General features: G+C 51.6%; 104 protein-coding genes, 2 rRNA genes, 2 pseudogenes and 2 other annotated features. Of the genes and pseudogenes, 37 read left to right on the top strand and 71 right to left on the bottom strand.

Annotated features, from left to right (window positions below; genetic code table 11):
- On the top strand, positions 1-290 hold a 290-nt coding region (locus tag H503_RS0102535), incomplete at its 5' end, for an IS3 family transposase (RefSeq protein ID WP_026385416.1).
- 72 nt (positions 291-362) lie between these two features.
- Here the strand turns inward: H503_RS0102535 and H503_RS0102530 are convergent.
- Positions 363-1,688, bottom strand: a complete 1,326-nt coding sequence (locus H503_RS0102530; protein ID WP_016459833.1) for a hypothetical protein — start codon at positions 1,686-1,688, stop codon at positions 363-365.
- A gap of 366 nt (positions 1,689-2,054) precedes the next feature.
- Here H503_RS0102530 and H503_RS0102525 point away from each other — a divergent pair, with 366 nt between their 5' ends.
- A complete protein-coding gene (locus tag H503_RS0102525; protein WP_009015062.1) occupies positions 2,055-2,360 on the top strand; it encodes a LysM peptidoglycan-binding domain-containing protein in 306 nt (101 codons plus the stop codon).
- A gap of 200 nt (positions 2,361-2,560) precedes the next feature.
- Here the strand turns inward: H503_RS0102525 and H503_RS0102515 are convergent, their stop codons facing one another.
- The 3 genes from H503_RS0102515 to H503_RS0102505 all read right to left on the bottom strand — a co-directional run bounded on the left by H503_RS0102515 (position 2,561) and on the right by H503_RS0102505 (position 5,392).
- Entirely contained in the window at positions 2,561-2,959 is a 399-nt protein-coding gene (locus H503_RS0102515) for a DUF190 domain-containing protein (protein ID WP_014128062.1), read from the bottom strand.
- Positions 2,960-3,080: 121 nt separating this feature from the next.
- Complete coding sequence (locus H503_RS0102510; protein ID WP_014128061.1) at positions 3,081-3,893, bottom strand: hypothetical protein; 813 nt, start codon at positions 3,891-3,893, stop codon at positions 3,081-3,083.
- Positions 3,893-5,392 (bottom strand): class I adenylate-forming enzyme family protein, encoded by a 1,500-nt coding sequence (locus tag H503_RS0102505; protein ID WP_009015065.1) that lies wholly within the window; start codon positions 5,390-5,392, stop codon positions 3,893-3,895. The genes H503_RS0102510 and H503_RS0102505 overlap by 1 nt, the downstream gene beginning before the upstream one ends.
- Positions 5,393-5,544: 152 nt before the next feature.
- Between H503_RS0102505 and H503_RS0102500 the strand changes: the two genes are divergently transcribed.
- Entirely contained in the window at positions 5,545-5,940 is a 396-nt protein-coding gene (locus tag H503_RS0102500) for a thioesterase family protein (protein WP_009015066.1), read from the top strand.
- Here H503_RS0102500 and H503_RS0102495 read toward each other — a convergent pair whose 3' ends face one another.
- The 7 genes from H503_RS0102495 to H503_RS0102465 form a co-directional block, all read right to left on the bottom strand.
- Positions 5,941-6,762 carry a bifunctional 5,10-methylenetetrahydrofolate dehydrogenase/5,10-methenyltetrahydrofolate cyclohydrolase gene (locus tag H503_RS0102495; protein ID WP_009015067.1) on the bottom strand — a complete coding sequence of 274 codons (822 nt, stop codon included), beginning with the start codon at positions 6,760-6,762 and terminating at the stop codon, positions 5,941-5,943.
- A gap of 147 nt (positions 6,763-6,909) precedes the next feature.
- Positions 6,910-9,102, bottom strand: a complete 2,193-nt coding sequence (locus H503_RS0102490; RefSeq protein ID WP_022227209.1) for a penicillin-binding protein — start codon at positions 9,100-9,102, stop codon at positions 6,910-6,912.
- Positions 9,099-10,307, bottom strand: coding sequence for an FtsW/RodA/SpoVE family cell cycle protein (locus tag H503_RS0102485; protein ID WP_021736723.1), 1,209 nt, complete (start codon positions 10,305-10,307; stop codon positions 9,099-9,101). Before H503_RS0102485 ends, H503_RS0102490 begins: the two co-directional genes overlap by 4 nt.
- A gap of 15 nt (positions 10,308-10,322) precedes the next feature.
- On the bottom strand, positions 10,323-10,961 hold the full coding sequence (gene trmB / locus H503_RS0102480) for a tRNA (guanosine(46)-N7)-methyltransferase TrmB (RefSeq protein WP_009015070.1): 639 nt from the start codon (positions 10,959-10,961) through the stop codon (positions 10,323-10,325).
- Positions 10,962-11,106: 145 nt separating this feature from the next.
- Complete coding sequence (locus H503_RS0102475; protein WP_009015071.1) at positions 11,107-12,987, bottom strand: sigma-54-dependent Fis family transcriptional regulator; 1,881 nt, start codon at positions 12,985-12,987, stop codon at positions 11,107-11,109.
- Positions 12,988-13,007: 20 nt separating this feature from the next.
- Positions 13,008-13,706 carry a C40 family peptidase gene (locus H503_RS0102470; RefSeq protein ID WP_016459837.1) on the bottom strand — a complete coding sequence of 233 codons (699 nt, stop codon included), beginning with the start codon at positions 13,704-13,706 and terminating at the stop codon, positions 13,008-13,010.
- Positions 13,707-13,790: 84 nt separating this feature from the next.
- A complete protein-coding gene (locus H503_RS0102465; RefSeq protein ID WP_009015073.1) occupies positions 13,791-14,690 on the bottom strand; it encodes a radical SAM protein in 900 nt (299 codons plus the stop codon).
- 292 nt (positions 14,691-14,982) lie between these two features.
- Here H503_RS0102465 and rsxC point away from each other — a divergent pair, with 292 nt between their 5' ends.
- The 12 genes from rsxC (at position 14,983) to H503_RS0102400 (ending at position 25,309) form a co-directional block, all read left to right on the top strand.
- Positions 14,983-16,350 (top strand): electron transport complex subunit RsxC, encoded by a 1,368-nt coding sequence (gene rsxC, locus H503_RS0102460; RefSeq protein ID WP_016459839.1) that lies wholly within the window; start codon positions 14,983-14,985, stop codon positions 16,348-16,350.
- A 26-nt stretch (positions 16,351-16,376) separates the two neighbouring features.
- Entirely contained in the window at positions 16,377-17,387 is a 1,011-nt protein-coding gene (locus H503_RS0102455; RefSeq protein WP_009015075.1) for an RnfABCDGE type electron transport complex subunit D, read from the top strand.
- The gene (locus H503_RS0102450; protein ID WP_009015076.1) at positions 17,384-17,953 is read left to right on the top strand and encodes an RnfABCDGE type electron transport complex subunit G; all 570 of its coding nucleotides are present in this window, start codon (positions 17,384-17,386) and stop codon (positions 17,951-17,953) included. Before H503_RS0102455 ends, H503_RS0102450 begins: the two co-directional genes overlap by 4 nt.
- Before the next feature lie 5 nt (positions 17,954-17,958).
- Positions 17,959-18,552 carry an electron transport complex subunit RsxE gene (rsxE, locus tag H503_RS0102445; RefSeq protein ID WP_014128056.1) on the top strand — a complete coding sequence of 198 codons (594 nt, stop codon included), beginning with the start codon at positions 17,959-17,961 and terminating at the stop codon, positions 18,550-18,552.
- Positions 18,552-19,130: an electron transport complex protein RnfA gene (locus H503_RS0102440; RefSeq protein WP_009015078.1), complete on the top strand. Its 579-nt coding sequence runs from the start codon at positions 18,552-18,554 to the stop codon at positions 19,128-19,130. The genes rsxE and H503_RS0102440 overlap by 1 nt, the downstream gene beginning before the upstream one ends.
- Before the next feature lie 17 nt (positions 19,131-19,147).
- The gene (locus H503_RS0102435; RefSeq protein WP_009015079.1) at positions 19,148-20,053 is read left to right on the top strand and encodes an RnfABCDGE type electron transport complex subunit B; all 906 of its coding nucleotides are present in this window, start codon (positions 19,148-19,150) and stop codon (positions 20,051-20,053) included.
- A 30-nt stretch (positions 20,054-20,083) separates the two neighbouring features.
- Entirely contained in the window at positions 20,084-21,094 is a 1,011-nt protein-coding gene (locus H503_RS0102430; protein WP_009015080.1) for an FAD:protein FMN transferase, read from the top strand.
- Positions 21,095-21,105: 11 nt separating this feature from the next.
- On the top strand, positions 21,106-21,483 hold the full coding sequence (locus H503_RS0102425) for a NusG domain II-containing protein (RefSeq protein WP_009015081.1): 378 nt from the start codon (positions 21,106-21,108) through the stop codon (positions 21,481-21,483).
- Positions 21,464-21,997, top strand: coding sequence for a Gx transporter family protein (locus tag H503_RS0102420; RefSeq protein ID WP_226828445.1), 534 nt, complete (start codon positions 21,464-21,466; stop codon positions 21,995-21,997). Before H503_RS0102425 ends, H503_RS0102420 begins: the two co-directional genes overlap by 20 nt.
- A 13-nt stretch (positions 21,998-22,010) precedes the next feature.
- Positions 22,011-22,649, top strand: coding sequence for a uracil-DNA glycosylase (locus tag H503_RS0102415; RefSeq protein ID WP_009015083.1), 639 nt, complete (start codon positions 22,011-22,013; stop codon positions 22,647-22,649).
- A gap of 163 nt (positions 22,650-22,812) precedes the next feature.
- Positions 22,813-24,207 (top strand): AmmeMemoRadiSam system protein A, encoded by a 1,395-nt coding sequence (amrA, locus tag H503_RS0102405; protein ID WP_009015084.1) that lies wholly within the window; start codon positions 22,813-22,815, stop codon positions 24,205-24,207.
- A 268-nt stretch (positions 24,208-24,475) separates the two neighbouring features.
- On the top strand, positions 24,476-25,309 hold the full coding sequence (locus H503_RS0102400) for a radical SAM protein (protein WP_009015085.1): 834 nt from the start codon (positions 24,476-24,478) through the stop codon (positions 25,307-25,309).
- Between the two features lie 59 nt (positions 25,310-25,368).
- On the opposite strand, the gene H503_RS0102395 is transcribed toward H503_RS0102400, so the two are convergent.
- The 21 genes from H503_RS0102395 to H503_RS0102275 all read right to left on the bottom strand — a co-directional run bounded on the left by H503_RS0102395 (position 25,369) and on the right by H503_RS0102275 (position 48,963).
- On the bottom strand, positions 25,369-26,832 hold the full coding sequence (locus H503_RS0102395; RefSeq protein ID WP_016459841.1) for a sensor histidine kinase: 1,464 nt from the start codon (positions 26,830-26,832) through the stop codon (positions 25,369-25,371).
- Positions 26,816-27,490, bottom strand: coding sequence for a response regulator transcription factor (locus H503_RS0102390; protein WP_009015087.1), 675 nt, complete (start codon positions 27,488-27,490; stop codon positions 26,816-26,818). Before H503_RS0102390 ends, H503_RS0102395 begins: the two co-directional genes overlap by 17 nt.
- A gap of 450 nt (positions 27,491-27,940) precedes the next feature.
- A complete protein-coding gene (locus H503_RS0102375) occupies positions 27,941-29,401 on the bottom strand; it encodes an SGNH/GDSL hydrolase family protein (protein WP_009015088.1) in 1,461 nt (486 codons plus the stop codon).
- A 404-nt stretch (positions 29,402-29,805) separates the two neighbouring features.
- Entirely contained in the window at positions 29,806-30,435 is a 630-nt protein-coding gene (locus H503_RS0102365) for a V-type ATP synthase subunit D (RefSeq protein WP_009015089.1), read from the bottom strand.
- Positions 30,436-30,438: 3 nt separating this feature from the next.
- Positions 30,439-31,830, bottom strand: coding sequence for a V-type ATP synthase subunit B (locus H503_RS0102360; protein WP_009015090.1), 1,392 nt, complete (start codon positions 31,828-31,830; stop codon positions 30,439-30,441).
- The gene (locus H503_RS0102355) at positions 31,823-33,595 is read right to left on the bottom strand and encodes a V-type ATP synthase subunit A (protein ID WP_009015091.1); all 1,773 of its coding nucleotides are present in this window, start codon (positions 33,593-33,595) and stop codon (positions 31,823-31,825) included. Before H503_RS0102355 ends, H503_RS0102360 begins: the two co-directional genes overlap by 8 nt.
- A gap of 11 nt (positions 33,596-33,606) precedes the next feature.
- Positions 33,607-33,933, bottom strand: coding sequence for a V-type ATP synthase subunit F (locus tag H503_RS0102350; protein WP_009015092.1), 327 nt, complete (start codon positions 33,931-33,933; stop codon positions 33,607-33,609).
- Positions 33,934-33,958: 25 nt separating this feature from the next.
- Positions 33,959-34,954 carry a V-type ATPase subunit gene (locus tag H503_RS0102345; RefSeq protein WP_009015093.1) on the bottom strand — a complete coding sequence of 332 codons (996 nt, stop codon included), beginning with the start codon at positions 34,952-34,954 and terminating at the stop codon, positions 33,959-33,961.
- Position 34,955: 1 nt separating this feature from the next.
- Entirely contained in the window at positions 34,956-35,564 is a 609-nt protein-coding gene (locus tag H503_RS0102340) for a V-type ATP synthase subunit E (protein ID WP_009015094.1), read from the bottom strand.
- Positions 35,565-35,581: 17 nt separating this feature from the next.
- Positions 35,582-36,058 (bottom strand): V-type ATP synthase subunit K, encoded by a 477-nt coding sequence (locus H503_RS0102335; RefSeq protein ID WP_009015095.1) that lies wholly within the window; start codon positions 36,056-36,058, stop codon positions 35,582-35,584.
- 24 nt (positions 36,059-36,082) lie between these two features.
- Positions 36,083-37,939, bottom strand: coding sequence for a V-type ATP synthase subunit I (locus tag H503_RS0102330; RefSeq protein ID WP_026385412.1), 1,857 nt, complete (start codon positions 37,937-37,939; stop codon positions 36,083-36,085).
- A complete protein-coding gene (locus tag H503_RS0102325) occupies positions 37,933-38,244 on the bottom strand; it encodes a hypothetical protein (RefSeq protein WP_009015097.1) in 312 nt (103 codons plus the stop codon). Before H503_RS0102325 ends, H503_RS0102330 begins: the two co-directional genes overlap by 7 nt.
- Before the next feature lie 352 nt (positions 38,245-38,596).
- On the bottom strand, positions 38,597-39,271 hold the full coding sequence (locus tag H503_RS0102320) for an energy-coupling factor transporter transmembrane component T (RefSeq protein ID WP_014128049.1): 675 nt from the start codon (positions 39,269-39,271) through the stop codon (positions 38,597-38,599).
- Positions 39,268-40,080 carry an energy-coupling factor ABC transporter ATP-binding protein gene (locus H503_RS0102315; protein ID WP_014128048.1) on the bottom strand — a complete coding sequence of 271 codons (813 nt, stop codon included), beginning with the start codon at positions 40,078-40,080 and terminating at the stop codon, positions 39,268-39,270. The genes H503_RS0102320 and H503_RS0102315 overlap by 4 nt, the downstream gene beginning before the upstream one ends.
- Entirely contained in the window at positions 40,073-40,939 is an 867-nt protein-coding gene (locus tag H503_RS0102310) for an energy-coupling factor ABC transporter ATP-binding protein (protein ID WP_016459843.1), read from the bottom strand. Before H503_RS0102310 ends, H503_RS0102315 begins: the two co-directional genes overlap by 8 nt.
- Positions 40,932-41,501: a tryptophan transporter gene (locus tag H503_RS0102305; RefSeq protein ID WP_009015101.1), complete on the bottom strand. Its 570-nt coding sequence runs from the start codon at positions 41,499-41,501 to the stop codon at positions 40,932-40,934. Before H503_RS0102305 ends, H503_RS0102310 begins: the two co-directional genes overlap by 8 nt.
- 175 nt (positions 41,502-41,676) lie before the next feature.
- Entirely contained in the window at positions 41,677-43,014 is a 1,338-nt protein-coding gene (locus H503_RS0102295) for a pyruvate carboxylase subunit B (RefSeq protein WP_016459844.1), read from the bottom strand.
- Between the two features lie 86 nt (positions 43,015-43,100).
- Positions 43,101-44,141, bottom strand: a complete 1,041-nt coding sequence (locus H503_RS0102290) for a lactonase family protein (protein ID WP_021737373.1) — start codon at positions 44,139-44,141, stop codon at positions 43,101-43,103.
- A gap of 25 nt (positions 44,142-44,166) precedes the next feature.
- Positions 44,167-45,411, bottom strand: a complete 1,245-nt coding sequence (locus H503_RS0102285; protein WP_026385411.1) for an SLC13 family permease — start codon at positions 45,409-45,411, stop codon at positions 44,167-44,169.
- 117 nt (positions 45,412-45,528) lie between these two features.
- Entirely contained in the window at positions 45,529-47,802 is a 2,274-nt protein-coding gene (locus H503_RS0102280) for a hydratase (protein WP_014128044.1), read from the bottom strand.
- 39 nt (positions 47,803-47,841) lie between these two features.
- Positions 47,842-48,963 (bottom strand): 2-methylaconitate cis-trans isomerase PrpF family protein, encoded by a 1,122-nt coding sequence (locus H503_RS0102275; RefSeq protein ID WP_009015106.1) that lies wholly within the window; start codon positions 48,961-48,963, stop codon positions 47,842-47,844.
- Between the two features lie 89 nt (positions 48,964-49,052).
- Between H503_RS0102275 and H503_RS0102270 the strand changes: the two genes are divergently transcribed.
- On the top strand, positions 49,053-49,916 hold the full coding sequence (locus H503_RS0102270) for a LysR family transcriptional regulator (RefSeq protein ID WP_009015107.1): 864 nt from the start codon (positions 49,053-49,055) through the stop codon (positions 49,914-49,916).
- Positions 49,917-50,175: 259 nt separating this feature from the next.
- Positions 50,176-51,519 carry an MATE family efflux transporter gene (locus H503_RS0102265; protein ID WP_009015108.1) on the top strand — a complete coding sequence of 448 codons (1,344 nt, stop codon included), beginning with the start codon at positions 50,176-50,178 and terminating at the stop codon, positions 51,517-51,519.
- A gap of 46 nt (positions 51,520-51,565) precedes the next feature.
- Here H503_RS0102265 and H503_RS0102260 read toward each other — a convergent pair whose 3' ends face one another.
- From H503_RS0102260 to rpsF, 8 genes are all read right to left on the bottom strand, one after another.
- Positions 51,566-52,681 carry an ABC transporter permease gene (locus tag H503_RS0102260; RefSeq protein ID WP_009015109.1) on the bottom strand — a complete coding sequence of 372 codons (1,116 nt, stop codon included), beginning with the start codon at positions 52,679-52,681 and terminating at the stop codon, positions 51,566-51,568.
- Positions 52,678-53,787 carry an ABC transporter permease gene (locus H503_RS0102255; RefSeq protein ID WP_026385410.1) on the bottom strand — a complete coding sequence of 370 codons (1,110 nt, stop codon included), beginning with the start codon at positions 53,785-53,787 and terminating at the stop codon, positions 52,678-52,680. Before H503_RS0102255 ends, H503_RS0102260 begins: the two co-directional genes overlap by 4 nt.
- Positions 53,787-55,535, bottom strand: a complete 1,749-nt coding sequence (locus H503_RS0102250) for an ATP-binding cassette domain-containing protein (protein WP_009015111.1) — start codon at positions 55,533-55,535, stop codon at positions 53,787-53,789. The genes H503_RS0102255 and H503_RS0102250 overlap by 1 nt, the downstream gene beginning before the upstream one ends.
- 13 nt (positions 55,536-55,548) lie before the next feature.
- Positions 55,549-56,577: an HlyD family secretion protein gene (locus H503_RS0102245; protein ID WP_016459847.1), complete on the bottom strand. Its 1,029-nt coding sequence runs from the start codon at positions 56,575-56,577 to the stop codon at positions 55,549-55,551.
- Entirely contained in the window at positions 56,558-58,156 is a 1,599-nt protein-coding gene (locus H503_RS0102240; RefSeq protein WP_016459848.1) for an efflux transporter outer membrane subunit, read from the bottom strand. The genes H503_RS0102245 and H503_RS0102240 overlap by 20 nt, the downstream gene beginning before the upstream one ends.
- Before the next feature lie 181 nt (positions 58,157-58,337).
- The gene (gene rpsR / locus H503_RS0102230; protein ID WP_026385409.1) at positions 58,338-58,574 is read right to left on the bottom strand and encodes a 30S ribosomal protein S18; all 237 of its coding nucleotides are present in this window, start codon (positions 58,572-58,574) and stop codon (positions 58,338-58,340) included.
- 17 nt (positions 58,575-58,591) lie between these two features.
- The gene (locus tag H503_RS0102225) at positions 58,592-59,032 is read right to left on the bottom strand and encodes a single-stranded DNA-binding protein (RefSeq protein WP_009015740.1); all 441 of its coding nucleotides are present in this window, start codon (positions 59,030-59,032) and stop codon (positions 58,592-58,594) included.
- 18 nt (positions 59,033-59,050) lie between these two features.
- On the bottom strand, positions 59,051-59,335 hold the full coding sequence (gene rpsF, locus H503_RS0102220) for a 30S ribosomal protein S6 (RefSeq protein WP_009015739.1): 285 nt from the start codon (positions 59,333-59,335) through the stop codon (positions 59,051-59,053).
- Positions 59,336-59,614: 279 nt separating this feature from the next.
- Here rpsF and H503_RS0102215 point away from each other — a divergent pair, with 279 nt between their 5' ends.
- The 4 genes from H503_RS0102215 to H503_RS0102195 all read left to right on the top strand — a co-directional run bounded on the left by H503_RS0102215 (position 59,615) and on the right by H503_RS0102195 (position 63,552).
- Positions 59,615-60,769, top strand: a complete 1,155-nt coding sequence (locus H503_RS0102215; protein WP_009015738.1) for a cysteine desulfurase family protein — start codon at positions 59,615-59,617, stop codon at positions 60,767-60,769.
- Positions 60,756-61,112: a YbaK/EbsC family protein gene (locus tag H503_RS0102210; RefSeq protein ID WP_009015737.1), complete on the top strand. Its 357-nt coding sequence runs from the start codon at positions 60,756-60,758 to the stop codon at positions 61,110-61,112. The genes H503_RS0102215 and H503_RS0102210 overlap by 14 nt, the downstream gene beginning before the upstream one ends.
- A gap of 176 nt (positions 61,113-61,288) precedes the next feature.
- Complete coding sequence (gene mnmA, locus H503_RS0102200; RefSeq protein ID WP_026385408.1) at positions 61,289-62,362, top strand: tRNA 2-thiouridine(34) synthase MnmA; 1,074 nt, start codon at positions 61,289-61,291, stop codon at positions 62,360-62,362.
- Positions 62,359-63,552, top strand: a complete 1,194-nt coding sequence (locus tag H503_RS0102195; protein WP_009015735.1) for a DNA polymerase IV — start codon at positions 62,359-62,361, stop codon at positions 63,550-63,552. Before mnmA ends, H503_RS0102195 begins: the two co-directional genes overlap by 4 nt.
- Before the next feature lie 37 nt (positions 63,553-63,589).
- On the opposite strand, the gene H503_RS0102190 is transcribed toward H503_RS0102195, so the two are convergent.
- The 6 genes from H503_RS0102190 to H503_RS0102165 all read right to left on the bottom strand — a co-directional run bounded on the left by H503_RS0102190 (position 63,590) and on the right by H503_RS0102165 (position 68,454).
- Entirely contained in the window at positions 63,590-64,144 is a 555-nt protein-coding gene (locus tag H503_RS0102190; RefSeq protein WP_009015734.1) for a manganese efflux pump MntP, read from the bottom strand.
- Positions 64,144-64,461 carry a hypothetical protein gene (locus H503_RS0102185; RefSeq protein WP_009015733.1) on the bottom strand — a complete coding sequence of 106 codons (318 nt, stop codon included), beginning with the start codon at positions 64,459-64,461 and terminating at the stop codon, positions 64,144-64,146. Before H503_RS0102185 ends, H503_RS0102190 begins: the two co-directional genes overlap by 1 nt.
- Positions 64,462-64,526: 65 nt before the next feature.
- Positions 64,527-65,762: a M24 family metallopeptidase gene (locus tag H503_RS0102180; RefSeq protein WP_014128037.1), complete on the bottom strand. Its 1,236-nt coding sequence runs from the start codon at positions 65,760-65,762 to the stop codon at positions 64,527-64,529.
- 72 nt (positions 65,763-65,834) lie between these two features.
- Complete coding sequence (gene bioA / locus H503_RS0102175) at positions 65,835-67,175, bottom strand: adenosylmethionine--8-amino-7-oxononanoate transaminase (RefSeq protein ID WP_009015731.1); 1,341 nt, start codon at positions 67,173-67,175, stop codon at positions 65,835-65,837.
- Positions 67,176-67,190: 15 nt separating this feature from the next.
- Complete coding sequence (gene bioD, locus H503_RS0102170; RefSeq protein ID WP_009015730.1) at positions 67,191-67,877, bottom strand: dethiobiotin synthase; 687 nt, start codon at positions 67,875-67,877, stop codon at positions 67,191-67,193.
- A gap of 25 nt (positions 67,878-67,902) precedes the next feature.
- Positions 67,903-68,454 carry a biotin transporter BioY gene (locus H503_RS0102165; protein ID WP_009015729.1) on the bottom strand — a complete coding sequence of 184 codons (552 nt, stop codon included), beginning with the start codon at positions 68,452-68,454 and terminating at the stop codon, positions 67,903-67,905.
- A 194-nt stretch (positions 68,455-68,648) separates the two neighbouring features.
- Between H503_RS0102165 and larE the strand changes: the two genes are divergently transcribed.
- From larE to larC, 3 genes are read left to right on the top strand one after another with little or no spacing between them, the layout of a single operon-like run.
- Positions 68,649-69,392 (top strand): ATP-dependent sacrificial sulfur transferase LarE, encoded by a 744-nt coding sequence (gene larE, locus H503_RS0102160; RefSeq protein ID WP_016459852.1) that lies wholly within the window; start codon positions 68,649-68,651, stop codon positions 69,390-69,392.
- A complete protein-coding gene (gene larB / locus H503_RS0102155) occupies positions 69,392-70,147 on the top strand; it encodes a nickel pincer cofactor biosynthesis protein LarB (protein ID WP_009015727.1) in 756 nt (251 codons plus the stop codon). Before larE ends, larB begins: the two co-directional genes overlap by 1 nt.
- A complete protein-coding gene (gene larC, locus H503_RS0102150; protein WP_009015726.1) occupies positions 70,144-71,466 on the top strand; it encodes a nickel pincer cofactor biosynthesis protein LarC in 1,323 nt (440 codons plus the stop codon). The genes larB and larC overlap by 4 nt, the downstream gene beginning before the upstream one ends.
- Positions 71,467-71,679: 213 nt before the next feature.
- On the opposite strand, the gene pepV is transcribed toward larC, so the two are convergent.
- The gene (pepV, locus tag H503_RS0102145) at positions 71,680-73,056 is read right to left on the bottom strand and encodes a dipeptidase PepV (protein WP_009015725.1); all 1,377 of its coding nucleotides are present in this window, start codon (positions 73,054-73,056) and stop codon (positions 71,680-71,682) included.
- Between the two features lie 570 nt (positions 73,057-73,626).
- Between pepV and H503_RS0102125 the strand changes: the two genes are divergently transcribed.
- Together H503_RS0102125 and H503_RS11735 are read left to right on the top strand one after the other, a co-directional pair.
- Positions 73,627-74,817 (top strand): amidohydrolase, encoded by a 1,191-nt coding sequence (locus H503_RS0102125; protein ID WP_009015724.1) that lies wholly within the window; start codon positions 73,627-73,629, stop codon positions 74,815-74,817.
- 3 nt (positions 74,818-74,820) lie between these two features.
- Positions 74,821-76,232 (top strand): annotated as a pseudogene (locus H503_RS11735) (YfcC family protein).
- Positions 76,233-76,630: 398 nt separating this feature from the next.
- On the opposite strand, the gene H503_RS0102115 reads toward H503_RS11735, so the two are convergent.
- The 12 genes from H503_RS0102115 to H503_RS0102060 all read right to left on the bottom strand — a co-directional run bounded on the left by H503_RS0102115 (position 76,631) and on the right by H503_RS0102060 (position 85,035).
- Entirely contained in the window at positions 76,631-76,834 is a 204-nt protein-coding gene (locus H503_RS0102115) for a DUF951 domain-containing protein (protein ID WP_009015722.1), read from the bottom strand.
- Positions 76,824-77,492 carry a CBS domain-containing protein gene (locus H503_RS0102110; protein WP_009015721.1) on the bottom strand — a complete coding sequence of 223 codons (669 nt, stop codon included), beginning with the start codon at positions 77,490-77,492 and terminating at the stop codon, positions 76,824-76,826. Before H503_RS0102110 ends, H503_RS0102115 begins: the two co-directional genes overlap by 11 nt.
- 12 nt (positions 77,493-77,504) lie before the next feature.
- A complete protein-coding gene (locus H503_RS0102105; RefSeq protein ID WP_009015720.1) occupies positions 77,505-78,209 on the bottom strand; it encodes an ABC transporter ATP-binding protein in 705 nt (234 codons plus the stop codon).
- A complete protein-coding gene (locus tag H503_RS0102100) occupies positions 78,209-78,994 on the bottom strand; it encodes an ABC transporter ATP-binding protein (RefSeq protein WP_009015719.1) in 786 nt (261 codons plus the stop codon). Before H503_RS0102100 ends, H503_RS0102105 begins: the two co-directional genes overlap by 1 nt.
- On the bottom strand, positions 78,991-79,938 hold the full coding sequence (locus tag H503_RS0102095) for a branched-chain amino acid ABC transporter permease (RefSeq protein ID WP_009015718.1): 948 nt from the start codon (positions 79,936-79,938) through the stop codon (positions 78,991-78,993). The genes H503_RS0102100 and H503_RS0102095 overlap by 4 nt, the downstream gene beginning before the upstream one ends.
- 12 nt (positions 79,939-79,950) lie before the next feature.
- Positions 79,951-80,844 carry a branched-chain amino acid ABC transporter permease gene (locus H503_RS0102090; RefSeq protein WP_016459854.1) on the bottom strand — a complete coding sequence of 298 codons (894 nt, stop codon included), beginning with the start codon at positions 80,842-80,844 and terminating at the stop codon, positions 79,951-79,953.
- Positions 80,845-80,958: 114 nt separating this feature from the next.
- Positions 80,959-81,354 (bottom strand): ABC transporter substrate-binding protein, encoded by a 396-nt coding sequence (locus tag H503_RS12805; protein ID WP_016459855.1) that lies wholly within the window; start codon positions 81,352-81,354, stop codon positions 80,959-80,961.
- Positions 81,355-81,437: 83 nt separating this feature from the next.
- Positions 81,438-82,049, bottom strand: coding sequence for an ABC transporter substrate-binding protein (locus tag H503_RS12800; protein WP_026385405.1), 612 nt, complete (start codon positions 82,047-82,049; stop codon positions 81,438-81,440).
- 192 nt (positions 82,050-82,241) lie between these two features.
- Positions 82,242-83,417 carry an ABC transporter substrate-binding protein gene (locus H503_RS0102075; protein WP_016459856.1) on the bottom strand — a complete coding sequence of 392 codons (1,176 nt, stop codon included), beginning with the start codon at positions 83,415-83,417 and terminating at the stop codon, positions 82,242-82,244.
- Between the two features lie 254 nt (positions 83,418-83,671).
- Positions 83,672-84,091 carry a hypothetical protein gene (locus H503_RS0102070; protein ID WP_009015714.1) on the bottom strand — a complete coding sequence of 140 codons (420 nt, stop codon included), beginning with the start codon at positions 84,089-84,091 and terminating at the stop codon, positions 83,672-83,674.
- 12 nt (positions 84,092-84,103) lie between these two features.
- Positions 84,104-84,727 (bottom strand): LysO family transporter, encoded by a 624-nt coding sequence (locus H503_RS0102065; protein WP_009015713.1) that lies wholly within the window; start codon positions 84,725-84,727, stop codon positions 84,104-84,106.
- Entirely contained in the window at positions 84,724-85,035 is a 312-nt protein-coding gene (locus tag H503_RS0102060) for a LysO family transporter (protein ID WP_009015712.1), read from the bottom strand. Before H503_RS0102060 ends, H503_RS0102065 begins: the two co-directional genes overlap by 4 nt.
- 226 nt (positions 85,036-85,261) lie before the next feature.
- On the opposite strand from H503_RS0102060, the gene H503_RS0102055 reads away from it, so the two are divergent.
- Positions 85,262-85,657 carry a hypothetical protein gene (locus H503_RS0102055; protein WP_009015711.1) on the top strand — a complete coding sequence of 132 codons (396 nt, stop codon included), beginning with the start codon at positions 85,262-85,264 and terminating at the stop codon, positions 85,655-85,657.
- A gap of 236 nt (positions 85,658-85,893) precedes the next feature.
- On the opposite strand, the gene H503_RS0102050 is transcribed toward H503_RS0102055, so the two are convergent.
- A complete protein-coding gene (locus H503_RS0102050; RefSeq protein ID WP_009015710.1) occupies positions 85,894-87,216 on the bottom strand; it encodes a CitMHS family transporter in 1,323 nt (440 codons plus the stop codon).
- 228 nt (positions 87,217-87,444) lie between these two features.
- Between H503_RS0102050 and H503_RS0102045 the strand changes: the two genes are divergently transcribed.
- Positions 87,445-88,314: a LysR family transcriptional regulator gene (locus H503_RS0102045; protein ID WP_009015709.1), complete on the top strand. Its 870-nt coding sequence runs from the start codon at positions 87,445-87,447 to the stop codon at positions 88,312-88,314.
- Between the two features lie 111 nt (positions 88,315-88,425).
- Here the strand turns inward: H503_RS0102045 and H503_RS0102040 are convergent, their stop codons facing one another.
- From H503_RS0102040 to H503_RS0102025, 4 genes are read right to left on the bottom strand one after another with little or no spacing between them, the layout of a single operon-like run.
- Positions 88,426-89,010, bottom strand: a complete 585-nt coding sequence (locus H503_RS0102040) for a nitroreductase family protein (protein ID WP_009015708.1) — start codon at positions 89,008-89,010, stop codon at positions 88,426-88,428.
- Positions 89,000-89,452 carry a Fur family transcriptional regulator gene (locus H503_RS0102035; RefSeq protein WP_009015707.1) on the bottom strand — a complete coding sequence of 151 codons (453 nt, stop codon included), beginning with the start codon at positions 89,450-89,452 and terminating at the stop codon, positions 89,000-89,002. Before H503_RS0102035 ends, H503_RS0102040 begins: the two co-directional genes overlap by 11 nt.
- Entirely contained in the window at positions 89,449-90,264 is an 816-nt protein-coding gene (locus H503_RS0102030) for a metal ABC transporter permease (RefSeq protein WP_009015706.1), read from the bottom strand. Before H503_RS0102030 ends, H503_RS0102035 begins: the two co-directional genes overlap by 4 nt.
- Positions 90,257-90,928: a metal ABC transporter ATP-binding protein gene (locus H503_RS0102025; protein ID WP_009015705.1), complete on the bottom strand. Its 672-nt coding sequence runs from the start codon at positions 90,926-90,928 to the stop codon at positions 90,257-90,259. The genes H503_RS0102030 and H503_RS0102025 overlap by 8 nt, the downstream gene beginning before the upstream one ends.
- 186 nt (positions 90,929-91,114) lie before the next feature.
- Between H503_RS0102025 and H503_RS0102020 the strand changes: the two genes are divergently transcribed.
- Positions 91,115-92,041, top strand: coding sequence for a metal ABC transporter substrate-binding protein (locus H503_RS0102020; protein WP_009015704.1), 927 nt, complete (start codon positions 91,115-91,117; stop codon positions 92,039-92,041).
- 215 nt (positions 92,042-92,256) lie between these two features.
- Here H503_RS0102020 and H503_RS12495 read toward each other — a convergent pair whose 3' ends face one another.
- Together H503_RS12495 and H503_RS0102010 are read right to left on the bottom strand one after the other, a co-directional pair.
- Positions 92,257-92,403: a hypothetical protein gene (locus tag H503_RS12495; RefSeq protein ID WP_014128029.1), complete on the bottom strand. Its 147-nt coding sequence runs from the start codon at positions 92,401-92,403 to the stop codon at positions 92,257-92,259.
- Between the two features lie 498 nt (positions 92,404-92,901).
- Positions 92,902-93,465 (bottom strand): hypothetical protein, encoded by a 564-nt coding sequence (locus H503_RS0102010; protein ID WP_009015703.1) that lies wholly within the window; start codon positions 93,463-93,465, stop codon positions 92,902-92,904.
- Positions 93,466-93,640: 175 nt separating this feature from the next.
- Here H503_RS0102010 and pdxR point away from each other — a divergent pair, with 175 nt between their 5' ends.
- Positions 93,641-94,993 carry a MocR-like pyridoxine biosynthesis transcription factor PdxR gene (gene pdxR, locus H503_RS0102005; protein ID WP_009015702.1) on the top strand — a complete coding sequence of 451 codons (1,353 nt, stop codon included), beginning with the start codon at positions 93,641-93,643 and terminating at the stop codon, positions 94,991-94,993.
- 38 nt (positions 94,994-95,031) lie between these two features.
- On the opposite strand, the gene H503_RS11730 is transcribed toward pdxR, so the two are convergent.
- The 3 genes from H503_RS11730 to H503_RS0101995 are packed head-to-tail and all read right to left on the bottom strand — an operon-like array spanning position 95,032 to position 97,348.
- Positions 95,032-95,814 (bottom strand): M20/M25/M40 family metallo-hydrolase, encoded by a 783-nt coding sequence (locus H503_RS11730; RefSeq protein WP_248604824.1) that lies wholly within the window; start codon positions 95,812-95,814, stop codon positions 95,032-95,034.
- Complete coding sequence (locus H503_RS12665) at positions 95,750-96,136, bottom strand: zinc-binding metallopeptidase family protein (RefSeq protein WP_248604823.1); 387 nt, start codon at positions 96,134-96,136, stop codon at positions 95,750-95,752. The genes H503_RS11730 and H503_RS12665 overlap by 65 nt, the downstream gene beginning before the upstream one ends.
- A 24-nt stretch (positions 96,137-96,160) precedes the next feature.
- On the bottom strand, positions 96,161-97,348 hold the full coding sequence (locus H503_RS0101995; RefSeq protein ID WP_014128027.1) for a hypothetical protein: 1,188 nt from the start codon (positions 97,346-97,348) through the stop codon (positions 96,161-96,163).
- Positions 97,349-97,640: 292 nt separating this feature from the next.
- Positions 97,641-97,870: a binding site (T-box leader), on the top strand.
- 68 nt (positions 97,871-97,938) lie between these two features.
- Here H503_RS0101995 and ilvD point away from each other — a divergent pair.
- The 7 genes and pseudogenes from ilvD to H503_RS12925 all read left to right on the top strand — a co-directional run.
- Positions 97,939-99,591: a dihydroxy-acid dehydratase gene (ilvD, locus tag H503_RS0101990; protein WP_009016365.1), complete on the top strand. Its 1,653-nt coding sequence runs from the start codon at positions 97,939-97,941 to the stop codon at positions 99,589-99,591.
- Between the two features lie 19 nt (positions 99,592-99,610).
- Complete coding sequence (locus tag H503_RS0101985; RefSeq protein ID WP_009016366.1) at positions 99,611-100,615, top strand: bile acid:sodium symporter family protein; 1,005 nt, start codon at positions 99,611-99,613, stop codon at positions 100,613-100,615.
- 56 nt (positions 100,616-100,671) lie between these two features.
- On the top strand, positions 100,672-101,919 hold the full coding sequence (locus tag H503_RS0101980) for an ATP-binding protein (protein ID WP_009016367.1): 1,248 nt from the start codon (positions 100,672-100,674) through the stop codon (positions 101,917-101,919).
- A 125-nt stretch (positions 101,920-102,044) separates the two neighbouring features.
- Positions 102,045-102,290 (top strand) — a binding site (T-box leader).
- A 90-nt stretch (positions 102,291-102,380) separates the two neighbouring features.
- The gene (gene ilvC, locus H503_RS0101975) at positions 102,381-103,394 is read left to right on the top strand and encodes a ketol-acid reductoisomerase (RefSeq protein ID WP_009016368.1); all 1,014 of its coding nucleotides are present in this window, start codon (positions 102,381-102,383) and stop codon (positions 103,392-103,394) included.
- A 33-nt stretch (positions 103,395-103,427) separates the two neighbouring features.
- Positions 103,428-105,146, top strand: coding sequence for a biosynthetic-type acetolactate synthase large subunit (gene ilvB / locus H503_RS0101970; protein WP_022227489.1), 1,719 nt, complete (start codon positions 103,428-103,430; stop codon positions 105,144-105,146).
- Positions 105,143-105,643 (top strand): acetolactate synthase small subunit, encoded by a 501-nt coding sequence (gene ilvN, locus H503_RS0101965; RefSeq protein WP_009016370.1) that lies wholly within the window; start codon positions 105,143-105,145, stop codon positions 105,641-105,643. The genes ilvB and ilvN overlap by 4 nt, the downstream gene beginning before the upstream one ends.
- A gap of 282 nt (positions 105,644-105,925) precedes the next feature.
- Positions 105,926-106,665, top strand: a pseudogene (locus tag H503_RS12925) (transposase); the annotation flags it as partial.
- Positions 106,666-106,702: 37 nt separating this feature from the next.
- Here the strand turns inward: H503_RS12925 and rrf are convergent.
- Positions 106,703-106,819 (bottom strand): 5S ribosomal RNA (gene rrf, locus H503_RS0101955).
- Between the two features lie 83 nt (positions 106,820-106,902).
- A 23S ribosomal RNA gene (locus H503_RS0101950) occupies positions 106,903-106,981 on the bottom strand; the annotation flags it as partial.

Genomic DNA, 106,981 nt, shown 5'->3' with positions numbered 1-106,981 from the left:
AGGGATGGCAGTATCAGCATGAATATTACAGAAGTGAATTGAAAAAGCATGGAATTATACAGTCAATGTCGCGTAAGGGCAACTGCTATGACAACAGTATTATGGAGACCTTTTTTGGTCGGATGAAAAATGAAATGTATTACGGAAGCGAAAAAGAATACACCTCGTTCAAGGTATTTGCTAAAGCAGTGAAAGAATACATTCATTATTTCAACAAGGAAAGGATTCAGAAAAAAACAAAATGGATGCCTCCCGAAATATATCGGGAAACATCCACTAATGCCATTTAACTAATTTATATGCGTCCAGTTTTTGGGGTACACATCAAACAACATTTTCCGCGGTTTTATCTTTTTTCGTCATTATTTAATCAATGTCCACTTGCTGCATACCTTGAGGCCTGATTCTTCCGGGACAAGGCCAGTAAGGGTAACAATGTCGAATAGATTACGGTCCTTGATTACAAACTGAGCTGCTTTGCTCTTTTTGATGACATCTGTAAAGTCAACCGTCAGCGTATTGTCACTGTAAGTGCAGACAATGTCATCCTTGCTGATGGTCTTCATATTGAAGACCGCATTGACAAGACTCATGATGAGGCGCGAGCCAAGAAGCTTTACGACAAGCTCACCAATCTTGTTCTCACTGACCGCAAAATCATGGATGCGGAAGCGCCCATAAGAAGCACTGCTCGTAAGGGCAAACGCTTCAATTCCTGCATCGATGGTGATGGTGCCATATTTTCCATGTTCCACGACAAGTTCCAAGAGTCCATCCTTGGCATAGTGGCAGCCGCCGAACCTAAACTCACTGTCCTTCATGGCTTCGCGGATCCCTTTTTCGAGATCTTCATAAGGAACAACAAGGGTCCCAGACCGCAGTTCATCCCAGGTCTGGGCCTCAATCCAGCGCAGGGCCATTTCCTTATAAGGCTGAAGGGCGAGACGGGCCTGCTCTGCTACATCACTTGCCGCATCCATTGCGGAGGCAAGCTTGCCTTTCGGTCCTTCCTTGCTGGACCGGATATCTTCCACCGCAGCCGTAACCTTATCCGTGGCCGTATCGGCAGCATTCTTGATTTTATCAAAAAGCGGACCTGCTTTTTCCTTCATCATATCCTTTGTTTCATCTCCTAAGGGAAGGTTCCTTGTCGGATCTTCCTTAAATTCCTTAAAACGCGCTATCCCTTCCTTGCGAGCGGCTTCAAAGATTTCCTTGATTCGGTCCATATCCTTGGGCTGGCCCGCCTTCAGCCAGGCATCAGCCGCCTTCCCTACACCATAGGTGATAGCAACAGCCATGGGTACCTGAAGCGGTGGGAATGGAATGAGGGTAAAGAGGGTCTGTCCCACAAAAGAAGCACCCAAAGAGCCAATGAGACCGGCAATGGCACCCGTTTCAAGTTCCACACCATACAGATCGCTTAATCTCGTAATCATATAGACTTCATTGGCCATAAGGGCAAGGGAGCCCAAGAAAGGGGTCATGACAATGACGCTGGCCCTTGCAGCACCCCAGCGGCAGATATATTCTGCTTCCTTTTCATAATCCACGGGCTGCTCGGTTTCAATAAGTTCTCCCTTGACGGCCTCCTTTTCCCTTTCTTCCAAGGGGCGGACATCGGTTTCCACCAGATCTTCCTGATCGACAGGGTCTTGGTGAGCCATCTGGTTCTTATCTTCCATCATTAAAAATCCCTCCTGACTGCTTTGCCAAGGAACTGCAGCTAAAAATGAACTTCCAAAGGCAAAAAATGGTCTTTTTATCATTATACCATATCAGTAAGGAAAAAATGTGACAAATAGGGACCTCTTCAAGACAGGCAGGCAAGCATTCCCACTATCCAGACACGACTGGATCTGCTGCCTATTCTTTTGTCAAGACCAATTTGGCAAAAAATCCATGCAGTCCAAAAAGATGAACACGCTTCCTATCTTTTTATTTTTAACGAACATATTTTTGATTTAGCTATTGAAAAACGAAATTTATCATGATATCATACAAACAAATAAACAGTAGTTCAGTTTTATGATGTATGAACGTGAGGTGGAATCATGATGATGAAACAGATGATTGGATCATTATTCGTGCTTTTGATTGGTTTTTTCCCCTTTGGAATCCTGCAGATGAACGCCGCTCCGTCTGCCTTTCTTCATAAACAGCAGGTCACCGTCTACACGGGTGACAGCCTTTGGTCCATCGCAAGCCGCCATACAGAAGACGGCGAAGATGTGCGAAACGTCATTGAACGGATCATTGATGCCAACAAGCTGGACCGCAAAGCAGCCCTTCAGCCAGGTCAGAAATTGATCATCCCTGTCCGAGGGGATAAAGACCAGAAACTGGCTTCAAACCAATAAAAAAGGCGGTCAAGAAAGGAGAAGATCCTTTTTTGGCCGCCTTTTTACGTTCTTTCCAGCTAAATGAATTATGGAACCGCCTCATCCATGATGGGGCCTTCATCTTTCTGCAGCAGACTTTCCTTGATACAAAAAGACAAAGAGACCCCCCAGCGATACACATATATAAAAACACGTAACGCCATCCGATGATGACTGGTTTATTCCTGAAGGCTTGGATCGCGGCGCTCTTCCACAGGTTTTTCAAAACGTTCCTTGACAAAGTCTGTCGCTAGCATCTTGACGTCATCAAGGGTTGCCACACCATGAGTCAGGTTCTTTTCAAGGAATGGCAAGACGCGCTTAATCTGTTCTTCCGTATCAATAATGGTAATGATTACAGGAAGATTGATAGCCTCCGAAACACTGATGAGAAGCCGCCGTTCCCTTCCGCGGACACGGCTTCCGTAGCCTTGGAGGCCGCGGAACACCGTGCAGCCAGCAAGTTTGAGTTTAGCTGCCTTTTCCAGCATGACTTTGTAGAATGGACGATCTCCACAGAAAAAGTCCTCTCCTACAAAAATTGTCAGTTTTTTTAATTCCAGAAATTCAGTTGCCATATTTGTCCCTCCAGCTCCTATGAAATACCCATACAAATAACCCACAACTGCCTTTATTTATCAATTCTATTGTAACAGAATTTGGACGGTCATGCAAAAGAAACGGCAGATAGCGGATCTTTCAGGACAACTTGGTCTTATCGCTTTGTTTCTTTTCTAACGCTTCAAGGGCCTTTTCCCGGCGTCGTTTCCGGAAGTAAACAGAGCCTAAGCCACCTAAGATCCCAATCAGGACAATCCAGCCTGCCGCTTTCATGGGATTGAGATAGGTCACGGAGGCATCAAGATCGGAATCCTCTCCCAAGGGCAGACGCCACATAAGGACCCGGCCATCCTCACTGACGCTCGTTGCATTGGCACTGTCGACGCGGGTCGGCAGCTTCAGGATGAAGCGCAGGTCAAACTGACCCATGATGCTGCGCAGGATCCCCGCCGTACGGGGATCTTTCATCGCCTCACGGGGGCTGAGCTGGACGGTCTTATGAACGCTCACCGTATCAAAAAGAAGCCCTCCATGATAGGTCACAACAGGCGCATGCCGTTCTGCTGGAAGGGCGGGACGCAGGGCCTTATCTTCGGACCCCGATCCAGCAGCCCCGTTATTTTTCACGGCATACTGGGCCGCATGGGACCAAGTTTCAAAGTCATAGGTCCGCAGCAGCTTGGATTCTTTGATGTCCGAAAGCTGGTTGTAATGACGATGGGCGACAAAGCCCTTATATTCACCTTCATCGACTTTTTGGACCGTATAGCCATCTTTTTTGAAGTCCTCTTCAAAAGTCTCTGCCGTTGGCTGCAGGATGGGGAGCGTGACAAGCTTGGCCGTAAGGTCCGCCGCTCCTAAGCGGGAAAGTTCTACCGTAATCTCTCCACGGGCGCATCCTGATAGGAGAAGGGACGCGGCAAGCGCCATAAGGATAAGGAACCGTTTCATCACAGGGCCCTCCCGGCAAACTTGTTTTTCGATAGGATGGCCACGGTCTCATCGCGCAGGACATTCTTGCGCACCTTGCCTAACGCTGTTTTGGGAAGGGATTCGACAAGAAAATACTCCCGCGGCACCTTATAAGGGGCAATGCGACCAATCAGATACTGGCGCAGGGCCTTCTTATCGATGGTCTCCCCTTCCCGAGGAACCACATAAAGACAGATGGCCTGGCCCCGCAGGGCATCAGGAATACCAATGACGGAACACTCCGCCACGCCAGGATAGGCACTTACAACTTCTTCAATTTCCCGCGGGTACACATTTTCACCGCTTGAAATGATCATGTCCTTGACGCGATCGACAAGGAAAATAAATCCATCTTCATCCATGTACCCTACGTCACCGGTATGAAGCCAGCCATCTTTTTCAATGGCCTTAGCCGTCGCATCCGGTAAGTTGAGATAGCCAAGCATGACATTGGGGCCCTTGACAAGAAGTTCTCCCCGTTCGAAATGAGGAACTTCCTCCCCATGGGCATTGATGATCTTTGCCTTGACGTGGGCAATGGTCGGACCAATGGAACCGACCTTTACCTTATGGGGCAGGTTGACGGAGACAACAGGCGAGGCTTCAGAAAGGCCATATCCCTCGAGGACAGGACGGCCGAACTTAAGGGCAAAACCGCGGGCAAGGTCGAGGCCCAGAGGCGCCCCGCCGCTGATGAAATAACGGACAGAATCGACAGAATCAAGATCGCGGCTCTCATGAAGGAGACGATATACGGCTGGCACGCCGGTAAACATCGTTACACCGTACTGCTTTACAAGCCGCATGGCGGCCTTGAACTGATAGACCGCCTGGATAACGATTCGTCCGCCGCAGAGCAGGGGACCGGCCACGCACACGGTCCAGGCAAAACAGTGATACATGGGAAGGACGCACAAGGCCGTATCTTCTGCCGTCAATGGAATCGATTCCATAAAATCACGGGCATTGGCGTAAAGGTTCCCGTGACTGAGCATGGCCCCTTTGGGTTTGCCCGTTGTTCCCGATGTGTAGATGATGGTCGATGGATCGGTTTCCGTAAGGGACACGGGCACAAATTCCTGCTCTGGCGCATGATGGAGCTCATCAAAGGTAATCTGCATCAGAGACGGAGCAGAAAGCTCCTGCAGCGGTTCTGCAAGAGGCAGCGCCTCCTTTACGACAAGAAGCTTCATCGCTGTATCCTTGACGATATAGGCAATCTCCCGCGGCACGAGCTGAAAATTGATGGGAACAATGACGCCGCCAGCCTTGATGACAGCAAAATAGGTGACAATGAATTCCAAACAGTTCTTGCTGACAAGACCGACACGGTCTCCCTTTTTTACACCTAGGGCTTCGAAATAAGCGGCCCAGCGCTCCACCAGATCCTGAAACTCACCATAGGTAACGCTGCGGTCCTGGTCGATGATGGCTTCCCGCTCCTTAGGATGATGGGCAAAAATATCGTGGAACAACATGGTTCTCCCTCCTTATAGCATAAAGGCAGGCCCCTATCTCCACGCCTTGCGGAAACAGGATGGAATGCTCCCCTCCCTTGCCTAAACACCTAAAAATGAATACAATGATAACGAATGGATTTTAAAAACATTGCAGAAAGAAGTGAATTGTTATGACAGAATTTCGGATTGGTTCCGCTGCTGAAGCAACGGTCATGGTCATGCACACAAACACAGCAAAAGCCATGAAGAGCGGCAGTCTCGATGTCTTTGCTACACCGGCCCTGGTTGCCCTCATGGAACAGGCTGCCTGCAACTTGGTAGAACCCCTCCTCGATGAGGATACGACAAGTGTCGGCATCAGCCTCAACATCTCCCATGACGCGGCAACCGCTGTTGGCCGCCAGGTAACCGCTAAAGCTGTTCTCGTCGGTATTGACGGGCGCAAGCTTTCCTTTAAGCTCACGGCTTCCGATGAACACGGAATCATTGGGCAAGGATCCCATGAACGTTTCCTGGTCAAAAAGGAAAAATTCATGAATAAGCTCAAAACAAGATACGACCGCTGATCAAAGGTTCCGCGTCAAGGTCTCCATAACCATAAGATTGCTGAGGACCCCGACCCCACCAGGAACGGGCGTATAGGCAGCAGCCTTCTTGAGCTTTGCCCCTTCAGAAATATCGCCCACCATTTTCCCATCAAGGGAAGAAAGCCCAATATCGACAAGGACGCAGTTTTCGCGAACCATATCTTCAGTGATGAAGTTTGGCTTGCCGACAGCACTCAAAATCACATCTGCCTGACTGAGAATGTTAGGCAGATTTTTTGTTTTGGAACGGCATACAGTGACTGTCGCATGGCGATCGACGAGCATGAGCGTGAGCGGACGGCCGACCACATCACCGTACCCCACCATGACGACCCGTTTGCCTACAAGGGGAATATGATAATAGTCAAGCAGGGCAATACAAGCCCGCGGCGTGCAGGGACCCCAAGGACTGATGCCCAGATAGAATTCCCCACTGTTCAAGGGATGGAGGCAGTCCATGTCCTTTTTGGGATCAAGGCAGCTCATGAGCGTCATCTGCTTGATTTGGGGCGGTACCGGCATAAGGGGCAGGATCCCCGTCACAGCCGGGTCATCGCTGAGAGCACGAAGGGAGGCCTCAGCCTCCTGTTGAGTCACGCTCTCGGGCAATTCCACATCCCGCGTCCTGACGCCCAGGCTTTCGGCGCATTTCAAAAGACTCCGCTTATAGACATGGGCTGGTGCATTGTTTCCTATGATAAAAGTGGCCAAGGTCGCTTCGCATTCGGAAAATTGGGAGACCAATTTCTCGCGAATTGCGTCAGCCACGGGCTTACCTTCAAGGACAAGCTGTCGTTTCACGTTGATTCATCCTTTCTTCAGGAACAAGGAGAGAAGACCTCTCCCTATAAAAAAGACTGCAACAGTTTCCTCCAAGAAGACTGCTGCAGTCTGATAAGAATCCACTTAATTTTATTCTACTACAAGGAGCACCACTGTGACAACGCTTTACCGGAACCAAACCGTTACAGCATCCCCTTCATTGAGGGTCGTCCCTGGCGGCGGGGATTGCTTGAAGCTGATTCCGCTGCCAATGGGCAGGAGCTGAAGCCCGCCCTTTTGAAGGATCTCCATCGTCTCCCGCAGGGACCAGCCGGCGAGGTTGGGCAGGCGAACTGTCTTTTCCCCACTGGGAGCAAGACTAGGCAGGGTTCCTTCCTTTCCTCCATCCTTTTCCGCAAGGGAATCCATGGTCTTAAGATCAGCCTTATTGCTCGGCTGGACGCCTTGAGCCACAAGGATCTGCTGCAGCGTGTCGCGGAAAATCGGCGCTGAGACCTGTGCCCCATAATAGGCACCCTTTGGAGAGTCAATCATGATGATCATGGCATAGCGAGGATTATCACTAGGCACAAAGCCTACAAAAGAAGCAATATAGACACCGGGGATATACCCGCCTTTAGGAGAAAGCTTTTCTGCAGTTCCCGTCTTGCCTGCAATCTTGTAGCCTTTGATCTGGGCCGATTTGCCGCCCCCTTCAGAAACAACCTTCTCCATCATGGCCCGCATCTGGGAAGCAACTTCCGGCGTAATGACCTGCCGGTCTACTTGGGTCTTATTTTCCTTGATGACCTTACCATCAGGTCCGGTCACTTTCTTTACGACATAAGGGCGGACGAGGTTCCCCCCGTTTGCAATGGCGCAGATGGCCCGCAGCATCTGAAGCGGTGTGACGGCAATCCCCTGACCGATTCCCATGGTGGCAACGTCAGAGGGGACCATGTCCTTCGGATTATAAAGGATTCCCACTTCTTCGCCCGGTACATCCGTTCCCGTAGCCTCGCCAAAGCCAAAGCGCTTGGCATACTCGGTTTCCTTTTCTCCGCCGAGCTTGAGTCCTAGAGAAGCCATGCCCGTATTGACGGAGAACTTGATGATATCCTCGAACTTGATATTGCCCAATCCACGGCCGTCCCAGTTACGGATGCGCCGGCCGCCAACGTCGATGGATCCTTCATCATGGAAGGGTGTATCCGGCGTAATGATCTTTTCCATAAGACCGGCCGAACCCATAATGGGTTTAAAGACAGATCCAGGCTCATAAATGATTCCTACACCGCGGTTCATATAGGCCTCGCTGGAGGCGTCGGCAAAGTGATTGGGATCAAAGGTCGGCCGGCTTGCCATCCCCAGGATTTCTCCCGTATTGGGATCCATAAGGATTGCCGCGGCGCTTGCCGCCTTTGTCTTTTTGATGGCGTCGTCAAGTCCGCGCTCCAAGATGAACTGCATGCGCGCATCAATGGTCAGCTGTACAGTATTCTTCCGCTGGATCTGGACCTCATTCAAACCGGAGGGTCCAATGAGGTTGCCCTTGGCATCCGTGTAATTGGTCTGCTTTTCCTTGACGCCGCGCAGATAAGTATCCATGGAAGCTTCCACGCCCTCAAGTCCTTTATCATCGATTCCAACAAATCCGATGACTTGCGCTGCAAGGTTATCTTTGGGATAATACCGTTTACTTTCCTCAATAAAATGGAATCCAGGGATCTTTTCTTCGTCCAACACCTCAGAGACTTCCTTAGCAACATGGGGATCCAAGGTCCGTTTCACCCAAAAGAACATATGCTGCTTATCGGTAAAAAGCTCCATGAGCTTTGAAGCGGGCATCTGCAGGATAGGGGAAAGGCGGTTGGCAGCGACTTGACGCACATCGCGAACCGGCATCTGGCCCTTTGGCCAACGGTCAGGATCATCAACCAGTTCCTGAGGATTGACGGCAAGTGACCGGGAAACAACACTTACGGCCAGTTCTTCCCCATTACGGTCTACAATGCTCCCACGGGGGACAATTTCAAGGTTTTCCCCACTGATTTGATTCAAGGCCCAGTGGGCAAGAAAATCCTTTTGGACGAACTGCAGGTTCACAAGCTGCAGGATAATGGCACCGACAAATAAGACCATAGCAAGGCACAAGACGCGGCTACGCCGCTGACCGCGCTTCAAAGCACCGCGATCCCTTTCCAAGGTTAGGATCCGGCGACTGTGTTCATGCGCGGCAGACGCTGAAAAAGCGTGGTCATTATCCAGGGACTGCCGGTTCCTTCGTCCCGATGGACGGTTCCACTGAGGAAAGGAAGGACCCTCAGTCGCCTTTTTTTGTTTCTTTCTGCGGAAAAAATTGAAAAATGAAAGCTTCATTTTTTCCACCTGTCTTTCTGATAGCGCGGCGTTCCCACAAAGGGAGGCCGCTGTGAATGGCGGAGGGGCAGAGTCGGCGGGGCTTCCTTTTCTTCCCGACGCACTTCGTCATGATAGACAGAGAAAACAAGCCCCATAGCAAGGAGTGTCGTGACAAGACTCGTTCCCCCATAACTAATAAAAGATAGCGGCACCCCAATGACGGGCAGGATTCCGCAGACCATAGCCATATTGGCAAAGGCCTGTCCAACGATAAGGAAATTGGCGCCCATGACAAGGAGAAACCCTTGATGGTCGCGCGTCCGGCGTGCGACCGTATAGATTACATATCCAAGCATGAGAAAAAGGACAATGAGGACGAACGCGCCCAAAAAACCGTGTTCCTGACAGAATACGGAAAAAGCAAAGTCCGTGTGGGCTTCAGGAAGATAAAAATATTTTCCCAGCCCCTGGCCAGGCCCAAGACCGCCAAATCCACCACTGCCAATGGCCACCTTTGACTGGACCATTTGGTAGCCGAGACCTTGGGGATCTCGGAAGGGGTCAAGCCATACATAAATGCGATTCAGCCGGTAGGGAGCAATGACAACACCGACTACGGCCCCCACCGCACCGATAAGGATTGTCCCGATGACCATGAGGGTCGGCAGTCCGGCAAGAATATAGAGAAAAAAGGCAATGGCAATCAAAATAGCACTGGTTCCCATATCAGGCTGCTTGAAAACAAGGAGGCCGATGATCACCACAGCAAAGGAAAAATGATTCACAAGAGAGGGTTTCTTCCCCTGTTCCATGACCTTCCCGAGGTAAGCGGCACCTAAAAGGATGATGGCAAGCTTTGCCAATTCCGAAGGCTGGAAACTGACAGGGCCAAGGGACAGCCAGCGTTGGGCGCCTTTAGCCGTATGACCGGCCAGATCGACGGCAACGAGCAAAACGATATTGATAAAAGCAATCGCCATTTCCGCCCTCCGTCCCAGGAGTTGATGATAGTCCATTTTCCAGCCCAACCATCCCATTAAAATCAGGCCGATGACTCCAAAAAGAAGATATCTTGCGATATAGCCGCTAAAATACCCTTTTCCATAGCCCATCATAGCAAAACTGGCACTATAGACATTGAGGGCGCCGGCAATCATCAGAGCCATGACGAGGATCACCATCGCGATTTTAGGATTTTTGAAGATGCATTTCTCCTTCATCATCCGATTCCTTTCCCACTAAAAAACAACTTCGCAGAAATTGATATTCTTTCCCAAGGCACTGAAGCGCTGTTCGTACTCTGTCTGTGCTTCGTTGAGGATCTCCGTGTGGTGGAGGTCCCTGCTTACGGTGAGAAGGGGAAGGCCAAATTCCTTGAATTCTTCCAAGGAAAACTCAAAAAGCGCATCGTTATCGGTCTTGAACCGCAGATGCCCCGCGGGTTTTAGGATTGTCTTATAAAGAGCAAGGAAACTGCGGTAAGTAAGGCGTCGTTTTGCATGACGAGCCTTGGGCCAGGGATCGCTGAAGTTGAGGTAGAGCCCTTCCACTTCCCCTTTTTCGAACCAGTCAAGCAGATGGGCCGCATCAGCCCGCAGAATACGGGCATTATCAATTTCCTGATCCCGCAGTTTTTTCACAGCATAGTAACAGACATCCCGCTGGGTTTCAATGCCAAGGTAGGCATTTTCGGGATGAAGCTGGGCCATTTGGCTGATAAACTGCCCCTTGCCACAGCCAATTTCAAGGTAAAGGGGTTTATCGCCCAGAAGGGCGCGCCATTTTCCCTTGTATGCCTCGAGACCGTCCTCGAGCAGTTCTTTTCCTTTATAGTCTTCCAAGGCCTGGGATATCCAGGGCTTTTTTCGTAAACGCATGGGTCTGGGCTCCTCCTTAGGGTGATCTGCTCCTGGCTTTTTGCAGCCTTTTACGAGGCATTCACAAAAAGCACGAAAAGATGCGTTTTGTCGATGGCAAAGCGCACCTTTCCCGGGACAGATGCGTCCCTATAATGTCCTTGATTTATTTTTTGGGACCTAGGTCGTATTTTTTCAAGTAGCGGTAAAGTGTCACGCGGCTGACTCCGAGCATAATGGCCAGTTTGCTGATGTTGCCACCGGCCTGTTTCCAGCTTGCAACAAAGGCATCCTTATCATGCTTCCAGGATTTTTCAATGCGGTGTTCCCCAGGCAGCTTGATATGGCTGGCGTCGATGACACTGCCTGCCGTATGGAAGAAGGCCTGTTCAATGACTCCCTGGAGCTGCTTGATATTGCCGGGCCAGTGGCAGCTGTTGAGGAGTTCCATGGCCTCGTGGGAAAGCGTCTTTGTCGGCATGCTGTGACGGGCCGCCATTTCCGTAAGGATATGGTTGGCAATGACTTCCACATCTTCCACCCGCTCCCGCAGGGGCGGTACCCGGACGACGGTGCCAATGACCAGTTCATAGAGGCTCTTGGAAAAGAGGCCTTTATCGGTCAGACGTTTCAAGTTGGAGTCACAGGCCGCAATGATGCGGACATTGAATTTCCGGCGAACGCCTGTCTCCTTGTTGAGAACACCGTTTTTCAAAGCATCAGCCAAGACATCGCCCAGCTTCGTCGGGAATTTTTCCACTTCATCAAGGAAAAGCGTTCCCCCATTGGCCAGTTCCAAACTGCCGGCTGCCAGATGGCCCGTACCATCGGTCTTGCCAAAAAATTCTTCTTCCAGTTCCTCTTCCGGTCCTTCGTGACCGCGCACCGTAATGAGCGGAGCCGCAGCCCGTGGACTTGCCTGATGGATACCGTGGGCAAGACGCTGCTTGCCCGTACCCGGTTCGCCTTGGAGCAGGATGTTATTATCCCCGCGGGCGACGCGGGCGGCCTTATGCTGCAGGGCCTGGAACTCGCTGGAATTACCGACCATACTGTAAAGGCTGTAGCGGGAACTGTATCCCGTGGCGTGGGCAATGGTGGTCTTCAAATCCTCGATGGACATGGTGATGACGACGACACTGTCGACACGGCCGCTGTTATAGACGGGCAGGACGCTCGTCACATCTTCATAGGTACGGTCCTGGGTAATCCACGTGATTTCCTTACGGATCGTCTTCTTGCCATCAAAACCTTTTTGTACAGGAATATGTTCATAGTTCAGGAAGACATCTTCCATACGGGCCCCCTCATCCATGCGCAGACGGGCCCGGTCATTGGCGTAGCGCAGGGAGCCATCCCGGTTGACCCAGAAAATAGCTGCAGGGATGTCTTCGGAGATGATGTTGCAGACCTTCCAGTATTCAATCATCTTGAGGTAATTTTCGACGGAATACTTCATGGTCATGAGCAAGCTGAGCAGGATGTCATAAGGCAGGTCATTCTGGTCCAGGCTGAACATGGACAAAAAGTATCGATTCTGTCCATCCACACTGATGGGGGCGGAGCAGGCATCACCGGAATGGCATTCGCGGACCCACATTTCCGGTCCGAACATCAGGAAGGGAACATTGTGGCTGCGGGCCACAGAAAGGCTCGACGTACCACAGTCCTCTTCGAGCACACGCATGCCCTGAATATCATCAATGCTCCGCTGGAAGAACGGCAGGGCATAGTTTTTGAGGACATACCCCTTTTCATCAACGATGATCATGGACAGGTTATGGGAGTTAAAATACTGCTTATTCTGTTCAAAAAGTCCATCCACATAAGTCAGGACATCTTTATGCAGCTCCAACTGCCGGGCCAATTCATTGGCCGAAAGGCGCACCCCATTAGCCGGCATGGTCTCATGGTTCTGTTTACGGGCATCGCAGCGACGCCACGACTCAGCGACCCACGGATGGACATTGGGATCGATGATGCCCTCTTCAATGAACTTATTATAATAACTCGTCAATTTTTCCTTATTGCGTCGTTCCCTAATCATGAACTTCCTCCCTCAACTTGTTAACGATAAGACCGATCCCCAGAAACAAGGACCCGTTTGGCACCGTAATAACGGGACCGCCAATACGGCTCGGAAAGGCTGCACAGACGGACCCCTTTCGACGAAGTCGCACTCCAGAAAAGCCCATTGCCCGCATAGATTCCTACGTGAGAAGCCCCCGGTTCATAGGTCGTAAAGAACACCAGGTCGCCGGGCTTTAGCTGCCGCATGGTCACGAAAAGACCTTTTTCATACTGAAGGTCTGCCGTTCTCGGCAAGTCAGCCTTATGTTTCTTGAAGACGTACTGGACAAACCCCGAACAGTCAAAGGCACGCGGCGTTGTCCCGCCAAAACTGTAAGGGACTCCCTTATATTTGGAAGCGGTCCTTACCACATCTTTGCCCTTGACGCCATGGATTCCCTCTTTTTCAAAAGCAGCTTCATTGATGCGGAAATAGGTCTTATCATCCACCTTCCCTGTAACGGGCAACTTATGGGTCTTTTGGAAGATCCGCACCTGCTTTTCCAGGTCCCGGGAATATTTTCCCGTCAGCGGTGTCTTAAGGCCAAGGGTGTTCAGCTTGGTTTGGACGGTCTTGACCTTCCATCCCTTATCCCCGACTTTGAGGGGGGCATTCTTCTTTGCCGCAAAGCCCAGCGACACCGGCAGGGCAATCATAGCAACGAGAAATGCCGTTAACAGTCTTCGCATTTTCATTTATAGACGCCTCTTTCCTAAAAGCTAGCTGAAAGGGGGAGCTCTCCCCGATGGTAAAAAGGCCAACTGCCTCTTGAAATCTCCTTAATACTCCATATTAGTATAAACTTCCCAATCCGTCAATTTCGAAAGCTTTCCAATGGAAACATCCAGTTCCTGAAGCAAGCGGTCCCGGTCCTTGGGCAGCGTGCCCTTGAGGGGAACATAATTGGAAATATGATTGCTCCTAAAAAGACAGTGCCGATTCGGCGGCAGCTCAATATGGCTGAGGAAGGTCCTCACTTCTTCGGCCAAGCCACAAGGCGAAAGCAGCTCAAATTTGCCTTCTTCAAACTCCCTTAACATCTGCGTTCCTTTATATAGACGCAGCGTCAGGACACTCAGCATGTCAGGCTGAATCTGGGATACTGCATATGCGGTCTTAAGGGCATGACGTGCAGACCCCGCCGCGCCGCCGAGACCAGCAATGACCATCATGGACAGCTTCATGCCGCTTCGTACGACTTTCTGCCCGGCCGCGATGGATTCTTCGGCGGTTACCCCCTTTTGAATCTGCTGCAGGAGCTGCGAGTCCCCTGTTTCAAGGCCAAAATAAAGCATCTTGAGTCCAGCTTCTCGGAGACGCAGCAGCTCCTCATCGCTCTTGCGGAGGATATCCTTTGGCCCCGCGTAGCTTGTGACGCGCTGGAGATTGGGAAAGGTCCCGTACAGGCGGGCCAAAAGAGCAAGGAGCTTTTCCGTCGGAAGGACAAAGGCATCTCCGTCAGCAAGGAAGATGCGCCGTACTTCATCGCCGGCATAGTGGGCGGCCATGGCAATCTGCCGGTCCACAGCCTCGTCCGTATAGACTGAGAAGGGAACGTCCTTATACATGGCACAAAACGTGCAGCGATTGTGGGCACATCCCCGAGTGACACGAAGGATGAAACTGTTTGCTTCACTGGGGGGCCGGAAAACCGGCGTCTCATAATCATCAAAGTACAGTCCAAACACGAAGATTTCCTTTCTCACACAAAAACTCTTCCAATAAATATAGTCAGTATATTCAAAGCATTATCGCAATTCTTACAGCTGTACAAGTCCACCTGTATCGTGTTCATTATTATAAACTATTTTACACTTTTTTACATTACGTTTTGTAAACTTTTTGAGAAAAATTTTCCATTATAAGGGATATCTTATCCACAGGAGACTTCCTCCTTCTACTTGTAATTTACTTCTTAACCATATATAATTTTGTTTTGAAGTTGAACATGAAAGGTTAGAGGTGAACTACATGTCTACACAAGAAGCAACTTTTATGGGTGGTGTCCATGTACCTCCCAGCAAGTCCTTGACTGACAAAGTGGCCATCGAAAGATGTCCCGCACCTGACATGGTCTACATTCCTCTCTCCCAGCATATCGGCGCACCGGCCAAGCCGGTCGTCAAGGCAGGAGATAAGGTAACCCTAGGTCAGGTCATCGGTGAGGCAGGCGGTTTCGTCAGTACCAACATCCATGCCAGCGTCAGCGGCACGGTCCTGCGCATTGAAAATCGTTACATGCCCCAAGGGACAATTTCCCAGTGCGTCGTCATCAAGAACGACAAACTCGATACGCCCTGCGAAACCATCAAGGAACGCAGCGACGAGGAAATCACGCCGGATGTCATCCGCACGGCCTTGCGGGAAGGCGGTTCTGCCGGTCTTGGCGGGGCAACGTTCCCGACAGCGGTCAAGTACGCGCCTCCGAAGGAAGGGGCCCGTCCTATTGACACGATCCTGTTAAACGGCATCGAATGCGAGCCTTTCATTACGGGTGACCATCGCATCATGCTCGAATGGGCTGATGAAATGATCCAAGGCCTGAAATATTTCATGATGGCCTCCGGTGCCCAGAAAGGCATCATCGGCATCGAAGACAACAAACCCGATGCCATCGCCCTTGTTAAGGAAAAAGTCGCTTCCGAACCGAATATCGAAGTCTGCGTCTGTGCAGAAAAGTATCCGGAAGGTTCCGAAAAACACCTGATTTACGCGGCCACCGGTCGTACGGTTCCTGACCGTGGACTGCCTGCCGATGTCGGCGTCATCGTCGACAATGTCGGGACTGCGGTTGCCTGCTACCGTATGGTGAAAAAGAACATTCCTCTATATGAACGCGTCACGACCATCAGCGGTGACGGCGTCAATAAACCGGGCAACTACATCTGCCGCCTGGGCACGCTCTACAGCGATGCCGTGGAACTGGCTGCCGGCGGACTCAAAGGCACTCCGGGCAAGTTCATTTCCGGCGGGATGATGATGGGCTTTTCCACGCCGAGCCTCGATTACCCCATTGCTAAATGGTCCGGTGCAGTCCTTATCTTCAATTCCGAATCTCCTTTTGCTCAATATGTCGAACCCAGCCCCTGCGTCCATTGCGCTCGCTGCGTCGACGCCTGCCCCATGAAGCTGGAACCGACGGAAATCGTTCAAGCCGTCAAACGCCAGAACTGGGAAGAAGCAGAACGGTTCTCCTGCCATGCCTGCGTCGAATGTGGATCCTGCGCCTTTGTCTGCCCTGCCCACATTCCTCTGGTCCAGTACATCCGCATGGGCAAACAGTTCATCAGGGGAAAAGGCCATGGCGGTCACAACCCGTTCTATAAACTGGATAAATAATTACGCGAAAGGACTGGATATTGATTATGGAACCTATTAAAGAGCCTACGCCATTGGTTCTTGTCACCTCCTCCCCGCATATGCACTGCGGGCTGACCATTGGCAAGTCCATGAGAGAAGTCATGTTGGCCCTTGTACCGGCTATCATCGCTTCTGTTTATTACTTCCGCATGAGCGCCGCCATTGTCATGGTGACTTGTGTTGTTTCTGCCATTGTCTTTGAAACCATCTGCAATAAAGTCATGCACAAGCCCAACACCGTACAGGACGGCAGTGCAGCCCTGACGGGCCTGCTCCTTGCGATGTGCCTGCCAGCCTCCATGCCGCCCCTGTTTGCGGCCATGGGCAGCATGTTCGCCATTGTTGTCGGCAAGGCTGTCTTCGGCGGTCTGGGCTGCAACATCTTCAACCCGGCCCACATCGGCCGTGCCATCCTACTAGCGTCCTTCCCGCAGCAGATGACAAACTGGGTTCTTCCGGCTACAGCAGCTGCTTCCGACGCAGTCAGCACAGCCACCCCGCTTGCTGTCATGCGGGCTACGGAAAAGATCTGGCAGGCCGGCGGTGCCGCCAGTGCGGCCAAGCTTCCTGACCTCATGAACCTTTTCTGGGGCAATGTCGGCGGCTCCCTCGGTGAAACCTGTGTACCGGCCCTCGTACTTGGCGGTCTTTACCTCATCTACAAGAAACTCATTGATTGGCGTATCCCTGTCTTCTATCTCGTCACCGTGGCCATCCTGACGGGTGTGTACGGTGCCGTTATGGGCTATCCCAGCACCTTCCCCCTGTATCATCTGTTTGCCGGCGGTCTCATGATTGGTGCCTTCTTCATGGCAACTGACTGGGTCACGAGCCCGATTACCAAAAAAGGCAAGATCATCTATGCCATTGGCCTGGGTGTCCTGACCTCCCTGATCCGTCTGCGTGGCAGCTACACCGAAGGCGTCTGCTATTCCATCCTGATGATGAACATGGTCACCCCGATGATTGACCGGTTCGTCCGGAACGTATCCTTCGGAGGAGGTCTCAAAAAATGAGTAATTTCTTCGTAAAACTGACATCCACCCTTCTCATCACCTGCGCTGCCAGTGTTGCCCTCGTTGCCGGCGCTCATGAAGGGACCAAGGAAATCATTGCCAAAAAGCATGAAGCTGATACAAAAGCAGCTTACAAGCAGGTCCTCCCTGACCTGGGCGACCTCCAGAAGGAAAAGGCCCCGGGAGACCTCATCAGCGATATCCAAAAATCCAGTAAAGGCGGCAAAGCCAACGGTTATATCTACACTGTCGATCCCAGCGGGTACGGCGGCAAGATCAAACTCATGGTCGGCATCGACGCCGAGAAAGGGACCATTACGGGCATCAAGGTCCTGAGCCATTCGGAAACCCCGGGTCTGGGTGCCCGCAGCACCGAACCGGAATGGCAGGCTCAGTTCAAAGGAAAATCCCTGAAAAATGACCTTGTTGTCACCAAACAAGATCCCACGAAGGACAATGACATCCGTGCCATCACGGCTGCCACCATCACTTCGAGAGCGGTCGTTACAGGCGTTAACGCGGCACGCGACCACTACATGAAGAATTTTGCTAACGGAAAGGGCTGATCGGCATGCTGTCAGATTTGACAAAAGGTATCATTAAAGAAAACCCGCTGTTTGTCCAGCTCCTGGGTGTTTGTCCCTCCCTGGCAACAAGCGGATCTTTGGAGAATGCGGTCGGTATGGGCTGTGCTTTTACCTTCGTCCTGTTCTTCTCCAACATCATCATTTCCCTGATCCGGAAACTCATTCCCGATCAGGTCCATATCCCGGCTTACATCGTCGTCATCGCATCCCTCGTAACCATCCTGGAAATGCTGATGAACGCCTTTGTTCCGGCCCTGTATGAATCTCTGGGTGTCTTCGTTCCCCTGATTGTAGTTAACTGCATCGTTTTGGGCCGTGCAGAAGCTTTTGCCTGCAAACACGGCGTTGTTTCCTCCGCCCTTGATGCCATTGGTATGGGCATTGGCTTTACTTTCGCCCTGAGCCTCATTGCCCTCTTCCGTGAACTCATCGGTTCCGGCAAACTCTTTGGTCATGTCGTGCTTGGCAGTGCCTACACCCCGGTCCTCATCTTCATCCTGCCGGCAGGTGCCTTCCTGACCATGGGCTTCGTCTTTGCTATGGTTAACTACTTCCGTCAGAAAGGAGATGCTCGTTAATGGGAGACAGTATCTTTGGAATCTTATTCAGTTCCATCTTCGTCAGCAACATCATCTTATCCCGGTTCCTGGGCATGTGCTCCTTCTTGGGCGTTTCCAAGAACTTCAATAACTCCCTTGGCATGGGGGCAGCCGTAACCTTTGTTATGCTTCTTGCTACCATGCTTTCCTATGCCCTGTACCACCTCATCCTGGTCCCCTTCGATCTGACCTACTTGAAGACCCTTGTCTTCATCCTGTCCATCGCGACCTTGGTCCAGCTCGTTGAAATGTTCATGAAAAAGACGATGCCCGCCCTTCATAAGGCCATGGGGATCTACCTGCCCCTGATCACCACGAACTGTGCCATCCTGGGTATCGCCCTTATCAACGTTGAATCCAACTATAACTTCCTGCAGTCTGTTGCCAACTCCATCGGCACGTCCCTGGGTTACACCATGGCCATCCTGCTCTTCTCCTGCATCCGCGAAAAGCTCAATGAGGATATGATCCCCAGCTGCTTGAGAAACCTGCCGATTGCCTTGATTACGGCCGCCTGCATGTCCATCGCCATGATGGGAATGAGCGGTATTCATTGAGTTAGGAGCTGAAAGATATGGAAACTGCTGTTATTATCATTGCCATCCTAGGCGGCGTCTTCGGTGCCATCCTTGCCATCGCCGGCAAGAAACTGGCCGTTGAAGAAGATCCCCGCAAGGATGAAATCCTAGCCCTCCTGCCGGGCGCCAACTGCGGCGGCTGCGGCTATGCTGGCTGTGCTGCCATGGCAGATGCCATCGTCGCCGGCCAAGAAGAAGGCGCCATGAAATGTGCAGCCTGTGCTGCCGAAAACAAAAAGGCCATCAAAGCGGTGATGGGCCTTGCAGCTGACGACGACGAAAATGCCGTCCGCATGATTCCCCGTCTCCACTGCAATGGGTGCAAAGAAAACCGCCCGGCCAAATACAAACGGGAAGGCGTCAAGAACTGCTTCCTCGCCGCGGCTACCGCTGGCGGCCCTGGCCAGTGCAACTTTGGCTGCTTTGGCTGTGGCGCCTGCGTTGATGCCTGCAGCTTCGGCGCCCTGGCCATGGGAGAAAATGGCCTGCCCCAGTTCGACTATGATAAATGCGTTGGCTGCGGTGCCTGTGCCTCCACGTGCCCGCAGTTCCTCATTGAAATGATGAAGGCTTCGAACAAGGTTCTGGTCCAGTGCAACAACCGTGAAAAAGGCAAAGCCGCTATGACTGACTGCGGCGTTTCCTGCATCAGCTGCGGACTGTGCGCAAAGAACTGCCCGAAACAAGCCATCACCATGGAAGACGGTGTCAATGGCAGCATCCCTGTCATCGATTACGATAAATGCGTTGGCTGCGGACTGTGCGTACAAAAATGCCCGCGCAAGTGCCTAGTCAAGATCACACCGCTTGAAGCTCCCCAGCCTTCTGCAAAAAGACCGGATCCGGTGGGCTGTGTTGCCTGCCAGACGGCAGAAAACCTCAACCAAGAAGCCCAGCAGTAAGCTAGGCGCCATTTCAAAAAGAATGGATCTATGATGAGAAAAATATGGATGATTCTTTTAAGCAGCCTGTTTCTTCAAGGCTGCTTTTTTCAAGACCAAAACAGCACCATCCATCATGAAGATACACGCTTCATGATGGATACCATCGTCACCATTGAAACAACGGGGAAAAGTGAGGACACCCTCAAAAGTACAACCGACAAGGCCTTTGCCGCCTTCCAAGAGATTGCTGATGAAACGGATTCCTACGCACCCCATGGTCCTAAGGACCTTTATGCCATCAATGAAAAGGCAGGGACGGGGCCCCAAAAAGCGGCCCCCCACCTCCTTGCCATCCTAAAAAGCGCAGCTAGCCATCCCCATCAGGAACTTTCCCTCACCTTAGGACCCGTCATCAAGATCTGGAACGACAATCGAGAGAAAAAGACCGTGCCCTCCAGAGCTGAAATTGCTGACGCTCTCACCCTCACCAAAGGTTCCCGCGTCAGGATCGACGAAACAACGGGCACCCTTACCCTCATGCCGGGGACCCAGATCGACCTGGGAGCTGTGGCAAAGGGCTACGCCGTGGAAGAAGCAGCCAAGGTCCTCCAGAAGGAAGGCGGCTTCCAAACCGCCCTCATCAACGCCGGCGGCAACATCAAGGTCCTTGGGGAAAAGCCTGATCACAAACCTTGGCGCATCGGCATCCAGGACCCGAAGGATCCGGAAAAGGTCCTGGGAACCCTTTCGGTTCCTCCCGGTACAGCCATTGCAACAAGCGGCGACTATCAGCGCTATTACGAAGTAAGCGGCGTCCGCTACCATCACATCCTCAATCCGCAGACGGGCTGGCCCAGCCGCAATGCCCATTCCGTTACAGTCGTTACCCAATCGGCCTTTTGGGCAGATTTTTATTCCACCCTGCTCTTTGTCATGACACCTAAGGACGCCATGACCCTTGTTGAAAACAATCCGTCCCTTGAAATGGTCTATCAGGACCTGGACGGAACGCTCCACATTTCCAGCGGACTCAAGGACCTTTTCGTCCAAGGTCAATAAAGGAGGTTTTCATGCGCAAAAATGATGGACGGCTCATTGCCGTCATGGCTCTTGCAGCCGTACTCAGCTTCCTCTTCATCAATATGACCCAGAAGGGAACCCATAAAGAACTGGTCATCCAAAAGGATCGGGCCGTCATCAAGCGCGTGGATCTGGGAAAAGTTACGGCTGATACGAAACTGACCATTGATGTGGATGACGGACAGATGGTCATCGTCTATAATAAGGATGGAGCTTGGGTCGAATCATCACCCTGCCCCGATAAAATCTGCATTAAGGAAGGCCGGATCCAGAAACCGGGAGAGACCATTGCCTGCGTCCCGGAAAAGGTGCTTCTGACCCTCCAAAGTGCTGCAAAGGAGCGTGAACATGATGCCATCCTCCGCTAAGGGGTTCAGCGCCCACGACCTGACCCAGCTTGGGATCCTTTTGGCAGCCGCCATTGCCCTGCGATTTGCCGAATCAACCGTAGCCTACCTGCTGCCTTTGCCGGGAGCCCATTTGGGCCTTGCCAATGCCGTGACCATCATCGTCCTCTACCTCTACGGAACGAAACGGACGGCCCTTTTTCTTGCAGCGAGGATCCTTTTGACAGGCCTCCTTTTTACCGGCCTTTTTTCCCCAGGCTTCAGCATTGGACTTGCCGGTGCTGTCCTGAGTTTTCTTTTCATGGCCCTTGCCGTCCAGAAGGATTGGTTTTCCAGCGTCGGCGTTGGCGTCCTCGGTGCCTTCACCCATAACTGCGGTCAAATCCTTGCGGCCATGGTGCTCATGCAGAGCACAGCCCTTGTGAGCTACCTGCCCTTTCTCATCGGCATTGGAATTCCCACAGGTATCTTTACGGGACTTGTTGCGGGCATTTTCCTGAAACGGGTCCCAGCCAACGAATGCCTGCGTAAATAAGGAGGTCTTTTGGATGGAAGAACTGGACATACTCCAAAGAAAAATGGAAGATTGTACAGCCTGTCCCCTGCGCGGTGACTGTATTGCTCCGGTTGGCTGGTTTGGGGATCCCCACAGTCCCCTCGTCATTGTCGGCGAAGGACCAGGCGGCGTCGAGGATGACTATGGCTGTCCCCTTATCGGCCCCAGCGGACAGCTCCTGGATAAGGCGCTCTGGTCCGTCAAAATCACACGGGACCATGTCCTTACAACAAACGTCATTAAGTGCCGGCCTAGGAACAACCGGACACCAACGCCGGAAGAAGCCGCTTTCTGCGCCCATCGCATCCTTGACGAGGAGCTGCGCCTTATTGCGCCCAAAGTCATCATTGCCTTGGGCGGCGTAGCCCTCAAATACTTCAAAGGTCCCGAGGCCCGCATCACCAAGGAACGAGGCCAATGGTTCCGGACAAACCAAGGCTTTGACGCCATTGCCACCTTCCATCCCTCCTATCTCCTGCGCCTATCGGGAAAAGCCCAGATTGACGCCAAGTGGCAAGTCTTCCATGACCTTGAAGCGGCAAAAGCCAAAGTCCTTGAATCCGTTCCCGATTATCCCTTTTGTTCCGACCATCCGGTCAATCTCTTTGCCCGCTTCCGCAAGCGCGGGTAACATCAGACGCGGCAGGAAATCTTCACATATTTCCTGCCGCTTTTTTATGCTTTATACCATTTTCTTACCCCCATTCCCACCTTGGTCCGTCACCCCCTCAAAATATGCTACAATATGGGAAAAAGCTCCTTCAGGAACATAAGAAAAAGGAAGGTGATACTCCATGATCCTTGCAGCCTACGCGGTTCCCCATCCGCCCATCATTGTCCCTGAAATTGGAAAAGGGGAAGAAAAGAAGATTGCCCGCACGAGCGCCGCCTATGATGCGGTCATGGCGGAAGCCGCGGCCCTTCATGCCGATACACTCGTTATTACAAGTCCTCATGCTGATGCCTATGTGGACTACTTTGCCATTTCCCCAGGAACGGAGGCCGAAGGCAGCTTTGGACAGTTTGGTGCCCCTCAGGTACGCATCAAGGTAAGCTATGACAAAGCCCTGGCGGCTGCAATCAGTGAAAGGGCAGAGGATAAGGGCCTTGCAGCAGGGCTTCTGGGAACTCGTCACCCAGAGCTTGATCATGGAACCCTCCTGCCGCTTTACTTTTACCAAAAGCATGGCGATGTAAATACCCTCAAGATTGTCCGTATCGGTCTATCCGGCCTTTCTCCGGAAGCCCACTATGCTCTGGGAAAGACCATCGCCGAAGCCGCGTCCTCCCTGAAACGCCGGATCATTTTCATCGCCAGCGGGGATTTATCCCACAAACTCCGGGAAGATGGCCCTTACGGCTATGCCCCTGAAGGTCCCCTTTGGGACAGGGACTGCTTGTCTTTTCTTGAAAAGGCGGATTTTGTCTCCCTACTCACCATGGATCCCACTTTTTCAAGGAAAGCCGCCGAATGCGGGCTCCACTCTTTTTGGATCATGGCAGGCGCCTTGGATGGCCTTACCGTTTCCACGACGTGCCACTCCTACGAGGACATTTTTGGTGTCGGCTACGGCGTTGTGAGCTTTTCCGTCACAGGGGCTAATCCCGAGCGCCAACTGGCAGGAGTCCTGCATCAGCAGCTTGCAGAAAAGCGAAAGACCCAAAAGCAGCAAGAAGACCCCTATGTGACCCTTGCCCGCAGAAGCGTTGAAACAATTGTCACAACGGGGCGTCCCCTGCCTTTGCCGGAGCATCTCCCAAAAGCACTGACAGGAAGCCGTCACGGCGTTTTTGTGTCCCTCCACCTTTACGGAAATCTTAGGGGCTGCATTGGGACCATTGCCCCGACGAAGAAAAGCACGGCCCTTGAAATCATAGCCAATGGCATCAGCGCAGCCCTGCACGATTCCCGCTTTCCGGCAGTGCGCAAAGAGGAACTGCCGGACCTTGTCTATTCCGTCGATATTCTTGGCGTCCCAGAACGCATAGCAGATGAATCCAGCCTTGACCCCAAACGCTATGGCGTCATCACCGAAAGTCTAGATGGAACGCGGCGGGGGCTCCTCCTTCCCGATCTTGACGGTGTGGAAAGTGTGTCCCAGCAAATCCAGATTGCCCGTCAAAAAGGCGGCATCGGGGCCGATGAACCGATCTTACTCTACCGCTTCACAGTGACGCGCCACGCCTAGGCTCCCATCCTTCAGGGAAGGGAAGCCAGCCTTTTTCCCTACGCGTCCCGCCTTTCCAAATGGGTGCGCCGCTTTCCAAAAGGAACCCCCTAAGGACCCGGAACAAAAGGGGCCATCTTTCAGAAGCATTTTTCTGTTATGCCGTCCCTCAAAATGCTTTATAAGCTTTTTTTCTTTTTATGCGAACCATTTATCATATTTCTTCTTTGCACGCCTTAAAAATGAAATATGAGCCTTTAGGAGCCATTTCAAAGGAGGTGTGTTCGTGATGTCTCCCATCCTGACCTGCCTGCTTTGTCATCATCACTGCTGCCTTGCTGACGGTGAAATCGGCTTTTGCCGCGCACGGCAGCACCAACAGGGACGACTGGTAAGCCTGTCCTATGGAAAGCTCACCAGTCTTGCCCTTGACCCCATCGAGAAGAAACCCCTCTATCACTTCCACCCGGGAACGCACATCCTTTCTGCCGGCAGTTTTGGCTGCAATCTTGCCTGCCCGTTCTGCCAGAATCACGAAATTTCCCAACATGGCAGGGAAGCCACCCGCTTTGTCCTTCCCCCGGAAAAACTTGCTGCCCTTGCGGGAAAGATGCATAAAGAAACAGGCAGCATCGGCCTTGCTTTTACCTATAACGAACCCCTCATAAACATTGAATATGTGCTGGATACCTTTCGGCTCATCAAGGAAACAGGCCTTGCAACGGTCCTTGTTACCAATGGCAGCCTCGCCCCCGCTCGCTTCCATGATCTGCTGCCCCTTACAGACGCCATGAACATCGACCTCAAATGCTTTACTGAAAAAGGCTGCCGCAGCCTTTCAGGAAACCTTGCGGAAACGAAAGAAAACATCGTCCAAGCCGTCCGTTTCGGGACCCATGTGGAGCTGACGACCCTCATTGTTCCCGGGTTAAACGATCGTCTTCTTGAGATGCGAGACGAAGCCCAATGGATTGCTTCCCTTTCCCCAGAAATTCCCCTTCATCTGACCCGCTATTTTCCCCGCTATCACGCCTGCCGCCCAGAGACCTCCCTATCCTGTCTTGCGGCGCTTTCCCGTGAGGCCAAACAATACCTCACATGGGTCCACCTAGGAAATGTATAGCCGTCCCCAAAACCAAAAAGACTGCACAGGATCCTTCCTGTACAGTCTTTTTTACTGCCCTATCTCTTAAAAACAAGATAAAAGGTGCTTCCCACACCAGGCGTGCTTTCAGCATAGGCCCGGCAGTCCAGGAGCTTTGCCGCCGCAGCCACAAAGGATAAGCCAAGCCCCAATCCAGCATTCAACTTCCGGCTGCGCGACGCGTCCGCTTGATAGAGACGGTCCCAGATCTTTTTCAAGGTGGATTCATCCATCCCCGCCCCATCATCGGATACGGTCAAATAGACCTCGTTTCCCTTTCCATATAGGCAGACCTTAACCCGCGAACGGGTAAACTTCATGGCATTATCCAGATAATTGATAAAGATCCTCATGAAAAGTGATTGATCCGTAGGCACCGTAATATTCGGTTCAATCTGGATATCCCACGTAATGTCCCTGCTTTCCGGAAGTTTCTGGTAGTCCGTTACGATATCTGCCACATAGGCTGAGATATCAAGGGGCGAGAGGGGAACAGACCGCTTGTTGCCGAGTCGGGTCAGTTCGAGGAGCTGCCCAATCATGCGGTTCATGTGACGGGCCTGGTCAAAGATCCTGCCCATTTCCTTTTTCGCTTCTTCTACGTTTTCCGCGTAATCCTTACCGAATTCACTTTCTGCCATAATGACAGCAATGGGCGTCCTGAGCTCATGGGAAACATCGGAGGTGAAGCGTTTTTCACGGCCCATGAGATCCTCAATCTGATCAAGCATGTGGTTCATGGTGCGTCCCATCTGATGGATTTCATCACTTCCTTCGCCAACGGGAAGCCGCTGGGATAGGTCCCCCGTTTCCCCAATGGCCCGGGCTGCCTTGCTCATGGAGGCCACAGGTGCAAAAGAACGGCGGACAATCCGGTAGCCCCCGACGATAACAAGAATCAAAAAGAGAGGAAAGAACACCAGATAGGTCACAATCAGGGTCCGCCATCTGCTGGAAGCAGCTTCCCCGGACATAATGCCCCGAACCCACAGATGATGTCCATATTTTTCTCCCGACACAAACGGTCCCTGACGCGGCTGCTGGAGATCAAGCCCCATGCCCGTCAAGGAAGTATCCGTCCTATCACCCCGCAGCTCCCGCGGAGGCCGAACTGGAATATCCACATAGCGGTATTCCACACCTCCAACCTTAATAGATTGGGGGCCTTCCCCAAAATGGGGGCGCTCCTGAGGAAACCCTTCCGGCATGCCGCCGTAGACAATCTTATCTTCATGATTGTGGATGGAAAGATAGACATTTCGATCATAGACATCAAAAGCTTTTTCGTTGCGCGAGGCCCGGACCGTCACCTCTAGGAGCACTTTGTCCATTTCCTTGATTTCAAGGTACTTAGCCATTTGAAACCCGCTCATGGTCACAAGCAGAAGCAATAACCCCAAAAACAGGGTATAGTAGGCCGTGACCTTGATGGAAACGGGCATATCCTTCAAAAAATGCATGACAGAAGCAGAAAAGGAAACCAGCTTATTCCTTAAGGACATAACCGGCACCTCGTACGGTGTGAAGGAGCTTAGGCTCAAAATCATGGTCGATTTTCTTTCGTAAGGTCTTGATGTATACATCTACCATGTTAGAAGCTCCTTCATAGGAAAAATCCCAGGCATGTTCCAGGATCTTATCCCGGGACAGAACAATCCCTTGGTTCCGAAGCAGGTATTCGAGCACAGAAAATTCTTTGGGGGTCAACGCGATTGGCTTCCCGCCGCGGGTAACCGTATGGGCACTCTCCGACAGGACAAGATCGGACAGCTGCAATTCATTCTTGGGCACCGCCGTCCCCCCAGAGCGGCGCAAGAGGGCCCGAACCCGGGCAAGGAGCTCTGAAAATTCAAAGGGTTTGACCAAATAATCATCCCCTCCGGCATCAAGGCCCTTGACCTTATCTTCCGTCCCATCAAGGGCCGTAAGGAAAAGAACCGGTACGGTCACATTCTTTTCCCGCAGCGTGTGGACAAGGGTCAGACCATCCATTTCGGGCATAAGGATGTCCACGATGAGCAGGTCGTATTCGGCCAGCGCCACAAACTCCAAGGCATCACGGCCATTTTCTGCTTGATCGACGGAGTAGCCTTCGATCTTGAGCCTCTTGGCAATAATCTGGTTTAAGGAAGGTTCATCTTCTACAACGAGGATTTTCATGGAATTCCTCCTTTCCGATATAGGAAACCTGCAAAAAGAAATCTGTTATGATGGGATAAACCACTTGAGTGACGTCTTATTTTACACCTTTTTCGTGAAAAAAGAATGAAAATCATCGCGATGATATAAACCATCAAAAAAAAATGAGCCCCCAACATGGGGACTCCGGATATGGGGATGGTAATCCGAGCGGGGAAGCTCTGGACTACCTGGGGAAAAATAGAGGCTTGCATGACAAGAAAAGAAACGCCGGAGAGGAGTCACCAACGGATCCATGCTGCAGGGTCTGGAGTCACCCTGCTTTCTTGCCTTCCTCTAGGGCTTATTATAAAAAAAGAAAATGAAAGTTTCATGAATAAGTGGGTACAAACAGAAAAAATCATAAAATAGTATAAACAATCAGTATCATTTCCCTATGTGGGAAATCCCCAGCCAATGCACCTCCAGCGACTATTTTTCCGCAAATTGGGCCAGAACCTTTTCCCACTGCTCGTTGACCGCTTCTGCCATCAGTTTCTTACCGGGCGGATCGAGATGAATGCCATCAAGGCCGAGTTCCGTCGGAAGGTCCACCCCTTCGGGGATTTTTCCCGCAAGATCGATATGGATCTGGGTCCTGATATAAGCATTGACAGCAGCAAAGCGCTCCTTCCAATCCTCAGCCGTCGGTTCATTGAAGGCCCGGGCAATATTCTGGGGATTGATTGGTGGCAAGGTCATAAAAATTGGGCAGATCCCGTTTTGTTCACATTTTTCCTTGATGGCGGCAAGGTCGGAAATGACATCATCTGGATCCACGCCAGCCCGCAGACTGTTGGTTCCCGTCATGATGATGAGATAGTGGGGATGGAAAGGCAGGACATCATCATCAAAGCGGGCCAAGGTGGCCCCGCTCGTATCCCCGCTTTGGGCCAGGTTAATGGAATCAAACTTCAAATAGTGCTGGAAGCTGTATTCCCAATCACTCGGTGAATAGGAAAGGTTCCCGCCGCCATGGTAAATACTGTCGCCCAAAGTCGCAACCTCCCAGTGGTCAGATGGATTTATTACCATTTTCTGGGGCTCAGAAAATACGCCAATGGGCTGACCTTCGTCATCAAGGGCGCGGACCCGCCAATAAAGGGGATAAGAAGCCACGCGCTTTGTATCGTCATACCAATCAAAGCCAGTCGCCTTGCCCCGTCCTAGGGTAATCGCCGCGTCTGCCCGCTGATCTGGACGCTCCGGCAAGCGGCTGAGAATCTCCACTTCGTAGTTTCGGGCCCCGTGGACAGGAATCCAGTTATAAACAGGATAAAGAAGGGTCGTCCCTATGCCTTCATTGAAGCGGTTGGTCGGGACAGGACGCTGGAGGGAAGGCATTTGGGGATCTACATAGACCGTTTCCCACGCGGAAAAGGGAGTCATCGGGACACGGTCCAAATTAAGGGCGCGGACCCGGAATTCAAAATGGTCAGCCGCATAGTCGTCAGGAAGGACGGCATGATAGCCGTTAATAAAGACATAGCCATCAGTCTGAAATACAGTTCCATCCTTAGCAAGCTGGACCTCATAGACTACGGCATCATCCGCCTTTTCCCATCGCAGGACCGGTTTCAATGAACTGGGATGGTCCTTGGGAAAATGGCTCAGGATATGGGGGGCTTCGCCGTAGGGCGTAGTCACTTGGTTTGACACGGCAATCTCTCCTGTACCTGAGCTCCGGATGGTTTCCGGACTTGGCAGGACGACAAGTTTTGATGAGGCCTCACCGATGGCGCCTTTGGGTTCACTTCCGGCTTCTGCACAATTTTCATAAGGCTCCCTCCCAGAGATAAAAACCTCCTTGAAGCAAGGCAGATACCGGTAGACACCTGATACAGCGACAAACATCATGATGACGACTAGTAGGATCTGCTGGGTACGTTTCATCGCAAACGCGAGCTGGCATTCCTTTCATAGGGAAAAGATGGCTCGCCTCACCTCTCTTTCCAAAATGATTGTCAAGGTCAATCCGACCCACAGGCTGATTTACGTTCTTAGTCCAAGCCAAAAACCCCATTTCTGTCATGGTGAAGTGGCGTCAGCGAAAAAACGCTGATCTTTCAGGAAGGTAGAAAAAAGGGAATTGACAGATTGGGTAAAAAATCCCTGCCTGAAATCCTTAGGATACCGGCAAGAAGACTGGCAGCTGCCACTGTCTTTCAGCTTCCCTAGATTGGATAATTCCATTGTAGCGGGTTCCATAGGTTCCGTCCAATACTTCCTCCTGCCGGGTTTCCATACGGGTAAGGCATAAGAAAAGAAGGACCCCTGCTGCCTGCAGGGGTCCCTCCTTATTTGGCCATGATTTCCTTGGCTTTCATGAGGCGTACCGTACTGGCACGTTCATTTTCCGAAAGCTTCATGGTAATATACTTGATATTTTCCTGCATTTCCGGAATCATGACATATTCCAGGGCGTTGACGCGCCGCCGAGTCTTTTCGATTTCATCGGCGAGCATATTGCAGGTCTTTTCCACCTCAGCAAGCTCCAACAGATCGGGCAGGTACGAGGTAAGATTTACGACGGCATTATCAAGTTCTGCCGACGTAAAGGTAAAGGCATAGGGCACGCGGGTCTCATCATCCGTTGTCGCGCCCGTGTATTTGATGGTCGGGACGTCAACGCTCATGACGTTTTTCGTCCCTACTTCAAATTCAGCGCTCCGTGCCGGATAGAGAAGGGCTTCACTCATATAGAGGGACCCCATCTGAGCCTTTGCCTGGACAAAATGCTGGGATACATCGGACAGAGCTTTTTCCATCTTCTGTCTGAGTTCGTGGTTGCGCCGGATGTAAAGCATAAACTGGCGCACCATTTCATCCCGTTTGTCCTTTAGGAGCTTATGCCCCCGCACTGCCGTCGCGAGCCGCTTCTTGAGGCGGGTCAGCTCCATTCGTGTCGGGTTCACAGTTGTAGCCATGGGTTATTCCCCCTCAGAGCCATCCGCAGGTTTGTAGTACTTATCCAAGTATTCGTCACGGATACGTTTCAGTTCGCCCTTCGGCAGGATGCCCAAAAGCTTCCATCCGATGTCGAGGGTCTCCTCGATGGAGCGGTTGGTTTCATACCCCTGGGAAACATATTCCCGTTCAAAAGCGTCGGCAAATTTTGCATAAAGCTTATCTACGCGGCTCAGGGCAGAATCACCAAGGATCGTGGCCAATTCTTTTGCCGATTTCCCACGGGAATAGGCAGCAAAGAGCTGGTTCATCGTATCCGCATGATCTTCACGGGTCTTTCCCTTACCAACGCCCTTATCCTTCAGTCGGGACAGGGATGGCAGGACGTCAATCGGCGGTTTGAGTCCTTTCCGATACAGCTCGCGGGAAAGGATGATCTGACCTTCCGTAATATATCCCGTAAGGTCAGGGATTGGATGGGTCTTATCATCTTCCGGCATGGACAGGATTGGGATCATCGTAATGGAGCCCTTCTTGCCGCGGATCTTCCCTGCCCGTTCGTACATGGTGGCAAGGTCCGTATAAAGGTAGCCAGGGTAGCCGCGGCGGCCCGGAACTTCCTTACGGGCAGCAGAGACTTCACGCAGGGCATCGGCATAGTTGGTAATGTCCGTAATGATGACAAGCACATGCATGTCCATTTCAAAAGCCAGATATTCGGCTGCCGTAATGGCCATACGCGGCGTGGAAATACGTTCGACAGCCGGGTCATTGGCAAGGTTGATGAACATAACGGCACGGCTCAGGGCACCGGTACGGTTGAAGTCTTCCATGAAGAAGTTGGCTTCTTCGAAGGTAATCCCGACAGCCGCAAAGACAACGGCAAATTTTTCATCCTTGCCGAGGACCTTGGCCTGACGGGCAATTTGGGCAGCCAGCTGGGCATGGGGCAGACCGGAACCGGAGAAAACCGGCAGTTTTTGGCCGCGTACCAGCGTGTTCAGGCCATCGATGGCACTGACGCCGGTTTGGATAAATTCGGCAGGATAGTCACGGGCAGCCGGGTTCATCGGAGCCCCATTGATATCGAGATATTCCTGGGGAATGATCTTGGGCCCACCATCAATGGGGTTGCCCATACCGTCGAAGACGCGGCCCAGCATATCCGGAGAAACACCGAGCTGGATCCCGTGTCCTACGAAACGAGCCTTGGCCGTGGAAGCCTGCAGACCCTGAGAACTTTCAAACAGCTGGACCAAGGCACGGTCCCCATCAATCACAAGGACACGGCCGCTGCGGACTTCGCCGTTAGCCTGATGGATTTCCACCAGCTCGTCATATTTCACGCCAGCTACATGATCCACCGTCATCAGGGGGCCGACGACTTCCCGGATTGTCTTATAATCTTTACGCATTGTCGCCACCCTCTTCCGTCAGATCGGCAAAGGCCTGATCCAAATCTTTGAACAGCTGGGCAAACTTCTCATCCCGTTCACTTTCAGGAATATACTTGGCACGGCCAATCTGTTCCCGGACGGGCATATCGATGATACGGTCCAGCGCAATATGTTTGCCAGAAAGGTCCAAGGCCTTCTGGTACCACGTAATGATCAGTTTCAGCATATCGTACTGTTTTTCCAAGGAAGTGTAGGTATCCACTTCATGGAAAGAGTTCTGGTGAAGGAAATCTTCACGGATGGAACGCGCACATTCCATGGTGATGCGGTCCTTGAAGCCCAAGGCATCGATACCAACCAAGCGGACAATTTCATTGAGGTTGGCTTCTTCCTGAAGGATTTCCATGGTGGTTCCAACAAGCTTTGACCAGTCAGGAGCTACTTTGGCATCGTAATACTTACGCAGGCGGTCCGAATAAAGGGAATAGCTCTGCAGCCAGTCAATGGCCGGGAAGTGACGCGCATAGGCAAGGGCCGAAGACAGGCACCAGAAAACCTTGACAATGCGAAGCGTCGCCTGGGAAACCGGTTCAGAAATATCACCGCCCGGAGGAGATACAGCGCCAATGGCCGATACGGCCCCCACACGCTCATCCTTACCCATACATTCCACTTCACCTGCCCGTTCATAGAATTCAGCTAAACGGGAGGCAAGGTAAGCCGGGTAACCTTCTTCGCCCGGCATTTCTTCCAGACGGGAGGACATTTCGCGAAGAGCTTCTGCCCAACGGGACGTGGAGTCAGCCATAATGGCGACTTTATAGCCCATGTCACGGAAATATTCCGCCAGCGTAATGCCCGTGTAGATGGAAGCTTCACGCGCGGCAACAGGCATATCGGACGTATTGGCAATAAGGACCGTTCGCTTCATCAAGGGAAGGCCCGTTCTCGGGTCATTTAGTTCCGGGAATTCGTTCAGTACGTCCGTCATTTCGTTGCCTCGTTCACCGCAGCCGACGTAAATGATGATATCGGCATCAGCCCACTTGGCAAGCTGGTGCTGCGTAACGGTCTTGCCCGAACCAAAAGGCCCCGGAATGGCGGCCACACCGCCCTTTGCAATCGGGAACAGTGTATCGATGACGCGCTGGCCCGTGACCATCGGTTCATCAGGAGCCAGTTTCGACTTATAAGGGCGGGCCTTACGGACAGGCCAGGTCTGGAGCATAGGATATTCCTTGACAGTTCCATCTGCTTCCTTTAATTTATAGACCGGTTCCGTAATGGTAGCTTCACCGCTAAAGACCCATTCCACAACGCCGCTCTTACCAGGCGGCACCATGATCTTATGAAGGACGGCCGGGGTTTCCTGGACCGTACCGATGACATCACCGCCGGAAACTTCGTCGCCTACCTTGGCCACGGGGACAAAAGCCCATTTCTTTTCCCGGTTCAGTTTCGGCACATCAATGCCGCGGGTAATGCGGTCGCCTTCTGATTGATAAATGACTTCCAGCGGGCGCTGGATGCCGTCAAAAATACTTTCGATCAGGCCTGGGGCCAGTTCCACGGACAGCGGGGAACCTGTCGATTCCACCGGTTCGCCCGGACCAAGGCCGGCCGTTTCTTCATAGACTTCGATGGAAGCCTTATCGTCTCTTAATTCGATGACCTCGCCGATCAGTCGCTTTTCACTGACGCGGACCACATCATACAGTTCCACGTCCTTCATGCCTTCAGCAACGATCAACGGGCCGGATACTTTAACGATCCTTCCGCTCATCGGTTATCTCCCTACCCTTCTTTGAATAGAATATCGGCACCAACGGCTTTTTCCACATTTTCCTTGACCCGCTTCATCCCAAGTCCCAAGGACTTGCTGCCAGCAGGAATCGGAATAATAGCCGGGAAAGTCGCCGTCGCATATTCATCGATGACATCAGCCGCAAGACTTGCTGCCATTTCCGTAATGTAAATGACGACATACCCTTCATCAGCCAGTGTGTGGAGCCGTCGTTTGATCTGGTCCGGCTCTTGTTCATAAAATACATCAAAGCCTACTGCCTTGAAGATCATAACGGAGCTGGGATCACCGACAACAGCAATCTTATTCTTATCCATATCTTTCCTCCCAAGCTTCGCGATCTTATGTGTAGATTTCAGGCAGCTCTGCTTCAAAGCCGCCGGCAAGGGCCCCAAAAATCAGGCGCAGGGCCTCGGCTTCAACCTCGCGGGCATATAGGTACCCTACAATAGGCCCTAAGGAGTCCGTCTCCCATTTGGCAAGGCGGATGATCTGCATCTTGCCTTCCTGCATACGGCGGGCAATGATGCCGAGGTCTCCGGTCTGGGCAAATTCGTTGATAGCCTGGACGAGATCCGCACCATGGGCGCCCTGATTGAGGCGCGCCCCAAGCTGTTCAGGCGGCGTATCAAGGCATTCTTCAAAGACAGTCCGGGGAATCTCGCCGGCGTCGACGAGGACGAGGCGGAGCTGACTGAGCTCCCAATGGAGATTCTGGGCCCGGATCAGGCTCAGTGTATTTTGGAAATCGGCCCACAGGGAGAAATATGCTCGAATGAATCCTTTTTCGTGCTTTGCGTCCATGATTGCCTTGGCATGGCGGAACATCGCCCCATCCACCATAGCGCTGAAAACAAGGGGATCGGCCTCACGGCCGAGTTCCGACTCGATTTCATTCAGTGTATCGCGGTAGACTGGGGGCATGTCCTCGTAATACTTGGTCTGGATCATATCCTTTAGCGTATCAAGGGGGAAGTTTCCTCCATCACGAAGGATCTCGTCGGCACTTGTCCCCAAAAGGCGGGCCTTCAAAAGGGCCTTGATATTATGGGTATCGACGGGCAGGAGAAAAAGTCCTGTCAGTTCCGGATCGGGCGTCAGTTCCTTAATTCGTTTCCTCGTCAGCTGAAGCTGACCGCGGATGATGAGATCGATCTCGCCCGTGGCCAGTTCCTGCTCCGTTGCCGCATTTTCACCGTAACCGGTTTCCAAAAGCAGTTTCTGTGCTTCCTTAGTGGAACCGGCTTCGGCAATGCGGCGAAGCTGGGACGCCGATAACAAATGCGTGGAAAGGACGCTGATCCGGCCCAGGGCAAATTCAAAACTGGGCTGGGCCATGTTACTTCACCTCCGCGTCAAACAGGATCCCTGCTACGCGATATTCCTCCTCGCTGCGTACATCTCTCAGGAGCGTGGCGAAAGAGCCATCGTAGTCACAATCCTTCCCTCGGATGAGGATCCCTTCCTTGAAGGAAGCCGTCTCGCTGTCCAAGGTCATTTCACCTTTCTTTCCCTGGTCCACAAGGGTCTTGTTGATCTTGGAAAGAAAACCATTTTCATAGACTGCGCGGTCCTTAGCGGGTACAACCAGCGTTTCCGTCCCTTCCACATCACTTTGGGTGACGATGGCAAGGATCAGCTTTTCCCAGGTTTCTTGGGGAAGCTGGGACAAGCGGAGCGCTGCTTGGTCAAAGGCCTCCTGGATAACGGCCCGCTGAGCGGCAAGGCTGTCCTTGCGGCTCTTGAGGTCAGCAATCAGCATGAGACGGCCGGCCGCTTCCTTGGCATCTGCCTGGGCCTTTGCTTCAATCTCCGCTGCGGATTCCTTTGCTTTCCCGAGGATACGGCTCTTTTCCGCTTCCGCTTTTTGCTTTGCTTCCGCTTCAATCGCCGCCGCGCCCTGTCTAGCTTCTTCTTCTATCTTTTCAATGATTTTGTTGCCTGCCACGACGCGTCCACCTCTCTTTACAGTTTCACACCGTTGACCATGATGAAGGAAATCAGAAGGCTCAATACGGCGTACGTTTCAACCATAGCGGTCAAAATGATGCCTTTACCGGTTTCTTCCGGACGTTTTGCCGTCAGGTAGATACCGGAAGCAGCTACCTTGCCCTGATAGATACCAGAAAGCAGGCCGCCAATACCCATCGGCAGACCAGCAAAGAGAAGGGACAGGCCCTGATAAAGGGTGAGGTCCTTCGGAGCTCCGCTGACAAGACCAATATTCATGATGATGACAAACCCAATCAATAGACCGTAAATGCCCTGCGTACCAGGAAGGGCCTGAAGCACGAGAACCTTACCAAACTTATCCGGATCTTCACTGACAACGCCGCTGGCAGCCTGGCCGGCAATCCCGACACCCATGGCGCTGCCAACGCCGGCAAGGGCAGCCGCAATGGCGGCGCCGCAGATAGCAAGAGCTGTTCCTAAACTAATCATGATTCATATCCTCCTTAAATTGGCTTATTTCACGATATCCGTGTATTTGGTGCGAAGCGCCAGCGGAACAAACGCGCGGCCGCCTGCTTCATAGAACTTACCAAAGAATTCAATGTACTGCAGCCGGGAGCTGTGAACAAAAGCACCCAGGATGTTGATGATGATATTGAAGAAATGACCGCCTACAAGAACGACCACAGCGGCGGCTGTTCCCACAGGTCCAGCCGCAATGAGCATCTGGGCAACCGTATTGATGACCATGGCGATGACGCCCGTTGCTAGACCTAAGGCAAAGATACGGGAATAGCTCAAGAGGTCACTGAGGTAGCCACTGATGTTATAAAGGCTCAGGACACCGCCAATCAAGCGGCTCACGATTCCCTTCTTATCCCGTCCCCCAAATAGGACGATGATGGCAGCGCCCAAAAGGGCGATATCTTTTCCGATACTGCCTGGTACAAACGGCATGAGGAAAAGACCGGTAAAGAGGATGAGCCAGCTGAACTGGTCGCAGACAGCCCCCATGATGTCGCCATCGCGAATCAGGAGATAGGCCTTGGTCAGCATCCCCAGCGCCAGATGAAGGATGCCAAGGCCAAAGCAGAGGGCAAGCATCTTCAGTGGTTCATTCATAGGGACAAAAAGCAGCGGATGCCATTCCAGGCCAAACCAGCCGCCAAAAAGTGCCCCCCAGATAATGGTTGAGATACTGCCAAAGAGGCAGACCATAACGAGCTGACCGCCCAATCCCTGGGGTTTTACTTTCTTCATGACAAGATAAAGCAAGATCGTCAGGACAAGACCGTAGCCTGCATCAGAAAGCATCATTCCAAAGAAGATGAAATGGAACGGTGCCATTAAAAAATCAGGGTCGAGGGTCCCGGCCTTAGGAAGGGAGTAAAGCCCAATGACGGATTCATAAGGTGCCACAAACTTGTTGTTTTCAAGGACCGTCGGTGGGATTTCCCCTTCGTTAGGATTCCGGAAGGTCAGCTGGTAAGCATCCGTTACCCCGCTGATGACCTGTTCCACATGTGACTGCCTATCCCCGCGGATCCAGCCTGTTAGGACAAAGGCACGTTCTGTTTCGATGCCGGCATCGGCAAGGCGGTCCTTTTCCGCACTTAGCTGATCATAATAGAGCTCAACGGAGGCTTTATCCTTAGCCGCTTCCTTTGCTTCAAAGCGCAGTTTTTCGGCTTCGATTTCCCTGCCCTTCGCCTCTTCCGCCAGTTCTTTTGCCACGCACCGGGCAAGGCCGCTGCGCTTAGGAAGAACGGCTTCCGTAAATTCATGGTCCTTGAGGAGGTGTTTGACCCCTTCTTCCGCATCCTTGTGAGCAAGGACAACGAGGGCCTGTCCATCGGGAGCAAGGCCATAGGTCTTCATTTCCGCAAGAAGCGGTTCAAGGCCTTCCCGAACAGCGTCCACTTCCTTATCGGGCACAAAGCCTACAAACAGGCGGGTATCTTCCGTAAAACTCAGCTGTTCCAAGGGAATATCAAGGTCCAGCCAAGGATTCAGGCTCTCTATTTGGGTACGGAGGGTGGCTGCTTCACTGTCAAGAGAGGCCACCCGATTAGCCAAGGTATCCACCCGTTCCGTGACCTTCTCACCCGTTTGACTGGGCGTTAGGAAAGCATCATAGGACAGTTCCGTCCGCTTGGGAAAGAGACCTCCCTTGGCCCCGTTCTGCGCCATAAAACGCAGGACCTGACCGGTCTTTTCCAATTGGGCGCTCACTTCTTCCGCGCCTTCAAGGCCTTTTTTCTCCCCTTCGGATTCAATCATGACACTGCCATCTTTCTGCAGGGCCATGAGCAGGGCGTCGCGATCTTGCTTGAGCGCATAAAGCGTCCATTTTTTCATTTTGACTAGCATTCGATCACGACCTTTTCCATAATGTACTTCACCGCATTGTCAAGACGGGCGCGGGCGGCCTCCGCCTTTTGCCGGTCTTCTTCGGCCTTTCGGGCGACAAAGGCATCAGCTTCCTTATGGGCCTTTGCTTCTGCTTCCGAAACGGTCTTCTGCGCTGCCTCCCGGGCCTTTGCCACGAGGGCGTCCGCTTCCTTCCGGGCTTCTTCCTGGGCATCGCGCAAAAGCGTGCGGGCAGCTGCCGTCTTTTCTTTCTTCAGTTCATCAGCAGCCTTTTCTGCAGCTTTGATATCTTCTAACATGGACATGGTCTCACCACCTTTGCTCCATTAATGTGCAGCGTAAAACTGTACATTTTCCCCTACTTCCTCGCAAAAAGAAGATGAAAAACATAACAGCTTATTTCATTATACAATATTTCAGTCAAGAATTGTCAAAAATTCTTTGGATTTTTTAAAATAATTCTATTTTAAGAACTTATATTATTTCCCTTTATGACCTGCCATCGCGATAAGGTCCGGAAAACAGTGGGAAAAGTGCTGAAACCCCGCATTCCTCCTTATTTTTTAAAGCGAATTGTTCACAAAAAATCCATAAAAAAACTGCCGCTTCACGCAGCAGTTTTTATCCACAAAGAAACGAACCCTGTTTTAGCAGAGGTCAAAGACCTACACGATGGCTCCACAGCGGATAAGCACACAGGAGCACGGTCACAAGGAGCATGAAATAATCCCACACGCCAAGTTTCATAGGCCGGCGATTGCGGTACGTATTGGGCCCAAAGCCCTTAAGTTCCATAGAAAGGGCAAGCGTGTCCGACTTGGCGACAGCCCGCATGACAAGGGGTTTGACAACAGCCAGATAGGCAAATAGACGTTTCAAGGCATTGCCGCGGTTGGAATACCCCCGACAGGACTGGGCGTCAAGGGTGATGGCGCTGTCTGACAGGAAATCCGGTACAAAGCGCAGGGCAGTCGTGAGCATAAAAGCATACTCATAGGGCATATGGAACTTTTCTACAAGAGCCTGGGAAATATCCTGGATCTTCGTCGATGCCAAAAGGCAGAGGAAGGCCGTTGTCATAACAAACATCCGCAGGCCGCCCGTCAGGGCCACTTCAAGACTCGAGCCAAAAAGCATCTGGAAGATAATCATGAGAGCCGTAAAGACCGTCAAGGTTCCGATGGCCGCCATGGTGGCGCGGTCCCGTTTAATATAAAGAAGGATGACAAGTTCCAAGGCAAGGATCATGGCAACAGCCGGGATAGGAAGCAAAAAGACCCAGGCTGTGACAGCAAGGACGAGGACAAGGCGCGTAAACGCAGTCAATTTCATTTTCCCTCGCCTCCTTTCAGCGCAAGCTTGCTGCAGAGCTCTTCCGGCGTCGTCACACCCGTTACTTTCATTTGCGCGCAGATGCGGGAAAGAATAGGCTGTTTCAGTCCCCACGCCTCAATGGGACGCTTGCCGTCAAAAAGCTCCGCTGTAAGGCCATCATAGACGAGGTCCCCATGGGACAGGACGAGGGCCCGTGTTGTATAAGTTCGGGCAATATCCATATCATGGGTAATGAGGATGAGTGTCATATGGCGCTCCTGCTGAAGTCTGCCAAGATACGCCATCATATGACACTTTTCCTGTTCGTCCTGCCCGTTGGTGATTTCATCAAGGATCAAGGTCTTAGGCTGAAGCGCAAGGGCCGTCGCAACGCCAAGGCGGCGTTTCTGACCAAAGGAAAGGGCCCGCGGATAACGGTCCAAAAAAGGCGTCAGTCCCATGGCCTCCACGGCATCCCGCACCTGACGGTCAATGGTGGATCGAGGAAGCTTCTTATTGGCGAGCCCATAGGCCACTTCTTCATAGACCGTATCCCCCAAGATCTGCAGGTCTGGATTCTGGAATACGTAGCCAATCTGGTCGGCCAGGTCTGCCGGTTCAAAATTGACAATATCCCGGCCATCGATGAGGACTTGCCCGCTGCGGGGATGATTGAGGGCCATAAAAAGACGGCTCAGGGTTGTTTTGCCGCTTCCATTATGCCCCAAAAGGGCCACCGCCTCCCCATCATGGATGGTACAGCTGATATCGTTCAAGACGGGTATGCCCCGCCGATAGGCAAAGGTTACGGTTTTTGCTTCAATCATGGTCTTTCTCCTTTTCAAAGCGTTCCGCAAGTTCCTGCAGGGCTGCCGCTTCACTGCGCCAATCCTGCAGTGTTACGGGGTACTTTGCTTCAAGGCCCAGTTTGATGCGCCACAGTTCAGGGAGGTTGGCCCGGAGTGATTCCTGGGGAAAGGCCCGGCGGGCGGCTTCCTCAAAGGGACCTTGAACCTTGATCTTTCCTGTTTCCATAAGCACCATATGAGTCATGTAGGGCAGCAGATAATTAAGGTCATGTTCCACAACGACAACGGTCATTCCGTGGGCTTTATGGATCCGGTCCACAAGGGCATACAGGGAACGAGCCCCATCAGGGTCCATGGCCGAAACCGGTTCATCAAGGATAAGGATATCAGGACGTGTCGCAAGGACGGAGGCCAAAAGCAGGCGCTGCCGCTGTCCGCCCGACAGCTCATCAAGCTGGTAGTTTTCCCGGTCCGGCAATCCGACGTCATTTAAGGCCTCTTTGACGCGGGCGTCGACTTCATCAGGACTGAAACCGTGATTCAAAAGGCTGAAACTGATTTCCTCACCTGCCGTGAGGGAGACCATCTGGCTTTCGTAATCATCAAGCATAATGCCAACGCGCATGGCAAGATCCGAAATCTTTTTATCGCGGATATCTTCGCCGAGCACTTCTACCGCCCCGGCATAGCGGCCGCCATAGTAGGTCGGCACAATCCCCGTCATGGCCCGGCAGAGAGTCGTCTTGCCGGCGCCGCTGGGTCCTGCGATGGCCGTAAAGGAACCTTTTTCAACGGAAAGATTGATATCCTTCAAAAGAACATCGCTCTGGGGATAGGCGTAATAAAATCCCGAAAGACGGATGACACTGTCACTCATGGTCTTCACCTCCTGTCGTATGGAATACCTTTTCTACCGGCCTATAAAGGACCTGGGTAATGAGTGCATTGAGGACAGCAACGACAAGCACGACAGGCAGCATGACCTTGAGCCACGTGGAAAAGGGAAGACCCAGGACAATACAGAGGATGTTCGTGAAAACAGAACCACTCACAAGGGTGGCAAAAAAGCCGATGATAAGGGGGACCAGACGAAATTTTCCCAGATGGAGGGAGACAAAAGCCTTCACAAGAAGGCAGGCTGTCAAGGACCCTGCAATTTCACTGGCAATGTTGCCCAAAGGAAATGCCGATTTGGAAGAAGGCACAATGGTAAGCCCTGCCACAAATCCCGTCCCCAGGGCGCGCAAAAGACCAGGATGAGTCAAATTGGTGGTTATGGAATACATGGCAATGGTCCAGTTGGGCGTCACCCCGCCCACATTGGGACTGATGGTATGCAAAATGACACCAATGGCAAGCAGCAGGGCTGTAATGGCCACCCAGCGGTGACTGTCCCTCGCAGCTTCCACGGTGATGAGTTCCGGTACTTCTTTTTCCATCTCCTATCCTTCCTTTCTTCCGTTGTAATGGATTATCTTCCTAGTGTATTTTTTTCAGATGGCAATGTCAATGGCATTTCCCCCAGATTGGCAAAAATCCACGCAAAAAGGAAGCTGTCTGAAAAAGACAGCCTCCCTTAGCCGCATAAACGGTCTTTCCTGAGTGTCCCGCTTATTATGCATATTTTCTTTTAAGGAACTCCCCACCCACTTGCGGAAAAAGAAGATACGTAAGGATATCTTCCTCACTTTTTGCAATGTCTCGGCTTGCGGAAACGCCCGCCTGCCAGCCCGGTGCAATCAGGTCAGCTGGGCGACAGGAAAGCGGTTCCAACTCCTTACGAAGGACGAGCTTCTTAAGAACTTCCGCAACAGGTCCAGGCGCTTTACCATATTTCCCGAGGACGTAATCCTTCACTTCCTTTAAAAGGACCTTGTAGCGGCCCCCGCTCATGACATTCATCGTAGCCTGGGCGCCGCACATTTGAGAAAAAGGTGTCCCCAACGGGGGATAGCCCAGATCACGGCGAACAGCGACCACTTCCTTAAGGACCTCCGGCAGGTGGGTTTCCGCATTGAGCTGGGCAAGCTGGAATTCCAGGTTGCTCCGCATCCCGCCAGGGATCTGATGACGCACTACGTTGATGTCAACCCCGCGCAGCTTTGATTCATATTCATGATGGGCCTGCCGCACCTTTTGGAGGTGAGCCGTAATGGGCGCTAGCTTCGTATAGTCAAGTCCTGTATCGCGTTCCGTGCCGGCAAGGACGGCAATCAAGCTTTCCGCGCAAGGATGCCCGGTTCCCAAGGCAAAAGCAGCTGTGTCCACATCTACCACATCGACACCGGCACGGATAACTTCCCAGTAGGTAATATCTGTCATCCCGCCTACACAGTGCGCATGATAGTGGACCGGCACATCAAAGGTTGCCTTCAAGGCCTTGACGGTCTCTACCGCTTCCCGGGGCGTCTTCATCCCGCCCATGTCTTCGAGATGAAGGGCCGTGGCACCAATGTCAAGATAGTCCCGCGCCGTCTTTATGAAAGATTCCACCGTGTGGACAGGACTTGACGTAAACTGAAGATTGGCTTCCACCTTCTTCCCGGCTTTAAGGGCAGCTTCGGCAGCGCGGCGCACATTGCGCACATCGTTGAGGCCGTCAAAGATGAGGAAAATGTCAATGCCGTCACGAGCTGCGGCGGCAACAAAATGATCGACCACATCATCCGGGTAAGGAGCATAGCCCAAAAGATTCTGTCCCCGCAGAAGCATACGCAGGGGCGTCTTCTTCACATGAGCCTTGATTATGCGCAGACGCTCCCAGGGATCTTCTCCCAAAAAGCGGATGCACGCGTCAAAGGTCGCACCGCCCCAGACTTCCAGGGCATCAAAGCCAAATTCATCAAGCGGCTTCAGAACGGGAAGCATTTCCTCCGTCGTCATGCGGGTCGCGATGGCGGCCTGCTGGCCATCACGAAGGTCACAGGACACAAGGCGTACAGGACATAACATGTTCATTCTCCTTTTTACATCAAAAGCTGCGCGGGCAGCCAGTTCAGTGGGCATAAGCAACGGCCTTTCTCCCAAGGCCGGCTGCGTTAGAGGGCAAAAGTCACGCAAACGGGACTATGCGTCTTAATGACATGTTCACCATCATGGAGGCGGCCCGTTTGGGGATCGACATCAAAGATACGGATAGACGCGCCCAGTTCATTGGCCGCAACGAGCATAGACCCATCAGGTACCATACCGATGAAGCGGGGCTGTTTGCCTTTTGTAGGGATCCACTGAACCAGGGAAAGTTTTCCCGTTGCAGGGTCTGCAGCAAAAACGCTCACCAAATCTGCCTTGCGATTCGACACATAGACAAAACGGCCGCCGGGAGCAGACACGATACCGCTTGCCCAGCCATCATCAGTGAAGGTATCAGGCAGGGTTGGCACAATCTGGAAGGGGGATAAGGTCCCTTTTTTTGTGTCAAAATGATAGGCCGTGACGGTGTAATCCTTTTCATTGGAACCATAGCAACAGCCCTTGGGACCAGCAAAGGTCAGATGGCGGGGTTCCGCAATCTCGCGGCTGGGCACCCGATCTGTCGGGGTCAGCGTGCCGTCGTGGTTGATCTTGAAAACGTCAACCTGTCCAAAGCCATGTTCCCGACCCTGGCATGAAACAAGCAGATATTCCCGGGACGGATCTTGAAGGACCTGATGGGGATGAGAAAAATAGTCTTTCTCTTTGCCAGGAAGGACATATTGATTGACACAGCTGCCCACCGTTCCATCTTCCCGGCGTTCAATGACAGAAACTGTGCCCGTTGCAAGGTTTGCCACATAGATCCACTTGTTGCAACGGTCCATGGACAGGTGGACCGGGTTCTTTCCTTCTGTACTTGCCGTATGGAGATAGGTCAGGCGCCCCGTCTTCCGGTCCCGTTTGAAAGCACTGATTTCGCTGAAGTCACCGTGGACGGAATAGAGGAAATTCCCGGTTTCGTCAAAGCATTGGAAAGAAGGGTTCACCAAATCCCCCACGACTTGGATGAGCTTCCAGTCATGACCATGTACTTCGTAAACGGAAATTCCTTTTCCCGTGGCATTGCGTTCCTTTGTCGTTCTCGATCCAACGTAAGCAAACATGAGCATTCTCCTTTTCAGCAGTAAATCAATACACAATCAGTTTGGTCCCACCTACAAGGGAAAAGACCACGACAAGCATAACAGCACAAAAAGACAGGAGGAAAAGTTTCAGGAACATCTTCGACAAATCTTCCGACGAAGCCACTTCGTTCTGGGCTACCGTCGCCATGATGAGGCTGCCGCCTGTGGAAAGAGGGCTGATGCCGGCTACCGTTGCGGCCCCGACCACGCTAACAAGCATATCGACAAGGCGTAGCTCGCCGCCTACCTTGGCAATGATTTCAGGCAGGGTCGGAATGAGGGTTGGAAAGACAACGCCGTTGGCCGAGCTGAACCAGCTCATAAAACCGGCCGTAGCAGCAATGAGCCCGGCCGCCGTGCCTTCCGTCATAAGGGAGGCCAAGAGGTCTGCCAAAAGTTTGATCCCGCCTGCTTTTTTGATGACGCTCATAAGAACGCTGATGCCGCAGATAAGAATCAGGACATTCCAAGGAACAAGCTTTACAGGACGCTTTTTGTCCGCCGCTCCGACAAGCATGAGAAGAAACGCAAGGAAGAAAGAGACAAACCCTACATCCATACGGAAGATGACAACCATGACAACAAGGGCAGCAAGGCAGATCTTCTGTTCCCGCGTAAAGGCTTCACCGCCCACGTTCTGAAGATTCGCGTCAAGGGTCATCCGATAACCGCCCAAGACCACATAAAAGATAGCGGCAATAAAGACGTTTGCTGCCGTAACGCCGTAAAAGACAGGAACCGCAATGCCCGGCACATGGAGGGAAGCCGTGAGGTCTTTTACGATGATTCCCGTCAGGGCAATGGGGGATGCCGTCCCACCAACAGCCCCCAAGATGGCCATGACGGCCATAAGGATGGGGTTCGCCTTCATCTGGACTGCAAGGCTGACAGCAAAGATGACCATGACGGACTGGACAGAAATGGCGCCCGGCCCGGCGGCACTCATGACGTAGGAAACCACATAGATCACGACAGGCATGAGAAAGGGCCTCGTTTTAAATAAACTGATAATTTTTCTCGAAAGAAGTTCCAAGGTCTGGTTATCCTGCAGGAGGGCAAAAAAGTACATCGTTCCCAAAAGGGTCAGAAAAAGCTTGGTTGGAAAACCAGCGACAAGGACTTTGACGCTTATCCCCATTGCGGCCGTCAAGATAAAGCCCAGGGCCAGGGATACGATTCCTACATTGATGTTTTTCCAAAAGCCAATGGCGATGGCTACAATCAGGACCAGCAGTGAAATGGTTTGCATCAGTTCTCCTCTTTTCCATCAAATCATGAAGAAAGAGGAAACAGGACCTTTATCTGGCCTGTTCTGTCCTCGTTTCCTCTTGATAGCGCGTTTAAGGTTTCTTCCTGATAGCTGGGTTTATTTCCCCAGTTTGTAGAAGTTGATGAGACTACCGGCAAGAAGGACTTGCTTTTCTGCTTCCGTCACATCAGGAAGGTTCAGCTTCATCACTCTCGTCTTCCCATCTTCAGAAATGACCGTAGCCTCCACTTCTGTCAAACCTTTTTCCACAGAATTGCGTATGTTCGACAGGTAGATGTATTCACCGGGCTGAAGGTCGATAGGATCGGTTCCGTAGGTGAAAGGCAGGATGCCCCAGTTAACACAGTTGGAGCGATACCGTTTCGTTGCGTATTCGATACAGATATTGGCAAAGCCGCCTAGGACTTTTTGGCAGCTTGCTGCATATTCACGGGCACTGCCGTCACCAGGCCGTTTTGCATAAAGAACGCTGCCAATGCCCGTATGGTTCATGAGGCGGTCCTTAGGCACGAAAATACCGGCCTTTTCCAAGATGGAGAAGTATTCCATGGCCGTTTTCTCATCACCCTTAAGCCGAGCCCGTTCAAATTCGCGGACTGTCTTGGCACGGCCCACGTATTTCGGGTCCTTACGGATCAAGGTGAATGCGGAAATTTTTTCCGGATTGGAACGATAGGATGCCGTTTCACCGGAAGGAATGAGTTCATCCGTCGTCGTGACTTCATCATGGATGACGCTTGCCACCTTAAGCAGAAGGTCATCTGCCAATTCCGTCATATCAGGCCAGTCGCGGATATCCGGACCATAGACCATTTCCACATCCTTTTCGGCTTTCTTGAAGCCGTTATAGACCGTATTTTCATAGATCTGGCTGTTGAAGTGGTACTTTGGATAGGTAATATCCTGCCATACGTCTTCCGCACTCGTCAGTTTACCGCCGTTAAAGCTCGTTGCAGCAATGCTGCGGGAATCCATGAGGGCAACACAGGAGAACTGGTTCATGGCTGGGTTAGAGCCTTCGCGGTTCGGGAAGTTGCGCGTTGTGTGGCGAATGGAGAATTCGTTGTTGGCAGGTGTATCGCCGGCGCCAAAGCAAGGTCCGCAAAAAGCACTCTTTACGCGGACCCCGTAGTCCATGAGGGTCTTGATGGTCCCGGCTTCCATGAGGGCTGTCATGATCGGCTGACTGGCAGGATAAACGTTGAAGTTGAAGCTACCGACGCCGTGATTCATATATTCAGCCATCTTGCCGACGGCATAGAGGTTTTCAAAAGAACCAGAACAGCAGCCTGCGATGACGCCCTGGTCAACATAGAGCTTGCCGTCGTCATGGATCTTTCCGGCAAGGTTCCAATGGACGTTAGGGTTATTTTCAAAGGTGCGCTTGGCATTTTTGTCGATGATGGAAAGGGCTTCCTTCGGATCGGCAATGATTTCCTTCAGGCTGTAGACATTGCTCGGATGGAACGGAAGGGCAATGACCGGTTCAATCGTATCGAGGTTGACTTCAATGACCTTGTCATAAAGTGCGGCATCGTCCGGTTTCATTTCCTTGTAATCTTCAGGACGGCCGTGGATGGCAAAGTATTCTTCCGTCTTTGCGTCCGTCGTCCACAGTGAGGACAGACACGTCGATTCCGTCGTCATCGTATCGATGCCATTGCGAAAATCCATGGACAGGTTCTCAACGCCAGGACCAACAAATTCGAGAACGCAGTTCTTGACAAAACCGTTCTTGAAGACTTCGCCGATGATGGAAAGGATAACGTCCATGGGACCAACCCAAGGTTTCGGCATTCCTGTCATGAATACGGCAACGACTTTCGGGTACTTCAGGGCATAGGACTTACCCAGCATGGCTTTGGCAAGTTCCGGCCCGCCTTCGCCAATGGACAGAGAGCCCAGGGATCCATACCGCGTATGGCTGTCGGAAACGATGGACATATCGCCGGCACTCACGATCATTTCCCGCATGTACTGATGGATGACCGCTTCATGGGGCGGGACAAAGATGCCTCCGTATTTCTTGCACGCCGAAAGGGCGTATTTATGAACGTCTTCGTTGATCGTACCGCCGACAGCGTTCAGACAATTGTGGCAGTTCGTGAAGACGCAGGGCATAGGAAATTCCTTGAGCCCGCTGGCAATGGCCGTCTGCAGGATGCCAACATAGGTGTTGTCATAGACCCCCATGGAATCAAACTTGATGCTGAGGTTTTCCCTATCGTTCGTCTGACAGTGGGCCTTCAGGACCTTGTAGGTCATGGTTCCCTTCCGCGCGGTTTCAGGGGTCGTGCCAACCTTCTCCTTCCCGCTGCGGATTACTTTATTTCTCATGACATAGGTCGGTTCGCCGTATAACTTGATCATGTTCCCTCTCCTTTTTTCAAGAATCTTTTTTAGCTATCCTTACCGGATGTAGACCGTACCATCCATGATGCGGCGGGCTGTCCGGAGAACGCCACCCTTGACGACGCGGTCACCGTCCATTTCCATATCCACATCCGTAACACCGCTGGCGTGTCCCAGCATGAACTGATGCTGGCCTTCCTTCGGCTTTACAATTTCGTTCACAAGAGTTCCCGGAATAAGTGCCGCAGCCCCCGTGCAGACCGTCACTGTCATGGGATAAGCCTTATGGAGAGCGCCGACAGAAATGCCGCGGACACATAGGTCCATAGATTCCTTCTTGACCGTCTCCCCATCCATGTTCACATAATCCTGTGGTTCGGATATGATGGAAACCTTCGGGATTGACGTGCATTTTGTGCGGGCGTCTTCCCAGTTGTCTACAAGACCGCAAGCCTTGGCAGCAAGGCAGCGAACGCGTTCAATATGTTCCATGACGGACTTATTGGCGTTTAGTTCCATAAGTTCCGTCCCTTTGATGCCGAGGTCCTTGGCCCGGATGAAGACAACTGGGTTGGAGCAATCCATGATGGTTACTTCGATAGGGCCATAGTCCGGCACATCAAGGGTATCCCTCTTACTGCCCGTGGGCAGGAGTTTTCCCGTTGCCGCACCGGCAGGATCCATGAAGTACATATCGATTGGGGATCCCGTTCCCGGAACCCCTTTGATGGTAGCGTCACCATAGACATCGGCGTGACCATCCTTGACGCGGACATGTTCTTCGATGATTTTTTTCGTGTTCGTGTTGTAGACCTTGACAACCGTAATCGGTTCGACCGCTTCCACAAGCCCTTCATCTATCGCATAGGGCCCTACCGCTGAGGATATATTGCCGCAGTTGGCATTCCAGCCCAACGTTGGCTGTTTAATATCAACCTGACAGAATGTATAATCTACGTCAGCATCGAGTCTTGTCGATTTGGCAATAATGGCGACCTTGCTCGTCGAAGATACAGTGCCTCCCATACCATCAATCTGTTTGACGTCCGGTGTGCCCATGACTTTCAAAAAAATTTCATCCCAGGCTTTGGGCTCTTCCGGAAGATCCTCTTTATGGAAGAACACCGCTTTGCTCGTCCCGCCCCGCATATAGACACAGGGGAATTTTCTTACCGCCATGATTTTTGCCTCCTTGGTACTTGCTTTGTGATACAATATTCTCTATACGACTTTATATAATAAATTTCCATTCCAGAAAGGAATTGAAAATGGATACGAAAAAACTCGCTTATTTTCTCCGCCTCCACGAAAACGGGAATATCACCCACACAGCCAAAGAAGCCTTTCTAACTCAATCGGCCCTGACGAAGATGATCCAAGGCTGGGAAGAGGAATTCCACTGCAAACTGCTTACCCGTTCCCGCAAAGGGGTCCGCTTTACACGGGAAGGAGAACTGTTTGTCACCTTGTGCCAGCAGGTCCTTGCTCTCGAAAAAACCTTCCGAGAAGATGTATCGTCAGCGGCCGATGAGCTCACAGGATCCATCACCATTGGGGTCTCCTTAAACTACATGAGCCGCCATTTTCCGACCATCCTGCGCCGCTTTACCCAGACGTATCCCCGCGTCCATCTGACCGTCATAGATTCCCACAGTGAAAAACTCTACAGCGATCTATTGAACCACAAACTAGATATTGCCATCGTCCGCGGCGATTACAAATGGTTCGATACGAAAATTCTCCTTGATTCAGAGCCCTTCTGCCTCGTGAGCTGCCACCCCCTCACGGAAGAAACCCTCTGCCAAGAACCCTATGTGGGACACCGAACAGATATGGACACCAAGTTCAGCATTGACCGCTGGTTCTTTGAAAAAAAACTCACCGTTCCTGACGCCGCTCTATGGCTTGGCAGTATCGATGCCTGCCGCGATGTCATCCAAGAAGGTTTTGGCTGGTCCATCCTGCCCAAGATTTGTCTCACGGAGTTCCAAGGAAACCTGGCACCCATGACCTTCCAAGATGGAACCCCATTCCTGCGCCACACCTATGCCCTCATCTCTCATGGAGAATCAACCGCACCCCATGTCCAGGCCTTTCTGGAAGCCTTGATGACTTATCACAAGATTCTGTAATTTTCTTCCTCTCGATTGTACTGCCCCATTTTCATTCTGTAAAATGATGGTTAATGATGATTAACATTCCTAATTAGAATTTTAATTTCAAAGGCACAACGCCTTGACAACCAGGATGGTCTCCCGTATAATAAATTCACTCATCAGAGGGTACGCTGTTCAAAAGAAACAGTACGCCGGATAAGATGACAGGCTGAAATGCCTGTTTTCTTATCCGGCGTTTTTTATTCCCGCTTTCTCTGCAGAAAGGAGCCTTTTCATGTCTTCACGAATCGATTTTACCTCGGGCAGCGTTCCCCGCGCCCTCATCCACTTTGCCCTTCCTGTCATGTTTGCTCTTTTTCTCCAAGCCATGTACGGCACCGTCGATCTTCTTATCGTCGGTCAGTTCGCTTCCAGCACGGACGTTTCCGCTGTGGCTACAGGATCCCAGATCATGCAGACTGTGACGAACCTCATCAGTTCCCTTGCCACGGGAACGACAGTCCTTTTGGGACAGAAGATCGGTCAAAAAAAGCCTTCAGAAGGCGGCAAAATTGCAGGAGCCTCCCTGATCCTTTTTGCCCTCATCGGCATTGCCTTCAGCCTCTTATTGACCCTGGGTGCGGCCCCCTTGAGCCGCGCCATGAATGCTCCGGAAGCCGCTTTTTTGAAGACGGTCCATTATCTATCCATCTGCGGCGGCGGCGCCCTCATCATGATCTTCTATAACCTCATTGGCGGACTCTTCCGCGGTATGGGGGATTCCCGCACCCCCTTTATTGCCGTAGCCATTGCCTGCGTGTCAAACATCGTTCTTGACCTCCTTATGGTCGCCGTCTTTTCTTTTGGTGCCGCCGGCGCGGCCTTGGCAACGGTCCTCTCCCAAGCCATCAGCGTCCTTGTTTCCTATCACCTCATCTCCAACCGGCCCCTGCCCTTTGCAATGACGCGGGCCCATGTCACCTTCCATAAGGAAACAATCAAACGGATCCTTTCCTTGGGAATCCCCCTTGCCGTGCAGGATCTTTTTGTCGGCCTGTCCTTCCTCATCATCCTCGCCATTGCCAACAGCCTCGGGGTTAATGCTTCGGCCGGCGTAGGGGTCTCAGAAAAAATCTGCGGCTTCATCATGCTGGTCTCTGCTGCCTTTATGCAATCCATGGCGGCCTTTACGGCACAAAACAAGGGGGCTGGCCGCATGGACCGTGCCATCAAGGGCCTTCAGTGTGCCATGGGCCTTTCCTGCGGCTGCGGCCTTATCATGGGCTTTTTCACCTTTTTTCACGGCGACATCCTGGCCGGCCTGTTTACCTCTTCCCCATCCGTTATGGCAGCGGCGGCAGACTACCTAAAAGCCTACGCTTTTGATGCTTTTCTTACAAGTTTTCTCTTCTGTTTCATTGGTTTTTACAATGGGCTGGGTCTCACCTCGTTTGTCATGGCTCAAGGGATATTGGGATCCTTTGGGGTTCGCGTTCCCCTTTCCTATCTCCTGAGCCAATTCCAACCGGTGTCCCTTTTCCATATTGGTCTGGCAACACCGTGCTCAACCCTCATCCAGATTGTTCTTTGCCTTGGCTGCTGGTCCTTGCTCAAAAAGCATCACCCGCACCTACAGTAAAAGGGTCTGTGAAGAAATGATTGGTTCTTCCTGCACAGCCCCTTTTTCACGTATGATGGCGGAACAAATAGCTCGCAAGGATCAAGGTCACAATAGCGACGACGGTCAGGGGCAATAAATTCCAGGAAAGACTGGTAAGGGGCAGCCCCTCCAAGTAAATGCGCCGGATGAGTTCCAGGCCAAAGCGTAGGGGATCGATATAGGTCACAGTCTGTAGGAAGACCGGCATATTCTGGATTGGCGTAATGATTCCCGAGAGAAGGGCCATAGGCACCATCATGACAATGACGTAAACGAGTACCTGCTGCATATTCTTTGAAATGGCGGAAACGCAGAGCCCAATCCCGGTAGAACTGAGGACATAGAAGAAAACCGCGGCATAAAAATCAAGAAAGGACCCTGCAAAAGGCACCTTGAACCAGAAAAGACTGATAAAAAGCAGGATCGTACACTGGATGATGCCGACAATCATGGGTGGAACGGCTTTGCCGATGAGGATAATGGGCTCTGAAATGGGCGCCACCAAGATCTGCTCGAACGTTCCTTCTTCCCGTTCCCGGGCGACGGAAAGGCCCGAGAGCAGAAAGACCTGGGAAAAACTCAAGAGTCCAATGATGCCTGGCAGAAAGAACCACCGTGTAATCTGGTTGGGATTGAACCAAGTCCGCATTTCCAAGGCCACGGGGCTTTTGCTTCCGCTCCTTTCCTGATTGTACCGACTGATGATCTGCCCCATATGGCCTATGACCTGGCCAGCAATCACCGTGTTGCGTCCATCGGCAATAACTTGTACGGGGGCTTCCTGAGCGTGGTTCAGTCGCCTGGAAAAATCAGGAGGAATGGAAACAGCCATGACAACCTCGCCCCTGTTGATATAGTCACTGATTTCCTCGGCATTTTGAAGCGTCACAGCCCGCTGGAAAAATCCCGTTCCATCAATACGGGAAATCAGCTCAGCCGATTCCTTGCTGTGACTTAGGTCGATCACAGCATAAGGGGCTTTCTCCAAATTGTAGTTGGCTGCATAGCCAAAGAGGAAACCCAGGATGATACAGGGCACGACAATGATGAGGCGTGTCGCCTTATCCTGCCAGATGGCCAGGATTTCCTTGCGGCAGATGACGGCCAGCTGTTCCAAATAAAGCTGTATGCCTTCCATCATTCCACCTTCTTTCTGGTCATCCCAAAGGCCGCGCCAATAAAGAAGATTCCATATAAGAGCAGCAGGCCGCCCTCCTTAAGGAGAATCCCCCAATGGGTGCCGGAAAGAAAAAGGGCCCGGATGCAGGTCAAATAGTGACTGAAGGGAAGGATGGCACCGATAAGCTGGACCCCTATCGGAGTGGACCGCAAATCAAAGATAAACCCTGAAAGGACAAAGCAGGGAAGGAAGCTGATCAAAAGGGAGGACTGGCAGGCAAGGAACTGATTCTTGGTCACTTCAGAGATGACAAGCCCGATGCCAAGGGCAACCATAAGATAAATCATGGAAATCAAGATTACCATCGCAAGAGAGCCCACAAGGGGCACCTCAAAGAGGAACCGCGAGAAAAAAAGACAAAGAAAAACCCCCACCATAGCCACACAAAAATAGGGGATAATCTTGGCAAGAATCAGTTCCAAAGGACGGACGGGCGTGACAAAAAGGGATTCAAAAGTGCCCCGTTCCCACTCCCGAGCCATGACGATAGCCGTCAACATGATGCCCACAAGGGTTACTATCAGCATAATCAGCCCTGGCAGGAAAAACCAGGTACTGGAATTGGCATCATTGAACCACATGCGGGGCTCAAGGACGACCTGTGCCGATCCTGCCACTCCCTTCTGCCGCCTCAAAAAAGAAGCTATCCCGCTTTCAATATAGGTCTGGGTCGTCATGGCCGTGGCTGTTTCCACCCCATCGAGAGCGACAAAGATTTTTGCCCGGCCCTGAGAAAGCCTGGATGTGAAATCCGGCGGAATATCGATAATGACACTGGCCTTTCGATCGAGCAAGAGGGCTTCGGCTTCCTTGAAAGAGGTGACGTAAGTAGGAGAAAAATAGCGGGATCCATTCAGGAAACTCACCGCATCCTGGGCTTTAGGAGAAGGATCTTTCAAAACAACTGCCGTGGAAATATCCCGGATATCAAGGGAAATGCCATACCCGATAATCAGGATCAACGCAATGGGAAGGACAATCCCCAGCAAAAGGGAACTGGAATCGCGGGAGAGCTGGAGAAACTCTTTTTTGATCAAAGCACCCATCCGCCGCAGGAATCCATTCATCACGAGTTCTCTCCTTTCCTTCGCGCCTGTTCAACAATCGTCATAAAGATTTCATCCATATCCGCCCCCTCCTTATGGAGGGTTTGCCGGATTTCCGCAGGACTTCCAATGGCCAATAGATGGCCATTGTCCTGAATCATGAAACGGTCACAGTATTCAGCCTCTTCCATGAAATGGGTCGTAATGATGATGGTGGTTCCTCGAGCCGCTAGGGCCGTGATCTGCCGCCAAAAATTGCGCCGCGTAAGTGGGTCGATTCCCGATGTCGGTTCATCGAGAAAAAGGATCTTGGGTTCATGAAGGAGTGCGCAAGCCATGGAAAGCCGCTGCTTATATCCGCCCGGGAGGTCACCAGCCTTACGGTCAAGACAATCGGACAAGTAAAATTCATGGGTAACAGCCGCAATCCGCTGAGCCAATTTTTTAGGGCCAAGTCCATAGACACCCCCAAAAAAGAGCAGGTTTTCCTTGACGCTCATATGGCGATACAGCGAAAATTTCTGCGCGACATACCCAATATGGGCCCTTGCCTGTGTCCGGGCCTGCCGCAGGTTGACGCCCGCCACAGAAAGAAAACCGCTTGTTGCTGGCAATAGCCCGCAAAGCATCTTGAAGGTCGTTGTCTTACCCGCCCCGTTCGGCCCCAAAAGTCCAAAGATTTCCCCTTCATGGACTTCAAAGGAAGTATTGGAAACCGCTGTAAAGTCCCCAAATTTGCGGACCAGATTCTTGACAATGATATTCACGTTCCGAGGGCTGGACAGCGCTTCCTGATCAAGGGATCCACCAGCTTGGGAAAGGGGAAGGGAATCTTCTTCCGCTTTTTTCAAAAGGATCATGAAGCCATCTTCCAGCGTGGAAGGAACCGGCTCTGCCTTGATCCCGCGTTTTTCGAGATAAGGAACACCAGTCACGCCTTCCTGGAGGATAAAATGAACCTTCCCGCCGCGGGGCACGGCATCGACCACATGGTCCCGGTCATCGATGAGCTGGGCCTGCAGGAGACGGGTCGGCTGCTTTTTAGGGGATTCAAGGGCATAGCAGCGGCCCCTAGCAACCTCCGCAAGACCGTCTGGAGTCCCGCTAAAAAGAAGCTGTCCCTTGTTAAGGACATAGACCTTTTGACACAGTGCCGCTTCATTCATATAAGCGGTACTGACAAGGACGGATAAATTTTCTTCATGGACAAATTCCTGAAGGATTTCCCACAATTCCCGCCGGCTGAGGGGATCGACACCGACCGTAGGTTCATCTAGGAGCAAAAGTTCCGGCGATCGAACCAAGGTGCAGGACAGACCAAGTTTTTGTTTCATTCCGCCTGACAGATTGCCTGCAAGACGATCGGTAAAACGTTCCAAGCCCATCATGGTCAGCAGTTTATGAAACCGTTCCGGCCTTTTTTCTTTGGGCACGCCATGAAGGTCGGCATAAAGTTCCATGTTTTCCTGTATGGTCAGGTCCTCATAAAGGCCAAATTTTTGTGGCATATAGGAAATGCGGCGCTGGATTGTTTGCGCCTCTTTGACGCTGTCCAGCCCCAATACGCACAGCTTTCCTTTTGTAGGATCCATCAATCCCGCTATAAGCCGCATAAAGGTGGTTTTCCCGGCTCCATCAGGACCAATAATGGCTGTCAGCTCCCCTTTTTTCACAGTAAGATCAAGATCCTTAAGGGCTTCCACACGTTTTCCCCGTTTAAGGGAAAACGTCTTATTCAGTTCTTGGGCACGGATTATGACCTCATCCATGACGCTTCACCCTTTACAGTTTGATTTTGACCGTAGCCGGCATTCCCATGCGAAGCAGATTATCAGGGTCTTCTACATAGACCCGGACTTCATAAAGAAGGGCCGAACGCAGGTCCTTTGTTTCCACATTTTTAGGCGTAAATTCGGCTGTTCCTGAAATATAGCCTACTTGTCCCTGAATCGCGTGATTGGGGAAACTATCGATATAGACGCTGGCCTGACTGCCTTCATGAAGTTTTCCTAAATCAGATTCCTTGACATAAACGCGGACCCATTTTTTTGTGTTGAGGGAAATTCGAAAGACCGGTTTCTGCGGGGAAGCCATATCCCCCACTTCAAGGAGCCGTGAACGGATCACCCCATCTTGAGGGGCCTTGAGTTCATATTGACCGAGGGTATACTGAAGTTCTTTCAATTCCTGGGTCAGACTCTCCAGTTTGGCTTCTCCCGACGCAATGTCCTCTTTTCGGGGACCGGCCAGAGCAAGCTCATAATTGGCCTGGGCCTCATTGGCGCGGGCCGTAGCCGCGTCAAGCTTGCTTTTTACATCATCGAGGGATTCATCACTGATTGAGCGGCCCTGGGACGCATCGTAAGCCGCTTGCTTGCGTTCATATTCACGTTGGAGAAAATCTCGATTCGCCGCTGTTTCCTGGGCTTTGGCAACAGCCTGATCAAGTTCCTGCCTGCGGGTCCCATTATGCAGCTTATCCACAACGGCCTGTTGGGCTGCCACTTGGGCTTCCGCAATTTTCACCTTATATTGGAGCGCATCCGAATCAAGACGGGCAAGGACCTGGTCTTTCTTGACCGCATCCCCTTCCTCGACCAGGATTTCAGCAATGCGGTCACTGTTCTTGAACGCAAGGGAAACTTCCCTCAGATCGACATTTCCATTGAGGGTCAGCGTCTGGGCAGCCAGTTTCGCTTCATGCCGCTCATATAAGGTCACACCGCCACCAATGATAAAAAGGGCAGCAAGGATTCCTATAGCGGCCTTTCCGGCCTTTTTCCCCCAAAGGCTATTGATGAATTCTTTCATGAGCCTCGTTTCCTTTCTCTTCATACGGTCCGCCGTCTGTCAGCGCCGACTGATGACGCTTGACAGCGCTCCCGTTTCCTTCCTCAAGCGGTCCCCAACCACCTCCAAGGGCCTTGAAAAGGGAAATCAAGGAAGACAGTTCCTTTCCCTTAGAGACCGTATATTTCTGGTCAGCCTGCAGATAGGCCCGCTGGGCATCCAGCACATCCAGATAGGTCCCCAGCCCGCTGTGATAGTTATGGCGGACCAGTTCATAGGCCTTATGGGAAGCGGCCCGTCCTTTCTGGAGGGTCAGGGCGGCAGCATGATCTTCAGCAATGGCAGCCATGGACGATCTGACTTCCCCCGCTGCTTTGAGGACCATCTTTTCATAAAGGGCTTTCTTTTCCTTTTCCGCGGCCTTTTGGACAGCTACATTCTTTTTGAGGGCTCCGCCATAAAACAGAGGATAGGAAATCTGGGGAACCAGGGAAAATCCCTGACTGCCGGCTGAGAAAAGCCCCCCGCCAAGGGTCGCAAAGCCAAGCAGCCCTAGGATGGAAAATTTAGGTTTCAGTGCGGCCCGTGCTTCATCAGTCCGGGCTATCTGAGCCGCCCAAGCGCGTTCAGCGGCATGGATATCCGGCCGCTGCCTCAACAGGTCCGCCGGAATGGCCCCATAAAGACGTGCATCAATATCGGGAAGCGGCTGAGGTGTCCGCAGCTTCTGGTCAAGAAAGCCCGGGATAGTGCCGGTCAAAAGGGCAATCCGCGAAAGGGTGCCGGCAATTTCCTTATCGAGGGCGGGCAATTGGGAACGGGTACTATAGAGGGTATATTCCGACTGCTGAAGGGGCACATCGGAAAGAAGCCCCGACTTGCGGTTAACCTGCAGCAATTCCAAGGTTTCTTCCTCACTGGCAATGTGGGATGCCGTAACCATCCGCTCTGCCTGCAAAGTCCGCAGGGTGATGTAGTTTAAAGCCAGTTCAGCCGATAAACTGACCCACACTTCATATAGTTTGGCATTTTGGGCCTGAAGGGTATCGGAAGCTGCCCGCACCTTGGCTTTCGTCCTTCCAAAAACGTCTAGTTCCCACGACGCGTCAATCCCGGCAAAGGATCCGTCTGCCTGCGGGTCAATCCCCATCTGGTCCCGTACAGGACCTTCGGGAAGCACCCCGTCAACCACGTGATCCGGCACGTTTCCCCGCATCCATCCCCCATTCAGATTAATCCAGGGAAGCCGGGCAGACTCTGCGATCCCAACTTGGGCCCGAGCTTCAGAAAGCCGGGAACGGGCGGCTTCAAGATCTTTGTTGTTCTCAAGGGCCAAAGAAATGAGTTCTGTCAGCGTGTCATCATGGAAGAGTTCCCACCAGCTAGCCAGCTGTTGCTGCGATAGCGAAGCATCCACGTCATCCCGAACGTACGGGTTCCCATAAGACGTCGCCAAATCGATCCAAGAAGGATCCTTTTGCCCCGCCGCTCCAGAAAAAGTCTGCGGAGCGGATTTGGCCGCTGAGGCAAGGGCCGGAGCAAAGGACCCTACGAGCCAAAGAAAAGACAGGCCAAGGGATGTCTGTTGAAGGAAGTTCACCCCATCCACCTCCCACCAATTAAAAAAATGATATATTATCAACAATTATCTATTCAAAGTATAGGGTTTTATGTAAAGAAATTCAAGGTGGAGTCTCTTTTCTTCTTTCAGCCAAGGCATAGGCACAGAAAAAAGGGCTGTACAATGAAGCAACGCTTCATTGTACAGCCCTTTAAGCTCCTTATTCTGCCGTAAACGGCAGCAGAGCAACGTTTCTGGCGCGCTTGATAGCAATCGTCAGCTGACGCTGATGCTTTGCGCAGGTACCGGTAATGCGGCGCGGCAGGATCTTGCCACGTTCGGTGATGAACTTGCGCAGTTTTGCGACATCCTTGTAGTCGATTTCTTCGACTTTATCAACGCAGAAGGAGCAGACCTTTCTTCTCGGTCTTCTGTTTCCGCGGTCACGCTTGTTAATCATGTATTTCCCTCCTATCAGAATGGGATTTCTTCGTCAAAACCCATGGGAGAGCCAAAGCTTTCCATGCCCCCTTGGTTCTGGGCATTTCCGCTCTGGGAAGGCGTGCTGCCTTGAGAAGAAGGAGCCGGGGAACCCGAACCCTTTCTTTCAATGAATTCAACCCGATCTGCGATGACTTCCGTGACCCAATGACGGTTCCCGTCCTTGTCATCATAGGAACGGATCTGCAGGCGTCCTTCCACGAGGGCCCTTTGTCCCTTGAGTAAGCTGTTCCCACATAATTCAGCGGTTTTATTCCAAGTTACGATGTTGATAAAATCCGCTTCGCGCTGGCCGTTCTTCGCAGTAAAGGGACGGTCCACCGCCAGAGTAAAGGTGCAGACGGTACGTTCCGTAGGAGTTACCCGTACTTCCGGATCGCGTACGAGCCGGCCTAACAAAAATATCCTATTCATACACCAAATCCTCCTTGCTTACTCGCCCTTGCGGATGATCATGTGACGCAGAATTTCGTCGGTAATCTTCATCACGCGGTCCAATTCCTTAACGGCGGCAGGTTCAGCACTGAAAGTGGTCAATACATACAAGCCATCTTGGATGTCCTGGATGGGATAAGCCAGGTGCTTTTTGCCCCACTTATCGGTCTTTTCGATAGTGGCGCCGTTAGCCGTCAGAAGGTCGTCGAATTTCTTTACGACAGCGCTATAAGCTTCCTCTTCAACCGGCTTTACGATGTACATGACTTCGTAGTTATTCACGAAATCACCTCCTCCTTTGGATTTGCTTCCCTACGATGGGAGCAGAAGAAGTATATACTTTCATATATACAGCTTGACTATTTTACCATGCTTCATGAAACATTTCAAGAACTTTTCCACGGCATTTTTTCTAGGAAAATGGCCGTTTCTTGCCATCTGATTGTCCCTTTGGCAAAGGGGCAGTACCTAGAACAGCCACTTTGGTGTATAATAAGGAAACCAAAAACCGGGATCCTTCCCTTTCAAGGAAGTTTTTCCCCTGAAAAAAGGAGTTCCATCATGTTCTACTATTTGGATCAAGCGGCCACCACCGCCCTTTATCCCGAAGCCCTCAAGGCGATGATGCCCTATCTTACAGAAGCTTACGGCAATCCTTCAAGCCAGCATCCCAAGGGGCAGGAAGCGGCCCGCGCCCTTATTATGGCACGGGAACAGGCAGCCCGCGCCCTATCCGTCCACCCGTCAGAAATCACCTTTACGGGCGGCGGCAGCGAAAGCGACAACCAGGCCTTGATTACAGGGGCCCATATAGGCGCCCAAAAAGGAAAGCGTCATCTTATTTCCACCGTCATGGAGCATCATGCCGTGCTCCACAGTCTGAGGCGCCTCAAGGAAGAAGGCTTTGAGGTCACGCTGCTTCCCATTTCAAAAGATGGATTCGTCAGTCCCGAAAGTGTCAAAAAAGCCCTGCGCCCAGATACGGCCCTCGTCAGCGTCATGGCGGCCAATAACGAGATTGGCACCATCCAGCCCATCGAGGCCATAGGGACCCTGTGCCATGAAAAAGGCGTTCTCTTTCATACGGATGCCGTACAAGGGGCGGCCCATATGGACCTTGATTTTACAAAAGGGGTCATTGACATGGCGTCTTTTTCAGCCCATAAGTTCCATGGACCCAAAGGTGTTGGAATCTTATATGCAAGGCAGGGCATCGAGCTTGAAAGCCTCATCGAAGGCGGGGCCCAGGAACGGGGCAAACGGGCGGGAACAGAAAATATCCCGGCCATTGTCGGTATGGCCGCAGCCCTTGAAAAAGCCATGCAGGAAAAGGCTGCGGAAAGCGCTCGCATCCGGTCCCTCAAAGAGCGTCTGCGGAAAAAACTGCTGGCCCTTAAAGGCGTGCGGCAAAACGGCGCCCTTTCTCCCAGCCTTCCGGGAACGCTCAACATTACCTTTGACAGCGCCCCATCAGAAGCCCTCCTGCCCCTATTGGGCATGGACGGCATCTGTGTTTCGGCAGGCTCCGCCTGTGCTTCCGGCTCACCGGAACCTTCCCATGTGCTTCTTGCCTTGGGGCTTTCAGCCAAACAGGCCCGCTCGTCCATCCGGTTCAGTCTTGGTGCAGACCTTGACGAAAAAGACATCGATACCATTGCGGAAATTGTCATCGGTCACGTTACGGCCCTACGAAACCTGCACCATGCTGACCAATAAGGAAATACAAATCTATGGTCCCCTTCAAAAGCTAAAGATTCTCTATGAGGGTTTCCCTCATCCGCCCATCGTGACCCTTGACGAAGGCCTTGCCCTTGCGGAAACCATAAAGGCTGTGGCGGTAAAGGACCTTTTTGGGGAGGCACCCAAAAAGAAGCTGTTCTTCCTGTTTCTCCTTGCTGAAGGAGAGTTCTTTACAGGAAAAGCCCTTCAAGAAACGCTTGGAGCAGGACATCTTACTTTTGGAGATAAAAAGATAAAAAGGCCCTTTCCCGTCTCCTTTGCTGTGAAAAAGGGGCTGTATCGGCCTTGGAACTGCTTTTTGATACGAAACAAGCCGTAACACTTGCTCATTTCCCGTATCCTCTTATCGAAAAAGGACCTAATCTTCCATCCCTTCCGTAATGATAAGTCCCTCAAGATTGCCGCAAAGGACCTTATCAGCCGATTCTGGCCCACTATGGGTCACATTCCCCGCATCATCGATGCGTCAATTATAGATGCCAAGGAGGAATCCCTATGAAAGCACTCATCGCCATGAGCGGCGGCGTTGATTCATCCGTAGCCGCAAAACTTATGCTTGATCAAGGATATGAATGTGTAGGCTGCACCATGAAGCTCTACAACAACCCCGATGCCGGCTGCAGCAGCAAGACCTGCTGCAGCATCCGGGATGTGGAAGACGCCCGCAGCGTCGCTGTCCGTCTGGGCATGCCTTATTTTGTCTTTAACTACATGGACGAATTCCGTCGGGATGTCATGGAAACCTTCGCCCGTTCCTACACCCTCGGGAAAACACCAAATCCCTGCATTGACTGCAACAAGTTCCTGAAATTTGGCGCCCTATACGAACGGGCAAAGGAACTGGGCTGCGACACCATCGTCACCGGTCATTACGCCCGCATACGGAAACGCAATGGCTGCTATGAACTGCTCCGCGCCAAAGATCCAAAAAAAGACCAGAGCTATGTCCTGTATAACCTCACGCAGGAACAGCTCGCCCACACGCAGTTTCCTTTGGGCGACTATGAAAAGACCCATACCCGGGAAATTGCCGAAGAAAGCGGCTTCATCAATTCCCACAAGCCTGACAGCCAGGACATTTGCTTTGTGCCCAACGGAACTTATACAGAGGCCGTACAGCGCATCCTTTCCTATGAGCCCCAACCAGGTCCTTTCCTCACCTTGGACGGGAAGGAAATCGGCACACATAAAGGCATTATCTACTATACCATTGGACAGCACAAGAAGCTGGGACTTCCCCAACCCGATGGACCGCTTTATGTCATAGCCATCGATCCTAAGAAAAACGCGGTCATTGTAGGTCCTTCACAGACTCTTTTCCGCCGCGATGCAGCCGTAAAGGAAGCCAACTGGATTTCCGGCAAGGTCCCGGACGCACCTTTTGCCTGCCTTGTCAAGGTCCGTTATCGACAGGAAGCGCAGCCGGCCATCGTCACCCCGACCGGATCCGATACCTTCTCCATCCTTTTTGACGAGCCCCAGCGCGCCATTACACCAGGGCAGTCCGCTGTCCTCTATGGCCTTGGTGATGAAACAGACGTCGTTATAGGCGGCGGGATTCTCCAATGAAACCCGTTTCTTCCAACAGACCACGCTGGATCATGCACGTTGATATGGACGCATTCTTTGCCTCCGTTGAGCAGCTGGATCATCCAGAATACCGCAACAGACCCGTCATCGTCGGCGGGCTTTCCGGAAGGGGCGTTGTCTCCACGGCCTCTTATGAAGCCCGGCGCTTTGGTGTCCACTCGGCCATGCCCATGAAGGAAGCCCTGGAGCGGTGCCCTAAGGGCATCTTTGTCGAAGGCCGCTATGGAAGATACTTGGAACTGTCCCAAAAGATCCGTCAAATCTTCCATGAATTTTCTCCCCTTGTGGAACCGCTTTCCATTGACGAGGCTTTTTTGGACCTAACAGGCATGGAACGCCTTGTAGGTGACATCCCCGCCCTTGGCCTCCGCATCAAGGAACGCATCAAAAAGGAAACGGGCCTTACAGCATCTGTTGGCCTTGCTCCCAATAAGTTCCTCGCAAAACTCGCCAGCGACCTCAAAAAACCCAATGGTCTTGTCATCATCCGGCAGAGCGAGGCAGCCTCACGCATCGCCCCTCTTCCGATTTCCCGCATCTTCGGCATTGGAGCAAGGTCCGCCTCCCTTTTAACGCGCTTTGGCATCAGGACCATCGGGGACCTTGCCGCCTGTGACGCGTCCTTTCTTTCCCCCCTTTTCGGGAAAAATACGGAAACCATCCTACGCTTTGCCCACGGTCTTGACAACCGTCCCGTCATTCCTGATGAAAAGCGTCAATCCCTTGGCCGGGAACTGACCTTTGAAAAAGACCTGCGAGATCATGCAGTCATCCTGGAAATCCTTTGGAACCTCTCCCAAGAAGTGGGCTTTCGTCTTCGAAGTGCTGGCCTTTCCGGATATACGGTCACGCTAAAGATGAAGACACAGGATTTCAAGGTCCATACGAGAAGCCTTTCCTCTGACCTGCCCCTGCAGCTGGATGAAGAAATCATGGAACGCGTCAAGATCCTGACCCGCAGGAACCCCCTACGGGATCCTGTAAGGCTCCTTGGCGTAACCGTGAGCCACTTGGTCCCACAGGAAAGTTCTGAGCAAAATCTCTTTTCCAAAAGCGACCGCAATACCCAGCGAAGCCTTGCTGTGGATGCCCTGAAGAAACGATTTGGGGAAACCATCATCAAAAAAGGGGCCCCTCCCATCCCCTATAAAAAAAGCCACGATCTTTGAACGCACTCAAGCGTCCAGATCGTGGTTTTTCAATCTCTCAAAAAAAGTAATGGCCAAGGAGACTCTTTATCCCTAAGCCGACAAGTACAAGGCCGCCCATCAATTCCGCTTTGGCTTTTCCTTTCATTCCAATATAGGATCCAAAAACACAGCCCATAAAGGATAAACAAAAGGTGATTGTCCCAATTTCAAGGACCGTAGGTCCAATGTCGAGCCCTTCAAAGGCAAAGCCCACACCGACGCCCAAGGCATCGATGCTGGTAGCAACCGCAAGGCCCAACATCGTCAAAGGTCCTGTAATGACCTTGCAGGAGACTTCTTCATGTGCCTCCTTGATCATTCCAATGCCAATCCAGGAAAGGATCAAGAAAATGATCCAGTGGGCATAGGCATCTACCCAAGCGGCAAAATACAGGCCCAAATGATAACCTAAAAAAGGCATCAAAGCCTGAAAGATACCAAACCAAGCCCCGTACTGAAGGCCGCCCCTAAATTTCCGATCCTCGGCAAGGCGCATGCCGCCGCAGACAGAAACTGCAAAAGCATCCATCGACAGGGATACAGCAATGAGAAAAATCGTCAGTGCTGTCATCAGCGGCGTTTCCCATAAAGGGCCTCATATACCACCATGGTCAGTGCCCGAAGGACCTTCAGTTCCTTTTCATTGTGGCGTTTATCCTCACTCATCTTGCCAAAGATAGGCAGGCTCACCTTCATCATCTGTTTGGTGATCCCGTGCTGCCGGACGCCGCCAGCCATGACGGATTGACCGATTCCGTCCAGGACGGTAAGGGCCATGCGTTTTTCCCGGCCTTCCAGTTTTGTGTTGCCCAGGATCTGTTTCTTGATGACTTCCTGTTGTTCCTGGAAATCCTCTTTTGTCAGGATATAGGTTTCTTCATCTGCCATAAGGCTCCCCCCTCAGGTTGGACTCATGCCCTATATTGTATCACGGAGTGTCCTTTTTGGCGAGTTCATTTGATGACAGCAAGGGGAACCGGGCCGCCCGTAAGGCAAATAGGCCCATCCTTCCCAATGAAATAGGTATTTTCCGTGCCCACCATGCCAATACCGGGAAGGCCAATCTTCGGTTCCACGGCAAGGACCATGTTCTCCTTGACCATATCCTTCACACCGTGAGTGATGACGGGGGTCTCATCCATAACAAGACCGATGCTGTGGCCCAAGAAACGGCCGCCATTCATGAAATACGGTTCGTAGGCTGGATCAAAATGTGCCATGACCGTATCATAGACATCGCCAAAAACAGCTCCGGGCTTCAAAAGGGAAACGGTTTCCTTTTCAAGGGCCAGACAGTAGGCATAGGCCTTCAGGATCTTTTCGCGGTCAGGATCCCGATTCAGGTCCCCATAGTAATAGACCACGGTCTTATCCGTATTGTAGCCATCGACCCCGCAGGAAATATCAAGATAGACAAGGCGACCCCGTTTAAGGAGACGGAAGGCCGACCCAATGCTCTGGACAGCCACGCAGGTTCCGCCCGTGCCGCCGGGACCGTCAAAGGCCGTACGGACAAGGGCACTTTTCCCAAAAGAGGCCAGCCCAATGACATCTTCCCCGGTCGGTCGATTGGTCCGGGCCACACCATGGCTTCCCAGAAGGAGCATCTTGAGATAAAGACGGACGGCCAGTTCCGCCTCGCTGATGCCTTCGTGAAGGAAGGGGGCCACATCATGGATCAGAACCTGTTCGTGGATGCGTCCCGCCCGCGTCAAAAGTTCCAGTTCATAATCACTCTTGATGCTGCGCAGCTGCGCAAGGACAGGGGTCAGGTCCCGCTGCTGCTTCATGGGAAAATACTTCTGGAAGAATCCCAGCCATTCAAGGCTGGTATGCTTGTTATCCAAATAGATGACAGACGGTATATCTTTTCCGTAAAACTCTGCTGGCTGGCGAAAACTGTGCATGCGGCGAAGCATGGATTCCGGCAGGAGAGATTCATTTTTGGCCCGGGCAAGGCTCCGCCGAACCCAGAGGATGGCATCCTCCGGCCGGATGATGAAGGCCCCATCCTGCATGGTTCCCGCAAAATAATACATATCGATTTTATCCGTAATGACCGCCATTTTCCATGCCGGGTCGCGTTCTGTCATAACGCGGCGGAAAGAATCCAGACGGTTTGTCAGTTCCTTTAGGGGGACACGACGCAGCTCATCACTCATAAAGGCATCATGTTCAAGGATGGCCATTTTCCATCAGCTCCTTTTTTACAAGGGTACGGCCCTTATTATAGGAGCTTGAGCCAAAGAGTGCAATGCCTCTTAAGAAAGGCTTTGGAGTACGTCTTCAAGGACATCCAGGGCAAAAGTCAGCTCTTCCCGGGAAATCGTAAGGGGCGGATTGAAATAGAGCACATCTCCCAAAGGCCGCAGCAAAAGCCCCTTGGAAAGCGCTTTCTGATAAAGTTCATAGCCCATGCGGCGGGAAGGATCATACGGCGTCTTCTTCTTTTTATCCGCCACCAGTTCCAAGGCATGGATCAGTCCGATATGCCGGATTTCCCCGACATGGGGATGTTCCCCTACGCGCTGGGTAAGCTGCTCCGTAAGCCAGGGGGCAAGGGTTTGGGCCTTTTTGAGGACACCATGGTCCATAAGTTCATCCAAGACGCCATGAGCCGCCGCGCAGCCCAAAGGATTTCCTGCATACGTGTGGCTGTGGACAAAAGCCTTGTGCTCGCTGTAATCCGCATAAAAAGCATTGTAGACAGCATCCGTCGTGAGCGTGATGGACATAGGCAGATAACCGCCGGTAAGTCCTTTGGAAACGGTCATGATATCCGGCGTGATTCCTGCATGGTCACAGGCAAATAGTTTTCCCGTCCGGCCAAATCCCGTGGCAATTTCATCACAGATAAGAAGCACATTATAGGCATCGCACAGCGCCCGCAGTTTTTTCAGATACACAGCCGGATAAACGCGCATACCGGCGCAGCCCTGCAGGAGTGGTTCCACGATGAGGGCACAGGTTTCCTTGGCAGATTGGGCAAAGGTTTCCTCCGCGTACTGGATGCAGTCTCCCTGGCAGTTTTCCCGCGTCTTATGAAAAGGACAGCGGTAGCAGTCCGGGGCCTTTACATGGATATTATCCATCATCATGGGCTGATAGAGCCTTGCAAATTGATCCATGCTCCCTACGGAAAGGGCCCCGATGGTCTCGCCGTGATACCCATCGGAAAGGCACATGAAGCGGGTCCGTTCACCGTGGCCTGTCTGGAGTTGATACTGGAAGGCAATCTTGAGGGCGGCCTCAACCGAGGAAGATCCATTATCGTTGAAATGGAATTTTGTCAGCCCCTTAGGCAAAAGGGGCAGGAGCCTTTCTGTAAGGGTAATGGCCGCTTCATGGGTGCAGCCGGCAAAGATCACATGTTCGAGCTTTTCCAGTTGGGCCTTGATGCGTTCATTGATGACGGGGTTGCCATGCCCCAGGAGATTGGCCCACCAGGAACTGATGATATCAAGATAGGCCTTCCCCTTTTCATCATAGAGCCAGGCCCCTTTTGCGTGATCCACAAAAAGGGGCGGCAGGCTTTCATAATCTTTCATTTGGGAGCAGGGATGCCAGATATGAGCAAGATCCCGCTGCTGATAATCATTCATGGAATAGCTCCTTTCTTATTCGTATAGGGCGGCAAGGCGGTCTGCAGACAAGGAAAGATCCCTATCGCCGTCCTTGATGCCGGCAAGGATGGGAAGCCCCGTGAGCGCCTCTGTCATGGCCCAATTATCTTGCTGCATGGGATCGGTCTCATCCCAATGGTTAAAGAAGAACCCTTTTGCACGGATTCCCCGTTCCTTCAGATAACGCGCCGTAAGAACCGACGCATTGATGGTTCCAAGACCTGCGTCCGCCACAATGACGCAAGGGAGCTTCAAGGCAAGGATTACATCTTCGAGCAGCAGCCGCTTTTCCGATTCCCAAGAAAGAGGGCAAATAATGCCGCCGCTGCCTTCCATAGTCAGATAGTCATGACGGGCCAAATGGCGGGCGTAATCTTCCTGGATCCTTGTAAGGTCAATGGAATCCTTATTCCAGCGGGAGGCCAGATGAGGTGATACGGCCTCTTTGTAGATATAGGTCACAAGATCCCCCGCCGCTTCGGAAAGCCCGGCCGCCATTTTCACAAACTGGGCATCGCCGGGAATCAGTCCCCCGTCTTTTCCTGTTTCGGCTCCGCTCAGGGCCGCTTTATAATAGCTTCCGTCATACCCATGCTCCCTCAGTTTCTTCACCATGAGGGCTGTGACGAAAGTTTTTCCCACATCCGTTCCTGTACCTGTAACAAACAATCCTCTTCCCATGTTCTTCCTTCTTTCTTTTCCTTTTTTACTTGATCCAAAGACCGATCCGGTAGGCCCGCTCCCCAATAAGGGCGGCCACGGCACAAATGACAAGGTCGGGGACAATCTGCAGCACCGCACAGTACCAAAGCATGACACCGAAAGTCATGGTGCTTTGCAGCAAATATCGGCTCACTGCATAAAAATAAGCGATGCCTACGGTGTAAACAATGACAAGGCCGATGAGATGCGCTGTCAGCTGCTTTTTGAACGTAATCGGGCCGCTGCGCCGGATGTACGTTCCCCCAACATAAGCCTGAAGCATGAAAGCCACAAGATAGCCGAAAGTCGGCTGCAGGATGTAGCTGGGGCCGCCCCCTGAAGCAAAGACTGGCAGACCAACAAGGCCCATCACCGTATAGGTCAGGACAGCAAGCGCCCCTAAGCGGCCGCCTAGCAAGGCGCCGGCAAGAAGGGTGGCTAAAAACTGTAGGGTATAGACCGTTGAGCCAAGAGGAATACGGATAATGGCACCGATGGCAATAAGCGCTACAAAGAGGCTCGAGAGGACGAGTTCACGTAGATTTCTTGTTTGCATGGTTTCACCTCGATTCGAAATCCTTTTTACTCTACGGCGCCGCCAGCCTTTAGTCAACCTAGCATTTTACTATGGTTAACGCATTAATTGATAGAGGGCCTGTCTAAAAAAATTCACGCTTCTTTTTTCCTGAAATCCAGCTCATCAATGATATAATGGGGACAGAAAAAAGTCCTTAAAAAGGAGTGATTCCCATGGACCTCAAAGCCTTTTTTGAGGCACATCCCCGAGTTGCCATTGCCTTTTCAGGCGGTGTGGACTCTACCTATCTTGTGACAGCCGCGGCCCAGTATGCCCAGTCTGTCCATGCCTATACGATTGATTCCGCTTTTGTCCCCCGCTTTGAGCTGGAAGGGGCCAAAGCGCTGACAAAAAAGATTGGCATTACTCACACGCTCCTTCCCATTGATGTCCTGCAAAATGAAACCGTTGTCCAAAATCCGAAAGACCGCTGTTATTTTTGCAAGAAAGCCGTTTTTTCCACCATTTGGAAAGCCGCCAAAAAAGACGGCTACAATCTTCTCCTTGACGGCACAAACGCCTCCGATGACGCTTCCGATCGGCCGGGCATGAAAGCCCTTGCAGAACTGGACGTCCTTTCACCCCTGCGCCTGTGCGGCCTTACCAAATCCTTGATCCGGGAAAGAAGCAGGGCCCTAGGGCTTCCCACCTGGAACAAGCCCTCCTATGCCTGCCTTGCCACGCGGATTCCCACAGGGGAACCCATTACGAAAGAAAAATTGGAACGGACTGAATGGGCGGAGACCTACCTCATGGGCCTTGGGCTTTCCGATTTTCGGGTCCGGCTCTTTGCTGACTGTGCCAAGCTGCAGGTAAAGGAAGCTCAGATCCCGCTGCTCTTACAGCACAGGGAGGATATCCTTGCCGTGCTCCGAACCCGCTATGACGGGGTCTTCCTGGATTTGGAGGTGCGCTGATGGCTGCCCTTGAAAAGATTCTTCAGCAAGTCAAGGAAGGAACCCTGTCCATTGAAGAGGCCTCCCTCAGCCTGCGCAAGGCACCCTTTGTCGATTTGGGCTATGCCCAAGTTGATACGCAGCGGGGCCAGCGACAAGGGATTCCGGAAGTCATCTACGGAGCCGGAAAAACCGCCGCGCAGATTGAAGGCATTGCCCAAGTCCTCAAAAAGGAAAGTGACAGTCCTGTCCTCATTACCCGCCTGTCCCAAGAAAAAGCCGAACAGATTCAAAAGACCCTGCCCCTCCATTACGAAGCGACGGGACGCATAGGCATCCTAGGTTCTTTTCCCGAGCCAACGGGGCATGGAACCATCCTGATCCTTTCAGCCGGAACCAGTGACCTTGCCGTAGCTGAAGAGGCACGCCTCACAGCCCTCGCGCTCGGAAACCGGGTCAAAGCCATCCAGGATGTGGGCGTTGCTGGTCTCCACCGCCTTCTTAGCCATCTCGATGACTTGATGGAAGCCTCCGTCATCATTGCCATTGCGGGCATGGAGGGCGCGCTTGCCAGCGTTGTCGGCGGCCTTGTCCGCTGTCCCGTCATTGCCGTCCCCACCAGCGTTGGCTATGGAGCTAACTTCAAGGGCGTCACGGCCCTTTGTGCCATGCTGACAAGCTGTGCCAGCGGCGTGTCCGTCGTCAATATCGACAATGGATTTGGTGCCGCCTACCAGGCCCACCTCATCAACCATGTGAAAGGAACAAACTCATGAAACTGCTCTATTTTGACTGCTCTATGGGAGCTGCCGGTGATATGATCACAGCTTCCCTCCTTTCCCTTTATCCCCATCCAGAGGAAATCCTTCCCCGCCTGAATGCCATAGGCATCCCCAACGTTACCTATACCCTTCTTCGAGGGGAAAACTGCGGAATTTCCGGACTCATGATGCGTGTCCTAATCGGTGGCAAGGAGGAAAAGACCCTCGATGTCCTGGACCATGAAGCCCTTGCGGGCCTTTCTCCTACGGGCCCTGTACCAACCGGGGACGCAGGGCATCACGAGCACCACCATGAACATACACACCATCATGAACACAGGGAACCTGGGCATCACGACCATCACCATTCCCATCATAACCTGTCCGATATCAAAGCCATTGTAAAGGACCTTCATTTGACAGATTCCGTCAAGGCCGATGTCCTTGCTGTCTATGATGCCCTTGCCGAAGCTGAAAGTCGGGCCCATCAAAAACCAGTCTCGGAGATTCATTTCCATGAAGTCGGAAACCTTGACGCCATTGCCGATATTGCGGCGGCCTGCTACCTCATCCATGATCTGGCGCCTGAAAAGATCATGGCCTCTCCCATCCACATTGGCTCTGGCTTCGTCCATTGCGCCCACGGCATCCTTCCCGTACCGGCGCCGGCCACGGGCTACCTGCTCGAAGGGATTCCCATCTACGGCGGGACCATTCAAGGGGAACTATGCACACCGACAGGAGCAGCCATCCTGAAGCATTTCGTTCAACACTTTGGTCCCCTTCCCGTCATGACCACAAAAGCCATTGGCTATGGACTCGGCCACAAGGTCTATCCCGTGGCCAATGTACTCCGTACCCTTTTGGGAGAAACGGGGGAAAAGGTCCGCAGCTTATGGCATCTTACCTGCCAAATTGATGATATGACAGGCGAGGAAGCTGCGTTTGCCATGGAAGCATGCCGCAAAAACGGGGCTCTTGACGCCTACATGACTCCCATCTACATGAAAAAATCCCGCCCCGCCCTTGCCCTGACGGTCCTTTGTGAAGAAACGGACAAGGCTGCCCTTGTTCGGACCCTCTTTGCCCACACCTCTACCTTGGGCGTCCGGGAATATCCTTTTTCCCGCTACGAAATGGAGCGTTCCACCTATTCTATTTCTGTTGAAGGAAAGCAAATTCATATCAAACGGGCTTCCGGCTACGGTATATCGCGAGAAAAGGCAGAATATGAGGACCTGTCACAGCTTGCCGCAACTGAGGGAATTTCTCTTCGGCAGGCCAGGGAACGGGTACAGCAGGCTTTATGGCTGGCGCGTCAAACAGCAAAATAACGGCTTGTACTAAAAAGCAAAAAAGCTGCGGAGCAAACGCTCCGCAGCTTTTTTGCAAGAATAAGACATCATCCGGTACCCCAGCGAAAATCAAATGGGGTTTGATGTAAGAAAAAGTTGCAGTCTGAAGACAAGGTTCGTAGGAAAGGGATCTATGTGGGTACGATTAGACAGGGAATGCCAAAGTGCCGGATGAAGAAAGCAGGGTCAAGCCTATTTAGCCAAACGATACATAGCTTCGGCGTAAATCTGGGCATTTTTCATGAGGATCTCAATTTCCCAGAATTCGTTGGGGAGATGTTCACGAACCGTATCACCCGGGAAAATGGGTCCAAAGGCAACGATATTAGGAATGGCCTTGGCATAGGTGCCGCCGCCGATGCTCATGGCGCCGCCCGTAAGACCCGTCATTTCATGATAGACATCGAGCAGGGTTTGGACATAAGGGGTCTTTTCATCTACGTAGAGGGCACCCTTGTGTTCTTCGCTGGTCAGTTCAAAACCAGCCTTCTTAAAGGTTTCGGTCAGCTTGGGAGCACAATCTTCATAAGTCTTTGTTACAGGATACCGATAGTTGATCTTTACGGTCAGGTGATCGGCATCTCCTTCCAGGATACCCATGTTGAAGGACAGTTTGCCCGACACTTCATCTTCCAGACCAATGCCAATCTTTTCACCATAAGGATCCATCCCAATCTTGTCAGCAAGGAAAGTCACCGCCTCTTGGAGGCCCTTGGACAGAGGGAACTCCTTGATGCCAAGGAGCAGCTTGCCAATCGCGTTTTCACCCAGTTCCGGATGGGAACCGTGTGCTTCCTTACCGTGGGTCGTAACCTTGAAGCCGCCTTCTGTGAGTTCGACGGTCATTCCGTCTTTCCCATTAAAGCGGGAGACAAGCGCTTTAGCTTCTTCACTGGGCGCAGCAAATTCCGCTTCACACAGGGCAGGAACAATATTGTAGGCCGTACCGCCTTGGATACGGACAAGCTTTACCTCGCCATCCTGCGTGAAGTGCGTCGTATAGTCGGCATTGACGATTCCTTTTTCCCCGTTGATGAGAGGATATTCTGCATCGGGCGTAAATCCGCAAACTGGGACCTCTCCGCCTTTTTCGAGATAATAATCCATATCGGCAGCACCGGTTTCCTCATTTGTTCCAAAGAGGATACGGATACGGCGTTTCAGGGGCAGGCCGGCATCAACGATGGCTTTCATGCCATAAAGCGCCGCAATGGCTGGCCCCTTATCATCCATGGCACCGCGTCCATAGACATTCGTGTCATCAACCTCACCGCTGTAGGGATCCTTATCCCAGCCTTTGCCTTCAGGAACGACGTCCAAATGGCCAAGGATGGCCACCATTTCATCACCTTCGCCAATTTCGGCCCAACCCATGTAGTTATCTACGTTCTTGGTACGGAAGCCCATGTCTTCGCAGACTTTCAGCATATAAGCAAGGCACTTGGCAGGGCCTTCACCAAAAGGCATTCCCGGTTTAGCTTCTTCCTGGACGCTGCGGATCTTGATTGCTTCCGACAGGGTCTTGAGCAGCGCTTGTTTTTGACGAGCAACGGATTCTTTGAGTTCCATCGTGATTCCTCCTCTATATGTCCATTCCAAAATGACAGGGCTGAAAAGAAACAGCAGGCTGAAGGCTGCATCCCAATTCGTCAGCAAGCTTCAAAAAAAGGAAGCTCATTCCCATCATAAAGGGGATTTCTAAAACTTCATGACTCTATTGTATCCAGTTTTCAGAATTATGTCAATAATATCGTATCATTTGTAATAATATCGTTATTTTTCTTTCTTTTTCTTCTCTTTTTGCCAAAACTGTCCACTTTTCCCAAAAAGAGCCTCCCGGCATCCTTCAAAAACCTTCAAATAAAGGGGATTGCAGAAAATCCTTCCTTAATGTCCGCATAAAAAGGACAAAGCTTTTTCCCTTTTCTTCTATTTTTTTCTTTTTTAGAAAAATCGGCCACTAAAAGAGAAAGGCTTTTCTTGTACCAATTGATACGATTTTCAAGAAAGGTATTGTCAGAATTACCCTTTTTTAGGAAATTTTTACTTTAGTAAGGTACTTTGTGCTATCATGGGACGTATCAAAAACTGAGCATCAGGACAAGGTCTTGAAGCCATTAAAAGGAAAGGAAGTCTATCATGAACAAAATCATCATAGAACAAGTCGCCAAACACCGCAAAGAAGCCGAAACCTTGGTCCGCGCCTTTTATGACCATCCGGAGATTTCCATGGAAGAAACCGCTTCCAGCCGTGCCATTGTTGATGCCCTTGCCCCCTATGGCTTTACCATTGAATACCCCTTTATGGAAAAAGAGCTCGGCTATGATACGGCCTTTCGCGCCACACTGAAACGAGGGGAAGGTCCAAAATGTTCCATCATGGTCGAATACGATGCCCTGCCAGGCATTGGTCACGGCTGCGGGCATAACCTGCATGGTCCCCTGTCGGTTCTTGCAGGCATTGTTCTTAGTGAGCTTCCAGAAGACGCATTTCACGGGACGCTCGAAGTCATTGGGACACCGGCGGAGGAAACCGTTGGCGCCAAACTCATCTTTGCCAAAGAAGGAGTCTTTGACGGGGATGCCCTTGCCATCATGATGCACAGCACGTCAGGCGGCATAAGCCGCACCAATACGCAGGCCAATGCCCTGCGTGCCTACGAAATCACCTTTACGGGGAAAACGGCCCATGCGGCTGGCGATCCTTGGGATGGACACAACGCGCTGACTGCCCTGCGCAAATTTCTCGATCTGGTAGACGCCCGACGGGATTCCTTCCATCCCTTTACCATTGCCAGCGGCATCATCACTGAAGGCGGCAAGGCCCCCAATGTCGTGCCTGATCGGGCCGCCCTCCGCTTTGAATTCCGCTATCCTGTCAAACGGGAAATTGAACGCTTGGACCAGATCGTCAAAAACTGTGCCAAAGGAGCCGCCCTTGCCCTTGACTGCAGTGTGGAATTTACCCTCGCAGGGCCTGACTTTGACGACATGGTGCGGGTTCCTCTTTTAGAAGAAAAGATTAAGGAACTCTTCACCTCCTATGGGGAACCTGTTGGGGACCCCCTGCCACCGGGCGGCTCGACAGATGCCGGCAATGTAAGCTACCGCTGTCCGACGCTCCATGCCTATATCTCGATTTCGGACAAGGCCTGTCCCGGCCACTCGACAGCCCTGCGTGATGCCACTATAACCCCCCACGCCTTAGATCAAATGGCCAAAGGGGCTGCCGTCATCGCGGAAATGGTCCTGACCGTGTTTAACGACGCCGGATACCGTGTGGCCGTGCAAAAAGAATTTGAGCAATCCGTTACAGGAAAGGAAGGATGACCGATGTCTGAAGAAACGGAAAAAACCCCCGATCAGAAAAATTCCCGGTGGGCCCTGCCCCATGTTTTTGTCCTGCTGTTTGGCATTATTGTCTTTGCAGCCATCATGACCTGGATCCTGCCGGCTGGCGACTTTAACCGCGTCACCAACAGTGCGGGCCAAAAGATTGTCCAGGCCGGTACCTATCACCTTGTCAAAGCCCATCCGGTCGGTTTTTTTGAAATGTTCAAGTGTATTTACCTTGGCATGAAGGACGCGGCGCCGGTCATTCTCTTTCTCTTCATTGCCTACGGCTTCATTGGCCTCATCATTGGCTCCGGTGCTTTTGACGGGCTGGTTGCCAAGCTCCTGCGCGTGGTCCGCGGCAGGATGCGGGTCCTCATCATTCCCCTTTTCATGACAGTCATCAGCTTTGCCTCCTCGACAGTTGGAATTTCCGAAGAAGCCTTGCCCTTTATCCCAATTTTTGTAGGCATCACCATTGCCATGGGATATGACGCCATCGTTGGCCTTGCCATCGTTTCCTGTGCCACAGCCATCGGCTATGCAGGTGCCTTTATGAACCCCTTCACCGTAGGAACGGCCCAAGCCATTGCGGAGCTTCCCATCATGAGCGGCTCGGGCTTTCGGATTCTCTCCCACCTTGCCATGATTGCCGTGGCTTCCCTTTATACCATCCGCTACGCGCTCAAGGTAGCTAGGAATCCCCAAAAAAGCCTTGTCTACGGGACCAAGAATGAATTTGCCATCACGGAAGAAGAACTGCAAAAGCATCCCTTCACCTTCCGTCATATCCTCATCCTCCTGGTCTTTTTCGCTGGGGTCATTGCCTTGGTCTATGGCTGCAAATATTACGGCTGGTACTTTACGGAACTATCCGCCCTCTTTATGATCATGGGACTCATTTCCGCCATCCTTGTCGGTTGGAATCCGAACCAGATTGCCCGCAGCCTTGAAAAAAGCTTCCGGGACATTTCAGCAGCCTGCATGATGATCGGCTTTGCCCGTGGCATCCTCATTGTCATGCAGACAGGCCATATATGGACACCTTCGTCTACGGCATGTTCATGCCCCTGTCCGCGCTGCCTCAGCTTGCCGCTGCGGAAGCCATGCTGATTGTCCAGACCCTCCTCAATTTCCTCATCCCCTCCGGATCCGGCCAGGCCGTTGTTTCCATGCCAATCATGGCCCCCTTGGCAGACCTGCTCGGTATGAGCCGCCAGCTTGCCGTCCTCTGTTTCCAGTTTGGTGACGGCCTTTCCAACATCATGTGGCCTACAACCACGCTTCCCATCGCCTGCGGCATTGCCGGCGTTTCCATGATGAAATGGTGGAAGTTCTTTACCCCGCTGTTCATCATGCTCGTCGGGGTCCAGGCCATCATGGTGGCCATTGGGTTTGTCATTGGCTACTGAGCGTCAACGGAGCTGCCTCAAATCAGCCCAACAACTAGACCGATTTGAGGCAGAATATGAGCCCCTTGCCTTAGCTAACGCAAGGGGCTCATTGCTTATCCTGCAACGTAAGCGCAGGTTTGGGTTAAGACTCTTGGCTTTTATTTGGCTGCTGCAAGGGGCTGGTCTTTTAAAAGATAACGATGGCGCTTGGAATGATTCGCATTCCTATTCTCCCTCTTGCTTTCTGCACAACAGCTATGTTGTCTTAGACACATTTCGTATTTATGGGTCAGCTCAATACATAAAGAAAAAAGACGGCAAAGAAATGGATCTTTCATTTTTTCACAGCCTTTATTTCCTGCCCTTTGAACACACAAAAACCCCCAACCGTGCGGCGGGGGCTTGTTTGCTACCTATCATGATTCTTCCTGATGAACCAGGATATCACGGACGCTTTTCATAAATTTGGCTCGTGGCAGCATCACAAAATGGCCACAGCCCCGGCATTTGATGCCTATATCCATGCCCGTACGGGTAATCTCCCATTCATAAGAGCCACAGGGATGCGCCTTTTTCATTCGTACGACATCTCCTGTGTGGAGCGCAACATCATCCTTCATGGCCTGCCTCCACTCTCAAGGTCGAAACTTCCTTGATATCATAGCCGGCATCGCGGATCCGTTCCACAATATCCATGGCCTGCGTGAGATCAGCGCGGATTGTGACTTCCCGTTCATCGCCAGCAAGCGTCCGGGAGAGGATTGAGATGATGTTTACCCCCCTTTCCGTAAAGATCTGGGATAGTTCGGCAATGACACCCACTTTATCCTTCGTATCGATAACAACCTTCGTTGATGTTTGATTATATCCCATGATATCTACAAAAGCCTTAAAGATATCCGTATCGGAAATGATACCCGTAATATGGTTCGTCCCGTCTACAACAGGCAGGGCCCCAACTTTATGGGTGTACAGCAGGTAGGCGGCGGTTTCGACGCTGTCCGATTCCCGGACTGTCCAGACGGATTTGGTCATGATATCGCTGACCTTAAGTTTTCCCAACAGGTAATTGGCCTCATAACGGTCCAGCACACTTGCATCGCTCGGCGTAGCCCGGGAAACATCCCCGTCCGTAACGATACCCATAAGGAGTCCTTCCTTATCGGTAACCGGGATGCGGCGCAGGTTATTGCTCAGCATCAGTTCCCGCACTTCCAGAAGACTTTGGTCACTGCGGATGGAGATCACTGTCGGTGTCATGATTTCTTTTATGCGCATGTTATTTCCTCCTTAGCCGCCCAGGTAGGCCTTGCGGACGGCCTCACTGGCAGAAAGATCAGCCGCCGGCCCACTGAGGGTGATGCGTCCCGTTTCAAGGACGTAGGCGTAGTCAGCAATGGACAGGGCCATATTGGCATTTTGTTCGACGAGGAGGACCGTCGTGCCTTCCTCGTTGATGGTCTTGATGATGGAAAAGATTTCCTTGACAAGAAGCGGGGCAAGGCCCATGGACGGTTCATCCAGCAAGAGGACACGGGGCCGTTCCATCAAAGCCCGTCCCATGGCAAGCATCTGCTGCTCCCCACCGGACAGGGTCCCTGAAAGCTGGTTCTTTCGTTCAAAAAGGCGGGGGAAGAGCTCAAAGACCTTCTTCTTATCTTTTTCAATGCCGTCCTTGTCCTTGCGGAGATACGCCCCCATATCGAGGTTTTCCATAACGGACATATTGGCAAAGACGTGGCGCCCTTCCGGCACCTGGACGAGACCGGAGGCGACAATCTTATGGGCCGGCGTCCCCGTAATATCCGTCCCATCAAAAAGGATGTTGCCTGAACGGGGTTTGATGAGGCCCGAAATCGTATGGAGCGTCGTCGACTTGCCAGCACCGTTTGACCCAATGAGGGTCACAATCTGCCCATCTTCGACACGCAGACTGATGCCCTTGACGGCATGGATGGCACCATAATAAACTTCCAGATCCTTGACTTCCAGCATTATGACACCTCCTCGCCCAAATAAGCTTCAATGACCCGTTTGTTACGGCGGATTTCATCCGGCGTTCCACTCGCAATGCAAAGTCCATACTCCAGGACATAGATGCGCTGGCAAACTCCCATGACAAGGCCCATATCATGCTCAATCAGCAGGATAGCCAAGTGGAAATGGTCGCGGAGCCAGCGGATCATTTCCATGAGTTCCTTCGTTTCCTGCGGATTCATGCCCGCCGCCGGTTCATCAAGAAGCAGCAACTTAGGTTCCGTCGCAAGCGCCCTTGCAATTTCAAGGCGGCGCTGGGCCCCATAGGGAAGGTTTTTTGCTAGGTCATAGGCATGGTCTTCCAAATGGAAGATTGTAAGGAGCTCCATGGCCTTTTTCGTGACCTCATTCTCTTCCTGGACATATTTACGGGTCCGGAAGATAGCCTCAGGAAGATTGTACCCGATATGCATATGATAGGCAATCTTCACATTATCAATGACGGGCAGCTCCGAAAAAAGGCGGATGTTCTGGAAAGTCCGGGCCATCCCCAGCTGCGTGACCTGATAGGATTTCTTGCCATTGATGCGGACCCCATTAAAGGTGATATCCCCTTCTGTCGGGACGTAGACCCCTGTAATAAGGTTAAAGGCCGTTGTCTTGCCGGCCCCGTTTGGTCCGATGAGACCGATGAGTTCGTGTTCATCGATATGCATGGAAAGGTTCGAAACGGCACGCAGTCCGCCAAAAACGATGGAGACATTATCAAGATCGAGGAGGCGTTTTTTATCTTCTGCCGTCATGATTTATTTCCTCCCTTCTTGAAGCGCTTGATCATCGCAAGGGACAGTTCCTTGTCACCAAACAGGCCTTGGGGCCGATAGAGCATGAGGACAATCATAGCGATGGAGTAGATGAGCATACGCCATTCCGGAAAATCGGAAAGGGCAGCCGAGATAAAGGTCAGGACAATGGCACCCGTAATTGACCCCGTCATGGATCCAAGGCCGCCCAGGACCACCATGGTCAGGATGTCAAAGCTTCTCATAAAAGTAAAGGACGCTGGATGGGCAATGAAGAAATAGTGGGAAAAGAGCACGCCTGCTGTTCCGGCAAAAGACGCACCGAGCGTAAAGGCCATAACCTTGTAGCAGGTTGTATCGATGCCCATCGTATCAGCGGCAATCTCATTTTCACGAATGGCAAGACAGGCCCTGCCATAGGCGGAATTCTTGAAGTTTTTGATGAAAAAGAGGATTGCAATCATGATCCAAAAGGCCAGGGGAAAGGTCGTCAGGCGGGGAATCCCCATAAGGCCCGACGCGCCGCCTACATACTCGATGTTGAGAATGCAGATGCGGATGATTTCACCAAGACCCAAGGTCGCAATAGCCAAATAGTCCCCATTAAGACGCAAGGTCGGCAGCCCGACAAGAAAACCCAACAGGCCTGCGGAAAGGGTGCCTGCGATAAGGGCAACGGGCATATCATAACCCAGTTTGACTGTCATGATGGCTCCCATATAGGCGCCTACCGCAAAAAATCCAGCGTGTCCAATGGAAAACTGCCCCGTATAGCCGTTAATCATATTAAGGCTCGTCGCCAGGATGATGTTGATGATGATAAGGACGAGGTTCAGTTCCCAGAATGCCCCGATGATTTCCATCTCCAAAAGCACATAGAGCACGGCAAAAAGGGCGGCACAAAAACCAAGTTTTTTCAGATCTGCTTTGAGAAATACATTCATCGTGCCACCTCCTTATACTTTTTCACGGATATTCTTGCCAAAGAGCCCCTGCGGTTTGTAAAGCAGGATCAAAATGAGGATGGCAAAGGCAGCTGCATCACGGAACGTCGAGGAGATAAAGCCCGATACAAGGGCTTCTACAATGCCTAGGATGATGCCGCCCACCATGGCACCGGGGATGATTCCAATCCCACCAAGGACAGCCGCCACGAAAGCCTTGATGCCGGGCGCCATCCCCATGAGAGGATCAATCGAATTATAATAGATCCCAACCAGTACGCCGCCAGCAGCAGCAAGGGCCGAACCCAGGGCAAAAGTCATGCTGATGACGCGGTCGATATTGATGCCCATCAAGCGGGCCGCATCGGCGTCAAAGGAAACAGCACGCATGGCCTTGCCGATTTTTGTATAATTGACAATATACGTCAGGGCCAGCATGAGGACAATGGTACTGCCAAGGATGATGATCTGCTGGCTATTGATCACAAGCCCCCCGACATTGTACACAGACGCGGCAAAATCCGAAGAAAACGTACGCGGCTGCGGTGATGCCAGAAGGATCATGCCGTTTTCAAGGAAAAAAGATACGCCAATGGCCGTAATGAGGATGGCAATGCGGGGTGCATTGCGCATCGGCCGATAAGCAACACGTTCAATGAGCATACCGACAAGGGCTGCCCCCGCCATCGCAATCAGAAGGGACGGGAAAAAGGGCAGATGAAAGACTGTTGTCGCAATATACCCAATATAAGCGCCCACCATATAGATATCACCGTGGGCAAAATTGATGAGCTTCAAGATTCCATAGATCATGGTATAGCCCAGCGCAATCAGTGCGTAGATACTGCCCAGGGACAGACCATTGATAAGCTGCTGCAGCAGTTGATGCATAAAACCAGATTCCATAGACATGGCCTCCCTTTTTTCATAATGGCAGCGGCAGAACAAGTCTGCCGCCCTATGGATGGATACGTTCATTCAGGGATCGACTTTCGCACGGAAAGTTTGTTTCCCCTCTTTTCATTCAATGATGACCGCCGATTTGATTGGGTTATGGTCAGCGCCAAAGGTCTTAGTCCCGGAAACACCGGCCATCTCCTTGGTCTTGGACAAAGCTTCGGCGACTTTCTGTGGATCCGCGCTTCCCGCTTCTTCCAATGCCTTAAGAAAAAGCTTGGCCGAATCATAGGCAAGAGCCGCAAAAACATCGGGCCGCTCCTTGTATTCCTTCTGATAGGCCGCGACGAACGCTTGGTTGATGGAAGACGTATCTTCTGCCGAATAGGGACTGGAAAAGCAGCAGCGGTTGAGGTTTTCCACTTGAGCAATTTCCGCAAGACGCTGGGAATCCCAGCCGTCGCCGCCCATCAAGATATCAAGCCCTAATTCACGGGCCTGACGAACAATGAGCCCCACTTCTTGATAATAGCAGGAATATAGAGAAAATCAGGCTGCCGGGTACGGATCTTGGTCAGCGTCGCCTTGAAGTCCGTATCCTTCTAGAGATAGACCTCTTCAGCAACAACCTCACCGCCGCCCTTTTCAAACTGCTTCTTGAAGAACTGGGCAAGGCCCTTTGAATAGTCTGAGGAGTTGTCAATCATGATGGCTGCCCGTTTGACCTTAGGCGTATTGAGGGCAAGGTGCGCCATGACCGTTCCTTGGAAAGGATCGATGAAGCAGGCCCGGAAATTATAGGGTTTGACCTTCCCCAAACCATCCACCGTCACTTGTGGATTTGTTCCCATGGGCGAAATATCAGCCGTCTTTGCCGCCCCGCTCACGGCGGTGGATGCAATGACCACACTTGAAAGATTAGGCCCAATGACCCCAATGACGCGGTCCTGGGGAATCAGTTTCTGCATAGCATTGGTGGCTTCCGTTGCTTCCGACTTGTTATCGGCCACAACAAGCTCGACCTTCTTATCAAGGACGCCGCCCTTTTCGTTCTGTTCCTTGAGAGCAAGCTCGATCCCATTACGGGAAGAAATCCCATAGCTGGCACTTTCTCCTGTCATTTCAAGGTTCCCACCTAATTTGATGGTGTTCCTGGCCCCTTGGGAGCCACATCCTGTCGTAAGACCGGTAAGTACCAGTCCCACTGCCAACATCTGTAACGCCACCTTCCTGCTTTCATAGGAATCCCTCTATCCAGCCTTGCTTTGCTTTGCTTCTTTACTCATTGGCTATCTATGTAAAAAGCGGGTCCCGAAGTCCTGCATGTGCCTAAGGCTTCGGGACACCGCTTTTCAGGGGGTTCCATGGGCGCTTCCCACGGCTTGTGTCCCTGTCAGATATATTGATTATCCGTTGATTTTCTTCACGAGGGTCTGGACGCCGTCCTTGAGTTCAAGGATCAGGGCCGTCGTGATCGGATTATGATGTTCATCATAGGAGAATTTCCCATTGGCAACTTGGAGGTCCTTGGTCTTAGCAATGGCTTCCGCCAGCTTCGTCCCGCCTTCACCTTTGGTTTCTTCCAGTGCATGGAAGAGGACCAGACCGGCATTGTAGCCTTGAAGGGCAAAAACATCAGGAACCTTGCCATATTTTTCCTTATAGGAATTGATGAACTTCTGGACGCCAGGATCCTTATCCTGTGCAGTATAGGCACTGGTGAAGTAAGTCTTGTCCGTACTTTCCTTGCCGGCGATTTCAACCAGTTTCGGGGAATCCCAGCCATCGGACCCTAAGAGCGGGGTGGTAATCCCGACTTCACGAGCCTGCTTGATGATCTTGGAAACTTCTTCATAGTAACCCGGGATGTAGAGGGCATCGGGGTTTGCAGCTTTCAGCTTGGTGAGGGCGGCTTTGAAGTCAACGTCCTTGGACAGGAACGCTTCCTTGGCCACAATCTGACCGCCATTTTCCGTAAACGTCTTTTCGAAGACTTCAGCCAGTCCCTTGGAATAGTCACTGGAAGAATCATTCAGGATTGCAATTTTCTTGAGCTTCAGATCCTTTGCCGCAAATTCAGCCATGATCTTGCCTTGGTACGGGTCAATGAAGCAGGCACGGAAGACATAGGGTTTGGCCTTGCCGTCCTTACCAAGGGTAATGGCGGGAGCCGTTGCACACGGTGCAATAAGAGGCGTCTTATTGGCCGTCAGGATTGGCTCTGCCGCTGCAACAGAACCGGAAGTCGCCGGTCCGACAACCGCTACAACCTTATCCTGCGTAACAAGCTTTGTCGCGGCATTGCCCGATTCGGAAGGCTCCGACTTGTTATCCGCTTGGACAACCTCGATTTTCTTACCGTTTACACCACCCTTGGCATTGACTTCATCAACAGCCATCTTGAACCCATTGAGGGTGGATGTCCCATAGTTTGCAACGTTGCCGGTCAATTCGAATAGGGCGCCGACCTTAATGGTATCTCCTCCGCCTGACTTACCGCCCGATTTGCCGCAGCCTGCCACGGCAGCTGCGACCAGTGTGGTCATGCACACAGCACCCACCACTTTTTTCCATGATTTCATAATAAACACCTCCGTTGTTTGATCCTTGCTGGCAACCTTGAGGGAAACTGGGCCGGATTCCTTGTCTTCCACCGCTCTCCGTGAGTTTTTCCCTTATTCGTCTATGACCGGCCAAACAAGATATAACCTATTATATACAACATCACATTTTTGTCAACATATTTTATACATAAAAATAGTATTTTTAAAAAAATCATCTTATCATTCTTTACATAATCATCATTTTGTTCTTATTTTATAGACTTTTGTCCATTTTATAAGTACACTGTCGTGCCCAAAGCAAATTGACCAAGAATAAAAAGAACGAATCCACTCATGACGGCCTGAAATAAGCGGGTGGGATAAACAAGCCCTGTCGTCCGGTCCTTTTCCGTAAGTCCGTCAATGCGAAAGGCCACGGCAAGCTGGGGCATGGCACTTAAAAAAAGCAGCATGCAGCCCGGCTGCCAATAAGGGGTAAAAAGGACGATATAAATGGCATAAAGAAGGTACAGCATCCGGACAAGGGACAGAAACAGATAGAGGATGATATCCCTCGACAGGATGATCAGCCGAACCCCTTGGGTCCGCTTCCGCCATAAATTAGGAAGCCATTGGTGATAGTAATAGATCTTACGGTAATGAAAAAGAAATATCAATTCCATCAAGAAAAAGAAAGCGGGAATGACATACATATGAAAAACTCCTTATCGATTGAGGAAAGCGCTGACTGTCGGTGAGAGCAGAAAAGCAAAAAGAAGGGGAATCTCCAAAGAAAGAAGGAATCCATTGACAAAGCCCAAAATCGCCGCCGGGCGTCCAGCACACTGGAGCAGGATGGGCATCGTTGAATCCATGCTCGTCGCGCCTCCGACAACGACAAGGGGTAAATGGCAGAAACGGGCAAGAAGCGGAATACCAAGGATGGTCAGCAGTTCCCGCAGGGCATTGGCAAGAAAGGCTAGCGTCCCCGTTTCAGTACCCACAGCGGCACTGAGCAGGACGGAAGACAGGCTGTACCATCCCATGCCAGCACTCACGAGTAGGGCATCCCGAAAAGGCACTCCCATAAGATACCCCATGATCAACCCGCCGCCAAGACTGCCCACATTCGTTGCCAGAAGGACGAGAAGGGACAGGCCCAAGGTCTTAACCGTAAGAAAGCGGCGTACAATCTGACGGCTGCTGCCAATATCAGCACCGGCACAAAAAACCATGACGGCAAGAGCCGTCATGAGAATGGTATCAAGAAGGGGTTTGGCTATCGGCGCAAGGAAAAATCGCCCTGTAAAAAAACCGAGAAAAAGGGCAGAAAAAATGATCCCAATCATGAGTTTTGCCTCCTTTCACCTTCTGACAGAAGGCGAGTAAAAGCTTCCCGATGAAGCCATCCGACGAGGGCCATGAGACAGAAAGAACCTGCTATGCCGCCAAAACAAAGGAAGAAGGCATTGCGCCCAATGAGGGGCAAGACCTTGATGACGGCTTCATCACAGCCAATCTTGGCAGCCAGGCAAAAAATCATGATAAAAAGGCAGATCTTCGTAATCACGCCAAGGGCGTGACTGACCGAACTTGTCATGCGGCCCGAAAGCCCCAGAATAATTCCCAAAGCCAGGGTAAACATCAATTCCAGCATGCTTGGACTCCTTTTCCCTAAGACGTATCATTTCCGAATGGTTTTGATTGTTTTTTCATTATTATTGTATCGTATTTAAGAAGGAAAAGAAAGAAGCGCCTCGCTCTCCTTGAGAAGAAAAAAGAAAAAATACGCCAAATTTTCATGTGACTTTCATGTAAGGTACCTATACTCGTAGCACAGCAGGGGAGTCATACAGTCATCCCCGCATAAGGAGGTCCCTATCATGGATATGATGCAAGTAAAGAAAACCGTTTCCAAAAATGTAGCTGCCCTCTTGGTCATGGGCATGGCCGTAACCATGGGTGCTGGCATGATGCAGACAGCCGAAGCTGCTGCCTTTGATCCCAATCGTCCCGCCGCCATGCAGCAGGGTGAAGATCGGCGCGCACCGCAAGCCAAAGAAAAGACCCCGAATAAAAAGGTCAAAAAGGCTCCAAAAAAAGAAGCAGAACGCCGCAAGGACACATTGAAAGACAAGAAGAAAGCACCCAAAAAGGAAAACCAGAAAGACAGCAAGCGCTTTGATAAGAAAGACAAGCAAAATGACCGCAGCAAAGATAACAAGCGCCCCAACGATAACGCATCTGACAAGCGCCCCACCCTGTATGGCCGCATCTGATGGGGAATAAACCAGGCCGCGTCAGAGGAAATGAAAAATAGGGGATGTAAAATCATCGGCCCCATACAAATAGGCCCATCCGATTCAATTGAACCGGATGGGCCTATTTGTAGCAGAGTCTATTTGTCACGGATAAACCAGCCGTAATCTCTCGTACTTCCAACTAGATTTTTTAGCATCTTTTCAAGATTGCCTGACGATTACGGATCCAGTTTTCGCATTTGACAGATTCACGGTCAGATGCCAACGATTCCGATAAGGGCCGCGACTGCCAGCGTGATCCAGCTAAGGATCCACAGATAAGGCGTGCAGAACTTCAAATGTTCTTTGATGCTGACACCGGCAAGACCGCAAAGAAGGAATGTCGTCGCGTTATGGGGCGTGACAAGGATGGTAAAATCCTTGCCAATGAGCATGGCCATGGCAATGTCATGAGCACTGGCGGCAAATTTTTCACCGACACCCAAGACGAGGGGCATGAACCCAAAGAAGAAAGAGTCCGTGCCCAGCATCATGCCGATGGGACCCGACAAGGCGCCAATGAAAATCGGCAGATGAGACCCTATGGCCTGAGGCATAATACCAATGAGCATGTTTGCCATGGCATCCATCATCTTCGTATTCTTGAGGACGCCAATAAAGACCCCTGTCGTCAAAAGGATCATCGGCGTCGACAGGGCGGCAGCCGCGTGGTTGGAAACGGCTTTTGCCTGGGCCTTGGCGCCTTTAAAGTTGATGGCAAGGGCAAAGGCAAGGCCAATCATGAAGGCTCCATAAAGAGGAATCTTCGTCAGGCACATAAGCAGGATGACACCGACCGTAACAAGGGCATTGATCCAGACAAGTTCGGGGCGCTTCATGCTGTCCGTCTCTCCGTGGCCGCCATCATCGGAATTAAGATCTTCTGTAAGTTCAGCCGCTTTGCCCGTCGGGTTGATGCCGGCGCCGCGCGCCTTTTCAAGCATGCCCAGGTAAGCAGAAAAAGCAAGAATCAGGATAATGCCAAGACCTTGTAGCGGCAGCAGTTCCTGCCAAATGGCGTTCACGTCGCGCCCTGTCACGATGGCTGTACGAGCGGTCGGTCCTCCCCAAGGGACAAGGTTCATGATACTGATAGCGGCGGCAATGATGCAGCAAATCACAACTGGACGGATATGAAGCTTTTTGTAGATGGGCAGGACAGCGGGAACCGTAATAAGCATGGTTCCTGCCGTGGTTCCGTCCAAATGGGCAACCGTAGCAATGATGCCCGTTGCCATGGTCACAAGGACGATGTTGTTTCCTGCTCGTTTGACAAGAAAATTCACCAAAGGATCAAACAGCCCCACATCATTCATGATGCTGAAGTAAACGATGGAAAAGAGGAAAAGGACGGCCGTACTCATGGTCGTCGTAACCCCTTTCTTCATGAATTCAAAAATCTGAGCTGGCGTAAAGCCACAGATGAGGGCTGCCACAAAAGGCACAGCTACAAAGATGACCATAGGACTGACCTTCCCTGAAATGAGAAGGTAGACGACGAGAAAAATCATCGCAAACCCAACCAAACCTAACAGCATAATTCATTCTCCTTTCTCTTTGAGGAAGCACTTCCTTGCTTCCTGATGCAGAGCCACGGACGGCAGCTCGCTGTATCTGATAAGAAGCAAGGCTTCCTTATCTTTTTACGAAGGATCTGTATTTATTTTTTGAAAGGTCCGCTATATAATGAAATTAGCTTTCCCTATATTTCGACACGGTTTTCCATAAAGGAAAATGAAATCTACTACCTTAGGAGGTGGACCCTCATGGATGATAAGGATTTCCTTCTTATCAAGACCCTTTATGAGGAACAGAACATTACCCATACGGCAAAAAAACTCTTTATTTCCCAGCCCGCCATCAGTGACCGGTTAAAACGGCTCGAAGCAGAATTCGGCTGCCAGCTTTTCATCCGCCAGCCCCGAGGGATCCTTTTTACCAGTCAGGGGGAGATGCTGGTCCAATACGTCAACGAAGCGGATGAACGCTATCAAAAAATCCGCAGCGCCCTTGCAAAACCCGTGGGAAAAGCCTTTGGTTCCCTTTCCATCGCCTGCTCCAACGTATTTGCCAAGTACCACATGCCAAGCCTTTTGAGCGAGTTCAAGAAAAAGTACCCTGCCATCGACATCTCCCTCAAAAGCGGCTTTAGTACGAACCGTTACAAGGATTTTCTCGAAGGCAGATTCCATGTCTGCATCATTCGCGGCGAACACAATTGGTCAGAGCACAAAAAAAGGCTGCTCCGTGATCCCCTCTGTGTCTTCAGCAGGGATCCCATTGATCTCAAGAAACTGCCCCACCTGCCCTTTGTCCATTATATCACCGATCCAGCCCTGCAGCTGGTCATGGACGATTGGTGGTACGCGCATTACAAAGAGCCGCCCCGCATCACCATTGAAACAGATGCCATGGATACATGTCTCAAGATGGTCCGTCAAGGCCTAGGAGTCACCATCCTGTCCAAAAGCTGCGGTCAGGAAATGCCGGAGCTGTCCATGACAGCACTGACCACACAGCGGGGAACGCCTCTCCTGCGTGACACGTGGATGTATTACCGAAAAAATTACCAGCTAGTTGAAAGCAGCAAGCTCTTTGTTGATTTCATGAACCAAAAATTCGGCATCAAAGAGTAAACTTTGGCACCATTATTATAAAAAATTCTGTATTTAACGACAAATACAGAAAGGCTGTCCCTATCCATCGAAAAATCCGATGAATGAGACAGCTTTTTTGCTTCCAACCTTCTAAAGAACCGTCATGACATCGGACAGGTTCTTTTTGGGAACAAAATAATTCCTTTTTTCATCCACATAATAATCAAGGGTTCCGCTTTCCGGTACAGGGACCACGGTGCTCTTGTGGGCTGGATAGCCAAGGGCAAGACAAAGAAAGACCTCCTGATCCTTTTCAAGGCCCAGAATCCCCTGGATAGCTGCCCGATCAAGGGCAGCGAGGATTGCCGACCCGACGCCTTCACACATAGCACAGTACGCCATAGAATCAACAGCAATGCCTGCATCGATCAAGCTGATGGGGGAAGCGTCCTTGGGGCGTACCAAAAAAATGAGGGCCACCGGTTCCTCCTCTTTTTGAGGCGTACCGATTTCCTTAGGCAGGGCCGCAGCCCAATGAAGATGGGGCAAAAGAGCGGCAAGGGCCTTTGAAGAAACCGCTGCATAAAAGGACAGCACCTGTCCATTCCGGCCGCAGCTCCTTTTATGGGCAATTCCCACCAAATAGGAAAGAAGTCCTTCGGGAAGCGGTTTCTGCAAAAAGCGCCGATAGGTCCGGCATTTTTCAAAAAGGGTTTCTTGCTCTTTACGCGTCATGATGAACACGACCTTTCTTTTTTTGGCAGTTCGTGCAATATCCATAAAGCGTCAGGTCATGGCCCACGATATCAAAATCCGTCTTTTTGGCAAGGTCTTCACTAAAGTCATGAAGCGGGCAGCCATGGATATGAATGACCTTATGGCACCCCAAACAAATCAGGTTGTGGGTATGGCTCATCGTAAAAAGGAGAAACCCGGCCTTCCGCGATTGGGGCATCTGGACCTTTTCCGTAATCTTTTCATCCGTAAAAGTCTCCAACGTCCGATATACGGTGGAAAAGTTGAGGCTTGTCCCTTCCTTTACCAGAGCTTCATAGATTTCATCGGCCGTCAGGACTTCCTGTCGGCTAAGAAGAAGACGCAGGACCTTAAGACGGGGCTGGGTCAATTTCAGGCCATATTGACGGATAATGTCTTCTGCCTTGAGGGATTCATTCACCGCCGTTCACCTCCTTGAAGATGGTCCTGGATTTCCTGATAGATGAGCACAGCAACCAGCAAAATCACAGAAAGTATGGCCGTAATTCCACCGGGAGCTGCCCCCAGTTCATAGGAAATCACTAGACCGCCCATGATATCGATAAAACTAAAAAGAACCGAAAGCAGCAGCGTCCGGTTGAAGCCTTGCCTCAGCTGCAGGGCGGTTGCCACGGGAAGGGCAATGAGGGAGCTGATGACAAGGATACCGACGATGCGGATGGAAACAGAAATGGTGGCCGCCACAAGCAGGGAAAAAACATAATTGATGGCTCGCCTTGGCACACCGGAAATGCGGGCACCATCTTCATCAAAGGACAGCATGACAAGCTGGGGATAAAGCCCCCATACAGCGAGAACAGAAACAAAGGTCAAAGCCCCCACAAGATAAACTTCCTCACGTCCAACGGTGAGGATGCTGCCAAAAAGGAAGGAATCGATATTCGCCTTGACAAGACCTGAACTCACAAGGGTAATGGCAAGCCCCACAGAAAAAGACATGACAATGACGAGAGTCAGCTCTGCATAGCGGCGGAACCGTTCCCGCAGGGCTTCAATCAAAAGGCCAAAAAATGAGGTCATCCAGAAGGCTCCCATGATGGGTGTGGATTTTAAAAGAAGGCCCATGGCTACCCCTGCAAGGGAAGCATGGCTCAACGCATCCCCAATCATGGAATAGCGGCGCAGGACAAGAAAAATACCAATGAGCGGACAAAGCAGGGAGATCAATAGGCTTACAATGAACGCGTTCTGCATGAAGGTATATTCAAACATGGGAACCACCTCCATTATCTGCTACGTATTCAGCAAGATACTCCTCGGGCGTACAGAAATGGCCCCGGCCTCTCACCATATGGAAGAAGGTCGATGCATAGTGGGCGGCATAACGAAGATTATGTTCCACTGTAATCATGGTAACCCCCTTTTTTTCATGAAGCTCCGAAATCAGGGGATATAGGGCCTCTTGGGACCGCAAGTCCATGCCCGTCGATGGTTCATCCAAGATGATGAAGTCCGGGTTGCCAAGAAGGGCCCGGGCCACAAGGACACGCTGGAACTGCCCGCCGGAAAGGGCACCAATCAAATGATTGCGAAATTCGCCCATGCCAACTTGTGCCAACGCCCGCTGTTCTGCCTCAACATCCTTGAGCTTAAGGAGCCGGGCCTGAAAATGGAGCAGTTCAGCCACGGTCATGGGAAACTGCTTATTGATAAGATCAGTGGGCTGCGGGACATAGGCCGCCTGACGGAATGTGGAAGTGAGGGTCCCGTGAAGAGGACGCAGGAGGCCCAGCATGATTTTAATGAGCGTACTCTTGCCGCTGCCATTTTCACCTACGACCGCTACATAGTCCCCATCATGGACTTCCATGCATAAATCCTGAAGGAGAAGGGGTCCCTTTTCATAAGCAAAATCAATATGGGATAATGAAAGCATGGCTCAATCCTTTCTCAAAAAGCGTCTTGGAAAACAATCAGCACCAAGAAACCCATTTATTGTCTTCCTATTATAGAAGGATGCCCATAGAAATGCAAGGCATTTGCAACTATTGACGAACGAATCCGACCATGGTACAATGAATTTGTTATTGCAAATGATTTGCAACAAATTGAAGGAGGTACCATGAAAAAATTTATTCTTGCAGCCTTTCTCATTCTCGGTCTTCTGGCCTCAGGATGCGGCGGTGCGCCCACCGAAAAAAAAGCGGATGAAAAACTCACAGTGGTTGTCAGTTTCAATGCGATGAAGGAATTTACGCAGGCAGTGGGCGGCGACGCCATCCACGTCGTTTCCTTGATTCCCGAAGGCACAGAGCCCCATGGGTTTTCCCCTACAGCCGATCAGATGAAGACCCTGCACAATGCCAAACTCCTCATCGTCCATGGTCTGGGAATGGAACCGTGGGCCCAGAAAATCGCGGAAACATCAGGAAATCCCAATTTGATCGTTGTCGAGGCCTCTAAAGGCGTCACCCCCATTCCCCTGGAAGAGGAAGATGAGGACAATCACGGCGCTGAGGAAAAGGAGCATCACCATCACGGGCCCTATGATCCCCACGCATGGCTCAGCCTGACGGCCGCCCAAATTGAAGTCCAAAACATCGCCGATGCCCTATCCCAAGCCGATCCGGTCCATAAAGAAACCTACAAAAAAAATGCCGCTTCCTACAAGAAACAGCTTCAATCCCTTTATCAGGAATACCAGCCGCGTTTTGAAAAGATTGACCACAAGGATTTTGTTGCCGGCCATGCGGCCTTTGGTTACCTTTGCCGGGATTTTGGGCTCCATATGGACAGTATCGAATCCGTCTTTGCCGAAGGAGAACCAAGTGCCAAACAGATGGCCCGTCTCCTGGATTACTGCCGAGCCCGAGGCATCAAGACCATCTTTACGGAATCTGAGGTCAGTCCCAAGACCTCGGAAACCCTAGCCCGGGAAATTGGGGCCAAAACGGTTCCCATCTACACCATGGAAACCAGCGAGAACGGAAAGGGCTATCTGGAACGAATGAAGGAAAACCTCGCCCATATCGAGGAAAGCCTGCGCTGACCGATTGAGTAAAAGGGATTTCCAAGTGGAACCCCCACCTCTCACACCACCGCGCGTACCGTTACCGTTCGGTACACGGCGGTTTCCTAGTTTTCATAAACGTGCTTGTAATAGCCCGTCATGGTTATGTAACCATGACGGGCTATTTCTTTTACTCCGTGGTATGCGGCATTCAGGTTGTCCCGCGTCAGGATTTGCCCCAACAGACTGTCCGCTCACAAGTTTGCAATGATGTCGTTGTGTTCGGCAGTCCTTACAGGGATAGGCGTTCCCGCATATCCTTGCTGCTTGGCAGCTGCTTTTTGCGGGCAACCTTCTCTATGAAGTTTTCTGATTTTAGTTCCCCACTTGACTCCCTTCATTAACTGACATCTCCTAAAATTCGGTTCTTCCTAGACGGGCTATAGACCATCCAGTACTATGGTCTCAGCTGACTCCTCACGCTAAATCTTGTTTGGGCCATGGCCGCCAACTTCATGGATCCAGCCATGTTCGTGAGGCCTCCCCGGGTAAGAACGCACTCTTTTTCTCCCTTCACCTGCCGCATCTACCCTTTGGGATTCCAAATCGCTATGGGACTTTAATCTGTTTGGCGACCTTATCCATCTCAAATTGGCCTTATGCGGATTCTCTTTGTCAGGTCAGAAATTTGCCTGCCCCTTCCTTCAGATTCCACCTCACGATGTCTCCTTTGGTGTTCGGCTATGACTTTCCCCCGACTAAGGCAGTCTAGGGACTTTCACCCTTAAGAATGCGCCCATGCCGGGCGTACAAACAAGGACCAGGAAAATCAAGGAATTTTCCTGGTCCTTCCTTCATCATATGATGTTATTGCTGACCACTGACAGATCAAAACTAGATCAAAGGATCCCGCTTACCACGTACTGCTCAGCCTGTGCATCCCATTTTAGGGACAAGACCTTTGGGGCCCGGTCAAGAAAGAGGATGGCTTCATCTTTCCGGATCTGGAGGGGGCTGTTAAAGACTGCCACTGGCTGGAACCCAGCAATGGGAAGCGGCCGTACGTTCCCCAGCACGTCGGCACCGATGACGGAAAGGTCCCTCAGTTCCGTCTTTCCCGCACCCCGCGGTCCATAGGACAGGATCAACAGATCCTCCTGGTTCTCTCGGAAGCGAAGCCGATAAAGAACATATTGGTTCCCTTTTTGGAAAGAATAGAGGGCAATCTGTCCATGTTCATGATAAGCAAGGGTCATGACCTTTGCCCCATCATGAAGACCAGCAAGGACAGCACTGATGGGCCGCACATCCCCTTTGACAAATTCTACGGAAAGCGGGGGCTGCAACTGGCCTTCTGCCGTAAAGGTATAATGCTGGGCAAAGAACTGAGCCGCTTCCCCTTGAGGGAGAAAGCCCGCCGCCAATAAGAGTAAGAAGGCGCTAAGCGCCAAAAATTTACGCATCTGGTTCCCCTTCCCACAAACGCTTTTCCTGTAATAAAGCCATTTTATCTTTTCATTATATCGACTCTTTCGGCTTTTCTCAATCCTTCTTTCCAAAAAATCGATTCTGGGATGGCTGCAAAAAGCCCAAAATATGATAAAATAGGGGAGATATTTCAACTAAGAAGGTCACACCATGACAACAACCTTTAATTTTAAGGCAAAAAAAGATGGACAGCCCCTCTATAAACAACTGGCCCGTTACTTTCGGGATGAGATTCAGGAAGATCATCTGCAGGGCGGAGACATGCTGCCTTCCATCCGCAAACTCACAAAAGACCTCAAAGTGAGCCGCACAACCGTGGAAGCAGCCTATGAGATCCTCATCGATCAAGGATATGTACAGAACCTGCCAAGCCGCGGCTTCCGCATTACCCTCACCAAACCGGCAGTACCAGTGGAAATGCCCCCCTTGCAGGAGGAGTCTTTCCACCGTCCTTCCTTTAATTTTGCCAACCATTACATTGACACGACCACTTTTGACACCGTGCTCTGGCGCCGCGCCATCAGCCGTGTCCTGCACAGTCCTGATACGCTCTCAGGTTACGGCGATCCCCAAGGGGAACCTCGTCTCCGGGAAGTCCTTGCCCGCTACAGCTACCAATCAAGGGGAGTTGTCTGCCGCCCGGAACAGATCCTTGTCGGCGCCGGTCTCCAGTCCCTTTTGTCCATACTCATCCCTCTGCTTCCTGTCGAGGAAAAACGAGTCAGTTTCGAAGCTCCCGGCTTTCCCCAAGCTGAATGGATGTTTCACCTCATGGGATGGACCACGGATCGCTATGACCCCGCTGTTCCCTCCAAATCATGGCCGGAACTGCTCGTTGTCAGTCCCACAAACCCCTACAAAGGGCGGGCCCTTTCGGAAAAGGAACGAAGCAACCTCATTGTCGCAACACAATTTGAACGGGTCTATCTCCTCGAAGATGATTACAATGGGGAATTCCGCTATCTCCATCATCCGGTCCCAGCCCTACACAGTTTTGGCAATCGTGAGCGCATCATCTATGTCGGATCCTTTTCCCGAACCATGCTGCCAAGCCTGCGTATCAGCTATTTGGTCCTGCCGGAAAGCTTTCTTCCCCGCTTTCAAAAAATAGCCCCTTTTTACAACCAGACTTCGTCCACAGTAGAGCAACTGGCCCTTGCATCCTATATTGAGGAAGGCCACTTAACGCGACACGTAAAAAAACTGCGCAATCGCTATCGGGAAAAAAGCGTCCTTCTCCAAGACACCCTACAGCGCATCTTTGGCAAAAGAGTTACATTCCTCAGCCTTGAATCAGGCCTTGACCTTCATATCGCCCTTTCCTATGAAATGAGCGCCCAAGCACTTGCTGAAAAAGCAAGCCAGCACAGCATCAAAATCACCCCCATTACATCTTCCACAGACAGCAAAAAACCGGAATTTCTCCTATCTTTTGCAGGAATTGCCAAAGAAGACATTGCTCCCGGTATTGAAGCCCTAAAAAAAGCCCTTGAAGACAGTTAAAAAATCCCTGGCACACGAAACTGCGTGCCAGGGATTTTTTAACTGTCTTCAATAAGAAGTTCCACAAGGCGGCCGCTCTTGATAAAGCTTAGCTCATCAAGATTTTCCTCCAAGGTGTGGTTCTTGCTGTAGCCTGTAGCAATGCCAAGACTAGTGAGGCCCTTGGCATTAAAGATATTGGCATCCATGCCGCCCCCGCCAGCCTCGACACGGGCTGTAAGGCCGAGGCGCCTCAGGGCTTTTTTGGCCTTTTGAAGGATGGGCGCCGTTTCCTCAATGAGGAAGGGTTCATAAAGAAGTTCTTTTTCCACACTTACAAGAGCCCCCGTCTTTTTAGCGCAGTCTTCAGCATGGGTCTTGACAAATTCAGCGTACCGGGAAAGTTCTTCAAGATTCCGGCTCCTTGCTTCCCCCTTTGCCCAGGCGTCGGCACAGACTACATTGGTTGACTCATTGCCCGTTCCCAGTATGGGGAAATTAGCCACCAGTTCTTCATTCACGCGCCCATCGGGCAGGGTATCCAAGATGTGACAGAGAATATGGGCCGCATTGATGCCATTTTCCGGCTCATTACCGGCATGGGCCGGTTTTCCTTTGACGTGGATGGCAAAACGGACATGACCGGGGGCCCCATTGACGAGCCGCCCCAAAAGACCGGGACTGTCCAGGACAAAGCAGCAGGAGCTCTGAAAAACCGAAAGATCCAAGGCCTTACCACCAAAAAGGCCGGCTTCTTCACCGACGGTGAAGGCAATTTCAATGCGCGGATGGGGATTCCCTGAAGAAAGGGTAGGTACGACGTACACCGTCCAGGATAGCACAGATGCCGCTCACATCGTCGGCAGCGAGAATCGTATCACCTCCAGAATACAGCACGCCGTCCTTTTCCCTAACCTTGATGCCATGGCCGTTCTTGACCCGGTCCATATGGCTGCAAAACAGGACGGATCCCTTCCTCGTTCCAGGAAGGATGGCAATGAGGTTTCCCGTATCGCCGCCAAACGTGCGGCCTGCCTCGTCTTCCCTTACGGTAAAGCCCAAGGCTTCCAGTTTCCTTTTTAGAACATCAGCCAGCATCCGTTCCTTTCCGGACGCACAGTCAATGCCTACAAGTTCCCTAAACTCTTCAAGTATGGGTTTCACTAGCGCTTCTCCTTTCTCTCCCCATTATAGGAGGTGAGCCATGATACTGGCAACGATGATGGAAAAAATCGTGACCGATGTAAAGCCTGAAATGACATAAGCCGTCCCGATGCGGGTTGAAAGATAATCCACTTCCTCATCGGTCTCGCCTACGGTCTTTGCAATTTCGTCACTGATGAGCTGCGTTCCAGGATAGCCAATCATCTGGCACATAGCAATACCGATGGCAAGGTCCCTATCCCCAACAATCTTCCATACGGGAAGAACCTTGAATATGACGACAATCCCCAAAAGCGTGAGCGCAAAGACACAGGCCACGAAAAATCCCAGTTGGGGCAGCATGGACAGATCCACTTTGGCAAGGGAAGGCACAATGACGGTAAGGACCCCAAACATGAAAAATCCCGTCGACGCCCCATGATTCTTCATGAAATTGGGCGGCACAAGGCCCAAGGCCCGAAGGCCAATGCCAAAGAGCATACACCAAATGGTCAGGCCCACCCATTTATGGGTAAAGACACCGCCCCAAAAACCGACATAGCTGCACAAGGCTCCAATGAAAAGGCAAATATAGGCGGTATAGTGCCGTCCATGCCGCTCAGCAAAGGTTTGGCGCCGCGGATTGTTTTCTGCCCTTTGGGAAGCAAACACAAAGGTGGGGTCATCTTTTTTGGCACGGCGAAAATCAGCCAAATAACGCCGCGCGGCTCGAAGGCCAAAATAGGAAGCCGGCAAGGTACCGACAAATTTCTGTGTAGCATATAGAAAAGCGGCCAAAGCCGCGGTCAAGGGCAAACCCTTTTCAAGGGCGGCCGCTACCATCGTATTGGTCGCAATCACGCCGCCATTGATGACGGGCGCCGAGGCAAGGGCATTTTCCCGACCAATAAGGGGAATCATGGCCAAACAGCTCACGACAGCAATGATCATGGAAATGATGCTTCCTGCTACGCTGCGCCACTCCCTTTTGAGCATCCTCACATCCACACTGGATCCCATATTAACAAGGAGCATGCCAATGGCAATGGGGCCCAAGGTCCCCAGACCGGCCCGTTTGACGATATCCGGAGGAATCGTATGGGTCAGGAAAAGGATCAGGAAGGTCATCATAATGACAAACAAGGACGAAATCCGCGCCTTCGTAAGGATCGAAATCACATCGCCCAAAGCAAAGACAGCAAGGACAATCAAAAGCGAAGTCCACATTTCCATCAGCCATTCCCCCTACTTCCAGTAGACATACAACAGGATTGTTTCCATAACATATACAATGATTTTAAATATAGTTAGTTATTTTATCTATATTGTTTATATTTGTCAATGGAAAGCTGACTTTTTGTTTTTTATTCTCAAAAAAACAGGTCTCATCCCTTTATCTTCCCCTTTGTCGATTCGTTTCTGTTTCAATCCTGACAATTTAAAACAATGCGGTCCTTTTCTTAAAAAATAGCTTGACAAGTCCACAATAGATGGATAGAATTTCACATGTCAACTCAAATAGGTTACAAATCCAATGACGGGAACAAGTACTCTGTTCCACCAGATTACAGAGAGCCGGCGCTTGGTGAAAGCCGGAATCTGGCCGCAGACGAAGATCCTCCCTGAGGAGCAGGACTGAATCCAGTAAGTCCTGACGATTGATCCCCGTTAGTGGAAACGCGTATGTCAGTACGTTGAGTGCCCATTCATCCGGATGGGAATAAGGGTGGTACCGCGAATCATTTCGTCCCTCATGATGAGGGGCGTTTTTTTATACCCTGATTTCCCTGCACTCCAATTGTTATGAAAGAGAGGTCTGTATCATGAGAAGTGATATCACAAAAAAAGGATCCCAACGTTCTGCCCACCGCAGCCTGTTCCATGCCATGGGCTACACCAATGAAGAACTGCAGCGTCCCATGATTGGCGTTGTCAATTCCTTCAACGAAATCGTACCCGGCCATATGCACCTGCGGGAAATTGCCGATGCTGTGAAGATGGGTGTGGCCGAAGCAGGCGGCATGCCCGTTGAATTTCCTGCCATCGCCATCTGTGACGGCATTGCCATGGGCCATGACGGCATGAAATATCCTCTCGCGAGCCGCGAACTCATTGCCGATTCCATCGAAGCTGTAGCGAATGGTCATGCCTTTGACGGACTGGTCATGATTCCCAACTGCGACAAAATCGTGCCGGGCATGCTCATGGCAGCCGGACGGCTCAACATCCCCACTGTCGTCGTCAGCGGCGGCCCCATGCTTGCCGGCCGCTGGAAAGGGCGCGACATCAGTGTCAGCACCATGTTTGAAGCAGCCGGAAAATTTGAAGCCGGCGAACTATCGGCCGATGAAATGGAAGCCATGGAATTCCGAGCCTGCCCGAGCTGCGGCTCCTGCGCCGGCTTATTTACAGCAAATACCATGAACAGCCTGACCGAAGTATTGGGCATGGGGCTAGCAGGTAACGGTACCATTCCGGCCGCTTATTCCGGACGCCGCCGCATGCTGGCAAAAAAAGCCGGCTGGGCAGTCATGGATCTTGTAAAGAAAAATGTCCTTCCCCGCGACATCATGACCCTTGAAGCCTTTGAAAATGCCATTGCCGTTGACATGGCCATTGGCGGCTCAACCAATACGGTTCTACACTTGCCGGCCATCGCTCACGAAGCAGGCGTCGATCTATCCCTTGACCTTTTTGATGAAATCAGCCGCAAGGCCCGCTATATCACGAAGATGAGCCCTGGCGGTTCCTACCATATGCAGGACCTTGACGAAGCAGGCGGCATTTCCGCGGTCATGAAGGAACTGACAAAAATTGGCCTCATCCATACGGACTGCCTCACCGTGACAGGTCCCCTAAAGGACCGTCTGGCCCATGCTTTCGTCGAAAACCATGAAGTCATCCATGACATTGACAACGCCTACATGAATAAGGGCGGTATTGCCATCCTCAAAGGAAACCTTGCGCCTTTGGGCAGCGTCATCAAGGAAAGCGCTGTGGAAAAAGAGCTTCTGACTTATGAAGGAACAGCCAAATGCTACGATTCGGAAGAAGCAGCCATCAAGGCCATTACGGGCGGTGAAATCAAGGAAGGTCATGTCGTCGTCATTCGCTACGAAGGCCCGAAGGGCGGCCCGGGTATGCGGGAAATGCTCAACCCCACAGCCGTCATTACAGGTATGGGGCTCAAGGTTGCTCTCCTGACGGACGGCCGCTTCTCCGGAGCCAGCCGCGGTGCCTGCGTCGGCCACATTTCCCCGGAAGCCATGGAAGGCGGTCCCATCGCCCTTGTCAAAGATGGGGACAGGATCCTCGTCGACGTTCCGAATCGCCGACTCGAGCTGCTGGTTGATGAGGCGGAACTTGCAAGAAGAAAAGCCGCTTGGAAAAGACCGGAACCAAAAGTCAAGACGGGTTACCTATCCCGCTATGCCCGCCTTGTTACAAGCGCCAATACGGGCGCTGTCATGAAATAATCGAAAGGAAGTCTTACCTATGAAAAACTTTTGTGCCTTGATTGGAAAATATTTCGGCCTCCTTGCCGTTGCGTTCCTTGTCCTAGGCTTTATGGATCCCGGCCTTTTCCGCTGGGTCCTCGGCAAAGTGGGCAGTGTCTCTGTCCTGAGCCTGCTCCTTGGTGTTGTTATGTTTGGGATGGGGACCACCCTGTCCCTTAAGGATTTTGTTCTCGTCTTCAAGCGGCCAAAAGACGTCCTCTTGGGCGCTGTGGCGCAGTTTTTTATTATGCCTTTCCTTGCCTATCTGCTCTCCCGCGCCTTTGACCTGAGTCCGGCCCTTACAGTCGGTGTCGTTCTGGTCGGCACCTGCCCAGGCGGCACATCGAGCAACGTCATTACCTTCATGAGCAAAGGGGATCTGGCCCTATCGGTCACCATGACGAGCGTATCGACCGTCCTGTCACCGATTCTGACGCCTTTTATCACCTATCTCCTCATTGGGGAAAAGATTGCCTTTGATCCTGTGGGCATGTTTTTGAGTATCCTCCAGATCGTCATTCTTCCCATCTGCCTTGGCGTGGCCCTCCGGACCTTCCTGCCGAGACTTGCCCGTGCGGCAACGGACTATACACCGGCTGTCTCTGCCCTTGCCATCAGCCTAATCATCGGCGGTGTCATCGGAGCCAGTAAAGCGGCCATCCTAGCCAATGTAGGCGTCATCTTCCTCGTTGTCATCCTGCACAACTGCCTGGGCTATGCCTTGGGCTTTGCTGTGGCAAGACTGGTCGGACTTCCTTGGAAAAAAGCAGTGGCCCTTTCCATCGAAGTGGGCATGCAGAATTCCGGACTTGCCGTGGGGCTTGCCAAAGCCCATTTTGCCGCCATGCCGACAGCTACTGTGCCTGGTGCTGTCTTTTCTGCTTGGCACAATATTTCCGGTGCCGTCTTGGCCTATCTCTATCTCAACGTCCTCAATCCCCGCTTTGACCCGGATTACGAAAAAGAACAGACCGTCTTGGAATCAGCTCCTGCAAAAGCCTGATCCCCACAAGGAGCTGCCTTAGGCAGCTCCTTTTTTCATAATAAAGGAGGAATCCCATGCTGAACCTACCACCCCTGGAAGCACTCCTGGCCTTTCACGGTCTTTTGACAGATCCTATCATAGCAGCGCTTTCCAAAGCTGCTCAAAGCGGTAAGGCAGCCCCTTCCTTAAGTGCCCAGCTTGTGGAAAAAGCCGAGACCTTAGGGCTTTGGGGCCGCCTTCCGGCCACTTATCTCGTCCACCTTTTGGGAGGCGCCAGCCTTCCCCTGTCCCGCTTTCTGGAAAAAGGGCAGCAGACAGGACCCTCTCTCAAAAAGGCCCTCCAGCATGACCTATCGATTCTCTGGCCCTATCTTTTCCTGGACCCGTGTGACCTTTCCCTGTCCCCGCTCCTAGCTCATTACGAGCCCACGATACACCATGCCCGTAAAGGGGAAATTGCCCTTTTGCAGGCCCTCTTATCGGCCAAGGACCCGGACGAAGGGGCAACAATCGTTTTGTCCCACTACGAAAGCTATGGATCCGGTCTTTTTTCTGAATTTGACGCCTTTCGCCTTGATGAAGACGGCCTCCTTGTCGGTATTTCCGATTTTCCCCATTACGACGATAGGGACCTTTTGGGCTACGAGGCGCAAAAAACAGCCCTCCTTGACAATACGGCCGTTTTTGCAGCAGGAAAGAAAGGTAACAATGTGCTGCTCACCGGGGCCCGGGGAACGGGAAAATCCACCCTGGTCAAAGCCATGGTTTCCCGCTTTGGAGAAAAAGGTCTGCGCCTTGTCCAAATGGAGCGAACCCAACTGGACCACCTGCCCCGTCTTCTATCCCTCCTCGGCCAAGAAAAGCACTATCGTTTTGTGCTTTTTTTGGATGACCTATCCTTTGACGAGGGAGAACAGGAATACAAGATCCTCAAATCAGCCATTGACGGCAGCGTCACGTCCCAGCCGGAAAACGTCCTGCTTTATGTGACAAGCAACCGCCGCCATCTCATCAAAGAAACCTGGAAGGACCGGAAGGATGATGCAGATGATGTCTACCGCGACGACCACACGAACGAGTCCATCTCCCTTTCAGACCGTTTTGGACTCATCCTTCATTATGGCAAGCTGTCCCAAGAAGAATACCTTGATATCATTGCCCATGAACTGTCCAAGAAAGGGATTGCGCTTTCCCGAGAAGAACTCCGAGTCGAAGCCGTGCGCTGGGAAATGGAACATTCTGGGCGCAATGGACGGATTGCCCATCAGTTTGTGACATGGTATGTAGGGCAGTGTTTTCTCAAAAAGGACAAATCTATTTAATCCTGTTTCTAAGGTTACACTTTAATTTATTTTATGGTACATTTAGAAGAAAGATGGATTTTTTTGTTGACGCATTGCCATTTTTTCGCTACAATGCATTCATACTTTTTAACAAGTCCATAACAAAAAATCTAACGATGGGAAAGAGTAACGGGCGTGACCGCTCCAGAGAGCCGGCGGTTGGTGCGAGCCGGTGTTGGGACCGCTTGTGAAAATCCTCCCTGAAGAGAAGTGCTGAAGCTTTGGCGGTAAGTGCTGACGGCCGTTCCCCGTTATAGGAAACGCGTATGTTGGTACGTTTGAGAGCGTCTGGATCTCGTAAGAGGCCAGGAATCAGGGTGGTAACGCGGACTTTTGAATCCGTCCCTTAAAGGGACGGATCTTTTTATTTTAGCAAAAACGGCATCGATGCCGACCAAACGTATCAACCCCCCTGCAAGGAAGAGAAAGAGGTAAAGAACATGGCAAAGGTATTTTATGATCAAGATGTCAATTGGGAAGTACTGAAAAGAAAGAAAGTCGCCATCATCGGCTATGGCAGCCAAGGACACGCCCATGCCCTGAATCTCAAGGAAAGCGGTGTAGATGTTGTCGTAGGGCTTTATAAGGACAGCCATTCCGCAGAAGCTGCCCGAAAAGCGGGTCTTTCCGTCAAGACGGTCAGTGAAGCGGTTGCTGAAGCGGACGTCACCATGGTCCTCATCCCTGATGAAAAACAGGCCGATGTCTATAAGGACGAAATCGGTCCGAACCTCAAAAAAGGCAGCGCCCTTGCCTTTGCCCATGGATTCAATATCCATTTCAAACAGATTGTGCCCCCTGCTGACGTAGATGTCTTCATGGTCGCCCCCAAGGGCCCAGGTCACCTTGTTCGCCGAACCTTTGTCGAAGGCGGTGGTGTCCCCGATGTCTTTGCCGTTGAACAGGACGCGACAGGAAAGTGTTTCGATCTTGCCCTGGCCTATGCCCGCGGTATTGGGGGAACCAGAGCCGGTGTCATCCAGACGACCTTCCAAGAAGAAACGGAAACGGACCTTTTTGGGGAACAGGCCGTTTTGTGCGGCGGTATCTGCCAGCTCATCACCAACGGCTTCGAAACTTTATGCGAAGCTGGCTATCAGCCGGAAATTGCCTATTTTGAAACGTTCCATGAGATGAAGCTGATTGTGGATCTCATGTATGAAGGCGGCATGGCCAAGATGAGAAAATCCATCAGTGATACGGCAGAATATGGTGACTATACAAGCGGTAAACGGGTTGTCCCGAAAGAAGCCACCAAAAAAGCCATGAAGGAAGTCCTTTCCGATATCCAAGATGGGACCTTCGCCAAGGACTGGCTCCTTGAAAATAAAGCTGGCGGCAGGGCCCACTTCCTGGCTCTGCGCAGACAGGCCGCCCAGCATCCTTTGGAGACAGTTGGTGCCAAACTGCGCGATATGATGCCTTGGCTCCACGACAACGACCAAAAAGACTGATAAGCCCCCAACGGGAGAGAAAAGGAGACCATCATGAAGATGATTGGTGCACGGGCCCTCATTGAGTGCCTCAAAAAAGAACAGGTTCAGGTGGTCTTCGGCTACCCCGGCGGTTCTGTCCTAACGCTCTATAACGAACTGGATCAATCGGACATTACCCATGTCCTTACCGGTCATGAACAGGGAGCTGTCCATGCGGCAGACGGCTACGCCCGGGCAACGGGACATACCGGAGTTGCCTTTGCCACCTCCGGACCAGGTGTCTGCAATATGGTAACAGGCATTGCTACAGCGGCCATGGATTCCATTCCCCTGGTTGTCATCAGCGGTCAGGTCGCCACCACCCTCATCGGCCGTGACTCCTTTCAGGAAGCGGATATTTCGGGTATTACGACCCCCATTACCAAACACAACTATCTTGTAAAAAACGTCAAGGAACTGCCCCGTGTCATCAAGGAAGCTTTTTACATTGCTTCCACGGGACGGCCCGGTCCGGTCCTTGTCGATATTGCCAAAGATGTCTTTGATGCCGAGCTTGACTTCTCCTACCCTGATTCGGTCCGCCTCCGCGGCTATAAGGGCAGCATCAAGGGCGACGAAAAAGACATCGATGAAGCCGTCGAAGCCCTCAAAGAAGCTAGGAAGCCCCTCATCCTCACGGGGGGCGGCCTGATTCTCAGTGAAACGGCGTCCTTGCTTCGTACGCTTGTAAAATCCCTTGGTGTTCCTGTCGTCACAACCCTCATGGGCAAAGGGGCCATCCCCGACAGTTGGGACCTCCAACTGGGTCTGGCCGGTATGCACGGATCCTATGCGTCCAACATGGGCATTACCGACTGTGACCTGCTCCTTAGCTTCGGGGCACGCTTTGATGACCGCGTCACTGGTGACGTGGAAAACTTTGCCCCCAACGCCAAGATTGTTCATTTCGATATCGATAAAGTCGAAATCAACAAGATTGTCCATGCCGATATCAGCGTCAATGGAGACCTGCGCTGGTCCCTTCCCCTTTTTATCAAAAAGATCAAAGCCCTTGACGAAAAGTCCCTCCAAGCCCAATATGGATCCTGGCGCGAGAAGGTACTTCTCAACAAAAGACAGCATCCCTTTGCCTCAGTGCCCCAAAAAGGCGTCATTACACCAGAAGCACTCTTTAACGCTGCCAAAACCTATACCGATGAGGATACAGTCATCGTAACCGATGTGGGGCAGCACCAGATGTGGGCCGCCCAGTTCTTTCCTCTTGCAGCCCCCCGCCGCTTCATTACTTCCGGCGGTTTGGGAACCATGGGGTATGGCCTTCCGGCAGCTCTGGGAGCCAAGGTGGGCTGCCCCAAATGCAAGGTTGTCCTCTTTACGGGAGATGGCAGCATTCTCATGAACTGCCAGGAATTTTCCACCCTTCATCGCTATGCGGTCGAAGTCAAAGTCATTGTTCTCCAAAACGGGGTCCTGGGTATGGTCAACCAGTGGCAGCGCCTCTTCTACGGCGGAAGACAGGCGGCATCCGTCATCAATGATTTTCCTGATATGGCAAAGGTCGCCCGCGCCATGGATGTACCAAGTTTTACAGCCGCTTCCCCTGACGACCTTAAACAGGGGCTGGACCAGCTTTTTGAAACACCGGGTCCCGCCCTGCTTAAGGTGATCATTCCGTCGGAACAAAAAGTCTACCCCATGGTTCCCGGCGGCAGGCGCCTTGACGAAATGATCCTTACCGATCCAGAATGGAAAGAAGGTGCTCCTCAATGAGACAGCATTTAGCCATCCTCTGCGACAATAAACCCGGTGTCTTGACCCATGTTGCCGGCCTCATCAGCCGCCGCGCCATCAACATTGAGTGCATCAATGCTGGCTATACGGAAGAGCCGGACGTGACACGCATCAACATCGTCGTCACCGTGGAAAATAAGGCCGAACTGGACCAGGCCATCAACCAGCTGGCAAAACTCATCGATGTCATCAAAGTCGTTAACCTTGATGAAGCCCCTTATGTGAGTTACGAGCTGGCCATGGTAAAGGTTAAGTGCCCCACGCCAACCATTCGCTGCGAACTTTCCAACCTGGCAGAACTCTTTCATGCCAAGATTGTTGACGTCCAGCCGGAATCCCTGGTCTTTCGCATTACAGGCCGAGAAGATCATGTGGAAGCCACCTTGATTATGCTCTGCCAATATGAGATCCTGGAAATTGCCCGTACCGGGCAGATTTCCCTTTCAAGAGGACTTATTCCCTTAAAGAACTGTTAAGCGCAAAAAATAGCTGAGAAGAATTGTAAATCTCATTTCTTCTCAGCTATTTTTTAGTCCCTTATTTTCCCAACCGGCAGCAGAAATCTTTATACCCAATAAAGGTATTGCTCCTACCGTCATATAAAAAACAGTTCTATAATTTATTTTGGGGCGCTAACGTGACCGCCTGGGTGCGTGTCCTCTCAGCGCCTACTTTTTTTCAATAAAAAAATAGGCATATGCACTCAAATCCTCTACAATTAAAGTGATCAAACAATAAAGAAAGTGAGTTGAATACATATGCCTTCTCTAGATTATATCGAAAAATTAACAGGAATTAAAGAGGAATGGATTCAAAATTTAAAGGAAACGGAATCAGCCTTGGTTTTAGCGGTTCAGCTGCCGCCTCAAGAACACATCTGCCCTCATTGTAAGGCCGCTACAAGACGCGTAAAGGGCTGCTATACGCGCCTCATCAAACATTCCCCACTTCTCATCAAGAGTTGCATCTCCCGTATCGCTAGAGGCGCTATAGATGCAGCTGTGGTCACACAGTTAACGAGTAGAGCCCCTTTGCCTCTCCGTATTTCCAAACCTCTTCCTCGCTTCAACAAGTCATGCTCCAGGAGCTGCGTCAACACCTTTCTTTCCAAGAAGTGGCCAGACGATGCCATGTCAGCACCAGCCAGGTCATTCGTGTCTTTAATGAAGTCCATATTCCTCGTCCCAGTCACCTTCCCCGCGTGCTTTCCATCGATGAATTTAAAGGAAATGCTGCCGGTCAGAAGTACCAAGTCATCATCACTGACTCTGAAAACAAGCGGATAATGGACATTCTTCCGGCACGAACCACACCGGCTCTGCTCCAGTATTTCTATCAATTCCCAATGAGTGAACAACGAAAAGTAGAATTTGTCACAATGGACATGTCTATGCAGTTCCGTTCAGTCATAAAAACAATCTTCCCCAAGGCGCGCATCGTGGAAGATCGTTTTCACATGATTGGCTTAGTCCAAGCTCTTAAGATCAGACATAAGAAAAACACCTCACTGCCTAAAGCAAGTGAGGTGTCAATCCAACCGGCAACTTCCTATCCTCCCGGACCGTTTCCAGTCGAGTACTTTCGGCGTTTAAGGGCTTAACTGCTGTGTTCGGCATGGGAACAGGTGGAACCCCTTAGCTATCGTCACCGGATTATGTTGTTGAAGGCATGAGCCCTCAAAACTTCATGAAGAGACTTCCTTGTCCTTTTCGGACTTCGATGAAAACTTGGCCCTTAAGTCAAGCCCTCGACATATTAGTACAGGTCAGCTTAACACATTGCTGTGCTTACACATCCTGCCTATCAACCTTGTA

The organism is Acidaminococcus intestini DSM 21505 (assembly GCF_000425045.1).
Classification (GTDB): domain Bacteria; phylum Bacillota; class Negativicutes; order Acidaminococcales; family Acidaminococcaceae; genus Acidaminococcus; species Acidaminococcus intestini.
This window is presented reverse-complemented; position numbering and strand designations above follow the sequence as displayed.

What these genes read in the sequence shown, in the direction of transcription:
- H503_RS0102530 (WP_016459833.1), bottom strand. Translation starts at nt 1,688, where the DNA reads ATGATGGAAGATAAGAACCAGATGGCTCACCAAGACCCTGTCGATCAG.
- H503_RS0102525 (WP_009015062.1), top strand. Translation starts at nt 2,055, where the DNA reads ATGATGATGAAACAGATGATTGGATCATTATTCGTGCTTTTGATTGGT.
- H503_RS0102515 (WP_014128062.1), bottom strand. Translation starts at nt 2,959, where the DNA reads ATGGCAACTGAATTTCTGGAATTAAAAAAACTGACAATTTTTGTAGGA.
- H503_RS0102510 (WP_014128061.1), bottom strand. Translation starts at nt 3,893, where the DNA reads ATGAAACGGTTCCTTATCCTTATGGCGCTTGCCGCGTCCCTTCTCCTA.
- H503_RS0102505 (WP_009015065.1), bottom strand. Translation starts at nt 5,392, where the DNA reads ATGTTGTTCCACGATATTTTTGCCCATCATCCTAAGGAGCGGGAAGCC.
- H503_RS0102500 (WP_009015066.1), top strand. Translation starts at nt 5,545, where the DNA reads ATGACAGAATTTCGGATTGGTTCCGCTGCTGAAGCAACGGTCATGGTC.
- H503_RS0102490 (WP_022227209.1), bottom strand. Translation starts at nt 9,102, where the DNA reads ATGAAGCTTTCATTTTTCAATTTTTTCCGCAGAAAGAAACAAAAAAAG.
- H503_RS0102485 (WP_021736723.1), bottom strand. Translation starts at nt 10,307, where the DNA reads ATGATGAAGGAGAAATGCATCTTCAAAAATCCTAAAATCGCGATGGTG.
- trmB (WP_009015070.1), bottom strand. Translation starts at nt 10,961, where the DNA reads ATGCGTTTACGAAAAAAGCCCTGGATATCCCAGGCCTTGGAAGACTAT.
- H503_RS0102475 (WP_009015071.1), bottom strand. Translation starts at nt 12,987, where the DNA reads ATGATTAGGGAACGACGCAATAAGGAAAAATTGACGAGTTATTATAAT.
- H503_RS0102470 (WP_016459837.1), bottom strand. Translation starts at nt 13,706, where the DNA reads ATGAAAATGCGAAGACTGTTAACGGCATTTCTCGTTGCTATGATTGCC.
- rsxC (WP_016459839.1), top strand. Translation starts at nt 14,983, where the DNA reads ATGTCTACACAAGAAGCAACTTTTATGGGTGGTGTCCATGTACCTCCC.
- H503_RS0102455 (WP_009015075.1), top strand. Translation starts at nt 16,377, where the DNA reads ATGGAACCTATTAAAGAGCCTACGCCATTGGTTCTTGTCACCTCCTCC.
- H503_RS0102450 (WP_009015076.1), top strand. Translation starts at nt 17,384, where the DNA reads ATGAGTAATTTCTTCGTAAAACTGACATCCACCCTTCTCATCACCTGC.
- rsxE (WP_014128056.1), top strand. Translation starts at nt 17,959, where the DNA reads ATGCTGTCAGATTTGACAAAAGGTATCATTAAAGAAAACCCGCTGTTT.
- H503_RS0102440 (WP_009015078.1), top strand. Translation starts at nt 18,552, where the DNA reads ATGGGAGACAGTATCTTTGGAATCTTATTCAGTTCCATCTTCGTCAGC.
- H503_RS0102435 (WP_009015079.1), top strand. Translation starts at nt 19,148, where the DNA reads ATGGAAACTGCTGTTATTATCATTGCCATCCTAGGCGGCGTCTTCGGT.
- H503_RS0102430 (WP_009015080.1), top strand. Translation starts at nt 20,084, where the DNA reads ATGATGAGAAAAATATGGATGATTCTTTTAAGCAGCCTGTTTCTTCAA.
- H503_RS0102425 (WP_009015081.1), top strand. Translation starts at nt 21,106, where the DNA reads ATGCGCAAAAATGATGGACGGCTCATTGCCGTCATGGCTCTTGCAGCC.
- H503_RS0102420 (WP_226828445.1), top strand. Translation starts at nt 21,464, where the DNA reads ATGATGCCATCCTCCGCTAAGGGGTTCAGCGCCCACGACCTGACCCAG.
- H503_RS0102415 (WP_009015083.1), top strand. Translation starts at nt 22,011, where the DNA reads ATGGAAGAACTGGACATACTCCAAAGAAAAATGGAAGATTGTACAGCC.
- amrA (WP_009015084.1), top strand. Translation starts at nt 22,813, where the DNA reads ATGATCCTTGCAGCCTACGCGGTTCCCCATCCGCCCATCATTGTCCCT.
- H503_RS0102400 (WP_009015085.1), top strand. Translation starts at nt 24,476, where the DNA reads ATGTCTCCCATCCTGACCTGCCTGCTTTGTCATCATCACTGCTGCCTT.
- H503_RS0102395 (WP_016459841.1), bottom strand. Translation starts at nt 26,832, where the DNA reads ATGTCCTTAAGGAATAAGCTGGTTTCCTTTTCTGCTTCTGTCATGCAT.
- H503_RS0102390 (WP_009015087.1), bottom strand. Translation starts at nt 27,490, where the DNA reads ATGAAAATCCTCGTTGTAGAAGATGAACCTTCCTTAAACCAGATTATT.
- H503_RS0102375 (WP_009015088.1), bottom strand. Translation starts at nt 29,401, where the DNA reads ATGAAACGTACCCAGCAGATCCTACTAGTCGTCATCATGATGTTTGTC.
- H503_RS0102365 (WP_009015089.1), bottom strand. Translation starts at nt 30,435, where the DNA reads ATGGCTACAACTGTGAACCCGACACGAATGGAGCTGACCCGCCTCAAG.
- H503_RS0102360 (WP_009015090.1), bottom strand. Translation starts at nt 31,830, where the DNA reads ATGCGTAAAGATTATAAGACAATCCGGGAAGTCGTCGGCCCCCTGATG.
- H503_RS0102355 (WP_009015091.1), bottom strand. Translation starts at nt 33,595, where the DNA reads ATGAGCGGAAGGATCGTTAAAGTATCCGGCCCGTTGATCGTTGCTGAA.
- H503_RS0102350 (WP_009015092.1), bottom strand. Translation starts at nt 33,933, where the DNA reads ATGGATAAGAATAAGATTGCTGTTGTCGGTGATCCCAGCTCCGTTATG.
- H503_RS0102345 (WP_009015093.1), bottom strand. Translation starts at nt 34,954, where the DNA reads ATGGCCCAGCCCAGTTTTGAATTTGCCCTGGGCCGGATCAGCGTCCTT.
- H503_RS0102335 (WP_009015095.1), bottom strand. Translation starts at nt 36,058, where the DNA reads ATGATTAGTTTAGGAACAGCTCTTGCTATCTGCGGCGCCGCCATTGCG.
- H503_RS0102330 (WP_026385412.1), bottom strand. Translation starts at nt 37,939, where the DNA reads ATGCTAGTCAAAATGAAAAAATGGACGCTTTATGCGCTCAAGCAAGAT.
- H503_RS0102325 (WP_009015097.1), bottom strand. Translation starts at nt 38,244, where the DNA reads ATGTCCATGTTAGAAGATATCAAAGCTGCAGAAAAGGCTGCTGATGAA.
- H503_RS0102320 (WP_014128049.1), bottom strand. Translation starts at nt 39,271, where the DNA reads ATGAAATTGACTGCGTTTACGCGCCTTGTCCTCGTCCTTGCTGTCACA.
- H503_RS0102315 (WP_014128048.1), bottom strand. Translation starts at nt 40,080, where the DNA reads ATGATTGAAGCAAAAACCGTAACCTTTGCCTATCGGCGGGGCATACCC.
- H503_RS0102310 (WP_016459843.1), bottom strand. Translation starts at nt 40,939, where the DNA reads ATGAGTGACAGTGTCATCCGTCTTTCGGGATTTTATTACGCCTATCCC.
- H503_RS0102305 (WP_009015101.1), bottom strand. Translation starts at nt 41,501, where the DNA reads ATGGAAAAAGAAGTACCGGAACTCATCACCGTGGAAGCTGCGAGGGAC.
- H503_RS0102295 (WP_016459844.1), bottom strand. Translation starts at nt 43,014, where the DNA reads ATGTTATGTCCTGTACGCCTTGTGTCCTGTGACCTTCGTGATGGCCAG.
- H503_RS0102290 (WP_021737373.1), bottom strand. Translation starts at nt 44,141, where the DNA reads ATGTTTGCTTACGTTGGATCGAGAACGACAAAGGAACGCAATGCCACG.
- H503_RS0102285 (WP_026385411.1), bottom strand. Translation starts at nt 45,411, where the DNA reads ATGCAAACCATTTCACTGCTGGTCCTGATTGTAGCCATCGCCATTGGC.
- H503_RS0102280 (WP_014128044.1), bottom strand. Translation starts at nt 47,802, where the DNA reads ATGATCAAGTTATACGGCGAACCGACCTATGTCATGAGAAATAAAGTA.
- H503_RS0102275 (WP_009015106.1), bottom strand. Translation starts at nt 48,963, where the DNA reads ATGGCGGTAAGAAAATTCCCCTGTGTCTATATGCGGGGCGGGACGAGC.
- H503_RS0102270 (WP_009015107.1), top strand. Translation starts at nt 49,053, where the DNA reads ATGGATACGAAAAAACTCGCTTATTTTCTCCGCCTCCACGAAAACGGG.
- H503_RS0102265 (WP_009015108.1), top strand. Translation starts at nt 50,176, where the DNA reads ATGTCTTCACGAATCGATTTTACCTCGGGCAGCGTTCCCCGCGCCCTC.
- H503_RS0102260 (WP_009015109.1), bottom strand. Translation starts at nt 52,681, where the DNA reads ATGATGGAAGGCATACAGCTTTATTTGGAACAGCTGGCCGTCATCTGC.
- H503_RS0102255 (WP_026385410.1), bottom strand. Translation starts at nt 53,787, where the DNA reads ATGAATGGATTCCTGCGGCGGATGGGTGCTTTGATCAAAAAAGAGTTT.
- H503_RS0102250 (WP_009015111.1), bottom strand. Translation starts at nt 55,535, where the DNA reads ATGGATGAGGTCATAATCCGTGCCCAAGAACTGAATAAGACGTTTTCC.
- H503_RS0102245 (WP_016459847.1), bottom strand. Translation starts at nt 56,577, where the DNA reads ATGAAAGAATTCATCAATAGCCTTTGGGGGAAAAAGGCCGGAAAGGCC.
- H503_RS0102225 (WP_009015740.1), bottom strand. Translation starts at nt 59,032, where the DNA reads ATGAATAGGATATTTTTGTTAGGCCGGCTCGTACGCGATCCGGAAGTA.
- H503_RS0102215 (WP_009015738.1), top strand. Translation starts at nt 59,615, where the DNA reads ATGTTCTACTATTTGGATCAAGCGGCCACCACCGCCCTTTATCCCGAA.
- H503_RS0102210 (WP_009015737.1), top strand. Translation starts at nt 60,756, where the DNA reads ATGCTGACCAATAAGGAAATACAAATCTATGGTCCCCTTCAAAAGCTA.
- mnmA (WP_026385408.1), top strand. Translation starts at nt 61,289, where the DNA reads ATGAAAGCACTCATCGCCATGAGCGGCGGCGTTGATTCATCCGTAGCC.
- H503_RS0102195 (WP_009015735.1), top strand. Translation starts at nt 62,359, where the DNA reads ATGAAACCCGTTTCTTCCAACAGACCACGCTGGATCATGCACGTTGAT.
- H503_RS0102190 (WP_009015734.1), bottom strand. Translation starts at nt 64,144, where the DNA reads ATGACAGCACTGACGATTTTTCTCATTGCTGTATCCCTGTCGATGGAT.
- H503_RS0102185 (WP_009015733.1), bottom strand. Translation starts at nt 64,461, where the DNA reads ATGGCAGATGAAGAAACCTATATCCTGACAAAAGAGGATTTCCAGGAA.
- H503_RS0102180 (WP_014128037.1), bottom strand. Translation starts at nt 65,762, where the DNA reads ATGGCCATCCTTGAACATGATGCCTTTATGAGTGATGAGCTGCGTCGT.
- bioA (WP_009015731.1), bottom strand. Translation starts at nt 67,175, where the DNA reads ATGAATGATTATCAGCAGCGGGATCTTGCTCATATCTGGCATCCCTGC.
- bioD (WP_009015730.1), bottom strand. Translation starts at nt 67,877, where the DNA reads ATGGGAAGAGGATTGTTTGTTACAGGTACAGGAACGGATGTGGGAAAA.
- H503_RS0102165 (WP_009015729.1), bottom strand. Translation starts at nt 68,454, where the DNA reads ATGCAAACAAGAAATCTACGTGAACTCGTCCTCTCGAGCCTCTTTGTA.
- larE (WP_016459852.1), top strand. Translation starts at nt 68,649, where the DNA reads ATGGACCTCAAAGCCTTTTTTGAGGCACATCCCCGAGTTGCCATTGCC.
- larB (WP_009015727.1), top strand. Translation starts at nt 69,392, where the DNA reads ATGGCTGCCCTTGAAAAGATTCTTCAGCAAGTCAAGGAAGGAACCCTG.
- larC (WP_009015726.1), top strand. Translation starts at nt 70,144, where the DNA reads ATGAAACTGCTCTATTTTGACTGCTCTATGGGAGCTGCCGGTGATATG.
- pepV (WP_009015725.1), bottom strand. Translation starts at nt 73,056, where the DNA reads ATGGAACTCAAAGAATCCGTTGCTCGTCAAAAACAAGCGCTGCTCAAG.
- H503_RS0102125 (WP_009015724.1), top strand. Translation starts at nt 73,627, where the DNA reads ATGAACAAAATCATCATAGAACAAGTCGCCAAACACCGCAAAGAAGCC.
- H503_RS0102115 (WP_009015722.1), bottom strand. Translation starts at nt 76,834, where the DNA reads ATGAAGGATGATGTTGCGCTCCACACAGGAGATGTCGTACGAATGAAA.
- H503_RS0102110 (WP_009015721.1), bottom strand. Translation starts at nt 77,492, where the DNA reads ATGCGCATAAAAGAAATCATGACACCGACAGTGATCTCCATCCGCAGT.
- H503_RS0102105 (WP_009015720.1), bottom strand. Translation starts at nt 78,209, where the DNA reads ATGCTGGAAGTCAAGGATCTGGAAGTTTATTATGGTGCCATCCATGCC.
- H503_RS0102100 (WP_009015719.1), bottom strand. Translation starts at nt 78,994, where the DNA reads ATGACGGCAGAAGATAAAAAACGCCTCCTCGATCTTGATAATGTCTCC.
- H503_RS0102095 (WP_009015718.1), bottom strand. Translation starts at nt 79,938, where the DNA reads ATGAATGTATTTCTCAAAGCAGATCTGAAAAAACTTGGTTTTTGTGCC.
- H503_RS0102090 (WP_016459854.1), bottom strand. Translation starts at nt 80,844, where the DNA reads ATGGAATCTGGTTTTATGCATCAACTGCTGCAGCAGCTTATCAATGGT.
- H503_RS12800 (WP_026385405.1), bottom strand. Translation starts at nt 82,049, where the DNA reads ATGTTGGCAGTGGGACTGGTACTTACCGGTCTTACGACAGGATGTGGC.
- H503_RS0102075 (WP_016459856.1), bottom strand. Translation starts at nt 83,417, where the DNA reads ATGAAATCATGGAAAAAAGTGGTGGGTGCTGTGTGCATGACCACACTG.
- H503_RS0102070 (WP_009015714.1), bottom strand. Translation starts at nt 84,091, where the DNA reads ATGTATGTCATTCCCGCTTTCTTTTTCTTGATGGAATTGATATTTCTT.
- H503_RS0102065 (WP_009015713.1), bottom strand. Translation starts at nt 84,727, where the DNA reads ATGATTGGGATCATTTTTTCTGCCCTTTTTCTCGGTTTTTTTACAGGG.
- H503_RS0102060 (WP_009015712.1), bottom strand. Translation starts at nt 85,035, where the DNA reads ATGCTGGAATTGATGTTTACCCTGGCTTTGGGAATTATTCTGGGGCTT.
- H503_RS0102055 (WP_009015711.1), top strand. Translation starts at nt 85,262, where the DNA reads ATGGATATGATGCAAGTAAAGAAAACCGTTTCCAAAAATGTAGCTGCC.
- H503_RS0102050 (WP_009015710.1), bottom strand. Translation starts at nt 87,216, where the DNA reads ATGCTGTTAGGTTTGGTTGGGTTTGCGATGATTTTTCTCGTCGTCTAC.
- H503_RS0102045 (WP_009015709.1), top strand. Translation starts at nt 87,445, where the DNA reads ATGGATGATAAGGATTTCCTTCTTATCAAGACCCTTTATGAGGAACAG.
- H503_RS0102040 (WP_009015708.1), bottom strand. Translation starts at nt 89,010, where the DNA reads ATGACGCGTAAAGAGCAAGAAACCCTTTTTGAAAAATGCCGGACCTAT.
- H503_RS0102030 (WP_009015706.1), bottom strand. Translation starts at nt 90,264, where the DNA reads ATGTTTGAATATACCTTCATGCAGAACGCGTTCATTGTAAGCCTATTG.
- H503_RS0102025 (WP_009015705.1), bottom strand. Translation starts at nt 90,928, where the DNA reads ATGCTTTCATTATCCCATATTGATTTTGCTTATGAAAAGGGACCCCTT.
- H503_RS0102020 (WP_009015704.1), top strand. Translation starts at nt 91,115, where the DNA reads ATGAAAAAATTTATTCTTGCAGCCTTTCTCATTCTCGGTCTTCTGGCC.
- H503_RS12495 (WP_014128029.1), bottom strand. Translation starts at nt 92,403, where the DNA reads ATGAAGGGAGTCAAGTGGGGAACTAAAATCAGAAAACTTCATAGAGAA.
- H503_RS0102010 (WP_009015703.1), bottom strand. Translation starts at nt 93,465, where the DNA reads ATGCGTAAATTTTTGGCGCTTAGCGCCTTCTTACTCTTATTGGCGGCG.
- pdxR (WP_009015702.1), top strand. Translation starts at nt 93,641, where the DNA reads ATGACAACAACCTTTAATTTTAAGGCAAAAAAAGATGGACAGCCCCTC.
- H503_RS0101995 (WP_014128027.1), bottom strand. Translation starts at nt 97,348, where the DNA reads ATGGAAATGTGGACTTCGCTTTTGATTGTCCTTGCTGTCTTTGCTTTG.
- ilvD (WP_009016365.1), top strand. Translation starts at nt 97,939, where the DNA reads ATGAGAAGTGATATCACAAAAAAAGGATCCCAACGTTCTGCCCACCGC.
- H503_RS0101985 (WP_009016366.1), top strand. Translation starts at nt 99,611, where the DNA reads ATGAAAAACTTTTGTGCCTTGATTGGAAAATATTTCGGCCTCCTTGCC.
- H503_RS0101980 (WP_009016367.1), top strand. Translation starts at nt 100,672, where the DNA reads ATGCTGAACCTACCACCCCTGGAAGCACTCCTGGCCTTTCACGGTCTT.
- ilvC (WP_009016368.1), top strand. Translation starts at nt 102,381, where the DNA reads ATGGCAAAGGTATTTTATGATCAAGATGTCAATTGGGAAGTACTGAAA.
- ilvB (WP_022227489.1), top strand. Translation starts at nt 103,428, where the DNA reads ATGAAGATGATTGGTGCACGGGCCCTCATTGAGTGCCTCAAAAAAGAA.
- ilvN (WP_009016370.1), top strand. Translation starts at nt 105,143, where the DNA reads ATGAGACAGCATTTAGCCATCCTCTGCGACAATAAACCCGGTGTCTTG.